This is a genomic window from Pseudomonas sp. TAE6080 (genome assembly GCF_018732265.1).
Lineage (GTDB): Bacteria > Pseudomonadota > Gammaproteobacteria > Pseudomonadales > Pseudomonadaceae > Aquipseudomonas > Aquipseudomonas brenneri.
In genome coordinates, this window is sequence record NZ_JAHIDY010000007.1 from 1 (window position 1) to 112,583 (window position 112,583).

The following is a 112,583-nucleotide window of genomic DNA, read 5'->3' on the forward strand; positions in this document are numbered from 1 at the left end:
GAACGTCGCATCGTCATGCGCAACCTGGGCTTCTTCTCCACCGCCGATTCCCTGGTCGCCAACAACCTGGTCCTGGCCGTGTACCGCCTGATCACCAACCCGGAGTGCCGCCAGTACATCCTGCGCCAGGCCTTCGAAGAAGCGATCCACACCCACGCCTACCAGTACTGCATCGAATCGCTGGCCATGGATGAAGGCGAGATCTTCAACATGTACCACGAGATCCCATCGGTCGCTAAAAAAGCTGCCTGGGGCCTGAAGTACACCCGTTCGATCTCCGATCCTAAGTTCGAAACCGGCACCGTCGACACCGACAAGGAACTGCTGCGCAACCTCGTCGCCTACTACTGCGTGCTGGAAGGTATCTTCTTCTACTGCGGCTTCACCCAGATCCTGTCCATGGGCCGCCGCAACAAAATGACCGGCGTGGCCGAGCAGTTCCAGTACATCCTGCGCGATGAGTCGATGCACCTGAACTTCGGTATCGACGTGATCAACCAGATCAAAATCGAAAACCCACACCTGTGGGATGCCGACATGAAGGAAGAAGCGACCCAGATGATCCTGCAAGGGACCCAGCTGGAGATCGAATACGCCCGCGACACCATGCCGCGCGGCGTGTTGGGCATGAACGCGGCGATGATGGAGGACTACCTCAAATTCATCGCCAACCGTCGCCTGTCGCAGATTGGCTTGAAGGAAGAATACCCAGGCACGACCAACCCGTTCCCGTGGATGAGCGAGATCATGGACTTGAAGAAAGAGAAGAACTTCTTTGAGACGCGAGTGATTGAGTATCAGACGGGTGGGGCGTTGAGCTGGGATTGATCAGCTCATAGTTGCCAACTAAAAAGCCCTGAGGTTGTACTCAGGGCTTTTTTTATGGAAACAGGTCAAACAGTGGACGGCTTGCCATTTCTTGAAGTACATCACCTCAAGCACCTGGCCCGGAAGGGTTCGGATCGCATCTCCAATGCTGTAGCCTTGTGCCCCAATTGCCATCAGCGTTGTCACCGGTCGAGTGACCGGGATGAATTCACCGCTTATGCATTCCAAGAAAATAGTAGATAGGACCGAGGCCACCCCGTGAACCCAGACATGCTAGAAGCCGGCCCAGTGGGCGCCAAGGTACTTTCAGTCTTCGACTTCGACGGCACCCTGACCCGCCACGACAGTTTTGTGCCGTTCCTCAAGTTTGCTTTCGGCAAGCAGGAATTCAACCGCCGGATGCTCAAGCTGGCGCTGCCGGGCTTGCGCTTCCTGTTACGCCGGATGAGCCGCGATGAGCTCAAGGCCCAACTGATTCGTACCTTTATGACCGGTGTGGAGAAGGCTTGGGTGCAGCAGAAAGCCGAGGAGTACTGCAAGGCCTATTGGAACAAGCTGATGCGCCCTGCCGGCTTGCAGTCGGTGGCCGACGAGATTGGCTCCGGTGCCGAGGTGACGCTGTGTTCGGCCTCACCGGCAATCGTGTTGCAGCCTTTTGCTGATCGGCTGGGGATCAAGTTGATCGGGACCGAGCTTGAGGTGGTCGATGGGGTGTTGAGTGGGCGGCTCACGGGTAACAATTGCCGTTGCGAGAACAAGGTGCTGCGCCTTGAAGCGATTTATGGGGACTTGGGCGAGTATCGGCTCAGGGCCTGGGGTGACACGCGCGGGGATCGCGAGTTGCTGGCGGCGGCGCAGGATGCGCATTGGCGGCACTTTCATTCGGCCAAGCGTAGAAGTCGCAAACAACGTTGAACGCTTGCCTGGCGAACGTCTTAGGCAGCAATCCAGTTTTCAACAAGCAGGCCGTTTACGCGCTTGAACTCACCCTCATTGTTCGTCACCAGCACCAGGCCCGAACTTCTGGCATGGCCGGCTATGTGCAAGTCATTGACGCCAATGGGGGTGCCCTTTTTTTCCAGGTCGGAACGAATTGAGCCGTAGTGAAAAGCGGCTTTTTCATCGTAATGAATGATGTCGAGCCGAGAGGTGAAATTTTCCACTGCTCGAGTGTTTCGCTCAACAAACTGGCTTTTTTCGGCCCCATGCATGAGTTCCGCCAAGGTGATTGAGGAAATCACCAGACGCCCAACATTGGCATTGAATTTCTCGAGTATTTCAATAGGCCTACGCTTGATGATGTAAATCACAATGTTGGTATCAAGCATGTATTTAATCATCAAACGACTCTCTCTCTTGCTGGGCCGGTTCAGTTCGCTCCGCCATAAAGTCATCGGATACTGATTCGCCCGCAAGGAAAAAACTGTCCCATGTGTTTTCAACCGGCGAGATGATCAAATCACGCCCAACGGCACGGACCTCGACAGTTTTCACGCCGTCAGGGAAACGCAATTCGGCCGGAATCCGGATATTTTGCGTCCGGTTATTTGTAAAGACTGTTCCAGTAGACATGAGATCACCTCATCTGAAGGGGAGAGCAAGCAAAGGATAGTCGCTTCATGCTCTATTGCAAAGCTCTATAGCGTGGTGATCAAGTCTACTGTCACATACCGAAAGTCGTTTATTGAGTGGATCGGCCACGATGGGAGGCCAGACATTTGTGCTACCTGCACAACCCCGCTATTAATAGCGAATCTTCCCACGGACCGCTCCCATGAAATTCGACACAGCCTATTGCCTGAGCCTGGACGAAAAGCTGTCGATCTATGACGTGCGTGACCTGAATTTCGACGAAACCGCCGCCTTCGACTCCGACAAGGACAGCTTCCTCTGCCCCAACGATGATTGCCGTGCGGCGTTTGCGGCGGGCAATGTGCTTGGTACGTTCAACGGGAAGAACGTCAACTATCTGCGCACCCCGCATTTCAAGAACCTGCCCGGCACCCGGCATATCGACGGCTGTCGCTACGCCAGTCACAGGGCCGTGGCAGGAGACACCGAGGATGAGCGCGAGGAGAACTTCCCGTCGGAGTTTGTGCTGACTCGGCGTCAGTACGAACGCAAGGTAGTCATCCGAGGTTCTGCAGATGCTGCCCCACAGGATCCGACGAAAGCGCCTGCGAAAATATCCAATACATCCCACAGTGCCAGCGAAACCACACCGGACAAGACCAGCGTCTTTGCCCACCCGGTGGAATGCTACGTGTCCAACATCGACGACAGGGACAAGCTCAAGGGCATGCCGTTGAAGATCGGTGAACAGACCGCAACTTATTGGGCGTTTTTCAAGAAGATCGAATACCTGCAGGACAACAAGGGCTTGATCTACTGGGGCCGGATCAAGGCGATCAAGGACTACACCAGCAGCTTTCGCATCGACTTCGAAAAGAAGGTGTGGCTCGACAAGAAGCCGTATTCCGTCAATGTCTACCTGAACAAGAAACTGATCGAGAACTACCGCAAGCGCAAAGCGTTCCTGGAACAGATCAAGGCCGCCGTCGACAGTGAACGCCCCTTGTATTGCTTCTTCTATGGTGTGACGCCGGAGTTGAAACAGGTGCCGAGCAAGAAAGATCCCCAGCAGACATTCGGCGTGTTCAGTGCCGATATCCAGAACCTGGACCACCTGCTTATCCGCGAGGCGCCGGGGCTGGAGGAGAAATGACCCGCAGCCCCCGCCAATCGCGGGCCGGCCAGCCAGGAAATGATCCAGTTGATGAACGGTCAAAACAACTGTACAAAAACACAGTATAGTTTGTCCTCCCCCGTTGGCATCCTGGAGAAAGCCCATGTCCTCTCTGGCAGTGAGCACCACCGTAGATCAGCAAATCGTCCTTCATCAGTTCACCCCACGGCACAGTGTCCAGGCTCGCGCGCTGTTGGGCTGGAGCCGGGAAGACCTGGCCCGGCACGCCGGGGTTGGAATAGACGCCATACAACGCTTTGAAAGCCATGAAGAGGTGGATGACGCCGTTCGCATTGCCTTGGCGTTTCGCCTGGAACACGAAGGCTTGGTATTTTTCCCGGGGTTTGCGCCGGGATGGGGCATGAGCGGGCGCCGCTCCGTCGCTGCACAGGTCGATGCCGCACCCGGCGGTCGTGGCCTAATAGCACGGATGCTGGGCTCGACATCGTCGAACACGCCTCAACCCAACGGGGCATAGGCCTGACCGCGCAAAAGGCTCACCTCGCAGGCACGTTACCGTATGCGGCCTGCATGACCTGCTGATAGACCCGGACCAGTGCCGATAGCGAGTCCCGTGCCCAGCGCGCGCCATAGAACCAAAGCACGACATGGGTGCCATCGGTAGCATCGTTGAATATCTGGCACACACCTGGATATCCGGTTTTGCAGAAGCCGTGGAAGGCTGGGCTTTGCCCATCGGACACCAACGCGTCGAGGCGATGCTCACTCACCCGCTCATCGATCTCGTTGCTGGACGCCTGGGTGAAATACGCAGCGGCATCGGGTAACTGCGCCACCACTGGCAACACTTCAGCGCCGGCAGCCTTTAGCACCTCCAGGGCCTGGAGAAAACCATTGGAATGCTCCACCGTTTCACGCACACCGTTGCGCAGATATTCGTCGGCAAAACCGATACGCCAAGTGGCCAGGACAGGAGCAGATTTTGCGGAACGGTTATCCATGATGGGTGGGACTTCCATCATGACCTGGCCTGCGGGGTCGAGGCCACTCAAGGCAATAAGCGATAGCGACGGATCACGTACGGTCTTCATCATCGGGCCAGGGATATCGAACCTGGGGCCCTGGACGGTAGTGAGCGTAGTCACACCCACAGGAGCCGCCGAAGACTGGAACTCAATGCAGCCCCGAGAAACACCCACGGTGTTCGCCAACCCCGACGGTGCGCTCGGCTTACAAACACTGTGATCAAAGCCATGGAATACTGAATGCACCCCGACAGGACAGGGAACACATGGCCGCAGGGTCTTCCTACATTTGTCCTCCATAAGGCCTCACTCCCAGAAAATGACTTTCCGAGATCATCGCACCCTTTTCCAGTCGGTTCTCTGGGCAGAAACACCTTGAAAGTCCTTTTTGCAGACCAGACGTTGCAGTCCCTTCAGTTCGCTAGCGGTTCTGCCGCCTGAGCCTCGACATCCAGCCACCAGGCATGCCCGCGCTCAGGTGCGCCCAGCATGAACGCCTGGCCCATGGCGGGTGTGGTAATCGACACATTGCGCTCCCAGGCCAAGGCCATGATGCGGTCAAACGGTTCATGCCAGGCATGGAATGCCAGGTCAAAGGTGCCGTTGTGGATCGGCAGCAACCAGCGCCCCTTCAGGTCGATATGGGCCTGCAAGGTTTGTTCGGGCTGCATGTGCACATGTGGCCAGTCGACGTTGTAGGCGCCGGTCTCCATCAAGGTCAGGTCAAATGGCCCGTACTGCTCGCCAATACGCTTGAAACCCTCGAAATAACCCGTGTCGCCACTGAAAAAGATACGCCGGGCATCATCGATCATCACCCACGACGCCCACAGCGTCTGGTTGCCATCAAACAGTCCACGCCCCGAAAAGTGCTGGGCAGGCGTCGCGACAAAACGGATACCGTCCACTTCCGTGCTCTGCCACCAATCCAACTGCCGCACCTTGTCTGGCGCGACACCCCATTTGATCAAAGTGTCACCGACACCCAGTGGCGCCAAGAAATAGCGGGTCTTGCCAGCCAATTGCACCACGGCCTGGCGGTCCAGGTGGTCGTAATGGTTGTGCGACAAGATCACCGCCTCAATCGGCGGTAGTTCTTCAAGGCTGATGGGCGGCTGGTGGAAGCGCTTGGGACCGGCCCAGTTGAAAGGCGAAGCACGCTCGGCAAATACCGGATCGGTCAGCCAGAACTTGCCGCGCATTTTCAGCAGGACGGTGGAATGCCCAAGGCGATAGACGCTGTGATCCGGAGCACTCAGCAATTGTTCACGCGTCAGGCGCTGCACCGGGATTTCACCCACGGGCCGGGTACTGCGAGGCTTGTGAAAAAGCATCTTCCAGAAAATTTGCAGGGTTTTGCCAAAGCCTGCGCGGTTGACCGCGGCATGGTTACTGAAGTGACCTTGCTGCTGCTCGGACGACTTGAGTGCGGGAGATGAGGTGTCGAGACGGGTAGAGATCGTGGCCATTACAAAGTGACTCCGGTACGTTCTGCTGATGCAGATCAACAACTACACTGCACAGTGTAGTTTCAAGATTGCAACAAAACCCGGACCAAGTAAACTACCGAGTGTAATTTTCTTCCCAGAGCCGAAAAGCCCCCATGACTGCACCTCAACGCCTCACCGACCGCAAACGCGAAGCCATCGTGGCAGCAGCCATCAGCGAGTTTCGCGACAACGGTTTCGAGGTCACCAGCATGGACAAGATCGCCGCCACCGCTGGCGTCTCCAAGCGTACGGTGTACAACCACTTTCCCAGCAAAGAGGAGTTGTTCACCGAAATCCTGCATCAGTTGTGGGCCAGCAGCGTGGCGCAACTGGATGTCAGCTACAGCCGCGAACATCCCCTGCGCGATCAGTTGCGCGTGTTGCTGCAAGCGAAGATGAAAATGATGTCGGACGCCAACTTTCTCGACCTGGCCCGAGTCGCGATTGCCGCAACCATCCACTCCCCGGAGCGCGCCCAGGACATCGTCAATCGCCTGAGCGAGCGCGAAGAGGGTTTTACCTTATGGGTGCGCGCGGCGCAGGAAGACGGACGACTCAAACCCGTCGACCCATGCTTTGCCGCCCACCAGGTACAAAGCCTGCTCAAGGCATTCGCTTTCTGGCCACAAATCACCCTGGGCCAGCCCACCCTCGACGCGCCCACCCAGGCCAACGTGATCGAGTCGGCAATGGATCTGTTCCTGGCCGGCTATGAGATTGCCGCCACCCCGCGGTAACCCCCTCTGTCGCCAATAAGACACTGACAGGTCGTTTTTGCCTTAAACCCTCGCAATACCCGCGCAAATGGCCTGGAAGGACACTGATTATTCCTGCGTAAATCCCTGACAATAATCGCCTGTCATCTGGCGTAAATGGCCTTTGGATAACGTACGCCTTCGCCACCTAAAAAAAGAAGAACCTGACGCAGGGATCTATGGAAAACCTTCGAGGCAAAGGGCTGTCGTTTGCCCGGCGCATTTATCGGCCGCGCATGATCGGGCTGGGTATTGGCAGCCTGTGCGTGTTCGCGGCCCTGTATCCGCTGGCGATGCCCGGCTGGATCTGGGGCTTGTGGCTGTTCAACGCCTTTATCTGGCCGCACCTGGCGTACCAGCTGTCGAGCCATGCAGCGTTCCCCTACCAGGCCGAGCGCCGCAACCTGCTCTATGACTCACTGTCCGGTGGGTTCTGGGCCGCGGCCACGCAATTCACGCCGCTGACCGCCGTGACTATCCTCGCGATGATGACCATGCACAACGTCGCGGCGGGCGGCAAACAGCTGATGATCCAAGGCCTGCTCGCACAACTGGCAGGTGTTGCACTGGCCTGGCTGGTGTTTGGCCCTTCGTTCAACCCCAATGTCGGCCTGATCCAGGTGTATGCCTGCCTGCCGATGTTGATCCTCTACCCCGTCGCCATCGGCATGGCCAGTTATCGCCTGGCTATCAAGCTCTCGGAACACAAGCGCGCCCTGAGTGCCTTGAGCCGTACCGACAGCCTGACCGGCCTGCTCAATCACGGCTCCTGGAAGGACCTGCTGCAACTGAAGTTCCACACGTGCCAGCAGCAACAGTCCCAGGCCACCATCGCGCTGATCGATATCGACCACTTCAAGCAGATCAACGATGCTTATGGCCATATCGTCGGCGATCGGGTCTTGCGGCAACTGAGCAAGGAATTGCTGCGCAACGTGCGGGAAAATGACTTGGCTGGCCGCTACGGTGGCGACGAGTTCTGTGTGATCCTCCCGGACGTGCCGCTGGAGCAGGCCAGCTATGTGATGGAGCGCCTGCGGGAAATGTTCAGCCGCTACCGCGACCCACAGGTTCCTGAGCTGCGGGTCAGCCTGAGCATTGGCCTGGCGGCCTACCAGGTGCACTTCACCCAGGCGCATATGTGGCTCAATGCTGCGGACCAGGCGCTGTATGCCGCCAAGGGGACCGGGCGCAATCGCGTGACGGTCGCCGAATCGCGGATCGCACGTTCCGCTTGAATGGGCTAATTATCCAGGCCGTGTCTTCGTCCATCTTGTAGACGCCAGCTTGGCGCCCGTTGCAGACCGGCCGGCGCCGACAAAAATCAAAATGCCACCATTTATCGGATCCTGTGAGTTTCGCCGTTTTTTGCGCGAACTTCCGTCACCGCCCATGACTCTCAGCTCTCAGTTCCACCGCCTGTCGGTATAAAGGAAGCCGGCAATGAGCAAGTCTACCGTGGGCCATGAAGCCTCACGGCGTACAAGCGCACCCAGGGATAACGCCTCGCACTTTGCTTGCCCGAGTCCGCGACCATGCTATTTAGCGCCCATAAAAAAACCATTACTGCCCTGCAAGACACTGTCAGCCAACAAGCCAGCCTGCTCGATGCGATTGAACGCTCGATGGCGGTGATTGAATTCGACCTGCAAGGCAACGTCTTGCGTGCCAATACCAACTTTCTGCAGACCATGGGCTACCGCGAAGATCAGGTGGTGGGGCAATCCCATCGCCTGTTCTGCCCCAGCACGTTTGCCCGTAGCGCCGAGTACAGCCAGTTATGGACACAATTGGCTAACGGCCGATTCCAGTCCGGGACCTTCGAGCGCGTAGCCGCCGATGGTCATTCGGTGTGGCTGGAAGCCAGCTACAACCCGGTGTGCGACCCATCCGGCCGCGTGGTGAAAGTAGTCAAGTACGCCTTGGACGTGAGCGCCAGAATGCAGGCCGAAAGCGAAACCAACGCCAAGCTTGAGGCGATTGACCGAGCCATGGCCGTGATCGAATTCAACCTCGACGGCAGCATCATTACCGCCAACCAGAACTTCCTCCAGCGCATGGGCTACAGCCTGGCAGAGCTGCAGGGCAAGCATCATCGCCTGTTCTGCAAACCGGAACTTGCCAACAGCAATGAGTACAGTGAGTTCTGGCACCGACTCAACCAGGGGCAGTTGTTCAGCGGCCAGTTCGAGCGCCTCACCCGCAGCGGCCAGACGCTGTGGCTGGAAGCCAACTACAACCCGGTGTACGACGCCAGCGGCCGCCTGTGCAAGATTGTGAAGTTCGCGTCCGACGTCACGGCCATGGTGCAAAAGCACGCTGAAGATGCCCAGAGTGCAACCCAGGCGTATCACATTTCCCTGCAAACCCGGGATATCGCCGAAAAAGGCGCCGAGGTCATTGAGCAGACCGCCAGCGGCATCCATGACATAGCCGCCGACGTTGAAAACTCATCCCGACTGATCGCCAAGCTGGGCGAGCGTTCGCAGCAGATCACCGCCATCGTCAACACCATTCGCGCGATTGCCGACCAGACCAACCTATTGGCCTTGAATGCAGCCATTGAAGCCGCACGCGCAGGTGACCAGGGCCGCGGGTTTGCGGTGGTCGCCGATGAAGTCCGGCAACTGGCCGCGCGCACCAGCGGCTCCACGGCACAGATTTCGAGCATGATCGAGATGATCCAGAGCGAAACCCGCCAGGCCATCGACAGCATGGACAACACCCGCGACCGTGCCGCCCAAGGCGTGGAACTGGCCAATCAGGCCGGCACGGTGATCCTGCAGATTCGCGAAGGCACCAGCGATGCCGTACGCGCGGTGAGTATGTTTGCCAATGAACGGGCCGGGTTGTAGAGACCGGCTTGTCGGCGCCTACGAGGGCTGGCGCAAGTGCCGGCCCAGTTCATCGAACAACGTCACCACTGATCGCAGCGCCCGGCAGTCCGGGCGTGTGAGCAACCACAGCGCCGTATCATGCCCCGCGAGTGCCGGCCCCAATGGCTGCAACCCATGGCCTTCCCCCAACAGAAAATCCGGCAGCGCCGCCACGCCCAGGCCGGCACGTACCAACTCGGTCGCGGACAACATGCTGTTACACCGGTAACTGGGCCTGACGCCAGGCAAGTGCTGGCGACGCCAAGCCACGGTGGGATGGTCGGGCAGGAAGTCATCCGGGGCGATCCAGGCCAAGGTGGCCAGGTCCTGAGTGTCGTGCTGCTGTGCATAGCCGGGACTGGCGCAGACGCGATAGGACACCGTCCCCAAGCACCGTCCCACCAAGTGCTCCGGGGGTGTGCGGGTCAGGCGCAGGGCAATGTCGGCATCGCGTCGGCTGAGGTTGGCAAAGTCGTTGGACGTGCTCAGTTCCAGAGTCAGCGCCGGATAGCCCGGCATGAACCGGGCCAGGGCCGGCAGTAACAGGCCCTGCAACACCGAGTCGGTGCAGGTCAGGCGCACGGTGCCGCTGATCACCTCGCCGCCCTGCTCCACCCCTACCCGCGCCGCTTCCAGCGCCTGCTCGGCACGTTCCGCCTGCTGGGCGAGTGTCGTGGCCAGGCTGGTCGGCAAGTAACCGGCACGGCTCTTTTCGAACAGCACCTGCCCCAGTGACGACTCCAGGCGCCGCACAGCCCGAAACACCGTGGACACATCCACCCGCAGCAAAGCCGCCGCCCGGGCCAGGGTGCCACCACGCACCAGAGCAAGGACCAGTGCCAGGTCGGGATAGTCGAGCTGATAGTGCGTGGCTGCATTGAGCATATGGAGTAACGCCAATATTGATTGCGTGAACGCCAATCTATAGTGCGCTCCAGGACTCGACAAGCCATTGGACGCCAGCCATGAACCCCACTGCCCTGCACCTCGCCCTGATTGGCGATTACGACCCGCAAGTGACAGCACACCAAGCCATCCCGCTTGCATTGCAAAAGGCCAGCGCACAGCTGGGCCTGACGATACAGGTTGAATGGCTGGCCACTGACACCCTCACCGACACCCAAGCCTTGCAGCCCTTCGACGGGTTCTGGTGCGTGCCTGCCAGCCCCTATCGCGATATCGACGGTGCCTTGCGGGCGATCCGTTTTGCCCGCGAACAACGGCGTCCTTTCCTCGGCACCTGCGGCGGTTTTCAACATGCTGTGCTGGAATATGCGCGCAATGTGCTGGGCTGGGCCGATGCCGAACATGGCGAGCTGGCACCCGATGCGCCACGTGCGGTGATCACCCCCTTGGCGTGCGCCTTGGTCGAGACCATCGCCCCGGTGCGCCTGATGGCGTTCACACGGATTGCCGAGGCTTACGGCACCCTTGAAATCCAGGAGGGTTATCGTTGCCGCTATGGCGTCAATCACGACTTCGAACAGGCGTTGCTGGAGGACAATCTGATTGGCAGCGCCCATGACTCAGCGGGCGAGGTACGGGCCTTGGAACTGCTGGACCATCCGTTTTTTGTCGCCACCCTGTTCCAGCCAGAGCGCGCGGTACTCAAGGGAGCCAGCGTGCCGCTGGTCACGGCATGGCTCATGGCCTGTCAGGCGTGTTCGGCATGATCGCCAAGACACCCGCCACGCCCTATTACGCAGTGATCTTCACCTCCCTGCGCACCGACACCGCCCCAGGCTACGCACAGGCCGCCGAACGCATGCTCGAACTGGCCCGCGAGCAACCGGGGTTTCTCGGCGTGGAGTCGGCCCGGGGTGAAGATGGGTTGGGGATTACCGTGTCCTACTGGGCCTGCGAGGCGGCCATCCTGGCCTGGAAACAACACGCCGAGCACCGTGAAGTGCGCGAGCAGGGCCGGGCCACCTGGTACTCAGCCTTTCAGACACGGGTATGCAAGGTCGAGCGGGCTTACGCCTTCAGCGCCCTGTAGAGGCAGCGCCTACAAGGGGTCAACCCTGATCAATTGACCAGGCTGCGCACCGCGCTGATCTGCGGGATCTCTACCCGGCGCATGTACACCCGCAGCGGTTCAGTGATGTTGATGCGGTCGTCGATGTTCTGGTCCAGCAACAGTTGGATGTGCTCGCGGGACAGGGTCATGGCCTGGTCAGCCGTGGGCTGCCAGACAAACTCGCTGGTGGGGATGATGCCGTCGTCGGCGACGTCCATGCCGAACGAGTCTTCGCTGAAACGTACGATGTACTGGCCGGTCTTGCGGTTCAGGCCGACAAAACCGTTGAGTTGGTCGGCGGCCTGGCAGATGAGTTCTGATGTGATGCGCATGCTAAACCTCACTGAAAAATCCCACAGGGGAAGTGAACGATGGTTTACACGCGAGGCAGAAAAATAAGGCAATACAGGTTTCCCTCTGACGGGGAAGCTCGGACCAAGAGTACTGCATAGCACGGCACAAAAGCGCAGAAAAATAGCGCATGCGCACGTTAATGTCGGTTTGGTGATAGCGCGATTTGCATGCAATTGTTAAAAAGGGAGCCTTCTTGAAGTTACCTCCACGAAAGGACCTCGCACATGCCTGCTACGTTTACCAAGAGTGCCCTGCTGCTCGCCCTGATGATGGGCCTTGGCCACGCACAGGCTGCAAACCCTGTCAGCCCGGTTGAACTGGCGACGAAAGACGGCATTCCCCACCCCGCCGTGATCGCCCACCGGGGTGCGTCCTTCGATGCCCCCGAATCCACCGCCGCTGCCTACAAGGTCGCCCGCGACCTGGGTGCCGACTACCTGGAACTGGATCTGCAACGCAGCAAGGATGGCGTGCTGTTCGCCCTGCATGACAACAACCTGCAACGCACCACCGATGTCGCCACCAAGTTCCCGGAGCGCAAGGACAGCCCGGCCAACGAGTTCACCTGGAAAGAGCTGCAAACCCTCGATGCTGGCAGTTGGTTCAACGCCGCCTATCCGGATCGTGCGCGCCCGGGTTTTGTCGGTTTGAAAATCCTCAGCCTGGACGACATCATCAAGATCGCCGAAGGCAACCCCCAGCACAAACCCGGCCTGTACATCGAGACCAAAGAGCCCAAGCAGTTTCCCGGCATCGAAGCCGACCTCAAAGACAAGCTGCAGGACAAGGGCTGGCTGAGTGCTGCCGGCTCCAAACTGGGCAAGAGCAACACCGGTGTGGGCCAGGGCAAAGGCCGCGTCATCCTGCAAACCTTCGAGGTTGCCAGCCTCAAAGAGCTACAAAAGGAAATGCCCAACACCCCGAAAATCCTGTTGCTGTGGGTCGGTGAAGGCAGCATCGAGCCCAAGTCCAAGGTGACCTTCGCCGAATCCGGCGAACCGACCAAGGCGGCCTACTATGCCAAGCAGGAACCCAAGGACGCTGCCGAATTCGAGAAGTGGGTCGATGAAGCCAAGAGCCTCGGCGCCATCGGTACTGGTCCATCGGCCCAATTGACCGACCTGGGTGACCAGAGCTATTCGGACCTGGTGAAACCCGAGATGAACCAGTTGACCCACGACAAAGGCCTGCTGGTACACGTCTATACCGTCGATGAACCGGTGGACTTCAAGAAAGTCATGGACGCTGGCGTCGATGGCATCTTCACCAACCGTGCCGCCGAACTGCTGAAGTTCTACAAGCGCTGGCCGTCTTCCAGCGTGCAGGATCTGCTGCAGGACAACGGTTACTGAGTGACAAACGAGTGGTCGGGCCAACTGTGGCTGGGCCGTGACTACGGCCTGATCCTCGGTGAGACGGGGCGCACTGCGCCCCATGCCCATTACGCCCATCAATTTATCCTGTCCTCGGATAGCCCCGTCACGGTCAGCCTTGATGGGCATCTGCACACGGCTTGTCGCCTGTTCATCCCCTCCCGTCAAAGCCATGCCATCGTCCACACCCAGGGCAACGTGTTGATGGCATATGTGGAACCCGGCGCGTTTGACGCCCAGGTGTTGCAACACGCCCTGGACGCAGCCGACTTCGGCCTTGAAAGCTTCGAACAGACTCTGCGGCGACTGCCACGTCGCCGCGCTGACGATGCGCGGGTGCAACGCGCCCTGCTCACCCTCGATCAACAATTGAGCGGCAAGGTCTCGGCGCAATCACTGGCACAGGCGGCGCATCTGTCCTTGAGCCAGTTGGAGCGCCTGTTCGTCAGCCAGCTCGGCGTGCCGGTGCGGCGCCTGGTGATGTGGCGACGCTTGCGCATGGCCCTGGACCTGGCCCTGAACGGCCACACGTTGACCGAAGCCGCCCATGGCGCGGGTTTTGCCGACTCGGCGCACTTTTCCCGCACCATGAAGCAACTGTTTGGCGTGACCGCCGGGGCCTCGTTGCGCCATCTCCAGGTACACCTGCTCCCCCTGTAGGAGCGAGCTTGCTCGCGAAGAACTCGAGAGCACCGCATCAAACCAGACAGCTCACGCCTACATTTGGAGAGTGCTTGGGACAGGCGGCTCTTTACTCAACTGGATGGCCGTAAAGGGGTCACGCAACTGCCCAAGATAATCCACCGGGAAATCCGGACGGCTGCCGATGCCCAGGTCGCCCTCACCCATTCGATAGTCCTCGGTGTAAAACGCAGTCCCCAACAGCCAATCCCACAGGTTGAAAAACAAACCGAAATTCACATCTCCCGCCCGGCCGTATTTCATATGGTGAAAGCGGTGCACCGGCGCCCAGGCAAATACCCAGCGCAACGGCCCCAGGCGCATAGCGACATTGGAATGTTGCAACAACAGTTGGATCGCAATGGCCAATGCCAACAACATCGCCACGTCCACGGGAATCCCCAGCAGGATCAGCGGCAGCAGGCCCGCCGTTGCTTCCAGCATCTGGTGCAACGGGTGCTTCATCAAGCCATTGAAACCATAGAGCCGCTGCACGCTGTGATGCACGGCATGCAAACGCCAGAGAGCGGCGATGCGATGACTGGCGTAATGCATCAGCGTGATGCCCGCATCGGCAATCACGATCGCCAACAGCAACTGCGCCCACAGCGGCCAGGTGCGTGGCCAGGCTCCATCGATCGCCAGCCACGCCGTCAGCAGCGGCAGCACCAACAAGCCCAGGGCATTCAGGCTTTCATTGACCAACGCATGGAAGATATCCCGGCGTCGGTCCCCCAAGGGGCGATTCCATTGCGGCTCGTAAGGCAGCCACAGCTCTGTAATAAACGACACGCCGATGGCCACGGCAAACACCGCCAGCAACCAGTGGGGCTCTCCTTTCGCGACCAGCCAAAGCCCCCCGCCAATAAATCCCGCCCAGAACACGGGCGCATACAGCCAAGCCATTATCTGTTTCATGTGTGCCTCCTGAAGTTGAGACACCAGCATGAAATTTCCCGACGCGGGCCGATTGAACAAACAACGCAAACGTCCTACACAATTAAGGGTGAATTAAGTTGCGCGGGTTAACCTGATCCCACTTAAACAGCTCACCCCAAAGGACGCCACCATGAAAAACCTGACCGCTCTGTTCGCTGCTGCTGCCCTGACCCTGACTGCTGGTTTGGCCCAGGCTGATGTTCGCCCGGACCAGATTCCAAGCCTGCTGCAATCGGGCGCGGTGAAGCCTTTCGAACAGCTCAACGCTGCCGCCGTAGCCCTGCACGCCGGCGCTTCCATCAATGACACCGAGCTGGATAACGAAGCCGGCCGCCTGGTCTACGAAGTTGACCTGACCGACACCACCGGCAAGAAGTGGGACGTGAAGCTCGACGCCAAGACCGGTGCAGTGCTGGAAAACAAGCAAGACACTTGAGTCGTACGATGAACAAAGCCGTGCCGCCTTCGGGCCGCGCGGCTTTTTTGTACCCGCTTCCAAACCGTCACAAAACTGTCAAACCGCCTTGCAATGATTGCGCGACGCGAACCTGTGAAATGTCCTACAGGCGCTTTCCTCTGCGAGCCACCATGAACCACAGCATCGACCACGGCCATCAGGACTCCGACCTGTTTGGCCTGCTTTATGGTTTCCGCTTCAAACCCGGTGAAAAAGCCGAACAAATCGACTCAGCTACTGTGCTCAAGGCCCTGCAACAACCGGCTGATCCCGATGAGTTCCTGTGGCTGCACTTGAACCTGGCCCACGCGGCCTGCCAACGCTGGATGCAGGCCCACCTGGAACTGCCGGAAGAATTCTTCGAGGCACTGCACGAAGGCTCGCGCTCGACCCGCATCGAACATGTGGACTCAGCCTTGCTGGCGGTGGTCAACGACGTGGTGTTCAATTTCAGCAGCATGGTCTCCTCGGATATTTCCACCTTGTGGGTCTGTGCCCGTAGCCGCCTGTTGGTCAGCGCGCGCCTGCAACCGCTGCACTCGGTGGACAAGCTGCGTTCTTCGGTGAAAGCCGGCGAACACTTTCGCTCGCCCCTGGAGTTACTCGTGCATCTGTTGCGCGATCAAGGCGAGGTGCTGACGCAGATCGTGCGCAAGACCAGCCAGAGCGTGGACCAGATCGAAGACCAGTTACTGTCCTCGCGCCTGTCCACCAACCGCGCAGAACTGGGCGCCATGCGCCGGGTGCTGGTGCGCCTGCAACGCCTGCTGGCACTGGAGCCGGGCTCGCTGCTGCGCCTGCTCAACCGCCCGCCGCAGTGGCTGCAAAAGGAAGACGTGAAAGAGTTGCGCAAGTCCACCGAGGAGTTTGCGCTGATCATCAACGACCTCACGGCCCTGGGCGAACGGATCAAGTTGTTGCAGGAAGAAATCGCCGCCAACCTCAACGAACAAAGCAACCGCACGCTGTTTACCCTGACGGTGGTGACGGTGCTGGCACTGCCGATCAATATCATCGCCGGTTTTTTTGGCATGAACGTCGGGGGGGTGCCACTCTCCCAGGATCCCGAGGGGTTCTGGATCCTGGTGGCGTTGGTGGCGACGTTTACTGTGATTGCCGGCAGATGGGCGTTTCGCAAGCGCCGGGATTACTGACATTGCAATGCAATCAACCTGTGGGAGCGGCGGTGTTTTTTGGACCGGCGGCGAGCGGAATGCGCCAAACACTGATTTGACGCAGCATCTCTGTAACATTCTGCAACGATCATGGGAAACATCCTCCTCACACTGGATGCTCCGGCATGGCCACCCCTTCCCTGACTGCCTCTCCCCAGGCTGGCGCCACTGACACAAAACCGCAATTGGACAAAAAACCCGGCCTGCTCACGGTGATCGTGTTCTTTGCCGTGCTCGCCATGGGCCTGTTGTTCACCGCCTACAGCCTGATGCACGACATGCATGAACTGGGCACGGTGGTCACCACCTGGACACCGTTCCTGCTGCTGGGCGTGGCGTTGCTGATTGCCTTGGGTTTCGAGTTCGTCAACGGCTTCCACGACACCGCCAACGCGGTGGCGACGGTGATCTACACCAACTCGCTGCCGCCGCATTTCGCCGTGGTCTGGTCGGGGTTCTTCAACTTCCTCGGGGTGCTGCTGTCCAGTGGCGCGGTGGCCTTTGCCATCATCGCCTTGCTGCCGGTTGAGTTGATCCTGCAGGTCGGTTCTTCCGCCGGTTTTGCAATGATCTTCGCCCTGCTGATTGCAGCGATTCTGTGGAACCTGGGCACGTGGTGGCTGGGGTTGCCGGCGTCGTCTTCCCATACGCTGATCGGCTCGATCATCGGGGTTGGCGTGGCCAATGCCCTGATGCATGGCCGTGACGGCACCAGCGGCGTGGACTGGGCCCAGGCGATCAAGATCGGCTATGCGTTGTTACTGTCGCCACTGATCGGCTTCGGCTTTGCGGCCCTGTTGTTGCTGGCGCTGCGGGCCTTTGTGAAAAACCGTTCGCTGTACAAGGCGCCCGTAGGCAACACGCCGCCGCCCTGGTGGATTCGCGGCATGTTGATCGTGACCTGCACCGGTGTGTCGTTTGCCCACGGTTCCAATGACGGCCAGAAGGGCATGGGCCTGATCATGCTGATCCTGGTCGGCACCCTGCCGATGGCCTATGCCTTGAACCGCACCATGCCGGCCGACCAGTCATTGCAGTTCGCCGCGGTGGCCGAAGTCACCCAGCAAGCCCTGGTAAAAAGCGCACCGCAGCCAGCACCTGCCGACCCGCGCCCCGTGTTGTCGACGTATGTGCGCACCAAGGAAACCACCCCGGAGTTGATCCCCGCGCTGGCCGCCCTCACTGGCCGTATCGGTGAACAAGTGAAGGGCTACGGCTCACTGGCCAAGGTGCCTGCCGAGGCCATGGGCAACGTGCGTAATGACATGTACCTGACCAGCGAAACCATTCGCCTGATGGACAAGGGCAAGGTCGGCAACTTCGACGCTGACACCCAGGGCAAGCTGCAACTGTTCAAGCAACAGATCGACAATGCGACGCGCTTTATCCCGCTGTGGGTGAAGATCGCCGTGGCCATCGCCCTGGGCCTGGGCACCATGGTCGGTTGGAAGCGCATTGTGGTGACCGTCGGCGAGAAAATCGGCAAGACCCACCTGACCTACGCCCAGGGCGCCTCGGCCGAAACCGTAGCCATGCTGACCATTGGCGCCGCCGATATGTTTGGGTTGCCAGTATCCACCACCCACGTGCTGTCGTCAGGCGTGGCCGGGACCATGGTTGCCAATGGCGGTGGCTTGCAGATGAAGACCATCCGCAACTTGCTGATGGCCTGGGTGCTGACGTTGCCGGCGGCGATTGTGTTGTCAGGTAGCTTGTACTGGCTGTTCACTCAACTTTTCTAAAGCACCGCAGAACAAAAAATGTGGGAGCGGGCTTGCTCGCGAAAGCAGTGTGTCAGTTATAGATAAGTCGACTGATCCACCGCTTTCGCGAGCAAGCCCGCTCCCACATTTGGATGGTGCGATGGCTTAACTGGCGAACAACCCGGCCATCGCCTTGAGCCGCTTCTTGTACACCCGCCGCGCCTCCAGCGCTTCTTCCAATGTCACCGCGACAAACCCCGCGCGCTGGTTGGGCTGCATCTGCCCGATCAGGTCCAGGTCGGCGCTGATCACCGTGCCGATCATCGCGTAGCCGCCACCCGATACGGCATCACGGTGCAGCACAATCGGTTCCAGGCCGGCCGGCACCTGGATCGAGCCGATGGGGTAACAACTGTCGACGATGTTCGACGGATCGGAGCCCGCGCCAAATGGTTGCTCCCGGGGCTGGAAGCTCAAGGCACTGCCGCCCTTGAAGCGGTAGCCGATCCGGTCGGCTTCGGAACCGACTGTCCAGGGCTCGGCGAAAAAACTGCTTTTGGCAGCAGCCGTCAGTCGCTCGTAATACAGCCCCGGCACCACCCGCAGCGTCACATCACCGCCCACCGAACGGCGCAGGGCCATCGGCAAACTATTACCGGCACGGCCCTCGCCGCGAGTCTCACCGATGGGCAACACATCGCCCTCCTGCAAGCGCCGCCCGTGAAAACCGCCCAGCGCACCCAGGGTATAAGTGGAGCGACTGCCCAGCACCAGCGGCACGTCGATCCCACCGGCCACCGCCAGGTAAGTCCGCGCACCGGCCACGGGAAACTCAAAACGCAGCACCTGCCCAGCGCGCACCTGGAACGCCGTGTCCTGGTGCACCACCTCGCCGTCCAGGCGCGGTGACATCAGCGCACCGCTCAGCGCCACCAACGCATCCTGTTGAAATTCCAGCTGCGGGCCGATCAGCGTGCATTCCAACCCCGCCGCACCCGCCGGGTTGCCCACCAGGTGGTTGGCCGCACTCAGGGCGTACTGGTCCAGGGCGCCGGACGGCGGGATTCCCAAGTGGTAATACCCTTCGCGCCCCAGGTCCTGCACAGAGGTCGCCAGGCCAGGCTTGAGCACCTTGATCATACGAGCGCCTCCTGCAGGGTTTTCGGGTAACCGACCGGGTCGGCAAAAAAGGCGTCCAGGGAAAATTCCACCGGGCGAATGCGCAAATCGAAACGCCCGGCCTCAACCTCGGCCACCGCCAGGTCGTAGGCATCACGGTCGATGGGTTTGAACTGCACGATATCGCCGGGGCGGAAGAACACCATGTGTTCCTTGAGGTAAGCCAACTGCTGCTGCGGGTCGTAGATCGGCGCCGGGGTAACGCCAAACATCTGGTAGCCCCCGGCACCGCGTACCGAATAAATGCAGCCGAAACAACCGCCATGGCCGAGGGTCAGCTTCGGCGTGTCGGTGCGCGGGCGCAGGTATTTGGGCACCTGCAACTGCCGTTCGCGCTCGACCATTTGGAACATGAACGGCAGGCCGGCGACAAAGCCGACCATCGACACAAACCACGGCGCGCCACTATGGGCCGCGATAAACGCCTCGACATCCGCCAGGCCATTGACCCGCGCGGCGTACTCCAGGTCAGTGCCGGTCGGGTCCTGGTGACGGTCGCGAAAACGCATCAGGGTTTCATGGGTCCAGGGATCGTTGTACAACACCGGGATCTCAATGATCCGGGTGTGCAAGGTACGCTCGGCCACCGCCTGGGCCTCGGCGCTTTGTACCGCGTCGAGCAGCACATGCGGGGCAATCAGGTCCGGGTCGAAGCGGATCTGGAACGAGGCGTTGGCCAGGCAGATATCCAGCACGCCGGGCAGCTCCAGGCGTTGCACCGCACGGGTGACGGCCATGCCCTTGAAGAACGCCTCCAGGGACATGCTTTCACTGACTTCGGCGAACAAATGTTCATCGGCGCCAAAGCTGTAGCGAATCGGGGATGTTTCAGCCATGTCTGTTCCTCTTGGAATCATTGTAGAAAGGCAGGCAAAAATCATGCAGGCCCGGTGTCTGGGCACCGGTGTCGTTTAACCGGGTTTGCGCACTGCGATCCCCGCCTGATCCAACGCGTTGCGAGTGACCTCCACCAGGTCGAGGGCGCCCGGTGTGTCGCTGTGCAGGCAGATGGAATCGAATTCGATAAACAGGTCCTCGCCTTCGACGGTGCGCACCAGGCCGGTCTGGCAGGCCCGCAAGACACGCGCCGCCACCGTCGCCGGGTCCAGGGCCCGCACATTACGGGTAAACACGATGGAGCCGGACAGGTCGTACTCACGGTCGGCGTAAAACTCGCGCACCACCGGTTGCCCCAGTTCCTGGGCGATACGCCAGATCACCGAGTTGGGCATGCAATACAGCAACAGTTCAGGTTCCAGGCGCTGCAGGTTTTCCACCAGCAGGCGCGCGGCTTCTTCATCCCGCGCCAGGTGCATGTACAGCGCACCGTGGGGCTTGATGTGCTGCAAGCTCACGCCCTGCACCCGCGCCAATTCGCGCAGGGCGCCGAGTTGGTAGAGCATGTCATCCACCAGTTCCTGGGCCGGGGCGTTGATGTGGCGACGGCCGAAACCCACCAGGTCGCGAAAGCCCGGGTGGGCACCGATAGCCACGCCCAACTGCTTGGCGCGCTCGATGGTGCGGCGCATGGTGCCGGGGTCGCCGGCATGAAAACCGGTGGCCACGTTGGCCGAGCTGATAAACGCCATCAGCTCGTTATCCACACCGTCGCCGATGGTCCAGGGGCCGAAGCTTTCACCCATGTCCGAGTTGAAATCCACTGTCTGCATCGGGGCCTGCTCCGCAAGAGTTCGTGCCAGCGAAAATAGGCTGGCCCTTGACCCCTTGGGAAGATCTATTATCAGATAGGCTTTCTTCTGAAAATCAGATACCCCTACGAGAAAACTGCATGTCGCTGACCCTGCGCCAGGTTCGCTACTTTGTCGCCACCGCCGAAATCGGCCAGATTTCCCAGGCGGCGATTCACCTGAACATCTCCCAGTCGGCGGTGACCACCGCGATCAAGGAGCTGGAAGCCATGCTCGGTGCCCAGCTGTTTGTGCGCTCGGCCCAGGGCATGAGCCTGACCGATGCCGGCCGGCATTTTCTCAACCGCGCCTATGTGATCGTGCGCAGTGTCGACGATGCATTGAACAGTCCGCTGCCGGACTACCGTGCCAGCGGCGTGCTGCGGATCGCGGCCAGTTACACGGTGCTCGGTTACTTCCTGCCGCACCACCTGCAACGCATGGAGCACTGGCACCCGGATGTGAACATCGAGGTCTTCGAGCAGGAGCGCCAGGCCATCGAACAAGGGCTGTTGGATGGCCAGTTCGATATGGCGGTGGTGCTTACCGCCAACCTCACCCACCCGGATATCGTTTCGCAGATCCTGTTCAATTCCGAACGGCGCCTGTGGCTGCCCAGCCACCACCCGCTGTGCGAGCGGCGTGCGGTAAGCCTGGCCGATGTGGCCCGCGAGCCGTATATCCTGTTGACCGTGGATGAGGCCGAGCAAAGTGCCATGCGCTACTGGGAACAGGCCGGGCAGAAGCCCAGGGTGCGGCTGCGCACCAGTTCGGTGGAGGCGGTGCGCAGCATGGTGGCCAATGGCAGCGGCGTAGCGATCCTGTCTGACCTGGTGCACCGCCCCTGGTCCCTGGAAGGCAAGCGCATCGAGACCCTGAGCGTGACCGACAAAGTCGCGCCCATGAGTGTCGGCCTGGCCTGGCACCGCGAGCGCGCCTTCACCCCGGCGATGCAGGCGTTTCGCGACTACTTCCACGACGCCTTCCTCGCCCCGCAGCAGCTATCGACACGTCGTTAAAGCTGAGCCGTCAGGGTGGCCGCCAACCAGTCCATCAGCACCCGTACCCGTAGCGGCAGGTGACGCTGGCCGGCATACAGCATCGACACGTCCAGCGCGGGCGCGGGATAGTCGGGGAGCACGGCCACCAGCTCGCCCCTGTCGAGTAATTCGCGCATGCCCAGCCCCGGCACCTGAATGATCCCGAAACCGGCGAGGCACGCCGACTGGTACGCGTCCGTGCTGTTGACCGTGACCCGCCCGGCCATGGCAATGCGCTGCACCTTGTTGCCCTGTTCATACTCAAAGCCCGACGAACGCGCGCCCAGCGGGCGCACGTAGTGCACCAGTTGATGTACGGCCAGGTCGGCCAGGGTCTTGGGTTCGCCGTAGCGTTGCAGGTAGCCGGGACTGACGCAGTTGATCATCGGCATGCTGCACAACAGCCGCGCCACCACCGACTGGTCCGGCTGCGCACCCACGCGCAAGACACAATCGAAGCCTTCGGCCAGCAGGTCGACCTGACGGTCGGAGCCGCTGATTTCCAGCTCGATCAACGGGTGCCGATCCATGAACTCCGGCAGGCGCGGCACGATCACTTTGCGTGCCATGGCATTGGGCATGTCGATACGAATCCGTCCGCTCAATTGCGCCTCATCCTGGCGAAACAACCCTTCCAACTCTTCCATATTGGCCAGCAGATCCTTGCTGCGTTCATACAGCACACGCCCATCCTGGGTGGCCTGGACCTTGCGCGTGGTGCGCTGCAACAAGCGCGTGCCCAGCAGGTCTTCCAGGGCGCGCACCTGCTCGGACACTGTGGAGCGCGGCAGCCCCAGGCTATCGCCGGCCTGGGTGAAACTCGACAGTTCGGTAACGCGGACAAAGGTGCGCAACAGGTCCAGCTTGTTCATGGTGGTGGTCCGTGATTGTTCGACTGATCCGACCAGTGATTCCGGATCAACCCTGTTTATCACGTAATGGCCGCACAAATACACTCTGTCCCACGTTCACTCACTTGCTCCGAGGACTTGACCATGACCCGTAAAATCGCACTGATCACTGGCGCCAGCCGCGGCCTGGGCAAAAGCACCGCCCTGCACCTGGCCGCGCAAGGCATCGACATCATCGGCACCTACTACAGCAAGGCTGACGAAGCCCAGGCAGTGGTCGCGCAGATTGAACAACTGGGTGGCCGCGCCGCCATGCTGCAACTGGATGTGAGTAAAAGCGCGACCTTCGACGGTTTCATCGGCGAAATCGGCCGCACGCTGAAGGACGTTTTCGCACAGGAGCAGTTCGACTTCCTGATCAACAATGCCGGTGTCGGCACCCATGCAAGCTTTGTCGAAACCAGCGAAGAACAGTTCGACCAAATGGTCGCGATCCACCTCAAGGGCCCGTTCTTCCTGACCCAGAAGCTGCTGCCACTGATCGTCGATGGCGGGCGCATCATCAATATCTCCAGTGGCCTGGCGCGTTTCAGCCTGCCAGGTTATGCCGCCTACGCCTCAATGAAAGGCGCGGTGGAAGTGCTGACCCGCTACCAGGCCAAGGAATTGGGCGCCCGTGGGATCAGCGTCAACACCCTGGCCCCTGGCGCCATCGAGACTGACTTCGGCGGCGGTGCCGTGCGCGACAATGCCGACATCAATGCCTTTGTCGCCGGCAACACGGCGCTGGGTCGGGTCGGCTTGCCGGACGACATTGGCGGGGCGATTTCGACCTTGCTGGCTGACGGCAGCAAATGGATCAATGGCCAACGTATCGAAGCATCGGGCGGGATGTTCGTCTGACCCTCACGCTTGCTCTGGCGCACGTTGCGGCAGGAATTTGTCCCGCAGCACGTCGTAGCCCCAGTGGTACACGTAGGTGTACGGCAGGAAAAACAGCAGCACACCGATATCAAGGATAAACGCCTGCATCAGGCTGATATTCAGCCACGCAGCAATCAGCGGCACGGCAAACAGAATCAGCCCGCCCTCAAACAGCAAGGCGTGCAGCACGCGGGTCTTGCCGCTATTGGCCAGTTGCAGGCGCGCCTTGAGGCGGTCAAACAGGCTGTTGAAGATGATGTTCCAGGTCAGCGCCAGCAGGCTGATGGCCAGGGTGACCGCGCCCATTTCCAGGGCTGGCCGGCCGGTGATCCAGACCAGCAACGGGGTACAGATCAACAAGGCCAGGCCCTCAAAACCGATGGCCTGGAAAACGCGTTCAGTGATGGACTTGGTGATGGTCATGACTCGTGCTCTGTGGGTGTCGAGGGTTGCCATAATCCCTCCCTGACCCGATACTTCATAATCAATAACCATCGATCAAGGCGATAGATGATGGCGTCTCATGAAGTGTTGCAAGCGTTTGTCCAGGCGGCGACCCAAGGCTCGTTTTCGGCGGCGGCACGCAAGCTGGGCAAGAGCCAATCCACCATCAGCGCGGCGGTGGCCAGCCTTGAGATTGACCTGGACGTGGTGCTGTTCGACCGCAGCAGCCGCAAGCCGAGCCTGACGCCGGCCGGGCATGTATTGCTGCAACGGGCCGAGCAGGTGCTGGAAGCCAGCAGCCGCCTGGAGCTTGCCGCCAGCCAGTTGTCCCAGGGGCTGGAGCCCAAGCTCAGTATCGCCATGTCCGACACTTATCAGTCGGGACGCTTTGAAACGGTGCTCAGCGCCCTTGAGCAACGTTATCCGGACCTGGAGCTGGAGTGGTTGATTGCCGAGTGTGAAGACCTCATGGCCCTGGTACAAAGCGGGCGGGCGCAGCTCGCGTTTATCGAGGCGCAGGAGGTTTACCCGCCAGACCTGACCCACGCCACCGTCGAAGAACGCGCGCAACTGGCACTGTTTGTTTCGCCGCTGCATGCACTGGCCAACCTCGATGGCATCGACCGGCAAACCCTGCAACAACACCGGGAACTGCGCCTGGCAAGCATCATCAACCCCAATGAAAACCGGCTGACGGGCCGGGTCTGGTCCGCTCCCAGCTTTTTGATGTTGATGGAAATGGCCATCCTCGGTTTTGGCTGGGCGCCGCTGCCGCGCTGGCTGGTGGAGCGTTTTGCCAATGGCCAGTTGGTGGAGCTCAAGGCTCGCGGCTGGCCGCGCTCGGTGGCGGTGGATGCATTGTGGTCGAGGCAACATCCGCCGGGGCCAGCGGGGAGCTGGCTGCTGGAAAGGATGCTCGAATAACGACAACCCAGGCTGGCATTCATGTAGGAGCGAGCTTGCTCGCGAAAAACTTGAGCACGCCGCGTTTACCCTGCAAACACGGGTTATCGTTGACGCCAGACGCGAGCACGCTCCGGTTTTTATCCTGAAAGTTCTGCCAGGCGACGCTCGATAAAGCGTTTTTCCGGGGCCTGCTGGGTCAGGCCCAGCGCTTTTTCATAGGCTTGGCGTGCCTCTTTCATACGACCCAGTTGCCGACAAAACTCCCCGCGCGCCGAATGCGCCAGGTGGTAATCCAGCAACTCGCCCCGTGCCAGAATCCCTTCCACTTGCTGCAACCCAGCCAACGGTCCATCACGCATGGACAGGGCGACCGCACGGTTGAGTTCGATCACAGGCGAAGGCACAAGCCTTTGCAACACATCGTAAAGCCCGACAATCTGCACCCAGTCGGTATCGGCAGCAGTCGTCGCTTCGGCATGTACCGCGGCAATCGCCGCTTGCAGGCAATACGGGCCAAAACGCCGCGTGGCCAGGGCCTGTTCCACCAGGGCACAGCCTTCGGTTATCAAGGCCGCGTCCCACAATGCACGGTCCTGCTCAGCCAACAGCACCAATTCACCGGCTGGCGAAGTGCGAGCCGGGCGTCGTGATTCATGGAGCAGCATCAACGCCAGCAGGCCCATGACCTCCGGCTCCGGCAGCAATTCCAGCAACAGGCGGCCCAGGCGGATGGCTTCGCGGGTTAATTCCTCACGGGTCAGATCGGCGCCCATGGAGGCTGAATATCCTTCGTTGAACACCAGGTAAATCACACGTAAAACGCTGTCCAGACGTTCGGGCAACTCCGCCAGCGATGGCACCTGATAGGGGATCTTCGCTTCGCGGATCTTGCCCTTGGCCCGCACGATACGCTGGGCAATGGTGGCCGGTGTGGCAAGAAACGCCCGGGCGATTTCTTCGGTGGTCAGGTCACAGATCTCACGCAAGGTCAGCGGTACCTGCGCATCCGCCGCCAGGGCCGGGTGGCAGCAGGTGAAAATCAGGCGCAGGCGGTCGTCTTCCACGTCTTCGTCACTCCACTCAACCGCCTCCAGCGCCTCGGCCTGCTCCTGCAACAACGGGGTGAACCGGGCCTGGCGGCGCAAACGGTCGATGGCCTTGAAGCGCCCGGTCGACACCAGCCATGCCCGGGGATTATCCGGCACACCGTCCTGCTGCCAGCGCTCGACCGCGACGAAGAACGCCTCATGCAGGGCTTCTTCGGCGAGGTCGAAATCCCCCAGCAGGCGAATCAGGGTCGCCAGGATGCGCCGCGACTCGCTGCGGTAGACCGCCTCGACCTGGGTCTTGACGGTCAATCGGGCATGCCCTGAGTCACCAGCGTCACCAGCCGGTCCAGGCTTTCGCCCCAGCCCTGATGAAAGCCCATGGCTTCGTGGGCCTGCTTGTCGGCTTCGCTCCAGTGCATGGCGCGGGCGGTGTAGCGGGTCTTGCCGCCAACGTCCTCGAAGGTCACCTCGGCGCTCATGAAAGGCTTGCCCGAGGGAATCCAGCCAGGCAGGAACGCATCGGTAAACACCAGGCGGCGCGGTGCGTCGATCTCCAGGAAGACGCCCTGGGTCGGGTACTCGCTGCCGTCCGGCGCACGCATCAGGGTGCGAAACAGACCACCGACCCACAGGTTCATTTCGCACACAGGCGTAGTCATGCCATGTGGGCCCCACCATTGTTGCAACAGCGCAGGTTCGGTCCAGGCACGGAATACCCGGCTGGGTGGCGCGTCGATTACGCGGCTGATGGACAGTTCGAATTGCGCGGGTTGAGTGTTCATGGATCAACCTCCTTGAGTCTTATGATTGTTGGGTTCAGAGATTCAATTCACGCACGGGGCGTACTTCCACACTGCCGACCCGTGCCGCCGGAATGCCACCGGCCACTTGCAGCGCCTCATTCAAGTCCTTGGCGTCGATCAGGTAGAAACCGGCAAGCTGCTCCTTGGTTTCGGCAAACGGCCCGTCGGTGATCGACAGCTTGCCGTTGCGCACCCGCACCGTGGTGGCGCTCGTCACCGACTCCAGCGCCTGGGCGGCAAGCATCCGGCCACTGGCCTGCACCGCTTCGGCGTAGGCATGGCACTCAGTGTCCTCGGGGCTGTCAGGCTGGCTGTGCAACAGACGTTCGTCGCTGTAGACCAGGCATAGGTATTTCATGGGATTCTCCGTTTTCGGACTATCAACTATGGCTGCAGATTGGCGTTTTGCCGGTTTTCCCGACGATCAGGGTTGCAGGTCGAACAAGGCCGTCCCGCTTTGCATGTCGAAGGGGGCCGACCAATGCTCATGCACCACTTGCCATTGACCGTTGATCCGTTGATAACCGGCAGTGACCCGCATCCAGCAAACCTTCTCCACACCATCGGGCCCGGTGCCGCCACAACGGGCCAGCCAGTGGGCGAAGGCGCTGTCGGCAGCCGCGACGATATTCATTTGGTGAAACTCGAAAATACCTCCACCGGGGCACATCTCCATGCAGGCCTGCCAGTGCGCCTTGTAGGCCTTGCGGCCCTTGAATTGCAGGGCCGTCACCGCGTCAAAGGCAACAATGTCCTGCGCATAAAAACTGACGATTTTGTCGACATCCTTGGCGGTCACGGCTTGTTTCCACTGTTCAATCAAGGTGCTGATTTCGCTGTTCACTTGGGTATTCATACCAATGCTCCTTTCAGGGAAAAATCACGGAATACGCCTTTAGTCGGTTGGGCATCCCGTCAATCGACAAGCCTAGGAAAAAAATTTGCGACTGGGGCAAAGCCGCTAGAATTTGCGACTTCCCTGTAAGACTTTGGATATCTGTTCGATGGAAACCCGCCTCGTGCCCTATGAGACGTTGACTGCTACGCAACAACAGCAACTCAGCGCCCTCGAAGTCCATCCCGAGCAACTGCCCTGGTGCGGCGATATCTATTGCGCGCTGAACAGCCTGCTGGTCAATCCCAGCCCCGGCATCAAGGGCTTTGCCCTGCTGGCTGACGAGATTCCCGTGGCCTTCCTGCTGCTCAAGCGCCCGCCTTGCCTGCCCCACTGGGCCGATGAACACAGCGCCACGCTGCATGCGCTGCAAGTCGATCACCGCCATCAGGGCCGGGGGCTGGGCAAGGCGTGCCTGCAGGCGCTGCCCATTGCGGCACGCCTGGTGTGGCCGCAGATCAAGGCGTTGGAGCTGTCGGTGGACAGCGCAAATGTAGCGGCGATGGGCCTGTATTTACACATGGGATGGATCGATAGCGGAGAAGGGTATAAGGCGCGGATTGCCTATGAGCGGCGGTTGGCGTTAGTGTTTTGAGCCCGGACAAGGAGCCTCCCATGCTGACCACTCTCGAACAACTCGAAACCCTCTACGGCAAACCCCACGAACGCGCCGTGCACAAGGAAATTGCGTTTCTCAATGAGGATTACCAGGCAATGGTGAAAGCCTCACCGCTGGTGATTGTCAGCTCCTCAGGCGCCGATGGCCTCGACGGCTCGCCTCGCGGCGATGTGCCGGGGTTTGTGCGGATCATTGATGAGCGCACCTTGGCGATCCCGGACCGGCCAGGCAACAATCGGCTCGACACCCTGCGTAACCTGGTGCTGGATCCACGGATTGCGCTGCTGTTCATCATTCCGGGAATCGGAGAAACGCTACGGGTCAACGGGCGGGCGCAGATTTCCATCGAGCCTGGGTTGCTGGAGAGCTTTGCGGTGCATGGCAAACCAGCGCGGTCGGTGATTCTGGTGCAGGTAGAAGCCGCGTATTTCCACTGCTCGAAAGCCTTTGTGCGCTCCGATTGCTGGAACCCCGACAAGCATCTGGAGCGCTCGGCGCTGCCGTCCGCTGGGGCCATTCACAAGCGGTTGAATGATGGGCAATTTGATGCCGAGGCATATGACCGGGAAATGCCGGAGAGGGTCAAAAACAGTCTCTACTGAACGACCACCTGCCCATGCAGAACCTCTGTTGTCTACTGTCAGCTTTCACAGCTATACAGGTTTTCCCCATAAGCTTTTACTGATCTACCAAGGTTGTCGCTCAAGGATTGCACGGAGCAGGAATGGGAACTCTCAACTTCCCCCATGGAGCGTGGCCATGAGTATTCCGTCGAACAGCAGTCAGATAAATACCGCAGGAGGCCCAGATCTTTCCTTCGGTAACTCAACCCCTAAAAACGGTACGGTTATCGCCCAACTATCAGGGGGGCTCTCGCGCGCACTCAGTGATGGCTCAACCATTACTGCAGGCGTAGCGTATGCCGAAAATAAAAGATTCATTGTCGTAACCAAACATACTCCTGCTGGAGAACTGGATTCCGACTTCGGGGTTTGGTACACAGCCACTACCGACTTCGTCACCCTCGTTCATCTGACCATTCAACCCAATGGAAAGCCCCTGTTATTGGCTGCGTTGGGCAACGAGCAAACCGCATTTATTACGCGTTTCAATGCACATAACGGCGAAGTAGATCAATCGTTTGGCATCAATGGAACAAGAGAACTAGGCAAAGTAATCAGCACTGGCCTCCTTCCCAGAGGTGGATTAGCGGTGCAAACCGATAACAATATCGTTTCTGTATTCCACAACGGTACCGACAGTTTTATCTATCAACTCAGCAGTAGCGGCGAGTTGATCAATTTTGGACGTCTCGACCCGATCAAGGCACCGAATACCCATCTCAACATATTACTGATCACCAACAGCGGTTTTGTCATTGCCGGTTCCAGCGCCAGGAAAGCACACATGGTGGGACTTTTGCACGATGGTCAATTGGACTCCAGTTTCGGTAGCCAGGGAGTCGTCGAACTGCCGTTTTCCAACAATGAAAACAAACAGATCTCAGCGCTGTCGAAGGGGCCAAATGGTCAAATAGCGGTCGCCGGAGGCAGTTACTACATCCCGCCGGAAATGAACTTCGTCGCCAGTTTACTTGCCAATGGCCAAACCAATCCGCAGTTTCATGGAGGAAAACCGCTGGAAAGCAGCACTGATGAGGAGTCCTATACCGGTGTCGTGACTCAGACCGATGGGAAAATTGTTGCTTTGGCGCGTACCCCGACCGGCAATCTGGTCACACTGATCAGGCACACCTTGGCCGGTCAGTTGGATCCCGAGTTCGGCAACCAAGGCGTCGCAGAGGCGTGGCGGGATCCGCAAGGACGACCCGAGCGGTCCTTTATCGACACACTGGAGTTGGCACAACCGGGTGAAAAACTGCAAAGCAGCGGCATTATGAGCACTGCACGCGCGTCCTTTATTGGGCGACTGCTCAGTCAGTAACGCTACCGGCTGAGCTGCCAATGCAGCTCAGCCACGTTGCATCAAAGCTTCTCGACGGGCAGCCAGACTTCCACAGTGCCAGTGCCTTTCTCAACATCAAAGTCGGCGCTGTATCGCTCGATGTCCGGCCCTGCGACCTTGTACCCCGAAGTCGGCAACCACTCGAACATGATCCGCTCATAGGTCTGGGTCAGCGCGTACACCGGCCCGTAGTGCGCAAAGACCGCATAACGACTGGCCGGCACTTCAATGCATTCAAAGTTGCCCGGCACATCGCTCTTGGCCGGCACTTCAACCCCGGCGATGTAATCAAACTCTTCCTGCGTGGCGTTGTAGCAAACGCCGTAGGTCACGCCGCCAATGCGCTTTTTGATGTCCTTGATGCAGGTGTCGAACAACTCCCACAGCTTCGGGATATCCCCCAGCGTCGCCTTGCCGTAATGACCGCCGACCCCAGCGATCACCATGGCCTTGCCCTCTTCCATGCGGGGTTCCAAGGGTAGCGTTGCCTGTTGGTTCATCTGCACAATCTCCATGGGTGAGTGACCAAAACCATACCGAGTATAGGGGCATACGCGCGTCATACTCCAGACAGAAAATTTTCCGACAGCATCTGGACAATTGCCCTTCACCCGCCGTATTGTCCGCCCCGCAGGCCACCGCAGTGGCCGACGTCGCTCGGACGGTTCCGGGCGCTTACGTACTCCGAGGCAACAATGGCAGACCAAGGTTCGCCGCGCCGCTTTGCGCGCATAGATCGACTCCCCCCTTACGTGTTCAATATCACTGCCGAGCTGAAGATGGCTGCGCGTCGGCGCGGCGAAGACATCATCGACTTGAGCATGGGTAACCCTGACGGCCCGACTCCACCGCATATCGTGGAGAAACTGGTGACCGTCGCCCAGCGCGAAGACACCCACGGCTACTCCACCTCCAAAGGCATCCCACGTCTGCGCCGCGCTATTTCGCGCTGGTACAAGGACCGTTATGAGGTGGATATCGACCCGGAAACCGAAGCCATCGTGACCATCGGTTCCAAGGAAGGCCTGGCACACCTGATGCTGGCCACCCTGGACCAGGGCGACACCGTGCTGGTGCCCAACCCCAGCTACCCGATTCACATCTACGGTGCCGTGATTGCCGGCGCCCAGGTGCGCTCGGTGCCGCTGATTCCCGGCGTGGACTTCTTCGCCGAGTTGGAGCGGGCGATTCGCGGCTCGATCCCCAAGCCGAAGATGATGATCCTCGGCTTCCCGTCCAACCCCACCGCACAGTGCGTGGAGCTGGATTTCTTCGAGCGGGTGATTGCCCTGGCCAAGCAGTACGACGTACTGGTGATCCACGACCTGGCCTACGCCGATATCGTCTACGACGGCTGGAAAGCCCCGTCGATCATGCAAGTACCGGGCGCCAAGGACATTGCGGTGGAGTTCTTCACCCTGTCCAAGAGCTACAACATGGCCGGCTGGCGTATTGGCTTCATGGTCGGCAACCCGGAACTGGTCAACGCCCTGGCACGCATCAAGAGTTACCACGACTACGGCACCTTCACCCCGCTGCAAGTGGCGGCCATTGCCGCGCTGGAAGGCGACCAACAATGTGTGAAGGACATCGCCGAGCAATACCGCCAGCGCCGTAACGTGCTGGTCAAGGGCCTGCATGAATTGGGCTGGATGGTGGAGAACCCGAAGGCATCGATGTATGTCTGGGCGAAGATCCCCGAGGCGTATGCCGCCATGGGCTCGCTGGAGTTTGCCAAGAAATTGCTGCTGGAAGCCAAGGTGTGCGTGTCGCCGGGGATTGGCTTTGGCGAGTATGGCGATGACCATGTGCGCTTTGCCCTGATCGAGAACCAGGACCGGATTCGCCAGGCGGTGCGCGGGATTCGGGGCATGTTCCGGGCTGATGGCCTGGTCACCAAAGCCTGATGCCCAACCAACTGTAGAAACCCAATCAATGTGGGAGCTGGCTTGCCTGCGATAGCATCACCTCGGTGTGTCAGACATACCGAGGTGATGCTATCGCAGGCAAGCCAGCTCCCACAGGGTTACACCACCAACGACAGCAACATGATGAAGCCCAGTGCCACGATGGACAGGATGGTCTCCATCGCCGTCCACGTCTTGAACGTCTCGGCCACGGTCATGTTGAAGTACTGCTTCACCAGCCAGAACCCTGCGTCGTTAACGTGGGACAGAATCAACGACCCCGCCCCCGTCGCCAGCACCAGCAACTCCAGGTTGACCCCCGGCACCATCCCCACCACCGGCACCACAATGCCCGCGCCCGTAATGGTGGCCACAGTCGCCGAACCCGTGGCGATACGAATCACCGCCGCCACCAGCCAGGCCAGCAGGAGCGGGTTGATCTGCGCCGTCACCGCCATATGGCCGATCACATCACCCACACCGCTGGTCACCAGCATCTGCTTGAAACCACCGCCGGCGCCGATGATCAGGATGATCGCGGCAGTGGGCGCAAGGCTAGCGTCGAGCAGCTTGAGGATCTGCTTGGAGTGGATGCCCTGGCGATGGCCAAAGGTGTACAGCGACAACAGCAAGGCCAGGAGCAAGGCGCTGATCGGGTGGCCGATCATGTCCATCCAGTTGCGCACCGCATTGCCTTCGGCAAAGGCGATGTCAGCAAAGGTCTTGAGCAGCATCAGGAACACCGGCAGCAGCACGGTAATCAGGGTGATGCTGAAGCTCGGCAGGTTTTTCGAGTCGGTCTCGCGGGCCAGTTGGTCCACCAACTCCTGGGACGGGTTGCCCGGGATGTGCTTGGCAATGAACGTACCAAAGATCGGCCCGGCAATGATGGCGGTCGGCAAGGCAACGATCAGGCCGTAGAGAATGGTCTTGCCAATGTCTGCGCCAAACACGCCGATGGCCAGCAACGGTCCCGGGTGCGGCGGCACCAGGCCGTGGACCGCCGACAGGCCGGCGAGCAGCGGAATGCCGATCTTGATCAGCGACACGCCAGTGCGGCGCGCGACGATAAACACCAGCGGGATCAGCAGCACAAAGCCGATCTCGAAGAACAGCGGAATGCCCACCAGGAACGCGGCGAACATCATTGCCCACTGCACCTTGTCCTTGCCAAAGGCACGGATCAGGGTTTGTGCGATCTGATCGGCACCGCCGGATTCGGCCATCATCTTGCCGAGCATCGTACCCAGCGCCAGGATAATCCCGACAAAACCGAGCACCCCGCCGAAGCCGTCCTGGAACGCCTTGATGATCTTTTCCACGGGCATGCCCGAGGTCAGGCCGAGAAAGCCTGCAGCGATGATCAGGGCAATAAAGGGGTGAACCTTGAACCGGGTGATCAACACGATCAACCCGATGATGGTGACTACTGCATCGAGCAGCAGGTAGGACTCGTGGGACATTCCAAACATGGGGTCTCTCCTGTTTGTTGTTGTTATTAAAGCGGGTGTTGAGTTTTGTGCCGCCGGATAGCGCTATCTTTCGGGCAAAAAATCATCGGGAAGGCTCAAAGCCATGGGTCAGCCACCAGGCATGGGTCTGCTCGGCCAAGGCCTCGATGCTGTCTTCACTGGCATTGAGGGCCAGGGTCAGCGGTTCGCCGATGGGCGATTCGAGGGTGGCGAACTGGCTGTCAATCAGGCTGGCCGGCATGAAATGACCAGGGCGATGGGACACGCGGTCGGCGGCCACCTCGCGGGTCAGTTCCAGGAAGACAAACCCCAGGCCCGGCGCGGCTTCGCGCAGGTGATCGCGGTATTTTTTCTTCAGCGCCGAACAGGTCAGCACGGGATGCTCGCCGGCCTTGAGCGCACGACGCAGCTCATCGCAGAGGATATCGAGCCAGCCGGCACGGTCGTCGTCGTTGAGAGGATGGCCAGCACTCATCTTTTCGATGTTGGCGGCCGGGTGAAAGCTGTCGCCTTCAATGGCGGTGGCGCCGTTCAACAGGCACAGGGCCTCGCTGACACTGGACTTGCCACAGCCGGAAACACCCATGATGACCAGGGCAGTAACAGGTTGACTCATGAAACACCTCAGGACGCAGACAGCGCTACCTTTGCACGCCTTAAGGCTAGTGCAAAAACAGGCTTTTCCCGCGCCTAATTGTCATTTTTATGGAGTGACGCGTGCATCCGCTCCAACCGTTTGAGCAAGGATCAGGCAACCCTTTGCGCAAGTATTTGCAGGCCTTTGGAGACAGCGCTACCTTAGTGCCTCGATTTTTGTTTGGCAAGCCGCCTGATGACCTCCAAGAACGATAAAAATACCCGCACGACGGGTCGCCCTACCCTGAACGAAGTTGCCCGCCTGGCGGGCGTCAGTCCGATCACGGCCTCCCGGGCCTTGCGCGGGATCAGCACCGTGGCCCCCGACCTGGTGGAAAAGGTGCAGAAAGCCGCCGCCGAACTGAGCTACGTGGTCAACCCTGCCGCCCGCGCCCTGGCCTCTGCACAGAGCCAGTCGGTGGTGGTGCTGGTGCCCTCACTGTCCAACTTGCTGTTTATTGAAACCCTGGAAGCCATTCATCAGGTTTTGCGGCCCAAGGGCTTCGAAGTACTGATCGGCAACACTCACTATTCCCGGGACGAAGAAGAAAACCTGTTGCGCAACTACATGGCCTATCAGCCACGGGGCTTGCTGCTGACCGGCTTTGACCGCACCGAAAGCGCCCGACGCCTGGTGGAATCGAGCAATGTGCCGTGCGTGTACATGATGGACCTGGACCCCGCGGCCGGCGTTAACTGCGTTGGCTTCTCGCAGATCAGTGCCGGCGAAACCGCGGCGGCGCACCTGATTTCCCGGGGGCGCAAGCGCCTGGCCTATGTGGGTGCACAACTGGACCAACGCACCTTGTTGCGCGGTGAAGGTTTCCGTCGCGGGCTGCAACAGGCTGGGCTGTATGACCCGGCGCTGGAGTTGCTGACACCGCGCCCTTCTTCAGTCGGCCTGGGTGGCGAGTTGTTCCTGCAACTGCTGGCCAGTCATCCGGATGTGGACGCGATCTTCTTCGGCAACGACGACCTGGCCCATGGCGCCTTGCTCGAAGCCTTGCGCCATGGGATCAAGGTTCCGCAGCAAGTGGCGGTCCTGGGCTTCAACGACCTGCCCGCCTCCAGCTTCATGGTGCCGCGCCTGAGCAGCATCAGCACCCCGCGCGAAGCCATTGGCCGACGCGCGGCGGAACATTTGCTGACGGTGATGGCAGGCAACAAGATCGCCAGGCCGGTGGTGGATATGGGGTTTGAGTTGAAGGTGCGTGAGAGCACCTAGGCCGATCAACTGAAGGGATTCACACACGGTCAAAATGTGGGAGCGGGCTTGCTCGCGAATGCGGTGTGTCAGGCAATACATCTGGCACTGGTACACCGCATTCGCGAGCAAGCCCGCTCCCACACTTAACCCTATCGCTGTCCTTGCGCGTCCCTGCTAAATTACCCAACTCACATTTTGCCAGGGAAGCACCATGGGACACGCGCTGAAGATCTTGGGTCGCACTTCGTCCATCAACGCACGAAAAGTCCTGTGGACCTGCCAGGAACTAGGCATCGCCTACGACCGGGAAGACTGGGGCATCGGCTTCACCCCCACCCAATCCCCCGAGTTCCTGGCCTTGAACCCCAACGCCCAGGTGCCAGTAATCATCGACAACAACGGCGTGCTGTGGGAGTCCAACACCATCTGCCGTTATCTGGTGGGCCTGTATCAACGTCATGACTTGCTGCCTGCCGCACCTGCGCCACGCGCGAGGGTTGAGCAATGGATGGACTGGCAAGCCACCGAACTCAATCCCTCCTGGGGCTATGCCTTCCACGCTCTGGTGCGCAAGAACCCGGACTTCCAGGACCCGCAGCGCATTGCCGCCGGCGTGCGCGGCTGGAACGACAAGATGGGATTGCTGGAGCAGCGGTTGATCGATACCGGCGCCTATGTGGCCGGTGACGACTTCACCCTCGCTGACATTCTGATTGGCCTGTCAGTACACCGCTGGTGGATGACGCCCATGGAGCGCCCTTCCTACCCGGCTGTGGACGTTTACTACGCTCTACTCAGCCAGCGTCCAGGCTTCCAGGCGTTTGCCCTCGACGGGCACAACTAAGGATTCACCGACAGCCCACCATCGGCGCAGCTCAGCACACTGGACCGCTCATCCGGCACCGGGAAAAACTGTCATCTTTCACAGTAGACCTGCCTTTTTCAACGCATTTAACTAGATGCAGCGCTTGCCTTGGCTCGTGGCAACTGCACTTCATAAATGTATGAAACAGGAGAGTCCCATGTCTGTTAAACCATCGCTGAAAACTGACTATGCCCAAGGTTTTGTCAAGGCCACGGTATCGCTCGATAACAGGCCATTCACTTCTGAAAGCGTGACCGTTAATGATTCAGGCACCCACTACTCGGTCAGAGCAGATATGCCATCGCATCTGCAGTTGCTGCTCTTTTCCCTGGACAAAAACATCCAGCCCGGTACGCACAACCTGGGTATGGGTCCAAGTGAAACCGTTGCTTATTTCTATCATTACCATGGAGAGTTCGGCTGGAGTTATTACGCAGATAGCGGGACGCTGAACATCACCCTCGTCGATCTAGGACAACAATTGCTTGAGGCTACCTTTGAATTCGAGGCCCCAGGCATGGAGCAAGGTGACCCACCCGTAAAAGTCTCAAAAGGAAAAATCCACCTCACGGGCCCGCGCGGTAAAACACAATAGAGAGAAATGCCCAGCCGCTCTCGACGGTACGCAGACCTTGCCGTCGATAGCGGCAATGTTTCACCGCTAACAGGACAAGGGTTGCCTATCCTTGGACGACATCCCCCATAGAGTCGGGGCTTGGGGCCTGGGCACGCTAATTGCTAAACCTTGTGGACCGTTCAACACCACAGGTACCCGATCATGTTGGTCAATACCCAAGTCTCTTCCGTGATCCAACAGTCCAAGCGCCCCGACCTGGACCCGGCCAACGCCGCTGCCAGTGCGCTGTACAGCGGCGTCATGCAAAACGTGCAGAACGCCGCAGCCGCGACCCAGGTGCAGGCCACGCAAAAGGCCACCGACACCACGGCCAGCAATGTGGATGCCGCTTTTGCCAAGACCCGCCTGCAACTGCAAGCGACGCCGCCGGCCAGCGCCACGCCAACCACCGCGACCAGCACCCAGGCCCGGACAGAATTCAATGAATACATGACCAAGACGCCGGCCGAGCGCATTCGCGATCAGATCCTCAAGGAAAAGGGCCTGACCGAAGAAGATGTGAAAGCGATGCCTATCGAACAGCAGAATGCCATTGCCCAGGAAGTCACTGATCGCCTGAAGATGCAGGCCGCGCAGCAGTACGCCGAGAAGACTGCCGACCCGCAGATCAAGGCCGTGAAAGACACCCTGGCGGCCATCTGACTCAACACAACGCCCCTTGTAGGAGCGAGCTTGCTCGCGAAAAGCCTCAACGATAACGCGGGGTATCTGGTTCCCCGTGGCGGTCTCAGGTTTTTCGCGAGCAAGCTCGCTCCTACAAAGAGGCACTATTGCAGTTGTAGGGTGGAGTTGAACTGGCCAATGGCATCGACCACATGCCGTGAGCCTTCCTGGATCTCCAGGATCACCTGCCCCGCTTCATTGGCCAACTCCACCCCCAGCCCGGTGCGGCTCAAGCTCGACTGCATGCTCGACACCGCACTCAGCGACAAGTCGTGGTTCTTGCGCACCACCTCGACAATCTCCAGCGTCGCCTGGCTGGTGCGTGCCGCCAGGCTGCGCACCTCGTCTGCCACCACGGCAAAGCCGCGGCCATGCTCTCCCGCGCGCGCGGCTTCAATGGCTGCGTTCAGCGCCAGCAGGTTGGTTTGATCGGCAATCCCGCGAATGGTCTGGACGATGGTGCCGATGATGTCCGACTGCTTGCTCACCGCATCGATACTCACCGCCGCTTGATTGAGGTCGCGGGAAATTTCTTCGATGATCTGCACCGTCTGCTGCACCACCTCCGAGCCCTTGCGGGCACAAGCGTCGTTCTGCACCGAAGTGGCGTGGGCCGAATCGGCAGCAGTACGCAACGTGGTGACCTGGTCGGTGATATCACTGGCGAACTTCACCACTTTGTACAGCCGCCCGCTGGAATCGAAGATCGGGTTGTAGGAGGCTTCCAGAAACAGCGTCTGACCATGCTTGTTGCGCCGCTCAAAACGATGGGAGTGGAATTCACCCCGGTTAAGTGACGCCCAGAACGCTTTGTAAGCGGGTGATTCCACCTCGGCGCGGTGGCAGAACAGGCTGTGGTGCTGACCAACGATTTCGCCAAGGGAATACTGCACCGTCTTCAGGAAGTTCTGGTTGGCACTGAGGATCTGCCCCTGGGGTGTGAACTCAATGACCGCCATGGAGCGGCCAATGGCATCGATCAGGCTTTGGTTTTCATGTTCGTGGTGAACCCGTTCGGAAATATCCGCAGCCACCTTGATCACGCTCTGCACCTGCTTGTCGGGACCGTAGACCGGCATGTAGCTGGCTTCCAGCCACACTTGCTGGCCACTTTTGGTCAAGCGCATGAACGTGCCACTGATGGGCTCGCCCTGGGCCAGGTCCCGCCACAATTTGGCGTAGGCATCGCTACGGTAATAGGCCTCTTCACAGAAGATTCGGTGGTGTTTTCCACGTACTTCCTCAGCGCTATAACCCATGGCCCTACAAAAGTTTTCGTTGGCATCCAGTACCACGCCGTCGCGATCGAACTCAATCATCGCCATGGAACGACTGATGGCCGCGAGCTTGGCCTGGGCCTGGGTCAGCGCACAGGAAAAACGCTCGATTTCCCGCAGGTCGGATTTGTGGTGGAGGTTAAACATGATCGGATCACCTTCAGCGCTGTCTTTGAATGACGGTTAGTTCTTGGATTTGACCCAGTACAACTTTCCACAAAACAGGCAAACGCATCCGTCCAGAGACAGGACAAGTGTCAGGCGATAGATAAATGATGGCTAATCGGAGAGTCCATGAGGCAACACTCGTTTCAAGGCATCCTTTTCTTGATGACCCCGTCTGGGGCCCGCGTTAACCGACACACGTAAATCCATTTAACCTGAAGCTCCTTTTTCCCGGCGCTTTGACATACGCACTTATCCATTCACAGTTTGTATAGTGCTCATCAACCACTATACAAACAGCCACCCAAAACGCTTCATATGGCAAGCGACATAAAGGGTTATGGGTGAGCATAGACAGGGCTTGGCGCTATGCAAGGCCATTAATCAGCCAGCATTGATAAACAGATGTTGGAGGGGATGTGCAGGGGCAGGATGTATCTATGCGGCTGTAGGAGCGAGCTTGCTCGCGAAAAGCTTGAGAGCGCCGCGCTTTACCTGCAAACACGCGTTTTCGTTAGCGCTCTTCGCGAGCAAGCTCGCTCCTACAGTGAAGTACTCAGTGACCGAACAGGCCTGTCTCGGTCTTCTTGGCTTTTTTGTCCGCGCGTTTTTCATCGGCGGTCTTTGCCGGTTTTTTCTTCGCGGCTTTCTTTGAATCCATACCTTTGGCCATGATGCATGCTCCACTAACAGAGGAAGTAACATGGGGTATAACACCTATTGCCCAACAGAAGGCGCTTTGCCCGACTTATAATCCCCGCCCCTTGATCACACCTGTCAAACCACCATGCCCGAGCTGCACTTTGATCGACTGGCAGAGCCCCTGTGGCCGCTGCTGAACAAGTTCTACCGTAGCCACAACTCTTCGATGAAAGCCCTCAAGGGCGGCCAATTGTGGGTGGCGCGCAACAGCGAGATCGTCGCCGGGCTGTGCCTGAGCCCCGTGGTCGGCGGCCAGTGGCTGACCGGGCTGTTTGTCGATCCGGCCTTACGTGGGCAAGGGCTGGCGACGCGGCTGATCGCACAGGCGATTGCGCCCGTCGAAGGGACGGTGTGGCTGTTGTGCCACCCGGATCTGGAAGGGTTTTATGCAGCCCAGGGCTTCAGCCAGCAGACTGTGTTGCCGCAGTCGCTGGCCGAGCGCCTGGTGCGCTATAAACGCAACAAACCGATGATTGCCATGGGCGTGTGCCGCCAGGGTTAATCGTCGGCGGCAGGGTCCATGTCCGGGAACATCACCTCGATAAACCCGAACTTGCTGAAATCAGTGATCCGCGACGGGTACAACCGGCCGATCAGGTGGTCGCATTCATGCTGCACCACCCGCGCATGGAAGCCGTCGGCAATCCGCACAATCGGCTCACCCTTGGGGTCAAACCCCTCGTAGCGAATCTGCTGGTAACGATCCACTGCCCCGCGTAGCCCTGGCACCGACAGGCAGCCTTCATAGCCCTCCTCCAACACCGGACTCAGCGGGGTAATCAGCGGGTTGATCAGGATGGTCTGGGGCACCGCCGGGGCATCCGGGTAGCGCTCGCTGCTCTCGAAACCGAAAATCACCAACTGCAGGTCGACACCGACCTGCGGCGCAGCCAGGCCGACTCCGCCCACGTGCTCCATGGTCTGGAACATATCGTCGATCAGTTGCCACAACTCGGGGCTGTCGAACATTTCCGGTGGCACCGGTGGCGCGATGCGCAGCAGGCGCTCGTCGCCCATTTTCAGGATTTCACGAATCATCGGTCAGGTTTCATCAGTGGTGGGCTTGGGAAGCGAATGGTCCCGGCCGAGGCCCGAGACATGCTGTTTTTCATCGGGGTGGTGTTGGCCAAAGTCCTTTTCCCCCGGGTCCTTGCCTTCGGCGGACATATGCTCGATCACCGCGTTCATCTCCGCCCCCAGCAACAGGACGGCGGCAGAAATGTAAAAGTACAGCAGCAGGACGATAATCGCGCCGATGCTGCCATACATGGCGTTGTAGTCGGCGAAGGTCTTGACGTAATAGCCAAAGCCCAGCGATGCAACGATCCAGACCACTACCGCCAGCACCGAGCCTGGCGTGATAAAGCGAAATTTCTGCTTCACGTCCGGCATCACGTAGTACATCAAGGCCACGGCGAACATCAGCAGGATCACGATCAAGGGCCAGCGCAGGATGGTCCACAGGGTGACCACGAACTCCTGCATGCCAATTTGCCCAGCCAGCCACTCCATCACTTGCGGCCCCAGGACCATCAGCGCGGCGGCGGCCAGCAACATCCCGGCGATGCCCACGGTGTAGAAAATCGACAGCGGGAAGCGTTTCCAGATCGGCCGGCCTTCCACCACATCGTAGGCGGCGTTCATTGCACTCATCATCAGGCGCACACCTGCTGAGGCGGTCCACAGCGCGATGACGATACCCACCGACAACAGCCCGCCCTTGGATTGCTGTAACTGGTCGATCACCGGGTTGACCTGCTCAAGAGCCTGGGGCGGCAACACCAGTTCCGATTGCAGGCGCAACCAGCTGAAGAAATCCGGCAGATGCAGGAAACCGATCAGGGCAATCAGGAACAGCAGGAAGGGGAACAGCGAAAACAGCATCTGGTAGGCCAGTGCCGAAGCGTAGGTAGACATCTCGTCATCGACGAACTCTTTAACAGTGCGCATCAGCACGCGGTGCAGCGGCAGACCTTTTAATACCGGAAAAATCATAGCGTCTCCTTTCGCCGCAAAAGGTTGAGTTCGTGGGCGACTCAGGGGCCGTTTTCTACATCAAGGTAGCCTATTTGGCGACCTTGAAACAATTTCGAAACGTTAGTCAGCAGATGTGACATAAAAACGGCCATCCGTGGATGACCGTTATGCTACGTGTTGGCCGTGGGGCTAATCAGGCTTTGTCGACCGTATTCTTGACCGCGTCCTTGACCTTGCCAACCGCTTGCTGGGCTTCGCCCTTCTTCTCTTGAATCTTGCCTTCGGCCTCAAGCTTGGTGTTGTCTGTGGCTTTGCCGATGCCTTGCTTGATAGTGCCGATAGCTTCGTTCGCTAAACCTTTTGCCTTATCCGCTGTGCTGCCCATGGTATTTCTCCGTAAGAACAATCAAGGGTTTTGGTCATTACGTAAGGGTTGACCCTGGGCCTTTGCGCAGAGTTTCAATTATTTGCGTAAGGCATTTCATCACCCAATACAGGTTTGGCTTTATGTTTTGCGGCCAACCCCCGAGAATGCCCGGCAGATTCAGGCTCAATCGCTGAATAACAGATCCCGTAGGAAGGTTATGAAACTCAATAAATCACAGGCCATCGCCCGCAGAAACCTGGAACTGGGCGGTGCCGTGCTCGGTGTCAACAACTGCCATTTCACCGACCTGGACCGCAAACGCAATATCTGGTGGTTCGACCTACCAGTGGCACGCATTGCCATCGGCCAATACGAGTGGATTCACTTGTTGATGCACAACGCCGAGACCGACCAGTTGCTGCACCTGAAAGTGCCGACCGCGTTCCTGCGTGAAAAGCTTGAAGGGTTGGTGGTGCGCAATGCGGGCAAGCGCAAGCCGGAGATTACCCTGGAGCTGAGCGCGGATAAGGATTCGTTCCTCAAGGATGTGCGCCCGGCGGGTGCTGGCGTGAGCTTTGCGCAGTTCGCCCTGTAAACATTTGGATTGCACTCCAATCAGCGCCCAATAAAAAGCCCCGCATTCGCGGGGCTTTTTGGTTACTTCTTCAGGCCCAGCTTCTTCAGCTCTTCGTCACGCAGCTCACGACGCAGGATCTTGCCCACGTTGGTGGTCGGCAGCGCTTCGCGGAATTCAACAGCCTTTGGCACTTTGTAGCCGGTGACATTGGCGCGCATATGCTCCATCACCTGCTCCTTGGTCAGGGTTGCACCCGGCTTGACCACGATGAACAGCTTGATGTGCTCACCCGACTTCTCGTCCGGCACACCAATGGCCGCGCATTGCAGCACGCCTGGCAGGCCCGCCAGCACGTCTTCCAGCTCGTTGGGGTAGACGTTGAAGCCCGAGACCAGAATCATGTCCTTCTTGCGGTCGACGATGCGCATGTAGCCGTCTGGCTGGATGATCGCGATGTCACCGGTCTTCAACCAGCCTTCGCTGTCGAGGATCTCGGTCGTGGCATCTTCGCGCTGCCAGTAGCCTTTCATCACTTGCGGGCCCTTGACGCACAGCTCGCCGATTTCGCCCAGGGGCAACTCGACACCCTCGTCGGAGATGACTTTGCACAGGGTCGAGGGCACCGGAATGCCGATGGTGCCGATCTGGATATGCTGGATCGGGTTGACCGTGGCCACCGGGCTGGTTTCGGTCATGCCGTAACCTTCACAGATATTGCAGCCGGTCACGGCCTTCCAACGCTCGGCCGCCGCCAGTTGCAGGGCCATGCCGCCCGACAGGGTGACCTTGAGCGCCGAGAAATCCAGCTTGCGGAAGCCTTCGTTGTTGCACAGGGCTACGAACAGGGTGTTCAGGCCGACAAAGCCGCTGAACTTCCACTTCGACAACTCCTTGACCATCGCCGGCAGGTCGCGCGGGTTGCTGATCAGGATGTTGTGGTTGCCGATCAGCATCATCGCCATGCAATGAAAGGTGAAGGCATAGATGTGGTAGAGCGGCAGCGGTGTGATCAGGATCTCGCAGCCTTCATTGAGGTTGGAGCCCATCAGCGCCTTGCACTGCAGCATGTTGGCCACCAGGTTGCGATGGGTCAGCATCGCGCCCTTGGCCACGCCGGTGGTGCCGCCGGTGTATTGCAGCACGGCCACGTCTTCGCTGGCGGGGCTGACTTCGTTGACCGGCTGGCCATGGCCCTTGGCCAGGACGTCGTTGAACTTGATCGCCTGGGGCAAGTGATAGGCCGGGACCATTTTCTTCACGTACTTGATGACGCTGTTGATCAGCAGCCGCTTGAGCGGCGGCAACAGGTCAGCCACTTCGGTGACGATCACGTACTTGACGGCAGTCTTGGGTACGACTTTTTCTGCCAGGTGCGCCATGTTGGCCAGGCAGATCAGGGCTTTGGCCCCGGAGTCGTTGAACTGGTGTTCCATTTCCCGCGCGGTGTACAGCGGGTTGGTATTGACCACGATCAGGCCGGCACGGATAGCCCCGAACACGGCGACCGGGTATTGCAGGAGGTTGGGCAATTGCACGGCGATTCGATCACCGGGCTGCAAGTCGGTATGCTGTTGCAGGTACGCGGCAAAAGCACCGGACAATTCGTACAACTCACCGTAGGTGATTGTCTTGCCCAGGTTGCTGAAAGCCGGTTTGTCGGCGAAGCGCTGGCAGGACTGTTTCAGTACCGCCTGAATATTTTGATACTCGTCTGGATTGATGTCTGCAGCAATCCCGGCGGGGTACTTATCCTTCCAAAAGTCTTCGATCATGGAAGCCCACTCCTCAGCGACGCGAATTCATTCACCGCATTTGATGCGATTATTATTTGTGTGTGTTTTTTTAGGTGATTCTGGCTGTTTCAAGCAGGCCGAGAGGTCACAAAGCGCGCCGAGAGTAGCAGCTTTGCAAAGGGCCGCCTAGAGCCAAAAGAGGGCCCTACAGTCATAAACATGACTCAAGAATATGCAGTAGTCACTTTTAGAGCAAAAATTCTATAACCTCTGAAACAGCTCTATTTTGCGGGTGTACACCGTAAATGTGGGAGCTGGCTTGCCTGCGATGGCGGCGGGCCAGTCGATACATCCTTCGACTGATACACCGCCATCGCAGGCAAGCCAGCTCCTACATTTGAATCGCATTTCAGTTCAGGTCAGGCGATGTCGCGCAGCTCCCGGCGCAGGATCTTGCCTACCGGCGTCATCGGCAACGAGTCCCGCAACACAATGTGCTTGGGCACCTTGTAGCCGGTGAAGTTGGCCTTGCAGTAGGTCTTCAGCTCCTCAAGGCTGACGCCTTGGGCACGCGCCACGACGAACAGTTTCACCGCTTCGCCAGTACGCTCGTCCGGCACGCCGATCACCGCGCAGTTGGCCACGTTCGGATGGGCCATCACCACGTCTTCGATCTCGTTGGGGTACACATTGAAGCCCGAGACGATGATCAAGTCCTTCTTGCGGTCGACAATGCGCACAAAACCGTCCGGGTCGATCACCGCAATATCGCCAGTCTTGAGCCAGCCTTCGGCGTCCAGGGTCTCGGCAGTGGCCGCCGGTTGCTGCCAATAGCCCTTCATGACCTGCGGGCCCTTGATACACAACTCGCCGCGCTCGCCCAACGGCAACTCCACGCCGGCGTCATCGATGACTTTCATCGCCGTACCCGGCACCGGAATACCCACCGTGCCCAGGCGTGATTTATCGCCGTACGGGTTGGTGCTGGCCACCGGCGACGTTTCCGTCAGGCCGTAGCCTTCGCCGATGGAACAACCGGTGATCTGCTTCCAGCGCTCGGCAGTGGCCTTGACCAAGGCTGTGCCGCCGGAGTTGGTGATTTTCAGGTGGGAGAAATCCAGGGTCTTGAAATCCGGGTGTTCCATCAGCGCGACAAACAGCGTGTTGAGCCCCAGCAGCCCGGTAAAACGCCACTTTTTCAACTCCTTGATAAAGCCGCCGATGTCCCGCGGGTTGGTGATCAGCACGTTGTGGTTGCCGGTGACCATCATGCACATGCAGTTCGCGGTGAAGGCATAGATGTGATACAGCGGCAGCGGCGCGACCATCACCTCCTGCCCTTCCTTGACCAGCGGATGCCCGTCTTCGCGCAGCTGTGACATGCACGCCCGCACCTGCTGCATGTTCGCCACCAGGTTGCCGTGGGTCAGCATCGCGCCCTTGGCCAGGCCAGTGGTGCCACCGGTGTATTGCAGCACCGCGATGTCATCCAGGGTGACCGGATGACGCGTTACGGCCAGGCCTGCGCCCATGCGCAAGGCGCGCTTGAACGAAACCGCCCGGGGCAGGCTGTAGGCCGGGACCATCTTCTTCACCTTGTCGACCACGGTGTTGATCAGCCAGCCTTTGGCGGCGGGCATGAAATCGCCCATTTTCGCTTCGATCAGGTATTCGATCTCGGTGTCGGCCGTCACTTCCTGGACCCTGGAACCGAACAGGTTGAGGTAGACCAGGGCACGAATGCCCGCGTCCTTGAATTGATGACGCATTTCCCGCGGGGTGTACAACGGGTTGGTGTTGACCACGATCAATCCGGCGCGCAAGGCGCCGAATACGGCAATCGGGTAATGCAGGACGTTGGGCATCTGCACCGCAATACGATCGCCCGGCTTGAGGTCGGTGTGGTGTTGCAGGTAGCCGGCGAACGCCGCGCTCTGGCGCGCAAGGTCCGCGTAGGTCAGGGTGATCCCCATGTTGCTGAATGCCGGACGGTCGGCAAAGGCCTTGCAGGAACGCTCGAAGACTTCGATCACTGACTTGTACGCCGACAGGTCAAGCTCGTTGGGAACGCCTGCTGCGCGTTTGTCATTCCAGAAATCAGGTTGCATTATTCTTGTCCTCTACCTGAGTGTGCCCGACCGCATTCCAAATGCTGATGGGAAGCGGAGCTTCGGGGACGTTAGCAGTTATGGCCAAACAGGCAAATACACAAAAACGTGTCATTGATTGTATGAATCTTGCCCCTGAGGCCAGGGCTGATCAGACGCCACCCCACGGATGAGCTATACACTGCAACGACCCAGAGCAAAGGAAGCGCCATGAACCACACCACTTTCTGGCTGAGCGCGAACGATCGCAGCCGCCTGTACGTCAACCAGTGGCTTCCGGACGAGCCACCCAAGGCGTTGATCATGCTGGCCCATGGCATGGCCGAGCACAGCGGCCGCTATGCACGCCTGGCCCAGGCCCTGTGTGATGCCGGCTACGGCGTATATGCCCTGGACCTGCGCGGCCATGGCCGTACCGCCGATGAAGGCACCCTGGGGCTGTTTGCCGAGCGCGATGGCTGGAGCAAAGTGGTGGGCGACCTGGCCGCGCTCAACCAGCACATCGGCCAGCAGGCGCCTGGCGTGCCAATCATTTTGCTCGGCCATAGCATGGGCAGTTACATCGCCCAGGCTTATCTGCTGCATCACAGCGCCAGCCTGCACGGGGCGATTCTCAGTGGCTCGAATTTCCAGCCGGTAGCCCTGTACCGCGCTGCCCGCCTGATCGCCCGGGCCGAGCGACTGCGCCAGGGCTTGCGTGGGCGCAGTGCGCTGATCGAGTTCCTGTCGTTTGGCTCGTTCAACAAGGCTTTCAAACCCAACCGTACGGCATTCGACTGGCTGAGCCGCGACCCGGACGAAGTGGACAAGTACATCAACGACCCCCTGTGCGGCTTTCGTTGCACCAACCAGCTATGGATCGACCTGCTCGGTGGCTTGCAGCAAATCAGCAAAGCGTCCAATCTCAAACAGATTGATCCAGGCCTGCCAATCCTGGTGATGGGCGGCGAATGTGATCCGGTCAGTGAGGGCAAGCGTCTCACCAGCCTGGCCAATGCCCTGCGCGATGCCGGCTGCCAGAACCTGCAGTTGAATATCTACCCGCAAGCGCGCCACGAACTCTTCAATGAAACCAACCGCGACGCGGTCACCGCCGATGTACTGGCGTGGATAGCCCAGGCCGTGAACCATCGCCGACCGGCGCGCTGCGAATGAACAGAAATATATTTTCGTTTAAAATCAACGAATTAAGATTATCGATTAGCCACAGGATGCACGATTAGATGACCCAGGTTACCAACACGCCTTACGAAGCCCTCGAAGTCGGCCAGAAAGCCACCTACAGCAAAACCGTGGAAGAGCGCGATATCCAGCTGTTCGCAGCCATGTCCGGCGACCATAACCCGGTTCACCTGGATGCCGAGTTCGCCAAAGCGACCATGTTCAAGGAGCGTATCGCCCATGGCATGTTCAGCGGCGCCTTGATCAGCGCGGCAGTCGCCTGTGAGCTGCCTGGGCCGGGCACCATCTATATCGGCCAGCAGATGAGCTTCCAGAAACCCGTGAAAATCGGCGACACCCTGACCGTACGTCTGGAAATTCTCGAAAAACTGCCCAAGTTCCGCGTGCGGATTGCCACCCAGGTGTTCAACCAGCGCGATGAGTTGGTGGTGGATGGCGAAGCGGAGATCCTGGCGCCACGCAAGCAACAGGTGGTGACCTTGACCGAGTTGCCGGCCATCAGCATCGGCTGATCAGTCATGTGATATCCAAATGTGGGAGCGGGCTTGCCCGCTCCCACATTGGTTACTGCGGCGCGGCTCAGGACTGGGCGCGAGCCTGGTTACGCAGGGCTTTCACCTGGTCATGGTTGCGCTGCGCACCATGGTACTGACGCTCAACCAGGTCACGAATACCTACCAGGTTGTGCTTGTTGATTTTCTCGATGGCTTCTTTGTAAGCCTTCAAGGCGTGGTCTTCACCGCGCTCGGCCTCGTTAAGCACCGCTTCTTCATCTTTGCCAGTCACCAGCGACTTCACGTCGACCCAGCCACGGTGCAATGCACCGGCCACGCTGCCAGACTCTTGCGGGTCACCACCCAAGGCACGCACGGCCGTCTGCAGTTCGGCAGCCGCCGAGGCGCAGTCAGCTGAACGCTTGGTGAACAGCGCCTTGAGCTCTGGATGCTTGATATCTTCTGCGCAGGTCTTGAAGCCTTCCTGGCCGTCTTTACTGGTCTCGATCAGGTCATTGAGTACAGAGATCGATTCTTTGTTGATATCAGTCATTTTTCAATTCCTTCACGGGTTTAGAAATGTATTGAGGTAGTTGCAGCGCCCGTGCCAGGTCTTCAATAAAGATTTAATCTTTATTTTTCAGCAAGTTATAAATAACCAAAAAATCTGTATCCGCTTTATTTGCATGATCTGTCATTTGGCCTTCATGCAGATTGCCTGTATTTTCCAAGGCTTCTTCCTGAGTGCCTGAAGCCCGTATGAACCCTGAAAAACTCGAACTGCTGATCACCCGCGAAATGCCGTTCGGCAAATACAAGGGCCGGATCATTGCCGACCTGCCCGGCCCTTACCTGAACTGGTTTGCCCGTGAAGGTTTCCCCCACGGCGAGTTGGGCGGCCTGCTGGCATTGATGCAGGAAATCGACCACAACGGCCTGTCCGAACTGCTGGAACCGCTGCGCGCCAAACACGGCAAACCCGCCCCGCGCCACTAATCGAGCCCGACCCCCCCTGCGCAGTGGGGCGGCGTTTGGTACCTGCATACGGGTGACGCCGGGGTTGGTGACCTCGGCGGCGGACATTGGTGTGCTGGTCAACGCGATTACCAAGCTGAACGCCGATTAAACAGTAGGAGCTGGCTTGCCTGCGATAGCGGTGGATCAGTGAAAAATGTATTGGCTGACCCACTGCTATCGCAGGCAAGCCAGCTCCCACATTTGGATTGCGGTGATCTACCGCTTTTCTGTAGGCAAAAAAAAGCGGCGCACCGACCAAGTGCACCGCAAAAATGCCGTGAAGCACAGCAACAACGATTCGGTAAATCCAATCAGTCCAGCAGTGCCAGCGCCTGGGCGGTGACTTCCTGGATGCGGGCCCAGTCGCCGTTCTTGATCCACTCCGGATCAAGCATCCAGCTACCGCCCACGCACATCACGTTTTTCAACGCCATGTAGTGCTTGATGTTGGCCGGGCCAACGCCGCCAGTCGGGCAGAATTTCACTTCGCCAAACGGGCCGCCCAGGGCCTTGATCGCCGCTACACCGCCGCTGACTTCCGCCGGGAACAGCTTGAAGCGGCGATAACCCAGGCCATAGCCTTCCATGATGCCGGAAGCATTGCTGATGCCGGGCAGCAGCGGGATCGGGCTGTCGACACTGGCTTGGAGCAGGTCGCGGGTAATGCCTGGGGTGACGATAAATTGCGAGCCCGCCGCTTCGGCAGCCGCCAGCATCGTGCGATCGAGCACCGTGCCCGCACCGGTGACCAACTCCGGGCGCTGCTCACGCAGGACCTGGATGGCCTTGAGACCGAACTGCGAACGCAGGGTCACTTCCAGCGCGGTCAAGCCACCTGCCGCGAGGGCATCGGCCAGGGGCAGAATGTCCTGCTCGCGGGCAATGGTGATCACCGGCAGGATCCGCGCCTTGGCGCAGAGGCTGTCGATCAGGGCAACTTTATCCGCCATGGACACGGTCGGGTGAGGGCTTTTCATAGCGGCTGATCCTTGGCTCATGGGCACCAGTAAATCTCTAGAGTGGGTTGCAAAAACGCGCGAATCGGCATGCCGGCGACATCGTCACTGGCCAGCGCTTCGCTCAGGGTGTTGAGTTTCGAATCGCCGGCAATCGACAACACGGTGTAGTTGGCAGTGGCCAGCAAGGCGCGACTCATGGTCAGGCGCTGATGGGGCACGCTGGGCGCCAGCATCGGCCAGCAACGGCGGGTGCCATCCGGTTTCAGGGCGTCGGCCAGGTTCGGGCTGTTGGGGAACAGCGAGGCGGTATGCCCGTCATCGCCCATGCCCAGCACCAGCACATCGATCGCCGGCAGTTCAGCCAGCAGGCGATCGGCCTGTTCGGCAGCAGCGTCCAGGTTCGCGGCGGCACTGTAGAGGCTCAAGAACCGGGCCTTGGCCGCCGGGCCTTGCAGCAGATATTTCTTCAACAGGCCAGCGTTGCTGTCGGCATGCTCCACCGGCACCCAGCGCTCGTCGGCCAGGGTGATGGTGACCTTGGACCAGTCCAGGCCCTGTCGTGCCAGGTTCTGGAAAAACGCCACCGGGCTACGGCCACCGGACACCACCAGCGTCGCCTCGCCACGGGCACTGATGGCCGCGCGCAGTTGTTCGGCCACGTCATTGGCCAAGCCTTCGGCCAGCAGTACCGGTGTGCGGTACTCATGGGGTGTTACGCCCTGCGGCAGTTTCAAATCAGATATCGCCATACCACGACCTCCCATCCCGCGTGATCAGTGCAATGGAGCTCATCGGCCCCCAGGAACCCGCCGCGTACGGCTTGGGTGCATCACCGGACTTCTTCCACCCGGCGATCAACTGGTCACACCATTTCCATGCGGCTTCGATTTCATCTTTACGGACAAACAGGTTCTGATTGCCGCGCATCACTTCCAACAGCAACCGCTCGTAGGCATCGGGAATCCGTGCGCTACGGTAGGTGTCGGAAAAATTCAGTTGCAGTGGCCCACTGCGCAGTTGCATGCCTTTATCCAGGCCCTGCTCCTTGGTCATCACACGCAAGGAAATACCTTCGTCCGGCTGCAGGCGGATGATCAATTTGTTACTGATCTGCAGGCGCTGCTCGGGGGCGAAGATGTAGTGGGACGGTTCCTTGAAGTGGATCACAATCTGCGACAGTTTTTGCGGCATGCGCTTGCCGGTGCGCAGGTAGAACGGCACCCCGGCCCAACGCCAGTTGCGGATATCGGCACGCAAGGCAACAAAGGTCTCGGTATCGCTCTGGGTATTGGAGTTCTCTTCTTCCAGGTAACCCGGCACCGGCTTGCCAGCGCTGTAGCCGGCGATGTACTGGCCACGCACCACTTGGGTCGTCAGGCCTTCCGGGCTAATCGGCGCCAGGGCCTTGAGCACCTTGACCTTCTCGTCGCGGATGCTGTCGGCGGACAGGTCGGCCGGCGGGTCCATGGCGATCAGGCACAGCAGCTGCAGCAGGTGATTCTGGATCATGTCGCGCAGTTGCCCGGCCTTGTCGAAATAGCCCCAGCGCCCCTCGATACCAACCTGCTCGGCCACGGTGATTTCCACGTGGGAGATGTAGTTCTGGTTCCACTGGGTTTCAAACAGGCTGTTGGCAAAACGCAGGGCGATCAGGTTCTGGACCGTCTCTTTGCCCAGGTAGTGGTCGATGCGGTAGGTGCGGTTTTCCGGGAAAAACTGCGCGACGGCGTCGTTGACCTTGCGCGAGGACTCCAGGTCCGAGCCGATGGGCTTTTCCAGGACGACCCGGGTATTTTCCGCCAGGCCGACCTTGGACAGGTTCTCGCAGATCGCGCCATACACCGCCGCCGGGGTGGCGAAGTAGGCGATCAGGCGTTGTTCGGTACCGGCCTTGTCTGCCAGGGCCACGTAGTCATCGGCCTTCATGAAGTCGACGTGTACATAGGACAGGCGCGCCAGGAAGCGCGCGGCCACGGCTTCGTCCAGCTCCAGGCCGACGTATTTGCGCAGTTCGTGCTCGATGTGGTCCAGGTGCTGCTGCTCGGAACCGGCCTCACGGGCCAGGCCCAGGATGCGCGTGTCGGCGTGCAGGAGCCCGGCGCCATCGAGTTGATAGAGGGCAGGAAATAACTTGCGCAGCGCCAGATCACCCAAGGCGCCAAACAGGGCAAAGGTGCAGGGTTCTACGGTTATCGAAGGCATGATGTTTGTTCTTTTATCAAGTTAAGCTACAAATACCTTTTTTCAAGGCATCACTCAAGGGAAAATGTAGTAATAACCACAACATTTTACCGAAATACGCATTGCGAGTGGTGGTGTTCAACTACCCTCAGTAGGATAGGCCACCGCCAAGGGTCGCTCTGCGACCTATTACAGGCCCTTATTTGCATCGTCGCCCGAAGGAAAGACTGAATGGACCGCGTGCGAAATCTTCTGGAACAGATCCGGAACCGCCTCGAAGAATTGAACAAGGCCGAGAAAAAAGTCGCCGAGGTCATCCTGCTCAATCCGCAGCAGGCGACCCGCTTCTCGATCGCTGCCCTCGCCCAAGCCGCTTCGGTCAGTGAACCGACGGTCAACCGCTTTTGCCGCTCGTTCGGTGTCAGTGGTTACCCTGAACTGAAATTGCAATTGGCGCAAAGCCTGGCCAGTGGCGCCGCCTATGTCAGCCGCGCCGTGGAAGCCGATGATAACCCCGAGGCCTACACCCAGAAGATCTTTGGCAGCGCCATCGCCTCATTGGACAGCGCCTGCCAGGCCCTGGACCCCAACCTGATCAGCAAGGCCGTGGACCTGTTGATCCAGGCGCGGCAGATCCACTTTTTCGGCCTGGGCGCCTCGGCACCGGTGGCCATGGATGCCCTGCACAAGTTTTTCCGCTTCAACCTGTCGGTCACCGCCCATGCCGATGTGCTGATGCAGCGGATGATTGCTTCGGTGGCGCATACCGGCGAGCTGTTTGTGATCATTTCCTACACCGGCCGTACCCGCGAGCTGGTGGAAGTGGCGCGCATCGCCCGGGAAAACGGCGCCTCGGTGCTGGGCGTGACCGCCGAGAATTCGCCCCTGGCCAAGGCCAGTACGGTCAGCCTGAATATTCCGTTGCCGGAAGACACCGACATCTATATGCCGATGACCTCGCGGATCATTCAGTTGACGGTGCTGGATGTGCTGGCCACTGGTATGACCTTGCGCCGCGGCGTGGATTTCCAGCCGCATTTGCGCAAGATCAAGGAGAGCCTGAATGACAGCCGGTATCCGGTGGGGGATGAGTTCAACTAAAGCTGGAATCTCCTCCAGCAGAGCCCGCTCCCACATTCGAATGTGTTCACAAATCAAAAATGTGGGAGCGGGCTTGCTCGCGAAAAGGGCATCAGCAACACCACTAAACCCCAGCCCTGGCCTGCAAACTCAAATGCGCCCTCTCCCCCGGCGCCAGGCTGGCCCCGGCCATCGCCGACTCCACACACACAAACCCCGACGCCTCGTTAAAACTCACCCCCAGCAGCGGCCGGCTGCCCGGATGCCAGACCACGGTGTTGGCACTGTCGCCGGTATCGATGCACAACTCGCGCTGCCACGCATGGTCCTTGATCTGCAATTCGCCCTCATGCTGGAACACCCGCTGGCAGCCGCCATCAACGCGCAACTCACCTTCTTGCTGGCAGGCCTGACGGCTCAACTGGTCGTAACCCTGCGCCCCATCTAGCCCAGACAGCGCTATCTCATCAACATGACCAATACGCCAGTAAGCGTGCAAAGCGTGGCTCAATTGGCACGGCAGCTCATCCTGATGCTCGGTGCTCAGGCGCAGTTCCAGGCTTTCGCCCAGGTGCGCGTGCAGGTCGACCTGCCAGTCGCACAGTTGCAGTTGCCAGTGCAGGCGCACGCCGTCGTCATCGCTGCTGCTGTCGAGCAGTTTCCAGTCGATCAGCCGCGCCCAACCGTGGGACGGCCAGGCATTTTCGCTGGGATGACGGCCATACCACGGCCAGCACACCGGCACGCCACCGCGAATCGCCCCGACTTGCGGCCACTTGGCCGCGCACCACAGCCAGGGTTTCTGGCCTGTGGGCTGGAAATGCAGCAACTGTGCGCCCTGACGGCTGAACACCGCCTGGCACAACGGGTGGTCGATCACCAACACGTCGCGCATCTGAAAGCGCTCCCAGGCAAACACCGGTTGCTCGCGCAGGGATTTGAAAAAGCGTTGCAGCGGTTGCTCATGCATGTGCCACGGTCCTGATAATCATGTCGCGCAAATGTGTACATACCTGTAGGAGCGAGCTTGCTCGCGAAGATCGTTAACGCTGACGCGGGCATCTTGGATGAACGCGGCGCTCTCAAGTTTTTCGCGAGCAAGCTCGCGCCTACAGGGCTGTTCGCCCTTCGCAAAAAAAAGCGGATAGCCATGGCTACCCGCAAATGCGCACAGAGAGAAGGAGCTTATCGCAACAGCGTTAGAACACCGACTGAATTTTCAGGCCGGCCACCAGCGCGTTATCGACTTTATCCACGCCGCCCGGTTGGACAACGTATTGCAGGTTGGGACGCACGGTCAGCCAGTTGGTGACGTGGAAGCCGTAGTTGATTTCGAAGTTGTACTCGGTTTCGCGCAGAGGCGAGAACCGCGCGTTGTCGTAGTCGCTCACACCGTTGGAAATGTTGCGCAGCTCGGCGTTTTTCTTCACGTCTTCGTTGACGTGCAGACGCGCGGCGCCGATACCCACGTCATCTTTTGGACGCGCGTCGAATGGGCCTTTGTACACCAGCATGATCGACTGGTAGTTATCGACGGTGTTGGTTTCTTTGTCGTGGAACGTGGCGTTGGCCGCGATATTCAGACCACGAGACGCGTCGCCGTTATGGGTGGTGAGTTGCTGTTGCGCAACGAACCAGTAGCCTTTCTTGCTGCTGCGGGTGCGGTAGTCAGCGCCAGTGGTGGCGGCATCATTACCGTTGACGTCCTCACGCACATCAGGCGCATCCGCGGCGCTCTTGTAGTAACCCACACGGTATTCGCCCGGCAGGTTATTGACCTTCGGCGACCAGACCAACTCCACCGGGATCACGGTGCCTTTGGTGCCACTGCCGCTGAGTTTGAAGCCGTTGCCGTGCTCCAGCTGCGATGGGTTCTGGTTGTACGCACCGATCTGCGCATACAGCTCGGGAGTGATGTGGTACTTCACGCGGATAGCGGCCTGGCTGACCGGCCAGTTGTACCAGGTGTTGACGTAGTTACCGACCTGGGAGCCGCAGAACGACAGGTTCTGGAACTCGCACGGGAAGGTGTTGAAGTCTTCGCCTTCACCGAAGTAACCGAGCTTCACGTCCAGTTTTTTGTCGAACATCTGGTGCTGGATCCAGAACTGGGTCAGACGCACCATGTGGCCACGGCCATACACTTCTTGCGAGGAACTCAAGGTGCCGGCACGCGGATCGCCAATACGGTCATTGGAGATGTTGCGGCCATTACGGCTGGTCATCTGGATCTTGGCCTGGGTGTTGTCCCAGCCCCAGAGTTTTTGCAGGTCCAGCGCGACCCCAAGTCCGAACTGGTCAGCGTAACGCCCGGTTTTGTCATCGTTGTAGCCGCCGCGCGCGTTGTAGCCCGCCTCCCCAACGTAGTCAGCCTTGATGTCGATACCTTGCTCGATCAGCTTGGTACGCTCACCGCCCCAATCGCCGGTCATCCACTTGGAGTCGGCACTGAAGGCATCGTCCGCCATCGCATTGGCAGACAAGACCAGGGCTGCTGCCGCTGACAGTTGGCAGATCAGCCGGGTGTTGTTGTGTTGCTTTTTCATCCCTACATCCTCGTCTTTATTGTTATTAACTGTTTTTATCTAACGCGGTTTACATCTATTTTTATTTGAAACAAGCATCCCTGTAGGAGCGAGCTTGCTCGCGAAGATCGTTAACGCTGACGCGGGCATCTTGGATGAACGCGGCGATCTCAAGTTTTTCGCGAGCAAGCTCGCTCCTACAGTGATTGATCTTCAGCGACCCTTGAATTGGGTGACGTTGTCGGCGTGTTGCAGCGGTTGCGAGGCGGCAGTGCCCAGGCGCTCGCCCGTCTTGGCGTCGAACAGCAGCACCTTGGCCGGATCGAACTGCAAGGTCAGGCTCTCGCCCACTTGCGGTGCCACATCCGGCGCCAGGCGGCAGCAGACCTTGGTGTCATTGAGCTGGACGAACACCAGGGTGTCCGGACCGGTGGGCTCAGTGACCTGGACCTCGGCGCGAATGCTCGGCAACCCATTGCCTTCACCGGCAGCCAGAACAATCTGTTCCGGGCGCAGGCCGAGGATCACGTCACGCTCTTCAAGGCCGGCATCGCTCATGCCCAGCGGCAACTCGCAACGCGCCTGGCCGCTGTCGAGCAGGGCCAGCAGGCGGCCTTCCTTGCGCTGCAAACGCAGGGGGATAAAGTTCATCGGCGGCGAGCCAATGAAGCTGGCGACAAACAGGTTGGCCGGATCGTTGTAGATCTCTTTCGGCGTGCCGAATTGCTGGATGATGCCGTCCTTCATCACCGCCACTTTGTCGCCCAGGGTCATGGCTTCGATCTGGTCGTGGGTCACGTAGACCGTGGTGGTTTTCAGGCGCTGGTGCATCAGTTTCATTTCGGTGCGCATCTCGACGCGCAGCTTGGCATCGAGGTTGGACAGCGGTTCGTCGAACAGGTAGATCTTCGGCCGCCGCGCCAAGGCACGGCCCATGGCCACGCGTTGTTGCTGGCCGCCCGAGAGCTGGCCTGGCTTGCGATTGAGCAGGTGCTCGATCTGCAGCAGCTTGGCCACCCGCGCCACTTCCTCATCGATGGCCGGCTGGCTCATCTTGCGGATTTTCAGGCCGAATTCGATGTTCTCGCGCACGCTCATGGTTGGGTACAGCGCATAGGACTGAAACACCATGGCGATGTCCCGGTCCTTGGGGCTCATGCCGCTGACGTCCTGGTCACCGATCATGATCGCGCCACCGCTGATGTTTTCCAGGCCGGCGATGCAGTTCATCAGGGTGGATTTACCGCAGCCCGAGGGCCCGACGAGGATCAGGAATTCGCCGTCCTTGATCGACAGTTCGATGTTCTTCAGGGTGTCCGGCAGGCCGGCACCATAGGTCTTGTTTACGTTGCGAAGTTCGAGCGTAGCCATGATTACCCCTTGACCGCGCCGGCCGTGAGACCGCGCACGAAATACTTGCCTGCGACCACATAGACCAGCAGGGTCGGCAGCCCGGCGATCATCGCCGCCGCCATATCAACGTTATATTCCTTGGCCCCGGTGCTGGTGTTGACCAGGTTGTTCAGCGCCACCGTGATCGGCTGCGAATCACCACTGGAGAACACCACGCCAAACAGGAAGTCGTTCCAGATCTGGGTAAACTGCCAGATCAGGCAGACCATGATGATCGGAGTCGACATCGGCAGAATGATCCGACGAAAAATTGTGAAAAATCCTGCGCCATCCAGGCGTGCCGCCTTGACCAGCGCATCCGGAATGCTCACGTAGTAGTTACGGAAGAACAGCGTGGTAAACGCCAGGCCGTAGACCACATGCACAAACACCAAGCCGGTGGTGGTGCTGGCCAGGCCCATCTTGCCGAGGGTGAACGAGGCTGGCAGCAAAACGGTCTGGAACGGCAGGAAGCAGCCGAACAGCAACAGGCCGAAGAACAGCTGCGAGCCACGAAAACGCCACATCGCCAGCACGTAGCCGTTCAATGCACCGATGATGGTGGAGATCAACACCGCCGGGACGGTGATCAGGAACGAGTTCCAGAAGTAACCGTTCACCGTGGCCCAGGCCTTGACCCAGCCGATACCGGTAATCACCGTCGGCCAGCTCAGCAGGTTGCCGGTGCTGATGTCTTCCGGGGTCTTGAAACTGGTCAGCAGCATGACCACCAGCGGCACCAGGTACAGCACCACGGCCAGGATCAGCACCGCATGGATCGCGACACGGCTGAAGCTGATGGAAGGTTTGGCGAGACTAGTCATGGCGCTTGGTCCTCAGCTCGGAGTACAGGTAAGGCACAATGATCGCGAGGATCGCACCGAGCATCAGGATCGCACTGGCCGAGCCCATGCCCATCTGGCCACGGCTGAAGGTGAAGGAATACATGAACATCGCCGGCAGGTCGGACGAATAACCTGGGCCACCGGCCGTCATCGCGGCCACCAGGTCGAAGCTCTTGATCGCGATGTGCGCAAGGATCATCACCGCACTGAAGAACACCGGACGCAGGCTGGGCAGCACCACGCTCCAGTAGATGCGCGGCAGGCTCGCGCCGTCGATCTGCGCGGCACGGATGATCGATTGGTCAACCCCACGCAAGCCGGCGAGGAACATTGCCATGATAAAGCCCGAGGCTTGCCATACCGCCGCGATCACCAGGCAATACACCACGCGGTCCGGGTCGATCAGCCAGTCCAGGCGAAAGCCTTCCCAGCCCCAGTCGCGCAGCAGTTTGTCCAGGCCCATGCCGGGGTTGAGCAGCCATTTCCAGGCGGTACCGGTGACGATCATCGAGAGCGCCATCGGGTACAGGTAAATAGTGCGAATGAAGCCTTCGCGGCGGATGCGCTGGTCGAGAAATACCGCCAGCAGCACGCCGATCACCAGGGTGATGCCGATAAACATGCCGCCAAACAGCGCCAGGTTTTTGCTCGCCACCCACCAGCGATCGTTGTCGAACAAACGCGCATATTGCGCCAGGCCTACCCACTTGTAGGTCGGCAGGAAGGTGGAGTTGGTGAACGACAGTACGAACGTCCACAGGATGTAGCCATAGAAGCCCACCAGGACGATGAACATGCTCGGCGCCAGCACCAGTTTAGGTAGCCAGCGCTGCAATGCATCGAACGGCGAGGCCTTGCTGAACACAGCAACAGAACTCATGGGAAAATCCAGGGCAAGGAGTAAGGGGCTAGTGGATAACCGTGTGGGGGCCGGCTTTAGGTGGGAGCTGGCTTGCCTGCGATGGCATCACCTGGGTGTCATTGATACACCGAGGCGCCTGCATCGCGGGCAAGCCCGCTCCCACACTCAAGCCCAGCCTTCCAAGGGTTATTTGGCAGACTTGACCGCTGCGCCAAGCTTCTTGGCGGTGTCGGCCGGGTCGGCTTTCGGGTCGTTGATGAAGTTGGTCACCACATCAAAGAACGCGCCCTGTACCGCCAGGGTAGTCGCCATGTTGTGCGCCATGCTTGGCTGCAAGCCGCCGGACTTGGCATCCGCCAGGAAGTCCTTGGCAGCGGTCTGGGCACAGGCGTCGAAGCCGTACTTGCCCATATCGCTGAGCATGTCGTTGCGCACCGGGATCGAGCCTTTGTTGATGCTGAAGACCTTCTGGAAGTTCTCGCCCAGCACCACTTTGGCAATGTCCTGCTGACCGGCCGAGGTGCCGGCATCTTTCTGCTTGAACACCGCCAGGGAGTCGATGTTGTAGGTGAAGGCCTTTTCGGTGCCAGGGAAGGCTACGCACTCGTAATCCTTGCCGGCGACCTTGTTGGCGGCAGTCCACTCGCTCTTGGCCCAGTCACCCATGATCTGCATGCCGGCCTTGCCGTTGATGACCTTGGCGGCTTCCAGGTTCCAGTCCTGGCCCTTACCGTCGGCATCCATATAGGTCGCGACTTTCTTCAGTTCAGTCAGCGACTTGACCATGTCCGGGCCGGTCAGGGCTGCGTTGTCGAGATCGACCAGGGCTTTCTTGTAGCCATCGACACCCATGACCGACAGCACCACGGCTTCGAACACCGTGCTGTCCTGCCAAGGCTGGCCACCGTGGGCGAGCGGGATGAAGCCTGCGGCCTTGAGCTTGTCGCCGGCGGCGTAGAATTCTTCGAGGGTCGTAGGGTTTTTGGTGATGCCGGCTTTCTTGAAGACTTGCGGGTTGATCCACAGCCAGTTGACGCGGTGGATATTCACCGGCACGGCCACGTAATCACCGTCGTACTTCACGGTATCGGAGACTTTTTTGTCGAGCAGGCCATCCCACTTCTCGGTCTTGGCCACGTCCTTGAGGACGTCGGTATCGAGCAGCCCGGTGGACGCCCATTCCTGGATGTCCGGGCCCTTGATCTGGGCAACGCCTGGCGGGTTGCCGGCGACCGCGCGGCTTTTCAGCACGGTCATCGCGGTGGCGCCGCCACCACCTGCAACAGCCCCGTCTTTCCAGGTGAAGCCGTCTTTCTCAACTTGGGCCTTCAGGACATCCACCGCCGCCTTCTCACCGCCCGAGGTCCACCAATGCACAACTTCAACCGTCCCTTTCGAGTCGGCGGCAAAAGCACTGAGGGGAAACAACGAGGCAATGGAAATAGCAACGGCGAGGCGATTAATCGCGTTCATCTGAGTACCTTTTTCTTGTTGTTATGCATGCAAGTCTGGCGCTTGCGCTGCATAGGATTCTAAACAGGGTTTTTTGCCAGGCACGTAACAAAGGGACGGGCAAATGTCACCACTTGGTGACATAACAACCGGCCCCCAGCGCACTGGCCATGCTTGGCGATAACGGTAGCCCAGGCAGCAACACCGCCTGCCAGGCATGGTACAGGTCCGGCTTGCCGCCCCAGATCTTGCTGGCGGGCACGTTTTGCGGATCGAGTTCGTGATGCCAACTGCCATGGACACGGTCGATAAACCGGGTTTCACAGAACTCCCAGAACCGCCGGTACCAAACCTCGTAATGCCACTCGCCCGTGCGTTTGAGCAACGCCTGGGCAGCCGCGCTGGCTTCGGCGTGGGTCCAATGCAGGCGCTCGCGCACCACTGGGCGAGAGTGCCAGTCCAGGGTGTAGACCAGGCCTGGGGCACCATCCACCGACCAGCCATGTTCGCAGGCACTGGCGAACAGGCCTTTGGCAGCGTCCAGCAGCCAGCCTGGCGTGACCAGCCCCGCCTGCTCGCGCGCAGCTTCAAGGTGCAACACCAAGCGTGCCCATTCGAACCCATGGCCGGGGGTGATGCCGTAGGGGCGAAAGCCATCGGCCGGGTTGTCTTCGTTGTAACGGTGCAGGGGCTGCCAGTAGCGGTCGAAATGCTCGATCACCATAAATTCATTGGCGCCAGCGTGCTGGTGGATCACTCGCTCAACGATGCGCAACGCCCGGCCCAGCCACAGGCTATCGCCGGTAACATCAGCCAGGGCAAGGAAGGCTTCGGTGGCGTGCATGTTGCTGTTGGCGCCGCGATAGGCTTCCTCGCCGCTCCAGTCCTGGGCGAAGGATTCGAGCATGGCGCCCTCCTCCTCGCACCAGAAATGCTGGTTGATGATGTGGATGGCATCCGCCAGCAAGGCTTGCGCCCCGGGAGCACCGGCCACCACCGCAGAACTGGCGGCCAGGGCGACAAAGGCGTGCAGGTAGGCGGCCTTGCCCGTATTGCCATCTGCTGCACCGGAAACGGCAAACCAGCCGCCATGCACGGCATCACGCAACGGGCCGCCGAGGCTGGCAACCCCGTGTTCCACAAGCTCGGCATACCCCGGCAGCCCCTGGGCGTGGGCCATGGCGAAGCTGTGGGTCATTCGGGCGGTGTTCATGGTTTCGGCACGCGCATCGATGGGCAGGCGGCCCTGGTCGTCAAGGTTGCCGAAGCCGTCAGGCAGCCGGGAAGCCTTGGCAAACGCCAGCAGGCGCTGGCCTTCGGCGGCAAGCCAGGCGTGATGGGCTGGTGCGTTCAGCCAACTGCTGGCAGGCAGTGGTTGGATGGTCATGGGTAGCCCTTTTTGTTTTTGTGGGATGACCGCAGTCTAAACAAGGGCCGAGAAGGGGCATGTAACGAAAGAGATGGGGAATGTCACCAAACAGTGACATTTGTAGGCGCCGGCAAGCCGGCGCCTACAAAAATAATGGGGTTACTGGCCCAAGGGCGTGACCTTGGCCGGTGCGCTCATTTCCCGTTGCAGGTTCTGCATCTGGGTCTGCAAGGTGGTGATGTTGCGGGTGGTCTGGATGCGGAACACGTCGAACTCTTTATTCGACGGCCCTTCAGTGGCCGCACGATTGTCCAGTTCGCTCTTGATCACCAACAGGTCCTGTTCCAGGCGGGCAATGGCCGTGGCCGGATTGCCCTGCTTCTTCAAGGCCGCCACATCCGTGGTCAACTCCTTGACTTCGGCATTCAACTTACCCGCTTCAACCTGCGCAGCCTTGAGGGCCGTCAGTTCGCTCGCCAGGGTTTGCACCTGGGCCTGCAACTGGGTATTGGCGGTGGTCAGTTCCGTGGTGCTGGCACTCATCTGCGCCAGGCGCTGGTCCAGGTCAGTGGCCTGGCCCGCCACGCCCAACTGCTGCTTGCCCTGTTCCAGCAATTGGCTTTCCAACTGCTTGATCTGCAGCTTCAGCGCTTCACTGCCGGTATTGACGCTGGCTTCGCTGGCCACCACCTTGCCGGAAATATCCTGCAAACGACCAGCGGCCTCTTCGCTGATGCGTGCAAAGCTCTCCTGGGTCGCCACCAGTTGCTGCCCCATCAGGGAAATCTGCTGGAAGCTCCACCACGCCAGGCCTGCAAAGGCGAACAGCAGCGCGCCGACCAGGGCCCACAACGGCCCGGTGCTGGCGCTCTTGACCTTGACCACCGGGGCCGGGCGCGAACGCATGGACGTGGCAGCCGTTGGCACAAAATCATCGTCGTCGCCAACGTCGGCACGCAGGCTCGGCACATTGTCGAAGTCGTCTTTAGTATCGTTACGCATGAATCAACCTTGAAATAACCCCACAAAAAAAACAAGCGGCGCGAGTATAAACCCCTGACCCGTCACCTTGGTCGAGCTGCAACCGAAAAATCGCTTCCCGGTGTTGCCGGCTCTACCTGGACCCCGGTTCCTGCACTTTCCACCAGTGACAAAACTCATCGAGGGCAGTCCACAGGCTGACCTTGGGCTGATAGTCGAGGTAGTGCCGCGCCCGGCTGATATCGAGGCTGAAATCCTTGTTCATCACCTGCATCCCCAGGCGTGACAGGGAAGGTTCCGGGCGCCCCGGCCACATCGCACAAAAGGCTTCATTGAGCGCCGCGACGCTGTAGGACAAACCGTATGAGCGGTAACGGGTGACCTGGGGCATTTCCATCTGGCGCATCACATAGTTGACCACGTCCCACACCGGCACCGGCGCACCATTACTGATGTTGTAGGCTTTGCCCAGCGCCGAGCCGGTGGCCAGCAGGCTGCTGAGCAGGGCCTCGTTGAGGTTGTGCACACTGGTGAAGTCGACCTTGTTCAGGCCGTCGCCGACGATGGCCAGGCGGTTCTTGCGCTGCATTTTCAACAGGCGCGGGAAGATGCTCATATCGCCGGCACCGGTGACAAAGCGCGGGCGCAGGGCCAGCACTTCAAGACCGAATTCCTGGGCGCCAAAGACTTTTTGCTCGGCCAGGTACTTGGTGGCCGCATAGGGGTGTTTAAAGCGTTTGGGCACTTGCTCTTCAGTCAGCCCCAGGTGATCGCGGCCATCAAAATAGATCGAGGGCGACGACAGGTGCACCAGGCGCCCGACCCGTTGTTTCAGGCAGGCTTCGACCACGTTTTCAGTGACCTGCACATTGCCCTGATAGAAATCCTGATAACGCCCCCACACGCCCACGGCGCCGGCACAATGGACCACGGCCTCGACATCGCGGCACAGGTCGCGTACCAGATCCGCATCATTCAAATCACCCTGGATAAACTCGGCGCCGCGCCGTACCAGATGCTCGACACCTTCGGCCCGTCGCCCGTTGACCCGCACGTCCAGGCCCTGCTCCAAGGCAAAACGCGCAAAGCGCCCGCCGATGAAGCCGCTTGCGCCGGTGACCAGAACTTTCATGGTGCCTCCTTCGGATGCAGCTCCAAGCGTCAAGCTACAAGCTGCAAGTTAAATTCGATCCGCAAGCGCTAACTTGCAGCTGGTAGCTTGACGCTTGGCATTGCTAATGCGGCACCAACAATTGGCCAGTCGCCCGTGCCAGATGCTCGGTCAACAAGCCAAGCAATTGCCCACCACTGCGCCAATGATGCCAGTACAACGGCACATCGATGGGTTTATCTGGCAGTAGCTCCACCAGCACGCCTCGCTGCAACTGGTCACGCACCTGCAACTCCGGCACCAGCCCCCAGCCCAGGCCGGCCTCGGTCAGGCGGATAAAGCCTTCGGAGGACGGGCATAAATGGTGCTCGAAACCGCCGTCCACACCCAGCGATGCCAGGTAGCGATGTTGCAAAAAATCATCCGGGCCAAACACCAGCGCCGGGGTGCGCGCCAATTGCTCCGCTCGCACTCCGCCGGGAAAGTGCCGGGCGATAAACGCCGGGCTGGCCAGCGCCCGATAGCGCATGGCTCCCAACAGCAGGCTGCGGGCACCGGCTACCGGGCGCTCGCTGGCGCAGACGCAGGCCGCCACTTCGCCGGCGCGCATGCGTTTAAGGCCGACGGTCTGGTCCTCCACCACCAGGTCCAGCAGCACATGCTGCTCGGCGCAAAAGTCGCCCACCGCCTGGGCCCACCAGGTCGCCAGGCTGTCGGCGTTGAGGGCTATGCGCAGGCGCTCGGGCATGCCCTCTTCATCCAGCGCCGGCACCTGGCTTTGCAGGTCGCGCTCCAGTAGACGCACCTGCTGCACATGGTTGAGCAGGCGCCGGCCGATTTCCGTGGGTGTTGGCGGGCTCGCTCGCACCAGTACCGGCTGGCCGATGCGCGCTTCAAGCAATTTGATGCGCTGGGAGATCGCCGATTGCGACACCCCGAGTACCTGGGCGCCGCGCTCGAAGCCGGCCTGTTCCACCACCGCCGCCAGGGCCGAAAGCAATTTATAGTCGAACATCAGTTTTCCTAATGAGCGATGAGCAATATTGGTTTTTCTTATACAGCGCCAGACCGGAGAATGACCAGCATCCCGTGTCTATCTTCTTTCAAGGATCTCCCAATGGCTGGCGAAACCGCCCTGGCAACCCTGCTGCGCAGCATGAGCCCACAACTCAACGCAGGCGACTATGTGTTCTGCACCCTGGCCGACAACCGCCTGCCCGACTGCGAGGTGATCGGCAGCTTTCGCGAGCAGGAAGGGTTGACGGTGATTGTCGAGCGCCAACAGGCCGAGCTGGCCGGCCTTGCCTTCGAGTACGTGGCGGCGTGGATCACCTTGAACGTGCATTCGGCCCTGGAAGCCGTCGGCCTGACTGCCGCCTTCGCCAGCGCCCTGGGGCGTGCCGGGATCAGTTGCAATGTGATCGCCGGCTTTTACCACGATCACCTGTTTGTCGGCCGCGAGGATGCCGAGCGGGCGATGGCTGTGTTGCAACAACTGGCAGCGAACGCGGAGTAAATCCTATGTGGCAAAGCTATGTGAACGGCCTGCTGGTCGCCTTGGGGCTGATCATGGCCATCGGTACACAAAACGCGTTTGTCCTGGCCCAGAGCCTGCGTCGCGAACATCACCTGCCCGTGGCGGCCTTGTGCGTGGTGTGTGATGCACTGCTGGTGGCCGCCGGGGTGTTTGGCCTGGCGACGGTCCTGGCGCATAACCCGTTGTTGCTGGCAGTTGCACGCTGGGGCGGTGCGGCATTCCTGCTGTGGTACGGCGCCCTGGCCCTGCGCCGCGCCTGTTCGAAACAAAGCCTGGGCCAAGGCGAAGGCCACAAGGTGCGCTCATTGCGCGCGGTGATGCTCAGTGCCCTGGCCGTGACCTTGCTCAACCCGCACGTGTACCTGGACACCGTTTTGCTGATCGGCTCCCTCGGCGCCCAGCAAACCGAACCGGGCGCCTATGTGGCAGGCGCCGCCAGCGCTTCGTTCCTGTGGTTTTCGGCCCTGGCCCTCGGCGCCGCATGGCTGGCCCCGTGGTTGGCGCGCCCGGCAACCTGGCGCCTGCTGGACCTGCTGGTGGCGGTGATGATGTTCAGCGTGGCCTATCAATTGATCAGCACCTGAGGATTATTCCAAAACGCTCTGGAACCTCTATTCCACACAGTTGTTGCGTGGTTTTGCCGCACCCCCGGTGCTATGATCCAGACCCTGCGCCGCAAAGAGTACAAACTCCCCGGCGCTTGTTTGGCCGCCCGTGATCGGCCTTGCGCTCACCGCAACTGACCTGATTAGGAGAATTATCATGGCTTTCGAATTGCCGCCGCTGCCGTACGCACACGATGCCCTGCAGCCGCACATCTCCAAGGAAACCCTGGAGTTCCACCACGACAAGCACCACAACACCTATGTCGTGAACCTGAACAACCTGGTGCCTGGCACCGAGTTCGAAGGCAAGACCCTGGAAGAGATCGTCAAGTCCTCTTCGGGTGGCATCTTCAACAACGCCGCCCAGGTCTGGAACCACACCTTCTACTGGAACTGCCTGGCGCCAAACGCCGGCGGTCAACCAACTGGTGCTCTGGCCGAGGCGATCAACACCGCGTTCGGTTCGTTCGACAAGTTCAAGGAAGAGTTCACCAAGACATCCGTCGGCACCTTCGGTTCCGGTTGGGGCTGGCTGGTGAAAAAGGCTGACGGTTCCCTGGCCCTGGCCAGCACCATCGGCGCCGGCAACCCGCTGACCAGCGGCGACACCCCGCTGCTGACCTGCGACGTCTGGGAACACGCCTACTACATCGACTACCGCAACGTGCGTCCAAAGTATGTGGAAGCGTTCTGGAACCTGGTCAACTGGAAGTTCGTTGCCGAGCAGTTCGAAGGCAAGACCTTCACTGCGTAAGTGACCCTTGCAGTACAAAGAGCCCGGCGATTGCCGGGCTTTTTTATGCCCGTTAACCGCCGGAAAAACGCACGACGATTAGTGGAACTCAACAGCAGGAAGTTGCCACTTATTAAGCGAGAGGAATGTCCCTTTCATTAAATATTGGAGAACTCACTATGGGTGGCATAGGAGAAATGGCAGGGCAAATGGTAGGCCAACTAATAGGCGGATTCATGGGTGGAGCTTCGAAAGGAGCGAGCGAGGGGATGAACGGTGCATCACAGAATCTGGAGCAAGAGCAGGGGCAAGACCTGTCGTCGATGCTGGAGATGGCTGGAGAAAACAACCCAGCGAAAATCGGTGTGTAAGTAAAGCCTGGCGCCTACCGGCTTTGCATCCTTGGTGCGAAAAACACACGCCCTACGGCGCAAGCCAAAGGGCGTTAGAGGATGGCGGATGCAATCCGCCTCCTACTCAAAAAAGCGTTCAAAGCAACAATCGCTCCTTGCCCCTTCCAGGCCACGCCAACCTCTACGCAGTGCCTGTCAAAAAATACCAAAGCACCTGACACTTCAATGTTCCTTTGACTGCCACCACGGGATTGCCAATACTCATGGCATATTGAGGCTACCCGCAAGGAACAAGGAATGACCCTTTGAAGCTGGAACTCAAAAACAGCTTGTCAGTGAAGTTGCTCCGGGTGGTGCTGTTGTCGGCACTGATAGTGGGCGTTGCCCTGAGCGTGGCGCAGATCGTCTTTGATGCCTACAAGACGCGCCAGGCCGTGGCAGGCGATGCCCAGCGCATCCTCGACATGTTTCGCGATCCCTCGACCCAGGCCGTCTACAGCCTGGACCGTGAGATGGGCATGCAGGTGATAGAAGGCCTGTTCCAGGATGATGCGGTGCGCATGGCCTCCATTGGCCATCCCAACGAGCCCATGCTCGCCGAAAAGAGCCGGGACCTGCAGCACTCCCCCAGCCGCTGGCTGACGGACGTGATTCTTGGCCAGGAACGCACCTTCAGCATCCCACTGGTGGGGCGCGGGCCCTACAGTGAGTATTACGGTGACCTGAGCATCACCCTCGACACCGCCACCTATGGCCAGGGTTTTATCGTCAATTCGGTGATCATCTTCATCTCCGGGGTGCTACGCGCCCTGGCCATGGGGCTGGTGCTGTACCTGGTCTATCACTGGCTGCTGACCAAGCCACTGTCGCGGATCATCGGCCACCTGAGCTCGATCAACCCCGACCGGCCCAGCGAGCACAAGATCCCGCAGCTCAAGGGCCACGAAAAGAATGAACTGGGGCTGTGGATCAACACCGCCAACCAGTTGCTGGCGTCGATCGAGCGCAATACCCACCTGCGTCACGAGGCGGAAAACAGCCTGCAACGCATGGCCCAGTACGACTTTCTCACGGGTCTGCCCAACCGCCAGAAACTGCAAGAACAGTTGGACAAGATCCTGATCGACGCCGGGCGCCGGCAACGCCGGGTCGCCGTGTTATGCGTGGGGCTGGATGACTTCAAGAGCGTCAACGAGCAGTACACCTACCAGGCCGGCGACCAATTGCTGCTAGCCCTGGCCGACCGCCTGCGGGCCCACAGTGGTCGGCTCGGCGCCCTCGCCCGCCTGGGTGGCGACCAGTTTGCCCTGGTGCAGGCCGATATCGAGCAACCCTACGAAGCCGCCGAACTGGCACAAAGCATCCTCGATGACCTGGAAGCCGAATTCGCCCTCGATCACGAACAGATCCGCCTGCGCGCCACCATCGGCATCACCTTGTTCCCCGAGGACGGTGACAGCACCGAAAAGCTGCTGCAAAAGGCCGAGCAGACCATGACCCTGGCCAAGAGCCGCTCGCGCAATCGCTACCAGTTCTATATCGCCAGTGTCGACAGCGAGATGCGTCGTCGTCGCGAACTGGAGAAAGACTTGCGCGAGGCCTTGGGCCGAGACCAGTTTCACTTGGTGTACCAACCGCAGATCAGCTACGTCGATCATCGCGTGGTCGGCGTCGAGGCGCTGATTCGCTGGCAACACCCGGAACACGGCCTGGTGCCACCCGACCTGTTTATCCCACTGGCGGAACAGAACGGCACCATCATTGCCATTGGCGAATGGGTGCTGGACCAGGCCTGCCGGCAACTGCGCGAATGGCATGACCTGGGGTTCACCGAGTTGCGCATGGCGGTCAACCTGTCCACGGTGCAACTGCACCACGCCGAGCTGCCACGGGTGGTCAATAACCTGCTGCAGATCTATCGCCTGCCCCCGCGCAGCCTGGAGCTGGAAGTCACCGAAACCGGCCTGATGGACGACATCAGCACCGCCGCCCAGCACTTGCTGAGCCTGCGCCGCTCCGGCGCGCTGATTGCCATCGACGACTTCGGTACCGGCTATTCCTCCCTCAGTTACCTGAAAAGCCTGCCCCTGGACAAAATCAAGATCGACAAGAGCTTCGTCCAGGACCTGCTGGATGACGATGACGATGCCACCATCGTGCGGGCGATCATCCAACTGGGCAAAAGCCTGGGCATGCAGGTCATCGCCGAAGGCGTGGAAACTCCCGAGCAGGAAGCCTACGTCATCAACGAAGGCTGCCACGAAGGCCAGGGCTATCACTACAGCAAACCCCTGCCGGCCCGGGAATTGGTGGCCTACCTCAAGCAAGCCGAGCGCAATAACGCCGCGATCCTGTAAAGCCATGATGGCCACCCGAGGCACTGTCTTGGGTGGCTGGCAGTGGAATGTTAAATTTTTACTGCGTTAACTCTTTACAGAAAATGCAAATCTTTCGCATTATGTCGAAGTTTTGCGCGCCGCACTGCGCCCCCGATCAACTCCCGAAGCAGGATGTTCGCCATGATTCGTATGCCCCTGGCCACCGCCAGTCTGCTGGCCATCGCCATTTCTCTCGCCGGTTGCGGCGAGGGTAAAGACAAGGCCGCCGCTCCTCAGGCGCCTACGCCTGCTGCCAGCACTACCGCTCCAGCGGCTGCCGCTACCGCCGGCCAGGTTGACGAGGCTGCCGCCAAGGCGGTCGTCGCGCACTACGCAGACATCGTGTTCGCGGTGTACAGCGACTCCGAATCCACGGCAAAAACCCTGCAGACCGCAATCGACACCTTCCTCGCCAACCCCAACGACGAGACCCTGAAGGCTGCCCGCACCGCCTGGATCGCCGCGCGCGTGCCGTACCTGCAGAGCGAAGTATTCCGTTTCGGCAATACCATCATTGATGATTGGGAAGGTCAGGTGAACGCCTGGCCGCTGGACGAAGGCTTGATCGACTATGTCGACAAATCCTACGAGCACGCCCTCGGCAACCCGGGCGCCACCGCCAACATCATTGCCAACACCGAGATCCAGGTCGGCGAAGACAAGATCGACGTCAAGGAAATCACCCCGGAGAAACTCGCCAGCCTCAATGAGCTGGGCGGCTCCGAAGCCAACGTCGCCACCGGCTACCACGCCATCGAATTCCTGCTGTGGGGCCAGGACCTGAACGGCACCGGCCCTGGCGCCGGCAACCGTCCTGCGTCGGACTACCTGCAAGGCGACGGCGCCACCGGCGGTCATAACGAGCGTCGCCGCACTTACCTGCGCGCCGTGACCCAACTGCTGGTCAGCGACCTCGAAGAAATGGTCGGCAACTGGAAGCCCAACGTCGAAGACAACTACCGCGCCACCCTGCAAGCAGAACCTGGCACCGATGGCCTGCGCAAAATGCTGTTCGGCATGGGCAGCCTGTCCCTGGGTGAACTGGCGGGCGAGCGCATGAAGGTGTCCCTGGAAGCCAACTCGCCGGAAGACGAGCACGACTGCTTCAGCGACAACACCCACAACTCGCAGTTCTACGATGCCAAGGGTATCCGTAACGTTTACCTGGGCGAATACACCCGCACCGATGGCACCAAGCTGACCGGCGCCAGCCTGTCGTCGCTGGTGGCCAAGGTTGACCCGGCTGCCGATGAAGCCCTCAAGGCTGACCTGGCGGCTACCGAAGCGAAGATCCAGGTCATGGTTGACCACGCCAACAAGGGTGAGCACTACGACCAGTTGATCGCCGCCGGCAATACCGCAGGCAACCAGATCGTGCGCGACGCCATCGCCGCCCTGGTCAAGCAGACCGGCTCCATCGAACAGGCTGCCGGCAAGCTGGGGATCGGCGACCTGAACCCGGACAACGCTGATCACGAGTTCTGATCCGCGCTGTTTGAATGAGGCGACCTTCGGGTCGCCTTTTTTATGCCTGGCTATTACCACAAGCCTGCTCCCACATTAAGCCCAGTCCTACATGGGATCGGCGCAGGCTTTGCAGCCCCCGGTTTACAAGCCCTGCACCGTAGGTAGAATGGCGCCTCCAACTGTCACCCGAGCGCAATTCATGGCAATGCCGACCCTGCGGATCATTGGTTTCATCATCGGCATCTTCCTGATTACCCTCGCGGTCGCCATGGTCGTGCCCATGGCCACCCTGGTGTTTTTCGAGCGTACCAGCGACCTGCCGTCCTTTCTCTGGGCGAGCATGATCACCTTTATCGCAGGCCTGGCCCTGGTGATTCCCGGGCGCCCGGAACAGGTCCAACTACGCCCCCGGGACATGTACCTGCTGACCGTCAGCAGTTGGGTGGTGGTGTGTATCTTTGCCGCGCTGCCATTCTTGCTGACCCAGCACATCAGCTATACCGACTCGTTCTTTGAAAGCATGTCTGGCATCACCGCCACTGGCGCCACCGTGCTCAGTGGCCTGGACACCATGTCGCCGGGGATCCTGATGTGGCGCTCGATGCTGCACTGGCTCGGCGGCATCGGTTTTATCGGCATGGCGGTAGCGATCCTGCCGCTGCTGCGCATCGGTGGCATGCGCCTGTTCCAGACCGAATCCTCGGACCGCTCCGAAAAAGTCATGCCCCGCTCGCATATGGTGGCGCGGTTGATCGTGGCGGCCTATGTCGGTATCACCATCCTCGGCAGCCTGGGGTTCTGGTGGGCCGGCATGGGCCTGTTCGACGCGATCAACCACGCGATGTCGGCTATTTCCACGGGTGGGTTCTCCACCTCCGATGAATCCCTGGCCCACTGGAAACAACCGGCGGTGCATTGGGTGGCAGTGGTGGTGATGATCCTGGGCAGCCTGCCGTTTGCCTTGTATGTCGCCACGTTGCGCGGCAACCGCAAGGCGCTGATCAGGGACCAACAGGTGCAGGGCCTGCTCGCAATGCTACTGGTGACCTGGATCGTGCTCGGCACCTGGTACTGGTGGACCACCGACCTGCATTGGCTGGACGCCTTGCGCCATGTGGCGCTGAACGTCACGTCCGTGGTCACCACCACCGGCTTCGCCCTCGGCGACTACAGCCTGTGGGGCAATTTCTCACTGATGCTGTTCTTCTACCTGGGTTTTGTCGGCGGTTGCTCGGGCTCCACTGCGGGCGGGATCAAGATCTTCCGCTTCCAGGTCGCCTATATCCTGCTCAAGGCCAACTTGAATCAGTTGATTCACCCGCGGGCGGTGATCAAGCAGAAATACAACGGCCATCGCCTGGACGAAGAGATCGTGCGGTCGATCCTGACGTTCTCGTTCTTCTTTGCCATTACCATCTGCATGATCGCCCTGGCCCTGTCCCTGCTGGGCGTGGACTGGATGACCGCCTTGACCGGCGCCGCCAGCACCGTATCCGGCGTGGGCCCGGGACTGGGCGAGACCATCGGCCCGGCCGGTAACTTCGCCACTCTGCCGGATGCCGCCAAGTGGATCCTGTCCCTGGGCATGCTGCTGGGTCGGTTGGAGATCATCACGGTGTTTGTGCTGTGTATTCCGGCGTTCTGGCGGCACTGACACTCGCCGACGTCTCCAGCAACCGCGCCCGGTACTCGCCGGGCGTGGCATCGAACCAGCGACGAAAGGCGCGGAAGAAGTTGCTCGGATCGGCAAACCCCAGCAAATAGGCGATTTCCAACAGGGTCATGCTCGGCTGCGCCAGATATTGTTCGGCCAGCTCGCGGCGGGTGTCGTCGAGCAAGGTCTGGAAGCTGGTGCCCTCCTCCTGCAAGCGTCGCTGCAGCGTGCGTTGGGACAGGTGCAACGTCTGCGCCACCACCTCACGCTTGGGTTCGCCCTGGGGCAACAACCGGCACAGTACCTGGCGGGCCTTGTGGGTCACCCGGCTCTCGGAAAACCGCGCCAGGTATTCCCCGGCAAACCGATCATGCAGCAACGCCATCGCCTCATTGGCCGTGGGCAACGGTGCGTCCATGTCCGCGCGCTCGAAAATCAGCGCGTCATACGGCGCGTTGAACACCAGTGGCGCATGAAAGGCCTGTTTATAGGGTTCCAGATCCACTGGCTGATCGCCCTGCACCAGCACCTTGCGCGGCTGCAACGTGCGCCCGGTCAGCCAGCCACATAACGCCAGGGCACATGCCAGCGAAGCCTCGGCGCTTTGCCGGGTGGGCGGCAGATGGTCGCCGTGTACCGTGAGGATCAACGCATAGCCTTCGGGTAACAGGCGAAAGCTCAAGTCAGCGCTTTCGGCAATGATCCGCTGGTAGCGCACCAGCCGGGCGAACCCTTCGGCCAGGGTGCTGCTGGACATCAAGGCATAGCCCGCCACATGAAACGAGGCCGGGCGCACCACCTTGCCCATATTCAGGCCGATGGCCGGATTGCCCGACACCTCCACCGCCCGCTGCCAGAGCCGGGTCATGGAGTCCTGGGGGAAACGCGCGTCAGGGTCATCCAGGGCGCCGTAATCCAGGCCCAGCTGTTTGAACAGGCTGCGGCAGTCCAGGCCTTCGAGCTCCAGCGCCTTGACTATCCCCATCGCCCAACTTGCAGAAGTCGTTCGTTCGTTCATGGCGTTTTCTTGCACGCGTTCTATGAAGGGACGGCTAAAACGGCAGCCAGGAACCCAAGGATACTAAAGTGGCGTCTATTGTCACTGGCCCTTGCCAGTGATGACTCTAGACTCAAATAAGCTCCCCGCCGAACATCCGTCGGGCACAACAAAAACCAGAGGGCCGGCTCCCGTGGAAAATATCAGACAATTCAATAGCTTCGCCGAGTTCTACCCGTATTACCTGAGCGAACACAGCAACAGTACCTGCCGGCGCCTGCATTTTATCGGCACCAGCCTGGTGATTTTTATTCTCGCTTTCGCCATCGGCAAGGGCGCCTGGTGGCTGCTGTGGGTACTGCCGGTGGCCGGCTACAGCTTTGCCTGGGTCGGGCACTTCTTCTTTGAGAAGAACCGTCCGGCAACTTTCCAGCATCCGTTCTACAGCCTGCTGGGAGATTTCGTCATGTACCGCGACATGATTCTGGGCAAGGTACCGTTCTAATTCCCCCCAAAAACAATAAGAGACACGCCGATGAACCAGCAGGCCCGCTTCACTCATATGCAGGACGGCACCCAGGAAGACTGGGCAATCATCGCCGCCGATTTCAGTGCCTACGCCCGACAACTGCCCGGGCGCATCCTGGCGCACCTGCGGCTTTTGGAGGGCGACTTCGGCGGTTTCCCGGTGGACCGCCTGACCCATTCCCTGCAAACCGCCAGCCGCGCCTGGCATGATGGCCGCGACGAAGAATATGTGGTCTGCGCACTGCTCCATGACATTGGCGACACCTTGGGCTCCTACAATCACCCGGACATTGCCGCCGCGATCCTCAAACCGTTCGTCAGCCCGCAGAACCTGTGGATGGTGGAAAAGCACGGGATTTTCCAGGGGTACTATTTCTTTCATCACCTGGGCATGGATCGCCATCTGCGCGAGCAATTTGGCGAACACCCGCAGTACGAGCAAACCATCGAGTTCTGCGCCCTGTATGACGCAGCTGCCTTCGACCCGGCCTATGACACCCTGCCCCTGAGCTTTTTCGAACCGATGCTGGCCCGGGTCTTTGCCCACCCCAGGAACTCGATCTACAAGGCCGCCATGGAGCGCCAGGCCAGCGTGTGACCTCTTGTCACTTGTGTGTTGCAGAGGAAGGTTGGTGGATTTGGCGAGATAAAAGTCTTTTTGTCATTTGCAGTGCTGTATCCTGCCCAGGCTTTGTAAAAAGCGTGGCACATCTGCAATCCCACAACAGACCTTGCGAGGAGCGACGACGATGCACGAGATTCCCAATCTCCCCTTCCCAAGCCTGCACGAGACCGAGCAGCCAACCCCACAACAGGCCGGCAGCGATAAACAAGCGCCAGCACAAGCAGCACCGGTCGACAGCGATAGCGAAGACTGACCGCAGCACCCAGACCGTGTGGAAAGCGTGACATTGCGCGCTTTCCACACCGCCTGAATCAAGAGACACGCAACATGCCTGACACCCCCAAGCATTCCCCCGATGAAGCGATACTCGGCGCCGCCCTGCAAATGGTCGATGTGTGGAGCCGCCTCAGCCCGGAAAAACAGGCGCTGCTGCTCAAGCGCTTTGGCACCCAGGAAAACGCCCTGGCCGCCCTAGTGACCACCCGGATGCTCAACCCCGAAACATAACGGCTACAGCGTTTGTGCGGGGGTTGTGTTTTGCCTCCCTGCGCAGCGCAAAGCACCGGTATCATAAGCAGCCTATCTTTTCCTGCCGCGACGGTGGATCTTCCCCATGCCAGATACCCAGCGCCCCATGGCGGTCACGCTGCAAGTCGTCTCCATTGTGCTGTTCACCTTTATCGGCTACCTGAATATCGGCATTCCCCTGGCCGTACTGCCGGGCTATGTCCACAGCGACCTGGGCTTTGGTGCCGTGATCGCGGGCCTGGTGATCAGCGTGCAGTACCTGGCCACCCTGTTGAGCCGCCCGTATGCCGGACGCATCATCGATAACCGTGGCAGCAAGCGTGCAGTGATGTACGGCCTGGCCGGCTGCGGCTTGAGCGGGGTATTCATGCTGGTATCCGCCGCATTGACCCATCTGCCGGCCTTGAGCCTGACCAGCCTGTTGATTGGCCGTCTGGTCCTGGGCAGTGCCGAAAGCCTGGTGGGATCGGGCTCCATTGGCTGGGGTATCGGCCGGGTCGGCGCAGCAAATACCGCCAAGGTCATCTCCTGGAACGGTATCGCCAGCTACGGCGCCCTGGCGATTGGCGCACCGCTGGGGGTGCTGCTGGTCAGCCGGCTTGGGCTGTGGAGCATGGGCGCCAGCATCATTGTGCTGGCGGTGCTGGGCCTACTGCTGGCCTGGCCGAAAGTCGCGGCGCCCATCGTAGTGGGCGAACGCCTGCCCTTCATGCATGTGCTGGGCCGCGTACTGCCCCACGGCTGCGGGTTGGCCCTGGGCTCCATCGGCTTTGGCACCATCGCCACATTTATCACCCTGTATTACGCGACCCTGAACTGGGATAACGCCGTGCTGTGCTTGAGTCTGTTCGGTGCCAGCTTTATCGGCGCGCGCTTGCTGTTCGGTAACTTGATCAACCGGATTGGTGGCTTTCGCGTGGCAATTGCCTGCCTGTCGGTGGAAACCCTCGGCCTGCTGCTGTTGTGGCTGGCACCGAATGCCGAGCTGGCCCTGGCGGGCGCGGCCTTGAGCGGTTTCGGGTTTTCCCTGGTGTTTCCGGCGCTGGGGGTCGAAGCGGTCAACCTGGTACCCGCCTCCAGCCGTGGCGCGGCGGTGGGTGCCTACTCGCTGTTTATCGACTTGTCCCTGGGCATCACCGGGCCACTGGCCGGGGCGATTGCGGCAGGTTTCGGCTTTGCCTCGATCTTTTTGTTTGCCGCGCTGGCCGCCTTCGCCGGGCTGCTGTTGAGCCTTTACCTGTATCGCCAGGCCCCCAAATACCGCGACGAGCGTAACGCCGGCTAGAAATCCACCTTACCGCGCCCGGCCTTGATGCTGCCGCGCTTGGTCTTGGATTCCAGGCGACGCTTTTTCGAGCCCAGGGTGGGTTTGGTCGGACGGCGCTTTTTCTCGACCTTGGTCGCGCTGAGGATCAACTCCACCAGGCGCTCCAGGGCATCGGCGCGATTCTGTTCCTGGGTCCGGTATTGCTGGGCCTTGAGGATCAGCACGCCTTCGCTGGTGATACGGCTGTCGCGCAGCGCCAGCAGCCGCTCCTTGTAGAACGGCGGCAGCGAAGAGGCCGGAATATCGAAGCGCAAATGCACCGCGCTGGAGACCTTATTGACGTTCTGCCCGCCAGCGCCCTGGGCGCGGATGGCCGTCAACTCGATTTCGGCATCGGGCAGGTGCACGTTATTGGAGATCACCAGCATGGAAAGCAGGTCCGTTGACACTTGCAGGAGCCGGCTCACCGGCTCCTGCAGGGTGGGCTAGTTGTTGAGCGAGGATACCGCACTCAGGTTTTCCCGAGCCTTGCGCTTGTTCTTGAAAAAATAGCAGACCCACATGAACGCCAGCCATACCGGGATCGCATACACCGACTTCTGAATCCCCGGCGTCATCAGCATGATCGCCAGGATAAACACCACGAACGCCAGGCACACATAGTTGCCGTAGGGATACCACAGCGCCTTGAACAAGGGCACCTGACCCGTGCGGTTCATGTGCTGGCGGAACTTGAAGTGCGAGAAGCTGATCATCGCCCAGTTGATCACCAGCGTGGCCACCACCAGGGACATCAGCAGTTGCAGCGCGTGTTGCGGCATCCAGTAGTTCATCAGCACCGCCACCAGGGTGACCGCCGCCGAGGCCAGGATCGAGCGCACAGGCACGCCGCGCTTGTCGATCTTCGCCAACGCCGCCGGCGCATCGCCCTGCTCGGCCATGCCCAGCAGCATGCGGCTGTTGCAGTAAGTGCCGCTGTTGTACACCGACAGCGCCGCCGTCAGTACCACAAAGTTGAGGATATGCGCGGCGGTGTTGCTGCCCAGCATCGAGAACACCTGCACGAACGGGCTACCGCTGTAGGCATCGCCGGACGCGTTGAGTGTCGCCAGGAGGCTGTCCCACGGGGTCAGCGACAACAACACCACCAGGGCGCCGATGTAGAAAATCAGGATGCGGTAGATCACCTGATTGATCGCCTTGGGAATCACAGTGCGTGGCTGGTCTGCTTCAGCGGCGGTGAAACCGAGCATCTCCAGGCCACCGAAGGAGAACATGATGATCGCCATGGCCATCACCAGCCCACCGACGCCATGGGGGAAGAACCCGCCGTGTTCCCACAGGTTGCTCACCGAAGCCTGTGGCCCGCCGCTGCCGCTGACCAGCAGATAGCTGCCCAGGGCAATCATGCCGACAATCGCCACCACCTTGATAATCGCAAACCAGAACTCGGCCTCGCCAAACACTTTGACGTTGGCCAGGTTGATCACATTGATCAGCACGAAAAATGCCGCCGCCGAGACCCAGGTCGGAATCTCCGGCCACCAGTAATGCACGTATTTGCCGACAGCCGTCAGCTCCGACATGCCCACCAGGATATAGAGGATCCAGCAGTTCCAGCCCGACAGGAAACCGGCAAAACCGCCCCAGTACTTGTGGGCAAAATGGCTGAAGGATCCAGCCACCGGCTCTTCGACGATCATTTCGCCCAGTTGGCGCATGATCATGAAGGCGATAAAGCCGCAGATGGCATAGCCCAGGATCATCGACGGGCCAGCTGACTTCAGCACCCCCGCCGAGCCCAGGAACAGGCCGGTACCGATCGCGCCACCGAGGGCGATCAATTGAATATGACGATTTTTCAGGCCGCGCTTCAGTTCACCTGAAGGCGAGTTGGTTGCACTCATGAAAAGGGTCTCACGCAAGGTTTGATGATGTTGATTGCACGATGCTGCTTTGAAACCTGCTCAAGCAGCGCCGATCAAACCCCAGCGCAGGCACCAGGAGTTCAGCGTCTTTCTTACGGTCATACGTCACCTGTTTGTTTTTATCTGTGACGGAATCGAACCCGTCCGGCTTATGGCCAGGCGGAGTTAACAAGGCGGATCTGCCTTGAAGTTGGCCTTTTGCGTGGGTACGCAAGGGGGGTCACAGTAAAACGCGGCGCATTGTACACCGCTCGATTGGTTAGGGAGCCTTGCCGGGGAGATTGTTGACCGATCGGAAAGTTTTCTTTACAGGTAAAAACCCACGAGACCAAGACAGGCATAGGCTCAGGCCATCCGTAAAATAATTGTTACAGCGCGGAAGACATTCATGACGTCCGGGCTTGCCATCAGCTCGCTCCGACACAAAATCCGGCGCAAAAAAAACGCCAACCCGAAGGTTGGCGCTTTTTCTTACAGCTTGCCGCTTAAAGCTTGCCGCAGCCCTTAAGGCTTCTTGCGACCAAAGCCCGGACGCTGCCCGGAACCTGCCGGCGCACCACGGCGCTTGCCCGACGGCTCGTCAGCCACCAGTTTGAGCCCTGGACGCTTTTTCGGCGCTGGCTTGGCTGGGCGCTTGGCGCCTTCGGCTGGACGATCGGTCTGCGGCGCCCCACGGCTTGCATCGCCACGGTTGCTGCGACCGCCCGCTGGCGCTTCGCCACGGCCGGCTGGGCGCGGAGTACGCGGCGCACGCTCGCCATCCTGACGGGCCGGAGCCGACGGGCGACGATCGCCTTCGATCTGCGGCTGACGGGAAATGCGACCGCCAGTAGCCGGTGCATCCAGGGCCGGGCGCAAGGTACGGGCAACGCGTTCGGTGCGTGCCACCGGGCGCGACGATTTACGCTGCATACGCTCCAGCTTGTCCTTGCTCTTGGCATTCATCTGCGGCATGGCCACAGGCGTCAGGCCCACTTCGGCACTGAGGATGTCGACTTCGTACTGGCTCATTTCGCGCCAGCGACCCATCGGCAGGTCAGAGTTGAGGAACACCGGGCCGAAACGCACGCGCTTCAGACGGCTGACCACCAGGCCCTGGGATTCCCACAGGCGACGTACTTCACGGTTACGCCCTTCCATCACCACGCAGTGGTACCAGTGGTTGAAACCTTCGCCACCTGGCGCCTGCTTGATGTCGGTGAACTTGGCCGGGCCGTCTTCCAGCACGACGCCAGCCTTGAGGCGCTCGATCATCTCGTCATCGACTTCACCACGTACACGCACCGCGTATTCACGGTCCATCTCGTAGGACGGGTGCATCAGGCGGTTGGCCAGTTCACCGTCGGTGGTGAACATCAGCAAGCCGGTGGTGTTGATGTCCAAGCGGCCGATATTGATCCAACGGCCTTCTTTGGGCTTGGGCATCTTGTCGAACACGGTGGGACGGCCTTCCGGGTCGTCACGGGTGCAGATCTCGCCGTCGGGCTTGTTGTACATGATCACGCGGCGCACCGATTCGGCGGCCTCTTCACGCTTGATGACCTTGCCATCAATGGTGATCGCGTCATGCAGGTCGACGCGCTGGCCAAGGGTGGCCTCGACGCCGTTGACCTTGATGCGCTTCTGGGTGATCCAGGCTTCCACGTCGCGGCGCGAGCCAACGCCGATACGGGCGAGGACTTTTTGCAGTTTCTCGCCTGCTGGGCCGATTTCCTGGCTGTCGTTCTGGTCTTGGTCTTTCATCTTAAGCACCTCCCGGTGTGTCGATTCAGGCGTGGCCTGAAGAGTATTCAAATCTGGGTCTTGGGCGAACGCATCGCCGAAGGGTCGCGAATCATACGCTCATGGCGCGCATTGCGCATCAGAGACTAGTCGATATGGGCCGGCTCATTTACTTTTCCGCCGACCGGTGGCACCCAGGGCGAGCAGCCGTAGCTGGGATTCGGCCAGCACCGCGCGCTTGTCGACTTTGTCGAGTTTCTTCCAGGCCCGGATCTCGCGCTTGCTGCGCCCGCAGCCGACGCAGATATCGTCGCTGAATTTACAGATGTTGATGCAGGGGTCTTTGGTGGAGCTCATCACTACCTCACTGCACAGGGCTTTTCTGTGGGAGGGGTCAGTCTTCGAATTCACGGCGTTCGTTTTCGATGGCTTCGGCCAGTGCCCGGGCTTCGGCCTCTTCGTCGCTCAACTCGGGTTGTTCAAGGGCTGCGACGGCTGCCAGCAGTTTTTCGCGGGCGGCCGCAACGCCGAGGATGTCTTCCTCAGGCTCAGGTTCGACCTCAGGCGCCGTTTCAACGTTCACCGGCGCCTCAGGCTCTGCTGCCCCATCGCGCAGCAAGTCATCAAAGTCGGTCTTGATCCCCAGCTCCATATCGTCCAGCTCCAACAGCAGCGTATGGAAACTGGTCTCGTCCTTCGGTTCTTCCGGCTCGGCACTGGCATCAGCCAGTTCCTGCAAGCCAGCCGGCACCGGCGCGTCGTCGAAATCGAGCACCGGTTCGGCCTCGATCTCGCGCAGTTCGGCCAGCGGCGGCAGGTCGTCGAGGTTCTTCAGGTTGAAGTGATCGAGAAACACCTTGGTGGTGGCAAACATCGCCGGTTTGCCCGGCACGTCGCGGTAACCGACGATACGGATCCACTCGCGCTCCAGCAGCGTCTTGACGATATGGCTGTTGACCGCCACACCGCGCACGTCTTCGATCTCGCCACGGGTGATGGGTTGGCGGTAGGCAATCAGCGCCATGGTCTCCAGCATCGCCCGGGAGTAACGCTGCGGGCGCTCTTCCCACAGGCGCCCGACCCACGGCGAAAACTTTTCGCGGATTTGCAGGCGGTAGCCCGAGGCCACTTCCCGTAGCTCAAAGGCCCGGCCTTCACAGGATTTGCGCAGGATTTCCAGGGCTTTCTTGAACACCGGCGGTTCCGGGCGCTCAGCCTCTTCAAACAGTTCGAACAGGCGTTCCAACGATTGCGGCTTGCCCGAGGCCAGGAGGAAGGCTTCCAACAGCGGTGCCAGTTCGCGGGGTTCAGTCAGATTCATCGATTCAGCTCGTTATTCGGCTCGCGCCCGCACGTGGATAGCCGCAAAAGGCTCATTCTGTACCAACTCGACCAAGGACTCCTTGACCAGCTCAAGGATCGCCATAAAGGTCACCACCACCCCCAGGCGCCCTTCCTCGGCGGTGAACAGCTCGACAAACGGCACAAAACCGCCGCCCTTGAGGCGCTCCAGCACATCACTCATGCGCTCGCGGGTAGACAAGGCTTCGCGGCTGACCTGGTGGCTTTCAAACATATCGCCACGGCGCAGCACCTCGGCCATGGACATCAGCAGCTCTTCCAGACTCACATCCGGCAACAACTTGCGCGCCCGGGCTTCCGGGGCATCGAGCTTGGGCACCACCACGTCACGACCGACACGGCTCAAGCCGTCAATGCCTTCGGCAGCGGCCTTGAAGCGCTCGTATTCCTGCAGGCGGCGGATCAGTTCGGCGCGCGGGTCGTCTTCTTCCGCTTCGATCGTCTCCGAACGCGGCAGCAACATGCGCGACTTGATCTCCGCCAGCATCGCGGCCATCACCAGGTACTCGGCGGCCAGTTCCAGGCGCACCGACTGCATCAACTCGACATACCCCATGTACTGGCGAGTGATTTCCGCCACCGGGATATCGAGGATATTGATGTTTTGTTTGCGGATCAGGTACAGCAGCAAGTCCAGCGGGCCTTCGAAGGCTTCAAGGAACACTTCCAGGGCATCCGGCGGGATGTACAAATCCAGGGGCATTTCCATGACCGCCTGGCCATAGACCATGGCAAATGGCAGTTCTTGCTGGGCGCCGGCCTGGCTGTCGACGGTTTCCACAGACGACATTCAGGCCTCGACCATAAACGGTGTGGGGTCGCCACAACCGACGCGCACCACCTCAGGCTCGCCGTCGGCCAGGTTGATCACGGTAGACGCCTTGTTGCCGCCGTAGCCGCCGTCGATGATCAGGTCGACGTGTTTTTCCAGGAGTTGGCGCATTTCGTAAGGGTCGTACAGCGGCTCGGATTCACCAGGCATGATCAGCGAAACACTCATCAATGGCTCACCCAGTTCCGCCAGCAGTGCCAGGGCAATCGGATGTTCCGGCACACGCAGGCCGATGGTGCGCTTCTTGGGGTGCAGCAGCAGGCGCGGCACCTCACGGGTGGCATTGAGGATAAAGGTGTAGGGCCCCGGCGTATGGGCCTTGAGCAGGCGGAAAGTGCCCGTATCGACCTTGGCGAACAGACCCAGTTGCGACAGGTCGCTGCAAATCAGCGCGAAGTTGTGGTTCTTATCGAGCTCGCGCAGGCGTCTTACGCGTTCCACGGCATTCTTGTCGCCGATCTGACAACCGATCGCGTAGGAGGAATCCGTTGGGTAGATCACCACACCACCGGCGCGAATGATCTCCACAGCCTGTTTGATCAGCCGCGCTTGCGGGTTTTCCGGGTGAATCTGGAAAAATTGACTCACGTTTTCTACCTGTTCAGACGGTGGCGGTAATGGGGTCATGCTTGAATCGCCCCCACAGGAGCGGCAAGTCTTCAGGGACCGGGCGGTATTCGCCAATCTCCGACCAGCCGCCTGGGCCATGGAAATCACTGCCGGCGCTGACCAGCAGACCAAACTCACGGGCAAGAATCGCCAGGCTGCCAACCTGTTCGGCGGGTTGATGCCCATTGACCACTTCGATGGCGTGGCCACCCGCTTGAATATAGTCGCCTATCAGCTTGCGGCGTTTACTGCGGGTGAAATCGTAGTGCCAGGGATGCGCCAAGCTGACCCAGGCTCCTGAAGCGCGCAGGGTGGCCACGGTGTCTTCGAGAGTCGGCCAGTGCAGCTTGACGTCCCCCAGCTTGCCGGCGCCCAGCCATTTGCGAAACGCTTCGGCGCGATCCTTGACGAAACCTTCGCGCACCATCCAGTCGGCAAAATGCGGACGGGCCGGAGCGTTGCCGCTGTCGCCCAGTTCCTGCTGGATCGCACGGGCGCCTTCAAGGGCGTTGGGCATGCCCTTGAGCGCCAGTTTGCGGCTTATTTCTTCGGACCGCAGCCAGCGGCCATCGTGCAACCGGGCGATGGCCTCCACCAGCGGCGGGGCCGTGACGTCGAACCCATAGCCCAACACATGAATGGTCGCACCACCCCAGGTGCAGGACAATTCGACGCCATTGACCAGTTGCATCCCCAGCGCTGTGGCGGCACTACGGGCCTCATCCAGGCCTTCAAGGGTGTCGTGGTCGGTCAACGACAAGACTCGCACGCCTTTTTCAAACGCACGCGCAACCAGTACCGCGGGCGCCAGGGCGCCGTCGGAGGCCGTGCTGTGGCAGTGCAAATCAACATTCACGGGAGTGTGTAACCTCAAGTCAGCTGGCGCTATCGCAACCAAGGATGTTTGTTATTATGCCGCCACATCCAGCTTCTGGCTCTTACTGTGAAACAATTCATCGACTTCATCCCGCTGTTGCTGTTCTTCATCGTTTTCAAAACTGATCCACGGGTCATCGATATCGGCGGCCATGAGCTGTCGTTCGGCGGCATCTACAGCGCCACGGCGGTACTGATCATCAGCTCCCTGGTGGTCTACGGCGCGATCTTCATCTCCCAGCGCAAGCTGGAAAAAAGCCAATGGCTGACCCTCATCGCCTGCCTGGTCTTCGGCGGCCTGACCCTGGCCTTCCACAGCGAAACCTTCCTTAAATGGAAAGCCCCGGTGGTCAACTGGCTGTTCGCCCTGGCCTTTATCGGCAGCCATTTCATTGGCGACCGCCTGCTGATCAAGCGGATCATGGGCCACGCCTTGAGCTTGCCGGAGCCGATCTGGACCCGCCTGAACATCGCCTGGATCCTGTTTTTCCTGTTCTGCGGCGCGGCCAACCTGTTCGTGGCCTTTACCTTCCAGAGCTACTGGGTCGACTTCAAGGTGTTCGGCAGCCTGGGCATGACCGTGGTATTCCTGGTTGCCCAGGGCATCTACCTGTCGCGCCACCTGCATGACACCGACCCTACCACGCCAAAAACCGAGGACTGACATGCTCTACGCCATCATTGCCACCGACGTCGCCAATTCCCTGGAAAAACGCCTGGCCGCGCGCCCGGCCCACGTGGAACGCCTCAAGGCGCTGCAAGCCGAAGGGCGCATCGTGCTCGCCGGCCCGCACCCGGCGGTCGACAGCAATGATCCGGGCGACGCCGGTTTCACGGGCAGCCTGATCGTCGCCGAGTTCGCCTCCCTGGCCGACGCCCAGGCCTGGGCCAAGGCCGACCCGTATGTGGCTGCCGGTGTGTATGCCGATGTCGTGATCAAACCGTTCAAACAAGTCCTGCCTTGATCGATGTAGCGCTGAACCTATTGGGTTCGGCGTACTCCTAATCGCTCATTATTCTCGGTAACCTGCCGACAACGTTCTGAATATTCGTGTGGAATCAGGAGTTCCGATGCGCTTAAGTCAGTTGTGTCTGTTGGCAGTGTTAACGATCGGGGCTACGGCCCATGCTGAAGAAACCTCGAACACCGGCAGTTCAACGCCCCTGTCCTTGAGTGCCGGCAGCCAGGTCACCGAGTTGCAGCAACGCTTGAAAGAAAGCGAACGCCTGCGCGAAGAACTGAGCAAACAATTGCAAACTGCCGATGCCGCCCGCGAGAGTGCGCAGTTGAGCCGGCTGCGCCAGGACAATCAACGCCTTGCCCAACAACTCAAGGAAGCGCAAGGCGGTACCCTGCCACGCTGGCTCACCGATCAGCAGCAGTGGTTCGTGATTGGTGCGGGAGTTGCGCTGGTTGCCCTGCTGTGCGGTATCTTCGCCAGTGGCGGGCATCGGCGCCGTCGACAATGGCTAAATTGAGTGAGTCATGAGCGAGCTGTTACTGATAGATGATGACCAGGAGCTCTGTGAGCTGCTGACCAGTTGGTTGAGCCAGGAAGGGTTCCAGGTACGCGCTTGCCATGACGGCGTGAGCGCACGCCAGGCCCTGGCCGAGGCCGCTCCGGCGGCGGTGGTGCTGGACGTGATGCTGCCCGATGGCAGCGGCCTGGAGTTGCTCAAGCAACTGCGCGCCGACCACCCGGAATTGCCGGTGCTGATGCTCTCGGCCCGGGGCGAGCCCCTGGACCGGATCCTCGGCCTGGAACTGGGCGCCGATGATTACCTGGCCAAGCCATGCGACCCACGCGAACTGACCGCCCGCTTGCGCGCAGTCCTGCGCCGCAGTCACCCGACGGCGGTGTCGAGCCAACTGGAACTGGGCGACCTGTGCTTCAGCCCGGTACGGGGTGTCGTCACCATCGACCATCAGGAACTGACCCTCACCCTGTCCGAAAGCCGCCTGCTGGAAGCCTTGCTGCGCCAGCCAGGCGAGCCGCTGGACAAGCAGGAACTGGCGCAAATTGCCCTGGGCCGCAAGCTGACCCTGTATGACCGCAGCCTGGACATGCACGTCAGCAACCTGCGCAAGAAAATCGGCCCGCATGCCGACGGCCGCCCGCGGATCGTCGCACTGCGCAGCCGTGGCTACTACTACAGTCTTTAAGCGCAGCTACAAGTTACGAGCCAGCGACAAGTGAAAAGCTCTTAGCTTGCCGCTTGTAGCTCGTAACTTGTAGCTGCCCCTTCCTTACTTAAACTTTACCCTGCGCTGACGGCGGCTGACCTTGATCTTTGTAATCTACTCACATCCGGACTCACCGGAACCGAGACAAGGAGAAACACCATGCGCAAGACCCTTATCGCTTTGATGTTCGCTGCCGCCCTGCCTACCGTCGCCATGGCCATGCCAGAAGGCCAAGGCCCGATGGGTGGTCCAGAAGGCCATATGATGGGCGGCCCGGCCCATGGCGGTGAACACGGCATGCGCGGCAAAGGCGGCCCTTTCAGCCAACTGGACCTGACCCGCGAACAGCGCCAGCAGATCGGTAAATTGATGGGCGAGCAACGCGAAGGTCGCCAGCAACTGGTCAAGAAATACCTGGATAAACTGCCGGCCGCCGAGCAGAAAGCCATGAACGACGAAATGGCCGCCGCCAAGCAGAAAACCCAGGCCGATATCCGCGCCCTGCTCAAGCCCGACCAGCAGAAGAAGTTCGACGAAATGGCGAAAAAACGCGCCGAGCGTAAAGCCGAATGGCAGCAGTTCCAGGCCTGGAAAGCGCAACAACCGCAAAAAGCGCAATAATGCGTTAGCGACCTCCCAGCCCAGTGGCCCGCGCCACTGGGCTTTTCCTGTTTGAGGGTTTCCTGTGCGTTCACTCTTCTGGCGCATCCTTGCCAGTTTCTGGCTGGCCATCGCCCTGGTTGCCGGGCTGTCGATCCTGCTTGGGCATATGCTCAACCAGGACGCCTGGATTCTCAGCCGTCACCCAGGCCTCAATAACCTGGCCGAAGAATGGACCCGGGTCTATGAAACCCAAGGCGAAGACGCCGCCCAGGACTTGCTGCAACAACGCAGGCGCCAGTACCACGTCGATGTGCAGGTGCTCAACGAAAGCGGTGACCCGGTGGTGCGCGGCACCTTCCCGCGCCGCTCCGCCGCCTTCGAAGCCCGCCAACATGACAGCCATGACAGCCGCCTGCCCTGGCGGCGCCTGACGGCCGAATACACCAGTGAACGGACCGGCGACACCTACCTGCTGATCTACCGCATCGCCTTGCCGGAACTGGACGCCTGGCACCGCAGCAGCCTGCTCTGGCCCTTTAGTGCGCTGGCGATCGCGCTGGTGGTACTGACCCTGTTCAGCCTGCTGGTGACCCTGTCGATCACCCGCCCCCTCAGCCGCCTGCGCGGCGCGGTCCACGATCTGGGCCAGACCACGTACCAGCAAAACAGCCTGGCGCGCCTGGCCAACCGACGCGATGAATTTGGGGTGCTGGCCACCGACTTCAACCGCATGGGCGCGCGCCTGCAAAGCCTTATCGGCAGCCAGCGCCAACTGCTGCGTGATGTGTCACACGAACTGCGCTCGCCCCTGGCGCGCCTGCGGATCGCCCTGGCCCTGGCCGAACGGGCCACCCCTGAGGCACGGGAAAAACTCTGGCCGCGCCTGACCCTCGAATGCGATCGCCTGGAGGCCTTGATCAGCGAGATTCTGGTGCTGGCCCGCGTCGATGCCGACAACGCCAGCCCCGAAGACGTTGACCTCAACCCGCTGCTCAACACCCTGCAAAAAGATGCCCAGCTCGGCGCACCGGAACAGCTCGTGCAGTTGCATGCCGACCCCGTGCTGACACTCAAAGGCTGGCCGCACATGCTGGAACGTGCGCTGGATAACCTGTTGCGCAACGCCCAGCGCTTCAACCCGCCTAACCAGCCGATTGAAATACAGGCCCGTAGCATAGCCGAACAGATTGTGATCAGTGTGCGCGACCATGGCCCCGGCGCCGATGCCGAACACTTGAAGCAATTGGGCGAGCCGTTTTACCGCGCCCCCGGGCAAACGGCCCCCGGCCATGGCCTGGGCCTGGCGATTGCGCGACGGGCCGCCGAACGTCACGGCGGTAGCCTGACCCTGGCCAACCACCCCGACGGTGGATTCATCGCCACTCTGGAATTGCCACTGACGCCTGGGGTTGCAGCACTCCCCTGAAGATCTTCTATGATGGCCCTTCTTGTAAGGAGGGCCGTTGATGACTGATCTGCTCACATCCATCGAGGTTGCACTCGATCTGCCACCCACCGCGCTGACCATCACCGAGGCCGGCGCCCTGCCTTCAACCTTCGCCGTCACTGAACTGGCCTGTGCCAGTATCGGTGCGGCGGGCCAGGCCGTCGCCCGGCTGCTGGAGCAACAGACCGGACGCCTGCCCAGTGTCAGCGTGGACCGGCGCCTGGCTTCATTCTGGTTCTCCAGCTCACTGCGTCCGCTCGGCTGGAGCGTACCGCCGCTGTGGGACCCGATTGCCGGCGACTACGCCTGCGCCGACGGCTGGATTCGCCTGCACACCAACGCTCCCCATCATCGCGCGGCCGCCGAACGCGTGCTGGGCCACGTCGCGGATCGAGCGGCGATGGCGCTCAAGGTAGCCCCCTGGAACGCGGCCAAGCTGGAACACGCGATTATCGATGAAGGTGGCTGCGCAGCACAGATGCGTACATGGCCGGACTGGCAGACCCACCCCCAGGGGTTGGCGGTCAACCAGGAGCCCCTGGTCGCACGCCAGAACTTCGAGGCAGCCAGCAACATCCCCTGGCGCGGCAGCGTGGCGCGCCCGTTGGCGGGGATCAAGGTGCTGGACCTGACCCGCGTGCTGGCCGGCCCCGTGGCCAGCCGTTTTCTCGCCGGCCTTGGCGCCAACGTATTGCGTATCGACGCCCCCACCTGGAACGAACCCGGGGTCGTGCCGGAAATGACCCTGGGCAAGCGCTGCGCGCGCCTTGACCTTAAGACCCCCAACGACCGGCAATTATTCGAGCACTTGCTCAAGGATGCCGACATTCTGTTCCACGGCTACCGGGGCGATGCCCTGGAGCAGTTGGGTTACAACACCGCCGTACTGCAGCAGATTGCCCCTGGCCTGATCGACGTCAGCCTGAACGCCTACGGCTGGAGCGGCCCATGGCGCAATCGCCGGGGCTTCGACAGCCTGGTGCAGATGAGCAGCGGGATTGCCCACGCCGGCATGCAGTGGAAACAGGCGAACAAACCCGTGCCGCTGCCAGTGCAGGCGCTGGATCATGCAACCGGCTACCTGATGGCCGCCAGTGCCATACAGGCGTTGGCCGAACGCCTGCGCAGTGGGCGTGGTGGTTCGTCACGTCTGTCGCTGGCGCGCACGGCGAAGCTGTTGGTCGAGTCGGGAAACCGTGTGGAGCAACCCGCGTTGCGTGAAGAAGATCCGAGCGATCAAGGCCTGGTGGTGGAACAGACGGCCTGGGGCCCGGCTCATCGGCTGCTGGCACCGGTCACTATTACCGGGACACCGCTGCAGTGGGATTTGCCAGCAGGGGAACTGGGCGCGCATCGGGCGCAGTGGTGACCTTGCGATTGTCATCGCGGGCAAGCCCGCTCCTACATTGACTGAGCTGTACAAGATCAACTGTGGGAGCGGGCTTGCCCGCGATGAAGCCCGCACAATCGCTCACAAGCTCAGCACGCCACTGTACAACCCATACGCCGCCAGGCTCGCCCCAGCGATCACACAGCTGAAAATGCCTTTTTCCAACAAGGTAAACAGCGGCTGGCCCTGCTCGCGCTTGGCCTGGGCAAACAGGATCACCCCCGGCGCATACAACAGCGCCGACAGCAGCAGGTATTTCAGGCCACCGGCATACAGCAGCCACACCGCATAACCCAGTGCAATCACTCCAATCAGCAGGTCCTTGAGGCGCGCGCGGTGGGCATTTTCATAGGTTTCGCCACGCCCGCACAGCAGCACGGCATAGGCCGCCGACCACAAATACGGCACCAGGATCATCGACGACGCCAGGTAGATCAGCGTGGTGTAGGTACTAGCGGAAAACAGGGTGATCACCAGGAAAATCTGGATCATCACATTGGTCAACCACAGGGCATTGACCGGCACACGGTTGGCATTTTCCTTTTTCAGGAAGGCCGGCATGGTCTTGTCGTGGGCGGTGGCGTAGAGAATTTCGGCACACAGCAAGGCCCATGACAGCAACGCGCCGAGCAACGACACGGCCAGGCCGATGCTGATCAACATCGCGCCCCAGGGGCCGACAATATGCTCCAGCACGCCCGCCAGGGACGGGTTCTGCAAGTTGGCCAACTCCGGCTGGCTCATGATCCCCAGGGACAACACGTTGACCAGCACCAGCAGCGCCAGCACCCCGATAAAACCGATCACCGTGGCACGCCCCACGTCCGAACGTTTTTCCGCACGGGCCGAGTACACGCTGGCGCCTTCGATACCGATAAACACAAACACGGTGACCAGCATCATGTTGCGCACCTGGTCCATCACCCCGCCGAACTCCGGGTTGCCCAGGCCCCAGATATCGCGGGTGAAAATATCCGCCTTGAACGCCACGGCAGCGATGACGATAAACATCAGCAGCGGCACGATCTTCGCCACGGTGGTGACCTGATTGATAAACGCCGCCTCCTTGATGCCGCGCAGTACCAGGAAATGCACGGCCCACAGCAGCAGCGATGCGCAGCCGATGGCCACCGGCGTATTGCCCTGGCCAAACACCGGAAAAAAATAGCCGAGGGTGCTGAACAGCAACACGAAATAGCCGACGTTGCCCATCCAGGCACTGATCCAGTAACCCCACGCCGAAGAAAACCCCATGTAGTCGCCAAACCCGGCCTTGGCGTAGGCGTACACCCCTGAATCCAGGTTGGGTTTACGGTTGGCCAACGTCTGGAACACAAAGGCCAGGGTCAGCATGCCGATGGCGGTGATGCCCCAACCGATCAGGATCGCCCCCACCTCCGCCCGTGCGGCAATGTTTTGCGGCAACGAGAAGATCCCGCCGCCAATCATCGAGCCCACCACCAGCGCAATCAGGGCGCCGAGTCGAAGCTTTTGTGCCGGTTGCGACATAGGAACTCCTGCAAATCAAACCGTCATTGAGCCAACAACTGTGCACTCGGATAATTTATCTAACGTATTCAGCGTTTATTAGCTATAGCGAATAAAACTGAATGCCTCATAACTTAATGGCATGTCAGCTAATAGAGTTTAGGCCTATTTAGAATTTAAATATGACTTGTCTTCGTGTCACCCAGCGTATTTGGCAAAGCCTGTTGAAAAAGTTTGCACATCTGGGGAAACGGGCTAGCGTCAACCCTTCATACCCTACATACCCTACATACAAATGATTAACCACAACGGACAAAGGCTCTGGAACGCACTTATCCGAACAATTATACGCCTGTAACAACTCAACCATAAGTCATTAATTCGCAATGGAATGTGCCAATGAAGTGATCTGAGTCAGCTGTTTGAATAGCGCACAGTTTTATTCTGTGGTCTCTCTTCTCCTGCATTGGAGTCACGCAATGTCTGAATCTCCCGGAAAACTTCGATTAGGCGCCCTTGTTGCTCTTGTTGTGGGCTCAATGATTGGCGGCGGGATCTTCTCGTTGCCGCAAAACATGGCCGCCAGCGCCGATGTCGGTGCGGTATTGATTGGTTGGGTTATTACTGCCGTGGGTATGTTGACCCTGGCCTTTGTATTCCAGACCCTGGCCAACCGCAAACCTGACCTGGACGGCGGTGTATACGCCTACGCCAAGGCCGGTTTTGGCGACTACATGGGCTTCTCGTCGGCCTGGGGCTACTGGATCAGTGCCTGGCTGGGCAACGTCGGTTACTTCGTGCTGCTGTTCAGCACCCTCGGTTACTTCTTCCCCATCTTCGGCGAAGGCAACACCCCGGCGGCGGTGATTGGTGCATCGGTGCTGTTGTGGGCCGTGCATTTCCTGGTCCTGCGCGGCATCAAGGAAGCAGCGTTCATCAACCTGGTGACCACGGTCGCCAAGGTCGTGCCGCTGGTGCTGTTTGTGTTGATCGCGCTGTTCGCGTTCAAGCTGGACATTTTCACCGCTGATATCTGGGGTGTGAAAAACCCCGACCTGGGCAGCGTGATGAACCAGGTGCGCAACATGATGCTGGTCACCGTCTGGGTGTTCATCGGCATCGAAGGCGCGAGCATCTTCTCGTCCCGTGCCGAAAAACGTTCGGACGTGGGCAAGGCCACTGTCATCGGCTTTATCACCGTGCTGCTGTTCCTGATGCTGGTGAACGTGCTGTCCCTGGGCATCATGACTCAACCGGAACTGGCCAAGCTGCAGAACCCGTCGATGGCCGCCGTGCTGGAACATGTGGTCGGCCACTGGGGCGCGGTGCTGATCAGCGTCGGCTTGATCATCTCGCTGCTGGGGGCGCTGCTGTCATGGGTGCTGCTGTGCGCCGAGATCATGTTCGCCGCCGCCAAAGACCACACCATGCCGGAGTTCCTGCGTAAGGAAAACGCCAACCATGTGCCGGTCAACGCCCTGTGGCTGACCAATGCGATGGTGCAGATCTTCCTGGTGATCACGCTGTTTTCCGCCAGCACCTACCTGTCGCTGATCTACCTCGCCACCTCGATGATCCTCGTGCCGTACCTGTGGTCGGCGGCCTACGCGCTGTTGCTGGCGGTACGCGGCGAGACCTACGAGGCGGCCCTGGCCGAGCGCAAGAAAGACCTGTTCATCGGCGCCATCGCCCTGATCTACGCGGTCTGGCTGCTGTATGCCGGTGGCACCAAGTACCTGCTGTTGTCCGCCCTGCTCTACGCCCCTGGCGCGATCCTGTTCGCCAAGGCCAAGCGTGAATTGGGCAAACCGATTTTCACCAACGTCGAGAAGCTGATTTTCGCCGCAGTGGTCATTGGCGCCCTGGTGGCGGCCTATGGGCTCTACGACGGCTTCCTGACCCTGTAACACCCTCACTGTTTATGTTCACTGGAGGATCTGTAATGACCACGGAAAAAGTTAAGTACGGCGTACATTCCGAAGCCGGCAAACTGCGCAAAGTCATGGTGTGTTCCCCAGGTTTGGCCCACCAGCGGCTGACCCCCAATAACTGCGACGAACTGTTGTTCGATGACGTGCTCTGGGTCGCCCAGGCCAAGCGGGACCATTTCGACTTCGTCACCAAGATGCGTGAGCGGGACATCGATGTGCTGGAAATGCACAACCTGCTGACCGACATTGTCGCCATCCCCGAAGCGCTGGACTGGATCCTGGAGCGCAAGATCACCGCCAACACCGTTGGCCTGGGCCTGGTCGATGAAGTCGGCTCGTGGCTGCGCAGCCTGGAGCCGCGCAAGATCGCCGAGTTCCTGATCGGTGGCGTATCGGCCGATGACCTGCCAAGCAGCTTCGGTGGCAAGACCATCGAGATGTTCCGCGACTTCCTCGGCCACTCAAGCTTCATCCTGCCGCCGCTGCCCAACACCCAGTTCACCCGTGATACCACGTGCTGGATCTACGGCGGCGTGACCCTCAACCCGATGTACTGGCCGGCGCGACGTCAGGAAACCCTGCTGACCACCGCCATCTATAAATTCCATCCTGAGTTCACCAACGCCGATTTCCAGATCTGGTACGGCGACCCTGACCTGGAACACGGGGCCTCCACGCTGGAAGGCGGCGACGTGATGCCGATTGGCAACGGCGTGGTCTTGATCGGCATGGGCGAGCGCACGTCCCACCAGGCCATCGGCCAACTGGCGCGCAACCTGTTCAAGAACAAGGCGGTGGAACGAGTGATCGTTGCCGGCCTGCCGAAATCCCGCGCAGCGATGCACCTGGACACCGTGTTCAGCTTCTGCGACCGCGACCTGGTGACCATCTTCCCCGAAGTGGTCAACCAGATCGTTGCCTTCACTTTGCGCCCTGACGAAAGCAAGCCCCACGGCATCGATATCCAACGCGAGAAAACCAACTTCCTCGACACCGTGGCCGCCGCCCTTGGCCTCAAGGCCCTGCGTGTAGTGGAAACCGGCGGCAACAGCTTCGCCGCCGAACGCGAGCAGTGGGATGACGGCAACAACGTGGTGGCCGTGGAGCCTGGCGTGGTGATCGGCTACGACCGTAACACCTACACCAACACCCTGCTGCGCAAGGCCGGCGTGGAAGTGATCACCATCAGCGCCGGTGAGCTCGGCCGCGGCCGTGGCGGTGGCCACTGCATGACCTGCCCGATCATCCGCGACCCTATCGACTACTAAACGACCATCTACCCGGCGGCGCTTACCGAGTGCCGACCGGGCCGATTACCGAATCCAAGGAGAATCATCATGGCGTTCAACATCCACAACCGTAACCTGCTGAGCCTGGAACACCACACCCCGCGCGAACTGCGCTACCTGCTGGACCTGTCCCGCGACCTCAAGCGCGCCAAGTACACCGGCACCGAGCAGCAGCACCTCAAAGGCAACAACATCGCGCTGATCTTCGAGAAAACCTCGACCCGCACCCGATGTGCCTTCGAAGTGGCGGCCTATGACCAGGGCGCCAACGTCACCTACATCGACCCGAACTCGTCGCAGATCGGCCACAAAGAAAGCATGAAGGACACCGCCCGCGTACTCGGGCGCATGTACGACGCCATCGAGTACCGTGGCTTCAAGCAGGAAATCGTCGAAGAACTGGCAAAGTTCGCCGGCGTGCCCGTGTTCAACGGCCTGACCGATGAATACCACCCAACCCAGATGATCGCCGACGTGCTGACCATGCGTGAACACGCTGACAAGCCGATCCACGACATCAGCTACGCCTACCTGGGCGACGCGCGCAACAACATGGGCAACTCGCTGCTGCTGGTCGGTGCCAAGCTGGGCATGGACGTGCGCATCTGCGCGCCAAAAGCCCTGTGGCCGCACGATGACCTGGTGGGTCGCTGCAAAAAATACGCGGAAGAAAGCGGTGCACGCATCACCCTCACCGAAGACCCGAAAGCGGCGGTCAAGGGCGTGGACTTCATCCACACCGACGTCTGGGTGTCCATGGGCGAGCCAGTGGAAGCCTGGGCCGAGCGTATCGAGCAACTGCTGCCGTACCAGGTCAACAGCGAACTGATGAAAGCCACCGGCAACCCACGCACCAAGTTCATGCACTGCCTGCCGGCGTTCCATAACAGCGATACCAAGATCGGCAAGCAGATTGCCGAGCAGTATCCGCACCTGGCCAACGGCATAGAAGTGACCGACGACGTATTCGAGTCCCCGGCCTGCATCGCCTTCGAGCAAGCGGAAAACCGCATGCACACCATCAAGGCGATCCTGGTTTCGACGTTGGCTGATTTGTAATCCAACGCAGCTCCCACTGACTCAGTGGGAGCGAGCTTTATGTGGGAGCTGGCTTGCCTGCGATGCAGTCACCTCGGTCTGCCAGACATATTGAGGTGATGCCATCGCGGGCAGGCCCGGCTCCTACACAAAGCCGGCTCCCACACTTGGTCCAGTGTTCACAAGGCAGAATTCTAGAAGGATTGCATTATGCGTATCGTCGTTGCACTGGGCGGTAACGCCCTGCTCCGCCGTGGTGAACCCATGACAGCGGACAACCAACGCGCCAATATCCGGATCGCCACCGAACAGATTGCCAAGATCCATCCGGGCAACGAGTTGGTGATCGCTCACGGCAATGGCCCGCAAGTCGGCCTGCTGTCGCTGCAAGCCGCCGCCTACACCCAGGTTTCACCGTATCCACTGGACGTGCTGGGCGCCGAAACCGAAGGCATGATCGGCTATATCATCGAACAGGAACTGGGCAACCTGCTGGACTTTGAGGTGCCGTTCGCCACGCTGCTGACCCAAGTGGAAGTGGACGCCAAGGACCCGGCATTCCAGAACCCGACCAAGCCGATCGGCCCGGTGTACTCCAAGGCCGAAGCGGAAAAACTGGCGGCCGAAAAAGGCTGGGCGATTGCTCCAGATGGCGATAAATACCGCCGGGTGGTGGCCAGCCCGCGCCCCAAACGCATCTTTGAAATTCGCCCGATCAAGTGGCTGCTGGAAAAAAGCAGCATCGTGATCTGCGCCGGTGGCGGCGGGATCCCGACCATGTATGGCGAAGATGGCAAGCTCAAGGGCATTGAGGCGGTGATCGATAAAGACCTGTGCTCGTCGCTGCTGGCCTCGCAACTGGAAGCCGACTTGCTGGTGATCGCCACTGACGTGAATGCAGCGTTTATCGACTTTGGCAAGCCAACGCAAAAAGCCATCGGCCAGGCGCACCCGGACGAAATGGAAAAACTCGGCTTCGCCGCCGGCTCCATGGGTCCCAAGGTCCAGGCCGCCTGTGAGTTCGCCCGCCAGACTGGCAAAACCGCAGTGATCGGTTCACTCTCGGACATCGAAGCGATTGTCCAGGGCACCGCCGGCACCCGTATCAGCACGGCAAAACCTGGTATCACCTACTTATAACGACACACCGGGCGGCGCTTGCTGCCGCCCTTCTCCAATGCCTTGTAAAGGAGAGACGCCTATGGCCATTTTTGAACCCGGTCACTTGCATATCGAACGCCATGCGCTGAACAAAGACGACGTCAGCTACGACCTGTGCCTCGACTACGAGGTCGTCACGGATACACACGAAGGGAAAGGCATGCAGTTCACGCTGCATGGCAACATTCAGGGCAAAGACATGAAGGAAACGTTCTTCCTGCCCAAGGATCAGGCTTACAACTTTGCCAGCAACGTGACCAAAATCGCCGAGAAATATGGCATTCCCAAGACACACAGCAGCATCGGTTCGCAACACAAGCATTACGATCTGATGTTCGAAGATGTCAGGCAGCAGTTGGGCATGAAATCGGGTGACCCGGTCAAACCCGAACACCTGGAATAACCCCGGTCCCACTCCCAAGACAGATCAAATGTGGGAGCTGGCTTGCCTGCGATGGCGGTCTATCAGTAACAAATGTGCTGACTGCCACACCGCCATCGCAGGCAAGCCAGCTCCCACATTTTTGATCTCCACCACCTGTCAGGCATACTGGCCGCCTCTCGTTCCCCAGAACTGTCAGCAGCCCCATGCGTATCCACGTCAGCTTCATCGACCGCGTCGGCATTACCCAGGAAGTCCTGGCCTTGCTCGGTGGGCGCAATCTCAACCTGGATGCGGTGGAGATGGTGCCGCCCAACGTCTATATCGACGCCCCGACCCTCAGCGCCGAGGTGCTGGAAGAGTTGCGCGACGCGCTGTTCAGCGTCCACGGCGTGCAAGCGGTGACGGTGGTCGACATCCTTCCTGGCCAACGCCGCCACCTGCAACTCGACGCCCTGTTGGCGGCCATGACCGACCCGGTACTGGCCCTGGACAGCGCCGGCAAGGTGTTGCTGGCCAACCCGGCACTGATTGCCCTCTATGGTCGCGAACCCGCAGGGGAAAGCATCGCCGAACTATTTGACAGCCCAACGCTGCTGGACTCCCTGCTCGAACACGGCTTTCGCCTGCCCCTGCGGGAGATCAGCGTCAACGGCCAGACCCTGCTGCTGGACGCCACGCCGATTACCGATGCGGGCGCGCTGTTGACCTTGTATCAGCCCAACCGCATCGGCGAACGGCTGTCGGCACTGCACCATGACCATGCCGAGGGTTTCGATGCATTGCTGGGCGAATCCCCGGCGATCCGCACCCTCAAGACCCGTGCGCTACGGGTGGCGGCCCTCGATGCCCCGCTGTTGATCCAGGGCGAGACCGGCACCGGCAAGGAGCTTGTGGCCCGCGCTTGCCATGCCATCAGTGCGCGCCACAGCTCACCCTTCCTGGCGCTGAACTGCGCGGCCCTGCCGGAAAACCTCGCCGAAAGCGAGTTGTTCGGCTACGCCCCCGGCGCCTTTACCGGCGCCCAGCGCGGCGGCAAGCCGGGGCTGATGGAGCTGGCCAACCAGGGCACTGTATTCCTCGATGAGATTGGCGAGATGTCGCCGTACCTGCAGGCCAAGCTGCTGCGTTTTCTCAACGACGGCAGCTTTCGCCGGGTCGGCGGCGACCGTGAGATCAAGGTCAACGTACGCATCCTCAGCGCCACCCACCGCGACCTGGAGAAAATGGTCAGCGAAGGTACCTTCCGTGAAGACCTGTTCTACCGCCTCAACGTGCTGAATGTCGAAGTCCCGCCCCTGCGCGAGCGCGACCAGGACATCCTGCTGCTGGCCCGCTATTTCATGCAGCAGGCCTGCGCGCAGATCCAGCGCCCGGTCTGCCGCCTGGCACCGGGCACCTACCCGGCACTGTTGGGCAACCGCTGGCCGGGTAACGTGCGCCAGTTGCAGAACGTGATCTTCCGCGCCGCCGCCATTTGCGAAAGCAACCTGGTGGACATTGGCGACCTGGACATCGCCGGCACCTCGGTCGCCCGCCAGAGCGACGGTGAGGTGGGCAGCCTGGAGCAGGCAGTGGAGAACTTTGAGCGCAGCCTGCTCGAAAAGCTCTACAGCAGTTATCCCTCGACACGCCAGTTGGCCAATCGCCTACAGACGTCCCACACCGCTATCGCCCATCGTTTGCGCAAGTACGGCATCCCCGGCAAACCGTAGGCACAGCCATCACCAGAATACCCGGCGTCCACGCTGTATCACGGCCTCTTTCGCGCGAAAAAACAGCTGCTGGGCCATGGAGGCGCTGATCCGTGAGTAGTAGACAGCGATCACGTCACTGTCGGTCTTGTCGGCCAGGCTTCGAAAACTCATAAAGCGTTGCCCCGGTTTTTTCAGATGACCCGCACTGTATTCCGTACTGGGCGCCTCACGCGTGCGGTAATGAAAATGGGCGTAGGCCAATACCTTGCCCACCATGTCCTTGACCACATATTCCTGCAGGAAATCATGCTCTCGCTTGAGCGCAATACGCCCCTCTATCGCGAGGATTTGCACCTCATTCTGGCTCTTGAGGTAGGCAATCCCCTCTTCATCAGGCGCCAGGCGCTTGACCATCTCGATACGAATCAACCGGCCTTGCGCTATCAGGTGGCTGGAGGCCTGTGACAACTCCTTGAGCAGCGGCGGCAGTGCCTCAGGCGCTTTGTCTGGCCCCTGGGCCTTGCGGATCCTATCAGCTACCGCGTCGATTTTTCCCGCATGCCGCAGCAGCCGTACCTCGACGCTGACGGGCAGACTGGAAACACGTGCTTCGTTGCGGGCCTGCTCAAGGATCGTAGACTGTCGATCCAACAACTTGCGTGCATCTTCCTGGAGTTTTTGCAGGGAGCGCACCGGGCGCACGGGTGGTGTGCTGGCCTCGGTGATTTCCTCGTACTCATCACTGCCAGTTGCCTGTCGAAAGCTCGCCACCACACTCTGATCGACAGGGTTGATGACATCGACAATGTCCTCACTCGCTTGCGGCGTACGGGCACGAACCTGACCGACCAGATACCGGCTCTTGCGGTCACGGATCAAGCGCTTTCCGGAGGCCAGCGAAGGCCCCGGCGCACGCGCGGGAGTGCGCTCACGCTCGCGCAGCAACGCTGCCAGGGATCCTTGCGCTTCATGCTCCAGGGCGTTGATCATGCGATTCAAGCGATCGATGCTGCCCTCAAAAAGCAGGTCAGACGCCATATCGCCATATTCACGCAGGGACGCCTGAGTGTTGTCGTATTCGAGCAGAATCGCGCCATACCCGTCGATGCGCTGTTGCACACTCAACGGGTCGGCCTCCTGCAAGTCTTTTTGTGAATGGACCGATTGGATCGCCTCATCGATCAACGTCCCGATTCGAATGAAATCGTCATATTCCTCAGGCTGCGGCGGCCTGCGCACGATCCCGCCGCCCAATGCCTTCAGCTGCAGGGACTTCCAGTCCAGCGGCGTTCCAAGCGTAGACGGGGACAAGGCTCCAGACTGTGAGCTATAGCCTGGCACCTGGGCCAGCCTGGCATAGTTGTTTCGCTCCAGGATGCTCAAGTCGATGAGCTTCTCGTTGTAGCCGATAATCGTCTGCGTAGCCTGGACAAGCGCGTGGTGCGCAGCCTGCACAACGGCCACATCGTCATGCTCCAGTTGCTCATTCAACTGGCTGCGCCGCTCGCTGGGCAACACCTCGGTCGAGCGTTTTGTAATCAGCATTGCCATTTGCACCCGCAGGTTTTCGACAAGGTCCTCCAACTGCAGGATCTTTTCCGGCTCGAACCGCTCCACCGGTTTGTTGGCGTTTTTTGCAATCAAGGCGTCCAGCTTGTCGAACTGTGCTCGGCTTTGTTTCTCCAGCGCGATTAAATAAAGGTCACGCAGGTCTTGCAGGGATTGATCAAAGAGCTTTTCCGGGTCAGTTCCATGCGCCTCTTTAAAACGATCTTCGGTGGCCGCCACCTCACTTTCGGCCTCCACCAGTCGCGCCGTCGCCTCCTTATAATGACGTTCAAACATCTGGTTCTGGCGCTGGATGTTGGCGCGGCGGCTGGCAGCCGACAGCTTTGGATGCCCACCCAGCAATTGCAGGCCCAGGTCGACTTTCCAGACCCCGTGTGAATCCTTCCTGAGCCAGGGCCCTGAGCGCTGGGGGGATCTCAGATCTACCACCTGCCAACGACCGTCAACCTGTTTGCCCCCATATAACTGGCTGTCAATCAACAGGTAGTCCTCATGACTGACGGTCCCGTCGGCGTGCCGCACCGCGACGCGGCCACGTACGGGGCTGTCTGGCGAGGTGATGGTGGGGGCTCCCGGCCACTGCTCACCACGCCCAGGCGACCAGCGAAAGCTCTCAAGCTGTGCTTGCTGCGCCGGGTCAAGCCGCAACCGTGAGTTGGCCCAGGAAAAGTCCATACCCGTCACATCCGCCAGTGAACGCTGCCAGGCAAAGGTCGATGGCGTCTGCTGAACATGCCTGGCCGGCGCCGTTTCGATCGAGCTGATACTCTGGGGCTTGGTCTCACTCAGCCGCAAGCGCTCATCAAGGTTGACGACAGGGCTCAATAACAGGCCCGCCAGGCTGCCGAGCAACTCGGCCAGGACATTGGCGCGGTCCTCCTGGGTGGCTCCGGCCGGTAACGCCAGCACCGCGCGAAAACTGCCATACACTTGGGACAACCATCCCGCCACCGCCACCAGCCCCCTGAGCATGGGCAGCAAGGCATTGAAGATCTGCCAGAGATTATTCTTGAACAGCGTCCAGCGCAGTGCCTCGTCAGAGATCGAACGTTTTTGCGCGACCTGCCACAGGCCCCTGGCGTTCTCATCAAATACCACCTCAAGAAACACCCCCGGTACAGGCTCGTCACTGAGCAGTGCCGGGCTGGCGGCGGGCTGCTCGCTGTATTCATCGCCCTGTAGAAAACGCTGGACATGGGGGCTTAGAAACCCGCCGTTGCCAAACAGTGCCCGGCTGCTTTCAGTCAGGCGCTCAAGCACCAGCGCCTGTAAGTCACTGCCGGTCCGGGTGATCTCGTCGAGCAGCGCCTGGCGACTGGAGAACTGTTGCAGAGCACTTTCGGCCTGATCGGGTCGATACAGGATATGGGGCAACGCACTGTTATCCCGCGGACCGATGACAAACAGGTTGCTGGCTTTATGGGCAGCCCCGCCGGCATGCGTCAGGAACGCCAGGGGCCGGGCGATAATGACCTGGTTGCCGACTGTGCGCCTGAGCGGATCCTTGTGCAGCAAGGCTTGCACCACCGCAGCGCCTGCGGGAGTAAACCCGTTGCGCCGGCGCAGACAGTTCTCAAGGGCACCCATCGGTAACTGGAGCGCCATCTGTTCGACAAACAATCGACGGCGTCTCGCCGATTCAACCGGGTCCGACACCAAGGCCTGCTTGAGCAGCGCGGGGTAATGCTTGCCCACATCAACTTTTTCGATGAGCTTTTTCAGATATGCCGGTTTAATCCACCCGGCAGGCACCTGACCCGGCGCGGCCTGATGGCTGATCTGCACGCGGGCGTAGGGGGTGGCGAAGGGGTTTTCCAACGACCATAAGGTCAGGGTATTTGCATTGCGTTGCGTCCAGCCTACCGTTGCACCTTGGGTACGCTCAAATGTCAGCAGGTAATCATCCGGATTGATCGCCACCTCTTGCGGGTAATCCCGGCGCATCTGGCGTTGCAGCGCTTTGCGGGCATACACGTCAATCGGGTCCAGGCCGTCGAGGAACGATGCACCACCCGTACGTTTTTGCAGGTGTGCCAGGCGCTCAAGCCATTGGCCGTAGGTTTGCCGGTCAGCGGGGCTGGCCACCTGTAACCATATAGGCAACTGTTCTTCGTGCGGCTGCTGGACATAGTCAGCATCGAACCAGACCTCGGGGTCAGTGAGTTTGCGCAGCAGGCGCTTGTAGCTGTCGACATCGGGCAGCGCCGACCAGTCGACCCGTTTCAGCGCCCTGAACTGTCTCTCCAGCAAGGCTTGGGCCTGCGCATCGAAGGCATCGCCTTGAGGCTCCCGGAGTACCCATTTGACCAGCCGGCCAGGGGTGTAATTGCTCATGTAGCGAGGCAGCAAATTGCCCAGTTCGTCCAGCACGCTGAGCTTGAGCACGCTCATCGCGGGAACATAGACCAGGTTGACCTGCTGCTGTGCTACCTGACGCTGCAGGACCAGCAGCGGCAGCCATTCGCCCGGCTGGCCCTCGTGGCCGGCATAAACTTGATAAATCCGCAGCACGTGAGCACCACCCAGCGCCTGGCGGTCCACCTTGTGCGCCCATAGCTCCTGCGGCCCGTCTCCCAGACCCAGCAGCTTTGTCCTTTCCTCTGCCGTCAGCGGTGGGTTCTGCCGCGCCGTGAGCAAGCACTTGCGCAATTGCCTGCCCACGGCGCCCCAACGACTCAACACGGGGTCGTCGGGTACAGGAGCGTTCCAATAGGCCAATAGCCTTGTGTTAAAGCCATCGAGCAATTCGGGCGCCAGGGCGTTGAGCATGAACTCAATATCATCCACTGATACCACATCGGTAAGCGGTACGAGGCCATGGGTTATCGAGCTGACCAACACATAATGGTGACCTGCCACATAATTGAGAACCTCACCGCTCATGCAGCGCTTGATCAAGGCGTCACTCAAGGTCGTGAGCTGTGCATAACGGGCACCATCGGCCTGGATTGGCTGCCTCACGCCAATCCAGGTGCTACTGGCCCGCAGGCGGGAGGTCGTGAACCAATCGTTGATCCAGTCCTGGATCATGGACTCGGCCACCTGCATCAACGTCGGGCGCTGGGTGAACAGGCGCCTGAGATAGTCGCGGGAAACCTGTACCTGTGAAGTCCCCTGAATTGCCCCAGTTGAATTGCTCATGCTGCACGTCCTAATGTTCGATGAAGGCAAAATAAGCCGCCCTCTACCGCAGCGTGCGCTACATAAATGTCCTGGCATACGTACACAGCCACAGCTGGCCGTAGTGAAATCGATACAATGGAACGATTTCAATACACCCATGATTCGCCTTCGTTATGCAAGGCTTTGATCCAGATAGGCTTTTTTCTCCCGTGGATCCGTAGCGATTTCGCTACAGACGTGTTGATCAAACACTTATAGAAATAATCTATGTGATTGATTTATAACAATAAAGTTTTATTGGCCGCGTTTTTGCTAGGGACTTTCTCATTCCAATCCCGTCCACCAGACGATTCTGGCCCTGAGGAGTTTCCATGAGCGAATTGCGTTTTACTGAAGATCACGAATGGCTGCGCGCCGAAGCCGACGGTAGCGTCACCGTGGGTATCACCGCGTTCGCGCAAAACGCGCTGGGTGATGTGGTTTTCGTACAACTGCCTGAGCTGCAGGCCTACGACAAGGGCGCTGAAGCGTCCACCGTGGAGTCGGTAAAAGCCGCCAGTGGCGTGTACATGCCCTTGGACGGTGAAGTCCTGGAAGTGAACCCCGCGCTGGAAGACAGCCCGGAGCTGGTCAACGAAGACCCAATGGGCGCTGGCTGGTTCTTCCGCTTTAAACCGGCCGATGCTGACGCAGTGGCTAAGCTGTTGGATCAGGATGCGTACGACCGCCTGATCAAAGCCAACGCCCAAGCTTGAGGAGCGCGCCATGACTGTTAATTTGAGCACCGCCAACGAATTTATCGCCCGTCACATCGGCCCGCGCCAGGACGATGAGCGGCAGATGCTCGCGACCCTGGGCTTCGATTCCCTCGAAGCCTTGAGCGCCAGCGTGATCCCGGAAAGCATCAAGGGCACTGCGGTGCTGGGCCCAAGCGACGGTTTGAGTGAAGCGGATGCCCTGGCCAAGATCAAGGCCATCGCCGGCAAGAACCAACTGTTCAAGACCTATATCGGCCAGGGTTACTACAACTGCCACACGCCGTCGCCGATCCTGCGCAACCTCCTGGAAAACCCGGCCTGGTACACCGCCTATACCCCGTACCAGCCAGAAATTTCCCAGGGTCGCCTGGAAGCGCTGCTGAATTTCCAGACCCTGATCAGCGACCTCACCGGCCTGCCAATCGCCAACGCTTCCTTGCTCGACGAAGCCACCGCCGCTGCCGAAGCCATGACCTTCTGCAAGCGCCTGAGCAAGAACAAGAGCAGCAATGCATTCTTCGCCTCGATCCACAGCCACCCGCAAACCCTCGACGTGTTGCGCACCCGTGCCGAGCCACTGGGCATCGATGTGGTGGTGGGCGATGAGCGCGAGCTGACCGACGTCAGCCCGTTCTTCGGCGCCCTGCTGCAATACCCGGCCAGCAACGGTGATGTCTTTGACTACCGCGAACTGACCGAACGCTTCCACGCCGCCAACGCCCTGGTGGCGGTGGCCGCCGACCTGCTGGCCCTGACCCTGCTGACCCCACCGGGTGAGTTCGGTGCCGACGTGGCCATTGGCAGCGCCCAACGCTTCGGCGTGCCGCTGGGTTTTGGTGGCCCGCATGCGGCGTACTTCTCCACCAAGGATGCGTTCAAGCGCGATATGCCGGGCCGTCTGGTCGGTGTATCGGTGGACCGTTTCGGCAAGCCGGCCCTGCGCCTGGCCATGCAGACCCGCGAGCAGCATATCCGCCGCGAGAAGGCCACCAGCAACATCTGCACCGCCCAAGTGCTGCTGGCCAACATCGCCAGCATGTACGCCGTGTACCACGGCCCTGAAGGCTTGACCCAGATCGCCCAGCGCGTGCACCAGTTGACCGCGATCCTGGCCAACGGCCTGACTACCTTGGGTCTTAAGGTCGAGCAGGAAAACTTCTTCGACACCATCACCCTCAACACCGGCGCCAACACCGCAGCCCTGCACGACAAGGCCCGCGCCGTGCGCATCAACCTGCGTGTTGTGGATACCGATCGCCTGGGCCTGTCGGTGGACGAAACCACCACCCAAGCCGACATTGAAACCCTGTGGAGCGTGTTTGCCAGCGGTAAAGCCCTGCCGGACTTCGCCGCCCTCGCCGCCAGCGTCGACAGCACCCTGCCCGCCACGCTGCTGCGCCAGTCGCCAATCCTCAGCCACCCGGTGTTCAACCGTTATCACTCGGAAACCGAGCTGATGCGCTACCTGCGCAAGCTGGCCGACAAGGACCTGGCACTGGACCGCACCATGATCCCGCTGGGCTCGTGCACCATGAAGCTCAACGCCGCCAGCGAAATGATCCCGGTGACCTGGGCCGAGTTCGGCGCCCTGCACCCGTTCGCCCCGGCCGCACAAAGCGCCGGCTACCTGCAACTGACCAGCGAACTGGAAGCCATGCTCTGCGCGGCCACCGGCTACGACGCCATCTCCCTGCAACCGAACGCCGGTTCCCAGGGTGAATACGCCGGCCTCCTGGCAATCCGTGCCTATCACCAGAGCCGTGGCGAAGAACGCCGCGACATCTGCCTGATCCCATCGTCGGCCCACGGTACCAACCCGGCCACCGCCAACATGGCCGGCATGCGCGTGGTCGTCACCGCGTGCGACGCCCGCGGCAACGTGGACATTGAAGACCTGCGCGCCAAGGCTATCGAGCATCGCGAACACCTCTCCGCGCTGATGATCACCTACCCGTCGACCCACGGCGTGTTCGAGGAAGGCATCCGCGAAATCTGCGGGATCATCCACGACAACGGCGGCCAGGTGTATATCGACGGCGCCAACATGAACGCCATGGTCGGCCTGTGCGCCCCTGGCAAGTTCGGCGGCGACGTGTCCCACCTGAACCTGCACAAGACCTTCTGCATCCCCCACGGTGGTGGCGGCCCGGGCGTTGGCCCGATTGGCGTCAAGTCGCACCTCACGCCGTTCCTGCCCGGCCATGCGGCCATGGAGCGCAAGGAAGGCGCGGTGTGCGCGGCACCATTCGGCAGCGCGAGCATTTTGCCGATCACCTGGATGTACATCAGCATGATGGGCGGCGCGGGCCTCAAGCGCGCTTCGCAGTTGGCGATCCTCAATGCCAACTACATTTCCCGTCGCCTGGAAGAACACTACCCCGTGCTGTACACCGGCAGCAACGGCCTGGTGGCCCACGAATGCATCCTCGACCTGCGCCCGCTCAAGGACAGCAGCGGTATCAGCGTCGATGACGTGGCCAAGCGCCTGATCGACTTTGGGTTCCATGCACCGACCATGTCGTTCCCGGTCGCCGGCACCTTGATGATCGAGCCGACCGAAAGTGAATCCAAGGAAGAACTGGACCGTTTCTGCGACGCCATGATCGCCATCCGCTTCGAGATCCGCGCAGTGGAAAACGGCACGTTGGACAAGGATGACAACCCACTGAAGAACGCACCGCACACGGCAGCTGAAATCGTCGGCGAATGGAGCCACCCGTACAGCCGCGAACAGGCGGTGTACCCGGTAGCGTCGTTGATCGAAGGCAAGTACTGGCCGCCGGTTGGCCGGGTCGACAACGTGTTTGGCGATCGCAACCTGGTGTGCGCGTGCCCGTCGATCGAGAGCTACGCCTGATCTGACTGAGTGAATACGGTCAAAAATGTGGGAGCGGGCTTGCTCGCGAATGCGGTGGTTCAGTCACCTAATGTATCAACTGACAGACCGCTTTCGCGAGCAAGCCCGCTCCCACAGTTTCACCGAGTCCACCTGACACATAATAAGAAACCGGAGAACAACCATGTCTTTAAGCGTGTTCGACCTGTTCAAGATTGGCATCGGCCCCTCAAGCTCTCACACCGTTGGCCCGATGCGTGCCGCAGCCCGATTCGCCGAGGGCCTCAAGCGTGACGACCTGCTGCACACCACCACCTGCGTCAAGGTGGAGCTCTACGGCTCACTGGGCGCCACCGGCAAAGGCCACGGCAGCGACAAGGCCGTGTTGCTGGGCCTGGAGGGCGAACACCCAGACAGCGTGAACACTGAAACCGTGGCCGCACGCCTGGCGCAGATGCGCAGCGACGCGCGCTTGAACCTGCTCGGTGAACACAGCATTGCGTTCAACGAGAAAGAACACCTGGCGATGATTCGCAAACCCCTCGCCTATCACCCCAACGGCATGATCTTCCGTGCGTTTGACGCTGCCGGCATCCAGATCCGCAGCCGCGAGTACTACTCGGTCGGCGGCGGTTTTGTGGTGGATGAAGACGCTGCCGGCGCCGACCGGATTGTCGAAGACGCCACACCCCTGACCTTTCCCTTCAAGCACGCCAAGGATTTGCTTGGCCATTGCACCACCTACGGCCTGTCCATCAGCCAGGTGATGCTGACCAACGAAAGCGCCTGGCGCCCGGAAGCCGAGACCCGCAGCGGCCTGCTGAAGATCTGGCAGGTGATGCAAGATTGCGTAGATGCAGGCTGTCGCAACGAAGGAATTTTGCCAGGGGGCTTGAAGGTCAAGCGCCGCGCTGCTGCGCTGCATCGCCAACTGTGCAAGAACCCGGAATCTGCCCTGCGCGATCCGCTGTCGGTGCTGGACTGGGTCAACTTGTATGCCCTGGCGGTCAATGAAGAGAACGCCAACGGCGGGCGCGTAGTCACGGCACCTACCAATGGTGCAGCCGGGATCGTCCCGGCAGTGCTGCATTACTACATGCGCTTTATCCCCGGAGCCAATGAAGATGGCGTGGTGCGTTTCCTGCTCACCGCCGCTGCCATCGGCATCCTCTACAAAGAAAACGCCTCGATCTCCGGGGCCGAAGTCGGCTGCCAGGGTGAAGTCGGCGTGGCCTGCTCCATGGCCGCCGGAGCCTTGTGCGAAGTGCTGGGCGGCACGGTTTCCCAGGTGGAGAACGCCGCCGAGATCGGCATGGAACATAACCTCGGCCTGACCTGCGACCCGATTGGCGGCTTGGTGCAGGTGCCCTGCATCGAGCGCAACGCCATGGGCTCGGTGAAGGCGATCAATGCGGTGCGCATGGCCTTGCGCGGCGATGGGCAGCACTTCGTGTCCCTCGACAAGGTGATCCGCACCATGCGCCAGACCGGCGCCGACATGAAAAGCAAATACAAGGAAACCGCCCGTGGCGGTTTGGCCGTCAACATTATCGAGTGCTGACGCTTATTAAGCGCGCCAGCACGTTTTTCAGGAGCTGAATATGTCCACCGAAACCCTGTTGAAAACCCCGCTGCACGCCCTGCACCTCGAACTGGGTGCGCGCATGGTGCCGTTCGCCGGCTATGACATGCCGGTGCAATACCCGCTGGGCGTGATGAAGGAGCACTTGCACACCCGTGACCAGGCCGGGTTGTTCGATGTGTCGCACATGGGCCAGATCCGCCTGACCGGGGCCAATGCCGCCAAGGCCCTGGAAACCCTGGTGCCGGTGGATATCATCGACCTGCCCGTGGGCATGCAGCGCTACGCCATGTTCACCAACGAACAGGGCGGCATCCTCGATGACTTGATGGTTGCCAACCTGGGTAACGACGAACTGTTCCTGGTGGTCAACGCCGCCTGCAAGGATCAGGACCTGGCCCACCTGCGCCAGCATATCGGCGAGCAATGCCAGATCGAGCCGCTGTTTGAGGAACGTGCCCTGCTGGCCCTGCAAGGCCCGGCAGCGGTGAAGGTCTTGGCGCGCCTGGCACCGGAAGTGACCAAGATGACCTTTATGCAGTTCACGCCCCTGCGCCTGCTGGGGGTGGAATGCTATGTCAGCCGTTCCGGCTATACCGGCGAAGACGGTTTCGAAATCTCGGTGCCCGCGGCCAGTGCCGAAAGCCTGGCCCGCAGCCTGCTCGCCGAAACCGAAGTCGAAGCCATTGGCCTGGGCGCCCGCGACTCCCTGCGCCTGGAAGCCGGCCTGTGCCTCTATGGCCACGATATGAACACCGAAACCACGCCGATTGAGGCCAGTCTGTTGTGGGCCATTTCCAAGGTCCGCCGCGCTGACGGTGCGCGTGCCGGCGGTTTCCCCGGCGCCGATCGGATCTTCACCCAGCAGCAGACCGGTATCAGCCGCAAACGCGTTGGCCTGCTGCCACAGGAACGCACGCCGGTACGCGAAGGTGCAGAGATTGTCGATGAACACGGCACCGTGATCGGCACCGTTTGCAGCGGCGGCTTTGGCCCAAGCCTCGGCGGTCCGCTCGCCATGGGCTACCTCGACATGGCCTTTACCGCACTGGATAGCGAAGTCTCTGCGTTGGTGCGTGGGAAAAAGGTGCCACTTCGTGTAAGTAAAATGCCATTCGTGCCACAACGTTACTACCGTGGCTGATTGACTGTTCCTATAAGTAACGCGGTTGTGTTCACTTGCACTAATGTGTAACACAACCGCCATAAAACAGTGCGCTGACGATAGTCAATGTTATGTCGATTAACCTATAACAAGTGACTCACACTATCGAATAAGACACTTCGGCAATAGTGATCGAATTGTCATCATGACCCGTAAATACAGGGCTTTTAGAGGGCTTGTTTTTTCTGCCTTAGTTGTCGTAGAGTTTGCCCACTGTGTTTGCATGGGTCGCTTTGAACCTGGACCTGGGCAGTAGCCAAAGTTAGCTACAACCCGTTCGATGTCTCTTACTTTCCTGCAACCCAGCCCAGTACTCTTTCGTGTGAAAGGGACTGTCATCAATTTTTAGCGTCAAAGGAAAGAAGAAAATGGCTGAACGTCAGAGCGGTACCGTCAAGTGGTTTAACGACGAGAAAGGTTTTGGTTTTATCACCCCTGAAAGCGGTCCGGATCTGTTCGTACACTTCCGCGCCATCCAGGGCAACGGCTTCAAGAGCCTGAAAGAAGGCCAGAAAGTGACCTTCGTCGCAGTGCAGGGCCAGAAAGGCATGCAGGCTGACGAAGTACAAGCAGAAGCCTGATCCCTACTGCGACAAAAAGCCCCTGATGCTGACATCAGGGGCTTTTTTATGTGCGTTTGACCGTAAAATGGCTTTTTTCCTCCAGAGAGCCGAGCCATGTCGAAACACCTGCTGAGCCCCCAAGGCGAATTCCCCGCCGTTGGCCTGGGCCGTCGTCTGGCAGCGATGTTCTATGACTTCCTGTTGTGTACCGCCCTGCTGATCGTCACCGCCTTGCTCTACAAGCTGGTGTGGATCGCCTTTGTGGGTGAAGCGAAGATGCGCACGCTCTCGGAGTCCGGGGCCCTGGACGGTGATCCGTTGTTGTCGACGATTCTGTTTTTTGTGCTGTTTGGCTTCTTCGCCAAGTTCTGGACCCATTCCGGGCAGACCCTGGGCATGCAGGTATGGGGCGTTCGCGTGCAGAACACGGATGGTTCACGCATCAGCCTGTGGCAGGCGCTGTTGCGTTTTGTGGTGTCGATTGCGTCGTGGTTGTGCGCGGGGCTGGGGTTTATCTGGTCGCTGGTGGACAAGAAAAAACGCGCCTGGCATGACATCTATTCGGACACGCAATTGGTGCGAATCCCGAAGAAAAAGAAATAGCACCAGAACAATGGAGATCTAAATGTGGGAGCGGGCTTGCTCGCGAAGACGTCGGCCCAGCAAACATTGATGTTGACTGACCCACTGCTTTCGCGAGCAAGCCCGCTCCCACATTTTTTACTGCATCAGCCGTGAATCAGGCGTTGCCGGCCAACTTCAGGCGGGCCGCCTGGGTAAAGTCCAGCATGCGCTTGAGCGGGCGTACCGCATGGGGAATCAGCGAAGGCTCGACGAAGATCTCGTTGCTGCCTTCACGCAGGCATTGCAACGTGCGCTCCAGGGTATTCATCGCCATCCACGGGCAGTGCGCGCAACTGCGGCATGCCGCGCCGTTACCGGCGGTTGGCGCCTCGACAAAGACCTTGTCCGGGCACAGCTGCTGCATCTTGTAGAAAATGCCGCGGTCAGTGGCGACGATAAACGTCTTGTTCGGCAAACGCTGCGCCGCCGCAATCAACTGGCTGGTGGAGCCCACGGCATCGGCCAACTCGATCACCGAGGTCGGTGATTCCGGGTGCACCAGGATCGCTGCATCCGGGTACAGCGCCTTCATGTCTTCCAATTGCTTGGACTTGAACTCTTCGTGGACGATGCAAGCACCGTCCCACAGCAGCATATCGGCACCGGTCTGACGCTGGATATAGGTACCCAGGTGCTTGTCCGGGCCCCAGATAATGGTTTCGCCGTTATCCATCAGGCTTTCGACGATTTCCAGGGCGCAACTGGAAGTCACCACCCAATCCGCGCGCGCTTTGACCGCCGCCGAAGTGTTGGCGTAGACCACCACGGTGCGCTCCGGATGCTGGTCGCAGAACGCCGAAAACTCTTCCACCGGGCAACCCAGGTCCAGGGAGCACGTGGCTTCCAGGGTTGGCATCAGGATACGTTTTTCGGGGGTGAGGATTTTCGCCGTCTCGCCCATGAAGCGCACGCCGGCGACCAGCACGGTCTTGGCCGGGTGTGCGGCGCCGAAGCGGGCCATTTCCAGGGAGTCGGAAACACAGCCACCGGTTTCTTCGGCCAGGGCCTGAATCACCGGGTCGCAGTAGAAATGCGCCACCAGCACCGCATCTTGAGCCTTGAGCTCGGCAGCGATGGCAGAACGTAAGCTTGCCTCTTCCTCGGCACTGAGCACCTTGGGTTGCTTGGCATCGAGGTGGGCTTGGACCAGAAGGCGTTCGGAAATTTGCGTCATGTTCGCAAGACCTGCAGGCGCAGTTGCGCGAAAGTCGAGTGTACCACCGGCTCTGGAGCCCTTCGGGCGCCGCCGGACGAAGTGATTGTGT

At 60.1% G+C, this 112,583-nt stretch carries 112 protein-coding genes and 3 pseudogenes; 63 read left to right on the forward strand and 52 right to left on the reverse strand.

The genetic code is table 11. The annotated features are described in order from the left end of the window. The 3 genes and pseudogenes from KL786_RS07260 to KL786_RS07270 form a co-directional block, all read left to right on the forward strand. The coding region (locus tag KL786_RS07260) for a ribonucleotide-diphosphate reductase subunit beta (RefSeq protein ID WP_215517174.1) at positions 1-828 on the forward strand (828 nt) is incomplete at its 5' end. A gap of 72 nt (positions 829-900) precedes the next feature. After that, positions 901-1,071: pseudogene (locus tag KL786_RS07265) on the forward strand (HNH endonuclease); the annotation flags it as partial. A gap of 27 nt (positions 1,072-1,098) precedes the next feature. After that, positions 1,099-1,743, forward strand: a complete 645-nt coding sequence (locus KL786_RS07270) for an HAD-IB family hydrolase (protein WP_032862618.1) — start codon at positions 1,099-1,101, stop codon at positions 1,741-1,743. A 20-nt stretch (positions 1,744-1,763) separates the two neighbouring features. On the opposite strand, the gene vapC is transcribed toward KL786_RS07270, so the two are convergent. Both vapC and vapB read right to left on the reverse strand, forming a co-directional pair. Then, on the reverse strand, positions 1,764-2,168 hold the full coding sequence (gene vapC / locus KL786_RS07275; protein ID WP_215517175.1) for a type II toxin-antitoxin system tRNA(fMet)-specific endonuclease VapC: 405 nt from the start codon (positions 2,166-2,168) through the stop codon (positions 1,764-1,766). Then, the gene (vapB, locus tag KL786_RS07280; protein ID WP_032862615.1) at positions 2,161-2,400 is read right to left on the reverse strand and encodes a type II toxin-antitoxin system VapB family antitoxin; all 240 of its coding nucleotides are present in this window, start codon (positions 2,398-2,400) and stop codon (positions 2,161-2,163) included. The genes vapC and vapB overlap by 8 nt, the downstream gene beginning before the upstream one ends. A gap of 202 nt (positions 2,401-2,602) precedes the next feature. On the opposite strand from vapB, the gene KL786_RS07285 reads away from it, so the two are divergent. Then, positions 2,603-3,553 (forward strand): hypothetical protein, encoded by a 951-nt coding sequence (locus KL786_RS07285; RefSeq protein WP_215517176.1) that lies wholly within the window; start codon positions 2,603-2,605, stop codon positions 3,551-3,553. 124 nt (positions 3,554-3,677) lie between these two features. Next, the gene (locus KL786_RS07290) at positions 3,678-4,052 is read left to right on the forward strand and encodes a helix-turn-helix domain-containing protein (protein WP_215517177.1); all 375 of its coding nucleotides are present in this window, start codon (positions 3,678-3,680) and stop codon (positions 4,050-4,052) included. A 19-nt stretch (positions 4,053-4,071) separates the two neighbouring features. Here the strand turns inward: KL786_RS07290 and KL786_RS07295 are convergent, their stop codons facing one another. Together KL786_RS07295 and KL786_RS07300 are read right to left on the reverse strand one after the other, a co-directional pair. Beyond that, positions 4,072-4,680 carry an amidase family protein gene (locus KL786_RS07295; protein ID WP_215517178.1) on the reverse strand — a complete coding sequence of 203 codons (609 nt, stop codon included), beginning with the start codon at positions 4,678-4,680 and terminating at the stop codon, positions 4,072-4,074. A gap of 293 nt (positions 4,681-4,973) precedes the next feature. Further along, complete coding sequence (locus KL786_RS07300) at positions 4,974-6,029, reverse strand: MBL fold metallo-hydrolase (protein ID WP_215517179.1); 1,056 nt, start codon at positions 6,027-6,029, stop codon at positions 4,974-4,976. A 134-nt stretch (positions 6,030-6,163) separates the two neighbouring features. Here KL786_RS07300 and KL786_RS07305 point away from each other — a divergent pair, with 134 nt between their 5' ends. The 3 genes from KL786_RS07305 to KL786_RS29845 all read left to right on the forward strand — a co-directional run bounded on the left by KL786_RS07305 (position 6,164) and on the right by KL786_RS29845 (position 9,660). After that, entirely contained in the window at positions 6,164-6,787 is a 624-nt protein-coding gene (locus KL786_RS07305) for a TetR/AcrR family transcriptional regulator (protein WP_215517180.1), read from the forward strand. 197 nt (positions 6,788-6,984) lie between these two features. After that, the gene (locus tag KL786_RS07310; RefSeq protein ID WP_065944041.1) at positions 6,985-8,043 is read left to right on the forward strand and encodes a diguanylate cyclase; all 1,059 of its coding nucleotides are present in this window, start codon (positions 6,985-6,987) and stop codon (positions 8,041-8,043) included. A gap of 297 nt (positions 8,044-8,340) precedes the next feature. Further along, positions 8,341-9,660: a methyl-accepting chemotaxis protein gene (locus tag KL786_RS29845; protein ID WP_215517181.1), complete on the forward strand. Its 1,320-nt coding sequence runs from the start codon at positions 8,341-8,343 to the stop codon at positions 9,658-9,660. 18 nt (positions 9,661-9,678) lie between these two features. Here KL786_RS29845 and KL786_RS07320 read toward each other — a convergent pair whose 3' ends face one another. After that, on the reverse strand, positions 9,679-10,566 hold the full coding sequence (locus KL786_RS07320; protein ID WP_032862607.1) for a LysR family transcriptional regulator: 888 nt from the start codon (positions 10,564-10,566) through the stop codon (positions 9,679-9,681). Positions 10,567-10,646: 80 nt separating this feature from the next. Between KL786_RS07320 and KL786_RS07325 the strand changes: the two genes are divergently transcribed. Together KL786_RS07325 and KL786_RS07330 are read left to right on the forward strand one after the other, a co-directional pair. Further along, entirely contained in the window at positions 10,647-11,354 is a 708-nt protein-coding gene (locus KL786_RS07325) for a CTP synthase C-terminal region-related (seleno)protein (protein ID WP_215517182.1), read from the forward strand. Then, the gene (locus tag KL786_RS07330) at positions 11,351-11,677 is read left to right on the forward strand and encodes an antibiotic biosynthesis monooxygenase family protein (protein WP_215517183.1); all 327 of its coding nucleotides are present in this window, start codon (positions 11,351-11,353) and stop codon (positions 11,675-11,677) included. The genes KL786_RS07325 and KL786_RS07330 overlap by 4 nt, the downstream gene beginning before the upstream one ends. A 29-nt stretch (positions 11,678-11,706) precedes the next feature. On the opposite strand, the gene KL786_RS07335 is transcribed toward KL786_RS07330, so the two are convergent. Continuing rightward, complete coding sequence (locus KL786_RS07335; RefSeq protein WP_215517184.1) at positions 11,707-12,030, reverse strand: DUF2025 family protein; 324 nt, start codon at positions 12,028-12,030, stop codon at positions 11,707-11,709. Positions 12,031-12,276: 246 nt separating this feature from the next. On the opposite strand from KL786_RS07335, the gene KL786_RS07340 reads away from it, so the two are divergent. After that, positions 12,277-13,404 carry a glycerophosphodiester phosphodiesterase gene (locus tag KL786_RS07340; RefSeq protein ID WP_032862603.1) on the forward strand — a complete coding sequence of 376 codons (1,128 nt, stop codon included), beginning with the start codon at positions 12,277-12,279 and terminating at the stop codon, positions 13,402-13,404. Beyond that, positions 13,405-14,085 (forward strand): helix-turn-helix transcriptional regulator, encoded by a 681-nt coding sequence (locus KL786_RS07345; RefSeq protein WP_215517185.1) that lies wholly within the window; start codon positions 13,405-13,407, stop codon positions 14,083-14,085. Positions 14,086-14,142: 57 nt separating this feature from the next. On the opposite strand, the gene KL786_RS07350 is transcribed toward KL786_RS07345, so the two are convergent. Next, positions 14,143-15,024: a sterol desaturase family protein gene (locus KL786_RS07350; protein ID WP_215517186.1), complete on the reverse strand. Its 882-nt coding sequence runs from the start codon at positions 15,022-15,024 to the stop codon at positions 14,143-14,145. A 151-nt stretch (positions 15,025-15,175) separates the two neighbouring features. Here KL786_RS07350 and KL786_RS07355 point away from each other — a divergent pair, with 151 nt between their 5' ends. The 3 genes from KL786_RS07355 to KL786_RS07365 all read left to right on the forward strand — a co-directional run bounded on the left by KL786_RS07355 (position 15,176) and on the right by KL786_RS07365 (position 18,419). Further along, entirely contained in the window at positions 15,176-15,481 is a 306-nt protein-coding gene (locus KL786_RS07355; protein ID WP_215517187.1) for a PepSY domain-containing protein, read from the forward strand. Positions 15,482-15,633: 152 nt separating this feature from the next. Continuing rightward, positions 15,634-16,656 carry a transporter gene (locus KL786_RS07360; protein ID WP_215517188.1) on the forward strand — a complete coding sequence of 341 codons (1,023 nt, stop codon included), beginning with the start codon at positions 15,634-15,636 and terminating at the stop codon, positions 16,654-16,656. Positions 16,657-16,802: 146 nt separating this feature from the next. Next, positions 16,803-18,419 (forward strand): inorganic phosphate transporter, encoded by a 1,617-nt coding sequence (locus KL786_RS07365; protein ID WP_215517189.1) that lies wholly within the window; start codon positions 16,803-16,805, stop codon positions 18,417-18,419. Positions 18,420-18,545: 126 nt separating this feature from the next. Here KL786_RS07365 and KL786_RS07370 read toward each other — a convergent pair whose 3' ends face one another. The 3 genes from KL786_RS07370 to KL786_RS07380 all read right to left on the reverse strand — a co-directional run bounded on the left by KL786_RS07370 (position 18,546) and on the right by KL786_RS07380 (position 21,229). After that, positions 18,546-19,520 (reverse strand): 5-oxoprolinase subunit C family protein, encoded by a 975-nt coding sequence (locus tag KL786_RS07370; RefSeq protein WP_032862597.1) that lies wholly within the window; start codon positions 19,518-19,520, stop codon positions 18,546-18,548. Beyond that, the gene (locus KL786_RS07375) at positions 19,517-20,395 is read right to left on the reverse strand and encodes a 5-oxoprolinase subunit B family protein (protein ID WP_154841444.1); all 879 of its coding nucleotides are present in this window, start codon (positions 20,393-20,395) and stop codon (positions 19,517-19,519) included. Before KL786_RS07375 ends, KL786_RS07370 begins: the two co-directional genes overlap by 4 nt. Positions 20,396-20,470: 75 nt before the next feature. Continuing rightward, a complete protein-coding gene (locus KL786_RS07380) occupies positions 20,471-21,229 on the reverse strand; it encodes a 5-oxoprolinase subunit PxpA (protein WP_215517190.1) in 759 nt (252 codons plus the stop codon). Between the two features lie 119 nt (positions 21,230-21,348). Between KL786_RS07380 and KL786_RS07385 the strand changes: the two genes are divergently transcribed. Then, on the forward strand, positions 21,349-22,266 hold the full coding sequence (locus tag KL786_RS07385) for a LysR family transcriptional regulator (RefSeq protein ID WP_215517191.1): 918 nt from the start codon (positions 21,349-21,351) through the stop codon (positions 22,264-22,266). Here KL786_RS07385 and KL786_RS07390 read toward each other — a convergent pair. Then, positions 22,263-23,159, reverse strand: a complete 897-nt coding sequence (locus tag KL786_RS07390; protein ID WP_215517192.1) for a LysR family transcriptional regulator — start codon at positions 23,157-23,159, stop codon at positions 22,263-22,265. The genes KL786_RS07385 and KL786_RS07390 overlap by 4 nt on opposite strands. Before the next feature lie 123 nt (positions 23,160-23,282). Here KL786_RS07390 and KL786_RS07395 point away from each other — a divergent pair, with 123 nt between their 5' ends. Further along, positions 23,283-24,041: an SDR family NAD(P)-dependent oxidoreductase gene (locus KL786_RS07395; RefSeq protein ID WP_215517193.1), complete on the forward strand. Its 759-nt coding sequence runs from the start codon at positions 23,283-23,285 to the stop codon at positions 24,039-24,041. A 3-nt stretch (positions 24,042-24,044) separates the two neighbouring features. Here KL786_RS07395 and KL786_RS07400 read toward each other — a convergent pair whose 3' ends face one another. Further along, positions 24,045-24,485, reverse strand: coding sequence for a multidrug/biocide efflux PACE transporter (locus KL786_RS07400; RefSeq protein WP_215517276.1), 441 nt, complete (start codon positions 24,483-24,485; stop codon positions 24,045-24,047). Between the two features lie 90 nt (positions 24,486-24,575). Here KL786_RS07400 and KL786_RS07405 point away from each other — a divergent pair, with 90 nt between their 5' ends. Then, positions 24,576-25,430: a LysR family transcriptional regulator gene (locus tag KL786_RS07405; protein WP_032862590.1), complete on the forward strand. Its 855-nt coding sequence runs from the start codon at positions 24,576-24,578 to the stop codon at positions 25,428-25,430. A gap of 119 nt (positions 25,431-25,549) precedes the next feature. Here the strand turns inward: KL786_RS07405 and KL786_RS07410 are convergent, their stop codons facing one another. The 4 genes from KL786_RS07410 to KL786_RS07425 form a co-directional block, all read right to left on the reverse strand. Then, complete coding sequence (locus KL786_RS07410; RefSeq protein ID WP_215517194.1) at positions 25,550-26,770, reverse strand: RNA polymerase sigma factor; 1,221 nt, start codon at positions 26,768-26,770, stop codon at positions 25,550-25,552. After that, entirely contained in the window at positions 26,767-27,243 is a 477-nt protein-coding gene (locus KL786_RS07415) for an SRPBCC family protein (protein WP_032862588.1), read from the reverse strand. Before KL786_RS07415 ends, KL786_RS07410 begins: the two co-directional genes overlap by 4 nt. A gap of 34 nt (positions 27,244-27,277) precedes the next feature. After that, positions 27,278-27,622 (reverse strand): YciI family protein, encoded by a 345-nt coding sequence (locus tag KL786_RS07420; protein WP_215517195.1) that lies wholly within the window; start codon positions 27,620-27,622, stop codon positions 27,278-27,280. A 66-nt stretch (positions 27,623-27,688) separates the two neighbouring features. Beyond that, positions 27,689-28,120, reverse strand: a complete 432-nt coding sequence (locus KL786_RS07425; protein WP_252193636.1) for a YybH family protein — start codon at positions 28,118-28,120, stop codon at positions 27,689-27,691. 148 nt (positions 28,121-28,268) lie between these two features. Here KL786_RS07425 and KL786_RS07430 point away from each other — a divergent pair, with 148 nt between their 5' ends. The 3 genes from KL786_RS07430 to KL786_RS07440 all read left to right on the forward strand — a co-directional run bounded on the left by KL786_RS07430 (position 28,269) and on the right by KL786_RS07440 (position 30,722). After that, positions 28,269-28,754 carry a GNAT family N-acetyltransferase gene (locus KL786_RS07430; protein WP_215517196.1) on the forward strand — a complete coding sequence of 162 codons (486 nt, stop codon included), beginning with the start codon at positions 28,269-28,271 and terminating at the stop codon, positions 28,752-28,754. Between the two features lie 20 nt (positions 28,755-28,774). Next, positions 28,775-29,380 carry a pyridoxamine 5'-phosphate oxidase family protein gene (locus KL786_RS07435; protein ID WP_215517197.1) on the forward strand — a complete coding sequence of 202 codons (606 nt, stop codon included), beginning with the start codon at positions 28,775-28,777 and terminating at the stop codon, positions 29,378-29,380. A gap of 157 nt (positions 29,381-29,537) precedes the next feature. Next, on the forward strand, positions 29,538-30,722 hold the full coding sequence (locus KL786_RS07440; RefSeq protein WP_215517198.1) for a hypothetical protein: 1,185 nt from the start codon (positions 29,538-29,540) through the stop codon (positions 30,720-30,722). Between the two features lie 41 nt (positions 30,723-30,763). Here KL786_RS07440 and KL786_RS07445 read toward each other — a convergent pair whose 3' ends face one another. Continuing rightward, positions 30,764-31,243: a GyrI-like domain-containing protein gene (locus KL786_RS07445; RefSeq protein ID WP_215517199.1), complete on the reverse strand. Its 480-nt coding sequence runs from the start codon at positions 31,241-31,243 to the stop codon at positions 30,764-30,766. 195 nt (positions 31,244-31,438) lie between these two features. Here KL786_RS07445 and alaC point away from each other — a divergent pair, with 195 nt between their 5' ends. Continuing rightward, positions 31,439-32,650: an alanine transaminase gene (alaC, locus tag KL786_RS07450; RefSeq protein WP_032862580.1), complete on the forward strand. Its 1,212-nt coding sequence runs from the start codon at positions 31,439-31,441 to the stop codon at positions 32,648-32,650. Between the two features lie 119 nt (positions 32,651-32,769). On the opposite strand, the gene KL786_RS07455 is transcribed toward alaC, so the two are convergent. Further along, entirely contained in the window at positions 32,770-34,122 is a 1,353-nt protein-coding gene (locus KL786_RS07455; protein ID WP_065944032.1) for a GntP family permease, read from the reverse strand. Between the two features lie 82 nt (positions 34,123-34,204). Continuing rightward, entirely contained in the window at positions 34,205-34,738 is a 534-nt protein-coding gene (locus tag KL786_RS07460) for a gluconokinase (RefSeq protein WP_032862578.1), read from the reverse strand. Positions 34,739-34,951: 213 nt separating this feature from the next. On the opposite strand from KL786_RS07460, the gene gntR reads away from it, so the two are divergent. The 4 genes from gntR (at position 34,952) to KL786_RS07480 (ending at position 38,109) form a co-directional block, all read left to right on the forward strand. Further along, complete coding sequence (gene gntR / locus KL786_RS07465) at positions 34,952-35,983, forward strand: HTH-type transcriptional regulator GntR (RefSeq protein WP_215517278.1); 1,032 nt, start codon at positions 34,952-34,954, stop codon at positions 35,981-35,983. Positions 35,984-36,176: 193 nt separating this feature from the next. Next, positions 36,177-36,809 (forward strand): glutathione S-transferase family protein, encoded by a 633-nt coding sequence (locus tag KL786_RS07470; RefSeq protein WP_215517200.1) that lies wholly within the window; start codon positions 36,177-36,179, stop codon positions 36,807-36,809. Positions 36,810-36,987: 178 nt separating this feature from the next. Continuing rightward, positions 36,988-37,425, forward strand: coding sequence for a hypothetical protein (locus KL786_RS07475; RefSeq protein WP_215517201.1), 438 nt, complete (start codon positions 36,988-36,990; stop codon positions 37,423-37,425). A 183-nt stretch (positions 37,426-37,608) separates the two neighbouring features. Then, complete coding sequence (locus tag KL786_RS07480) at positions 37,609-38,109, forward strand: hypothetical protein (RefSeq protein ID WP_215517202.1); 501 nt, start codon at positions 37,609-37,611, stop codon at positions 38,107-38,109. A 125-nt stretch (positions 38,110-38,234) separates the two neighbouring features. Here KL786_RS07480 and KL786_RS30065 read toward each other — a convergent pair whose 3' ends face one another. Continuing rightward, a complete protein-coding gene (locus KL786_RS30065; RefSeq protein ID WP_373290034.1) occupies positions 38,235-38,804 on the reverse strand; it encodes a methyl-accepting chemotaxis protein in 570 nt (189 codons plus the stop codon). After that, positions 38,778-39,554, reverse strand: a pseudogene (locus KL786_RS30070) (PAS domain-containing protein); the annotation flags it as partial. The gene KL786_RS30065 and the pseudogene KL786_RS30070, both read right to left, overlap by 27 nt. 805 nt (positions 39,555-40,359) lie before the next feature. Between KL786_RS30070 and KL786_RS07490 the strand changes: the two are divergent. Further along, positions 40,360-40,776, forward strand: a complete 417-nt coding sequence (locus tag KL786_RS07490; RefSeq protein WP_215517204.1) for a GNAT family N-acetyltransferase — start codon at positions 40,360-40,362, stop codon at positions 40,774-40,776. Here KL786_RS07490 and def read toward each other — a convergent pair. The 3 genes from def to KL786_RS07505 all read right to left on the reverse strand — a co-directional run bounded on the left by def (position 40,773) and on the right by KL786_RS07505 (position 42,636). Further along, positions 40,773-41,312 carry a peptide deformylase gene (gene def / locus KL786_RS07495; protein ID WP_032862572.1) on the reverse strand — a complete coding sequence of 180 codons (540 nt, stop codon included), beginning with the start codon at positions 41,310-41,312 and terminating at the stop codon, positions 40,773-40,775. The genes KL786_RS07490 and def overlap by 4 nt on opposite strands. Before the next feature lie 3 nt (positions 41,313-41,315). Beyond that, positions 41,316-42,269 (reverse strand): YihY/virulence factor BrkB family protein, encoded by a 954-nt coding sequence (locus KL786_RS07500; protein WP_215517205.1) that lies wholly within the window; start codon positions 42,267-42,269, stop codon positions 41,316-41,318. 175 nt (positions 42,270-42,444) lie between these two features. Continuing rightward, positions 42,445-42,636 (reverse strand): CsbD family protein, encoded by a 192-nt coding sequence (locus KL786_RS07505; protein WP_215517206.1) that lies wholly within the window; start codon positions 42,634-42,636, stop codon positions 42,445-42,447. A gap of 199 nt (positions 42,637-42,835) precedes the next feature. Between KL786_RS07505 and KL786_RS07510 the strand changes: the two genes are divergently transcribed. Then, the gene (locus KL786_RS07510; RefSeq protein ID WP_029296441.1) at positions 42,836-43,213 is read left to right on the forward strand and encodes a hypothetical protein; all 378 of its coding nucleotides are present in this window, start codon (positions 42,836-42,838) and stop codon (positions 43,211-43,213) included. A 62-nt stretch (positions 43,214-43,275) separates the two neighbouring features. Here the strand turns inward: KL786_RS07510 and fadD1 are convergent, their stop codons facing one another. Next, positions 43,276-44,967 (reverse strand): long-chain-fatty-acid--CoA ligase FadD1, encoded by a 1,692-nt coding sequence (gene fadD1, locus KL786_RS07515; RefSeq protein WP_032862568.1) that lies wholly within the window; start codon positions 44,965-44,967, stop codon positions 43,276-43,278. Positions 44,968-45,347: 380 nt separating this feature from the next. Next, a complete protein-coding gene (gene fadD2, locus KL786_RS07520; RefSeq protein ID WP_215517207.1) occupies positions 45,348-47,036 on the reverse strand; it encodes a long-chain-fatty-acid--CoA ligase FadD2 in 1,689 nt (562 codons plus the stop codon). Between the two features lie 210 nt (positions 47,037-47,246). On the opposite strand from fadD2, the gene KL786_RS07525 reads away from it, so the two are divergent. Then, complete coding sequence (locus KL786_RS07525; protein WP_215517208.1) at positions 47,247-48,191, forward strand: alpha/beta hydrolase; 945 nt, start codon at positions 47,247-47,249, stop codon at positions 48,189-48,191. 68 nt (positions 48,192-48,259) lie between these two features. Continuing rightward, positions 48,260-48,730 carry a MaoC family dehydratase gene (locus tag KL786_RS07530; protein ID WP_032862565.1) on the forward strand — a complete coding sequence of 157 codons (471 nt, stop codon included), beginning with the start codon at positions 48,260-48,262 and terminating at the stop codon, positions 48,728-48,730. A gap of 67 nt (positions 48,731-48,797) precedes the next feature. On the opposite strand, the gene KL786_RS07535 is transcribed toward KL786_RS07530, so the two are convergent. Further along, positions 48,798-49,265 carry a ferritin-like domain-containing protein gene (locus tag KL786_RS07535; RefSeq protein WP_032862564.1) on the reverse strand — a complete coding sequence of 156 codons (468 nt, stop codon included), beginning with the start codon at positions 49,263-49,265 and terminating at the stop codon, positions 48,798-48,800. Between the two features lie 206 nt (positions 49,266-49,471). Between KL786_RS07535 and KL786_RS07540 the strand changes: the two genes are divergently transcribed. Then, a complete protein-coding gene (locus KL786_RS07540; RefSeq protein ID WP_003213031.1) occupies positions 49,472-49,708 on the forward strand; it encodes a DUF3820 family protein in 237 nt (78 codons plus the stop codon). 332 nt (positions 49,709-50,040) lie between these two features. Here KL786_RS07540 and KL786_RS07545 read toward each other — a convergent pair whose 3' ends face one another. Genes KL786_RS07545 through zwf form a run of 3 tightly spaced genes read right to left on the reverse strand, consistent with a single transcriptional unit; the run spans position 50,041 to position 52,890 of the window. Then, positions 50,041-50,706: a bifunctional 4-hydroxy-2-oxoglutarate aldolase/2-dehydro-3-deoxy-phosphogluconate aldolase gene (locus KL786_RS07545; RefSeq protein WP_065944024.1), complete on the reverse strand. Its 666-nt coding sequence runs from the start codon at positions 50,704-50,706 to the stop codon at positions 50,041-50,043. 17 nt (positions 50,707-50,723) lie between these two features. Beyond that, a complete protein-coding gene (gene pgl, locus KL786_RS07550) occupies positions 50,724-51,437 on the reverse strand; it encodes a 6-phosphogluconolactonase (RefSeq protein ID WP_215517209.1) in 714 nt (237 codons plus the stop codon). Further along, positions 51,424-52,890 (reverse strand): glucose-6-phosphate dehydrogenase, encoded by a 1,467-nt coding sequence (gene zwf / locus KL786_RS07555; RefSeq protein WP_215517210.1) that lies wholly within the window; start codon positions 52,888-52,890, stop codon positions 51,424-51,426. The genes pgl and zwf overlap by 14 nt, the downstream gene beginning before the upstream one ends. Positions 52,891-53,109: 219 nt before the next feature. Here zwf and KL786_RS07560 point away from each other — a divergent pair, with 219 nt between their 5' ends. Continuing rightward, entirely contained in the window at positions 53,110-53,970 is an 861-nt protein-coding gene (locus tag KL786_RS07560) for a MurR/RpiR family transcriptional regulator (RefSeq protein ID WP_169851198.1), read from the forward strand. A gap of 103 nt (positions 53,971-54,073) precedes the next feature. Here KL786_RS07560 and KL786_RS07565 read toward each other — a convergent pair whose 3' ends face one another. Then, complete coding sequence (locus KL786_RS07565; protein WP_032862559.1) at positions 54,074-54,919, reverse strand: D-hexose-6-phosphate mutarotase; 846 nt, start codon at positions 54,917-54,919, stop codon at positions 54,074-54,076. A gap of 33 nt (positions 54,920-54,952) precedes the next feature. On the opposite strand from KL786_RS07565, the pseudogene KL786_RS29485 reads away from it, so the two are divergent. Continuing rightward, positions 54,953-55,063 (forward strand): annotated as a pseudogene (locus tag KL786_RS29485) (outer membrane lipoprotein carrier protein LolA); the annotation flags it as partial. A gap of 85 nt (positions 55,064-55,148) precedes the next feature. On the opposite strand, the gene KL786_RS07570 reads toward KL786_RS29485, so the two are convergent. The 9 genes from KL786_RS07570 to KL786_RS07610 form a co-directional block, all read right to left on the reverse strand. Continuing rightward, the gene (locus KL786_RS07570; RefSeq protein WP_032862557.1) at positions 55,149-56,495 is read right to left on the reverse strand and encodes a carbohydrate porin; all 1,347 of its coding nucleotides are present in this window, start codon (positions 56,493-56,495) and stop codon (positions 55,149-55,151) included. A 192-nt stretch (positions 56,496-56,687) separates the two neighbouring features. After that, positions 56,688-57,845, reverse strand: coding sequence for an ABC transporter ATP-binding protein (locus KL786_RS07575; RefSeq protein ID WP_032862556.1), 1,158 nt, complete (start codon positions 57,843-57,845; stop codon positions 56,688-56,690). A gap of 2 nt (positions 57,846-57,847) precedes the next feature. Continuing rightward, the gene (locus KL786_RS07580) at positions 57,848-58,690 is read right to left on the reverse strand and encodes a carbohydrate ABC transporter permease (RefSeq protein ID WP_215517211.1); all 843 of its coding nucleotides are present in this window, start codon (positions 58,688-58,690) and stop codon (positions 57,848-57,850) included. Further along, positions 58,683-59,591 (reverse strand): carbohydrate ABC transporter permease, encoded by a 909-nt coding sequence (locus KL786_RS07585; RefSeq protein WP_029296391.1) that lies wholly within the window; start codon positions 59,589-59,591, stop codon positions 58,683-58,685. Before KL786_RS07585 ends, KL786_RS07580 begins: the two co-directional genes overlap by 8 nt. A gap of 168 nt (positions 59,592-59,759) precedes the next feature. Next, complete coding sequence (locus KL786_RS07590) at positions 59,760-61,046, reverse strand: ABC transporter substrate-binding protein (protein WP_215517212.1); 1,287 nt, start codon at positions 61,044-61,046, stop codon at positions 59,760-59,762. Between the two features lie 106 nt (positions 61,047-61,152). Next, complete coding sequence (locus KL786_RS07595; RefSeq protein WP_215517213.1) at positions 61,153-62,412, reverse strand: D-mannose isomerase; 1,260 nt, start codon at positions 62,410-62,412, stop codon at positions 61,153-61,155. A 141-nt stretch (positions 62,413-62,553) separates the two neighbouring features. Beyond that, positions 62,554-63,396, reverse strand: a complete 843-nt coding sequence (locus KL786_RS07600; RefSeq protein WP_215517214.1) for an ATPase — start codon at positions 63,394-63,396, stop codon at positions 62,554-62,556. A gap of 112 nt (positions 63,397-63,508) precedes the next feature. Continuing rightward, positions 63,509-64,507 (reverse strand): NAD-dependent epimerase/dehydratase family protein, encoded by a 999-nt coding sequence (locus KL786_RS07605; protein ID WP_215517215.1) that lies wholly within the window; start codon positions 64,505-64,507, stop codon positions 63,509-63,511. A 103-nt stretch (positions 64,508-64,610) separates the two neighbouring features. After that, positions 64,611-65,501 (reverse strand): LysR family transcriptional regulator ArgP, encoded by an 891-nt coding sequence (locus KL786_RS07610; RefSeq protein WP_215517216.1) that lies wholly within the window; start codon positions 65,499-65,501, stop codon positions 64,611-64,613. 102 nt (positions 65,502-65,603) lie between these two features. Here KL786_RS07610 and KL786_RS07615 point away from each other — a divergent pair, with 102 nt between their 5' ends. The 6 genes from KL786_RS07615 (at position 65,604) to KL786_RS07640 (ending at position 73,213) form a co-directional block, all read left to right on the forward strand. After that, positions 65,604-66,002: an ACT domain-containing protein gene (locus KL786_RS07615; protein WP_215517217.1), complete on the forward strand. Its 399-nt coding sequence runs from the start codon at positions 65,604-65,606 to the stop codon at positions 66,000-66,002. Between the two features lie 5 nt (positions 66,003-66,007). Beyond that, complete coding sequence (locus tag KL786_RS07620) at positions 66,008-66,607, forward strand: LysE/ArgO family amino acid transporter (protein ID WP_032862549.1); 600 nt, start codon at positions 66,008-66,010, stop codon at positions 66,605-66,607. Between the two features lie 178 nt (positions 66,608-66,785). After that, positions 66,786-67,382 carry a superoxide dismutase gene (locus KL786_RS07625; protein WP_032862548.1) on the forward strand — a complete coding sequence of 199 codons (597 nt, stop codon included), beginning with the start codon at positions 66,786-66,788 and terminating at the stop codon, positions 67,380-67,382. A gap of 637 nt (positions 67,383-68,019) precedes the next feature. After that, positions 68,020-70,071, forward strand: coding sequence for a putative bifunctional diguanylate cyclase/phosphodiesterase (locus KL786_RS07630; protein ID WP_032862546.1), 2,052 nt, complete (start codon positions 68,020-68,022; stop codon positions 70,069-70,071). Between the two features lie 162 nt (positions 70,072-70,233). Next, positions 70,234-71,577, forward strand: coding sequence for an imelysin family protein (locus tag KL786_RS07635; RefSeq protein WP_215517218.1), 1,344 nt, complete (start codon positions 70,234-70,236; stop codon positions 71,575-71,577). 181 nt (positions 71,578-71,758) lie between these two features. Continuing rightward, entirely contained in the window at positions 71,759-73,213 is a 1,455-nt protein-coding gene (locus KL786_RS07640; RefSeq protein ID WP_032862544.1) for a TrkH family potassium uptake protein, read from the forward strand. Here KL786_RS07640 and KL786_RS07645 read toward each other — a convergent pair. After that, positions 73,170-74,231 (reverse strand): AraC family transcriptional regulator, encoded by a 1,062-nt coding sequence (locus KL786_RS07645; protein ID WP_215517219.1) that lies wholly within the window; start codon positions 74,229-74,231, stop codon positions 73,170-73,172. The genes KL786_RS07640 and KL786_RS07645 overlap by 44 nt on opposite strands. A 172-nt stretch (positions 74,232-74,403) precedes the next feature. Between KL786_RS07645 and KL786_RS07650 the strand changes: the two genes are divergently transcribed. From KL786_RS07650 to KL786_RS07665, 5 genes are all read left to right on the forward strand, one after another. After that, positions 74,404-74,715, forward strand: a complete 312-nt coding sequence (locus tag KL786_RS07650) for an Mpo1-like protein (RefSeq protein ID WP_215517220.1) — start codon at positions 74,404-74,406, stop codon at positions 74,713-74,715. Positions 74,716-74,745: 30 nt separating this feature from the next. Then, positions 74,746-75,336 (forward strand): HD domain-containing protein, encoded by a 591-nt coding sequence (locus tag KL786_RS07655; protein ID WP_215517221.1) that lies wholly within the window; start codon positions 74,746-74,748, stop codon positions 75,334-75,336. Between the two features lie 151 nt (positions 75,337-75,487). Continuing rightward, entirely contained in the window at positions 75,488-75,616 is a 129-nt protein-coding gene (locus KL786_RS29850; RefSeq protein ID WP_262975313.1) for a hypothetical protein, read from the forward strand. 74 nt (positions 75,617-75,690) lie between these two features. Then, positions 75,691-75,870, forward strand: coding sequence for a hypothetical protein (locus KL786_RS07660; protein WP_032862540.1), 180 nt, complete (start codon positions 75,691-75,693; stop codon positions 75,868-75,870). Positions 75,871-75,976: 106 nt separating this feature from the next. Next, complete coding sequence (locus KL786_RS07665) at positions 75,977-77,176, forward strand: MFS transporter (protein WP_215517222.1); 1,200 nt, start codon at positions 75,977-75,979, stop codon at positions 77,174-77,176. On the opposite strand, the gene arfB is transcribed toward KL786_RS07665, so the two are convergent. From arfB to KL786_RS07705, 8 genes are all read right to left on the reverse strand, one after another. Next, positions 77,173-77,586 carry an alternative ribosome rescue aminoacyl-tRNA hydrolase ArfB gene (arfB, locus tag KL786_RS07670; RefSeq protein WP_032862538.1) on the reverse strand — a complete coding sequence of 138 codons (414 nt, stop codon included), beginning with the start codon at positions 77,584-77,586 and terminating at the stop codon, positions 77,173-77,175. The genes KL786_RS07665 and arfB overlap by 4 nt on opposite strands. Before the next feature lie 57 nt (positions 77,587-77,643). After that, a complete protein-coding gene (locus KL786_RS07675; protein ID WP_032862537.1) occupies positions 77,644-79,065 on the reverse strand; it encodes an amino acid permease in 1,422 nt (473 codons plus the stop codon). A gap of 525 nt (positions 79,066-79,590) precedes the next feature. Continuing rightward, a complete protein-coding gene (gene rluB / locus KL786_RS07680; RefSeq protein ID WP_215517223.1) occupies positions 79,591-80,829 on the reverse strand; it encodes a 23S rRNA pseudouridine(2605) synthase RluB in 1,239 nt (412 codons plus the stop codon). A 144-nt stretch (positions 80,830-80,973) separates the two neighbouring features. Beyond that, positions 80,974-81,165 (reverse strand): DUF1289 domain-containing protein, encoded by a 192-nt coding sequence (locus tag KL786_RS07685; RefSeq protein WP_215517224.1) that lies wholly within the window; start codon positions 81,163-81,165, stop codon positions 80,974-80,976. Between the two features lie 37 nt (positions 81,166-81,202). Beyond that, on the reverse strand, positions 81,203-82,129 hold the full coding sequence (gene scpB / locus KL786_RS07690) for an SMC-Scp complex subunit ScpB (protein WP_215517225.1): 927 nt from the start codon (positions 82,127-82,129) through the stop codon (positions 81,203-81,205). A gap of 12 nt (positions 82,130-82,141) precedes the next feature. Next, positions 82,142-82,960: a segregation and condensation protein A gene (locus KL786_RS07695; RefSeq protein WP_032862534.1), complete on the reverse strand. Its 819-nt coding sequence runs from the start codon at positions 82,958-82,960 to the stop codon at positions 82,142-82,144. Beyond that, the gene (locus KL786_RS07700; protein WP_032862533.1) at positions 82,961-83,590 is read right to left on the reverse strand and encodes an L-threonylcarbamoyladenylate synthase; all 630 of its coding nucleotides are present in this window, start codon (positions 83,588-83,590) and stop codon (positions 82,961-82,963) included. It abuts the gene before it with no gap. 13 nt (positions 83,591-83,603) lie between these two features. After that, positions 83,604-84,467 carry a PHP domain-containing protein gene (locus tag KL786_RS07705; RefSeq protein WP_032862532.1) on the reverse strand — a complete coding sequence of 288 codons (864 nt, stop codon included), beginning with the start codon at positions 84,465-84,467 and terminating at the stop codon, positions 83,604-83,606. 87 nt (positions 84,468-84,554) lie between these two features. On the opposite strand from KL786_RS07705, the gene KL786_RS07710 reads away from it, so the two are divergent. The 7 genes from KL786_RS07710 (at position 84,555) to KL786_RS07740 (ending at position 90,091) form a co-directional block, all read left to right on the forward strand. Next, on the forward strand, positions 84,555-85,151 hold the full coding sequence (locus KL786_RS07710) for a septation protein A (RefSeq protein ID WP_032862531.1): 597 nt from the start codon (positions 84,555-84,557) through the stop codon (positions 85,149-85,151). A gap of 1 nt (position 85,152) precedes the next feature. Continuing rightward, positions 85,153-85,452, forward strand: coding sequence for a YciI family protein (locus tag KL786_RS07715; protein WP_065944014.1), 300 nt, complete (start codon positions 85,153-85,155; stop codon positions 85,450-85,452). A gap of 106 nt (positions 85,453-85,558) precedes the next feature. Next, complete coding sequence (locus tag KL786_RS07720) at positions 85,559-85,966, forward strand: SH3 domain-containing protein (protein ID WP_215517226.1); 408 nt, start codon at positions 85,559-85,561, stop codon at positions 85,964-85,966. A gap of 7 nt (positions 85,967-85,973) precedes the next feature. Further along, on the forward strand, positions 85,974-86,651 hold the full coding sequence (locus KL786_RS07725) for a response regulator transcription factor (protein ID WP_032862528.1): 678 nt from the start codon (positions 85,974-85,976) through the stop codon (positions 86,649-86,651). A 180-nt stretch (positions 86,652-86,831) separates the two neighbouring features. Continuing rightward, positions 86,832-87,293: a Spy/CpxP family protein refolding chaperone gene (locus tag KL786_RS07730; RefSeq protein ID WP_215517227.1), complete on the forward strand. Its 462-nt coding sequence runs from the start codon at positions 86,832-86,834 to the stop codon at positions 87,291-87,293. 64 nt (positions 87,294-87,357) lie between these two features. After that, positions 87,358-88,701, forward strand: coding sequence for a sensor histidine kinase (locus KL786_RS07735; RefSeq protein ID WP_215517228.1), 1,344 nt, complete (start codon positions 87,358-87,360; stop codon positions 88,699-88,701). Positions 88,702-88,741: 40 nt separating this feature from the next. Further along, positions 88,742-90,091 carry a CoA transferase gene (locus KL786_RS07740; RefSeq protein ID WP_215517229.1) on the forward strand — a complete coding sequence of 450 codons (1,350 nt, stop codon included), beginning with the start codon at positions 88,742-88,744 and terminating at the stop codon, positions 90,089-90,091. Positions 90,092-90,193: 102 nt separating this feature from the next. Here the strand turns inward: KL786_RS07740 and arcD (KL786_RS07745) are convergent, their stop codons facing one another. Beyond that, complete coding sequence (arcD, locus tag KL786_RS07745) at positions 90,194-91,621, reverse strand: arginine-ornithine antiporter (RefSeq protein ID WP_032862524.1); 1,428 nt, start codon at positions 91,619-91,621, stop codon at positions 90,194-90,196. Positions 91,622-92,079: 458 nt separating this feature from the next. Between arcD (KL786_RS07745) and arcD (KL786_RS07750) the strand changes: the two genes are divergently transcribed. The 6 genes from arcD (KL786_RS07750) (at position 92,080) to gcsR (ending at position 99,116) form a co-directional block, all read left to right on the forward strand. After that, positions 92,080-93,507 carry an arginine-ornithine antiporter gene (gene arcD, locus KL786_RS07750; RefSeq protein WP_029296320.1) on the forward strand — a complete coding sequence of 476 codons (1,428 nt, stop codon included), beginning with the start codon at positions 92,080-92,082 and terminating at the stop codon, positions 93,505-93,507. Positions 93,508-93,542: 35 nt separating this feature from the next. Then, positions 93,543-94,799, forward strand: coding sequence for an arginine deiminase (arcA, locus tag KL786_RS07755; RefSeq protein ID WP_032862523.1), 1,257 nt, complete (start codon positions 93,543-93,545; stop codon positions 94,797-94,799). Between the two features lie 69 nt (positions 94,800-94,868). Beyond that, positions 94,869-95,879 (forward strand): ornithine carbamoyltransferase, encoded by a 1,011-nt coding sequence (locus KL786_RS07760; RefSeq protein ID WP_065944009.1) that lies wholly within the window; start codon positions 94,869-94,871, stop codon positions 95,877-95,879. A 189-nt stretch (positions 95,880-96,068) separates the two neighbouring features. After that, on the forward strand, positions 96,069-96,998 hold the full coding sequence (gene arcC / locus KL786_RS07765; RefSeq protein WP_032862521.1) for a carbamate kinase: 930 nt from the start codon (positions 96,069-96,071) through the stop codon (positions 96,996-96,998). Positions 96,999-97,059: 61 nt separating this feature from the next. Beyond that, positions 97,060-97,422: a DUF5064 family protein gene (locus tag KL786_RS07770; RefSeq protein ID WP_215517230.1), complete on the forward strand. Its 363-nt coding sequence runs from the start codon at positions 97,060-97,062 to the stop codon at positions 97,420-97,422. Between the two features lie 185 nt (positions 97,423-97,607). Beyond that, positions 97,608-99,116 carry a transcriptional regulator GcsR gene (gene gcsR / locus KL786_RS07775; protein WP_215517231.1) on the forward strand — a complete coding sequence of 503 codons (1,509 nt, stop codon included), beginning with the start codon at positions 97,608-97,610 and terminating at the stop codon, positions 99,114-99,116. 9 nt (positions 99,117-99,125) lie between these two features. On the opposite strand, the gene KL786_RS07780 is transcribed toward gcsR, so the two are convergent. Next, positions 99,126-103,808, reverse strand: a complete 4,683-nt coding sequence (locus KL786_RS07780; RefSeq protein WP_215517232.1) for a dermonecrotic toxin domain-containing protein — start codon at positions 103,806-103,808, stop codon at positions 99,126-99,128. 353 nt (positions 103,809-104,161) lie between these two features. Here KL786_RS07780 and gcvH point away from each other — a divergent pair, with 353 nt between their 5' ends. From gcvH to KL786_RS07810, 6 genes are all read left to right on the forward strand, one after another. Next, the gene (gene gcvH, locus KL786_RS07785) at positions 104,162-104,545 is read left to right on the forward strand and encodes a glycine cleavage system protein GcvH (protein ID WP_154842460.1); all 384 of its coding nucleotides are present in this window, start codon (positions 104,162-104,164) and stop codon (positions 104,543-104,545) included. Positions 104,546-104,555: 10 nt separating this feature from the next. Next, positions 104,556-107,405: an aminomethyl-transferring glycine dehydrogenase gene (gcvP, locus tag KL786_RS07790; protein WP_215517233.1), complete on the forward strand. Its 2,850-nt coding sequence runs from the start codon at positions 104,556-104,558 to the stop codon at positions 107,403-107,405. A 163-nt stretch (positions 107,406-107,568) separates the two neighbouring features. Beyond that, positions 107,569-108,945 carry an L-serine ammonia-lyase gene (locus KL786_RS07795; RefSeq protein ID WP_215517234.1) on the forward strand — a complete coding sequence of 459 codons (1,377 nt, stop codon included), beginning with the start codon at positions 107,569-107,571 and terminating at the stop codon, positions 108,943-108,945. Positions 108,946-108,985: 40 nt separating this feature from the next. Next, positions 108,986-110,110, forward strand: coding sequence for a glycine cleavage system aminomethyltransferase GcvT (gene gcvT / locus KL786_RS07800; RefSeq protein ID WP_215517235.1), 1,125 nt, complete (start codon positions 108,986-108,988; stop codon positions 110,108-110,110). Positions 110,111-110,499: 389 nt separating this feature from the next. Next, positions 110,500-110,712 carry a cold-shock protein gene (locus KL786_RS07805; protein ID WP_027902257.1) on the forward strand — a complete coding sequence of 71 codons (213 nt, stop codon included), beginning with the start codon at positions 110,500-110,502 and terminating at the stop codon, positions 110,710-110,712. 96 nt (positions 110,713-110,808) lie between these two features. After that, on the forward strand, positions 110,809-111,297 hold the full coding sequence (locus KL786_RS07810; RefSeq protein WP_032862512.1) for an RDD family protein: 489 nt from the start codon (positions 110,809-110,811) through the stop codon (positions 111,295-111,297). Between the two features lie 136 nt (positions 111,298-111,433). On the opposite strand, the gene nadA is transcribed toward KL786_RS07810, so the two are convergent. Next, positions 111,434-112,492 (reverse strand): quinolinate synthase NadA, encoded by a 1,059-nt coding sequence (gene nadA / locus KL786_RS07815; RefSeq protein WP_065944006.1) that lies wholly within the window; start codon positions 112,490-112,492, stop codon positions 111,434-111,436. Positions 112,493-112,583 lie beyond the last annotated feature (91 nt).

What these genes read in the sequence shown, in the direction of transcription:
- KL786_RS07270 (WP_032862618.1), top strand. Translation starts at nt 1,099, where the DNA reads ATGCTAGAAGCCGGCCCAGTGGGCGCCAAGGTACTTTCAGTCTTCGAC.
- vapC (WP_215517175.1), bottom strand. Translation starts at nt 2,168, where the DNA reads ATGATTAAATACATGCTTGATACCAACATTGTGATTTACATCATCAAG.
- vapB (WP_032862615.1), bottom strand. Translation starts at nt 2,400, where the DNA reads ATGTCTACTGGAACAGTCTTTACAAATAACCGGACGCAAAATATCCGG.
- KL786_RS07285 (WP_215517176.1), top strand. Translation starts at nt 2,603, where the DNA reads ATGAAATTCGACACAGCCTATTGCCTGAGCCTGGACGAAAAGCTGTCG.
- KL786_RS07290 (WP_215517177.1), top strand. Translation starts at nt 3,678, where the DNA reads ATGTCCTCTCTGGCAGTGAGCACCACCGTAGATCAGCAAATCGTCCTT.
- KL786_RS07300 (WP_215517179.1), bottom strand. Translation starts at nt 6,029, where the DNA reads ATGGCCACGATCTCTACCCGTCTCGACACCTCATCTCCCGCACTCAAG.
- KL786_RS07305 (WP_215517180.1), top strand. Translation starts at nt 6,164, where the DNA reads ATGACTGCACCTCAACGCCTCACCGACCGCAAACGCGAAGCCATCGTG.
- KL786_RS07310 (WP_065944041.1), top strand. Translation starts at nt 6,985, where the DNA reads ATGGAAAACCTTCGAGGCAAAGGGCTGTCGTTTGCCCGGCGCATTTAT.
- KL786_RS29845 (WP_215517181.1), top strand. Translation starts at nt 8,341, where the DNA reads ATGCTATTTAGCGCCCATAAAAAAACCATTACTGCCCTGCAAGACACT.
- KL786_RS07320 (WP_032862607.1), bottom strand. Translation starts at nt 10,566, where the DNA reads ATGCTCAATGCAGCCACGCACTATCAGCTCGACTATCCCGACCTGGCA.
- KL786_RS07325 (WP_215517182.1), top strand. Translation starts at nt 10,647, where the DNA reads ATGAACCCCACTGCCCTGCACCTCGCCCTGATTGGCGATTACGACCCG.
- KL786_RS07330 (WP_215517183.1), top strand. Translation starts at nt 11,351, where the DNA reads ATGATCGCCAAGACACCCGCCACGCCCTATTACGCAGTGATCTTCACC.
- KL786_RS07335 (WP_215517184.1), bottom strand. Translation starts at nt 12,030, where the DNA reads ATGCGCATCACATCAGAACTCATCTGCCAGGCCGCCGACCAACTCAAC.
- KL786_RS07340 (WP_032862603.1), top strand. Translation starts at nt 12,277, where the DNA reads ATGCCTGCTACGTTTACCAAGAGTGCCCTGCTGCTCGCCCTGATGATG.
- KL786_RS07350 (WP_215517186.1), bottom strand. Translation starts at nt 15,024, where the DNA reads ATGAAACAGATAATGGCTTGGCTGTATGCGCCCGTGTTCTGGGCGGGA.
- KL786_RS07355 (WP_215517187.1), top strand. Translation starts at nt 15,176, where the DNA reads ATGAAAAACCTGACCGCTCTGTTCGCTGCTGCTGCCCTGACCCTGACT.
- KL786_RS07360 (WP_215517188.1), top strand. Translation starts at nt 15,634, where the DNA reads ATGAACCACAGCATCGACCACGGCCATCAGGACTCCGACCTGTTTGGC.
- KL786_RS07365 (WP_215517189.1), top strand. Translation starts at nt 16,803, where the DNA reads ATGGCCACCCCTTCCCTGACTGCCTCTCCCCAGGCTGGCGCCACTGAC.
- KL786_RS07370 (WP_032862597.1), bottom strand. Translation starts at nt 19,520, where the DNA reads ATGATCAAGGTGCTCAAGCCTGGCCTGGCGACCTCTGTGCAGGACCTG.
- KL786_RS07375 (WP_154841444.1), bottom strand. Translation starts at nt 20,395, where the DNA reads ATGGCTGAAACATCCCCGATTCGCTACAGCTTTGGCGCCGATGAACAT.
- KL786_RS07380 (WP_215517190.1), bottom strand. Translation starts at nt 21,229, where the DNA reads ATGCAGACAGTGGATTTCAACTCGGACATGGGTGAAAGCTTCGGCCCC.
- KL786_RS07385 (WP_215517191.1), top strand. Translation starts at nt 21,349, where the DNA reads ATGTCGCTGACCCTGCGCCAGGTTCGCTACTTTGTCGCCACCGCCGAA.
- KL786_RS07390 (WP_215517192.1), bottom strand. Translation starts at nt 23,159, where the DNA reads ATGAACAAGCTGGACCTGTTGCGCACCTTTGTCCGCGTTACCGAACTG.
- KL786_RS07395 (WP_215517193.1), top strand. Translation starts at nt 23,283, where the DNA reads ATGACCCGTAAAATCGCACTGATCACTGGCGCCAGCCGCGGCCTGGGC.
- KL786_RS07400 (WP_215517276.1), bottom strand. Translation starts at nt 24,485, where the DNA reads ATGACCATCACCAAGTCCATCACTGAACGCGTTTTCCAGGCCATCGGT.
- KL786_RS07405 (WP_032862590.1), top strand. Translation starts at nt 24,576, where the DNA reads ATGGCGTCTCATGAAGTGTTGCAAGCGTTTGTCCAGGCGGCGACCCAA.
- KL786_RS07415 (WP_032862588.1), bottom strand. Translation starts at nt 27,243, where the DNA reads ATGAACACTCAACCCGCGCAATTCGAACTGTCCATCAGCCGCGTAATC.
- KL786_RS07420 (WP_215517195.1), bottom strand. Translation starts at nt 27,622, where the DNA reads ATGAAATACCTATGCCTGGTCTACAGCGACGAACGTCTGTTGCACAGC.
- KL786_RS07425 (WP_252193636.1), bottom strand. Translation starts at nt 28,120, where the DNA reads ATGAATACCCAAGTGAACAGCGAAATCAGCACCTTGATTGAACAGTGG.
- KL786_RS07430 (WP_215517196.1), top strand. Translation starts at nt 28,269, where the DNA reads ATGGAAACCCGCCTCGTGCCCTATGAGACGTTGACTGCTACGCAACAA.
- KL786_RS07435 (WP_215517197.1), top strand. Translation starts at nt 28,775, where the DNA reads ATGCTGACCACTCTCGAACAACTCGAAACCCTCTACGGCAAACCCCAC.
- KL786_RS07440 (WP_215517198.1), top strand. Translation starts at nt 29,538, where the DNA reads ATGAGTATTCCGTCGAACAGCAGTCAGATAAATACCGCAGGAGGCCCA.
- KL786_RS07445 (WP_215517199.1), bottom strand. Translation starts at nt 31,243, where the DNA reads ATGAACCAACAGGCAACGCTACCCTTGGAACCCCGCATGGAAGAGGGC.
- alaC (WP_032862580.1), top strand. Translation starts at nt 31,439, where the DNA reads ATGGCAGACCAAGGTTCGCCGCGCCGCTTTGCGCGCATAGATCGACTC.
- KL786_RS07455 (WP_065944032.1), bottom strand. Translation starts at nt 34,122, where the DNA reads ATGTTTGGAATGTCCCACGAGTCCTACCTGCTGCTCGATGCAGTAGTC.
- KL786_RS07460 (WP_032862578.1), bottom strand. Translation starts at nt 34,738, where the DNA reads ATGAGTCAACCTGTTACTGCCCTGGTCATCATGGGTGTTTCCGGCTGT.
- KL786_RS07470 (WP_215517200.1), top strand. Translation starts at nt 36,177, where the DNA reads ATGGGACACGCGCTGAAGATCTTGGGTCGCACTTCGTCCATCAACGCA.
- KL786_RS07475 (WP_215517201.1), top strand. Translation starts at nt 36,988, where the DNA reads ATGTCTGTTAAACCATCGCTGAAAACTGACTATGCCCAAGGTTTTGTC.
- KL786_RS07480 (WP_215517202.1), top strand. Translation starts at nt 37,609, where the DNA reads ATGTTGGTCAATACCCAAGTCTCTTCCGTGATCCAACAGTCCAAGCGC.
- KL786_RS07490 (WP_215517204.1), top strand. Translation starts at nt 40,360, where the DNA reads ATGCCCGAGCTGCACTTTGATCGACTGGCAGAGCCCCTGTGGCCGCTG.
- def (WP_032862572.1), bottom strand. Translation starts at nt 41,312, where the DNA reads ATGATTCGTGAAATCCTGAAAATGGGCGACGAGCGCCTGCTGCGCATC.
- KL786_RS07500 (WP_215517205.1), bottom strand. Translation starts at nt 42,269, where the DNA reads ATGATTTTTCCGGTATTAAAAGGTCTGCCGCTGCACCGCGTGCTGATG.
- KL786_RS07505 (WP_215517206.1), bottom strand. Translation starts at nt 42,636, where the DNA reads ATGGGCAGCACAGCGGATAAGGCAAAAGGTTTAGCGAACGAAGCTATC.
- KL786_RS07510 (WP_029296441.1), top strand. Translation starts at nt 42,836, where the DNA reads ATGAAACTCAATAAATCACAGGCCATCGCCCGCAGAAACCTGGAACTG.
- fadD1 (WP_032862568.1), bottom strand. Translation starts at nt 44,967, where the DNA reads ATGATCGAAGACTTTTGGAAGGATAAGTACCCCGCCGGGATTGCTGCA.
- fadD2 (WP_215517207.1), bottom strand. Translation starts at nt 47,036, where the DNA reads ATGCAACCTGATTTCTGGAATGACAAACGCGCAGCAGGCGTTCCCAAC.
- KL786_RS07525 (WP_215517208.1), top strand. Translation starts at nt 47,247, where the DNA reads ATGAACCACACCACTTTCTGGCTGAGCGCGAACGATCGCAGCCGCCTG.
- KL786_RS07530 (WP_032862565.1), top strand. Translation starts at nt 48,260, where the DNA reads ATGACCCAGGTTACCAACACGCCTTACGAAGCCCTCGAAGTCGGCCAG.
- KL786_RS07535 (WP_032862564.1), bottom strand. Translation starts at nt 49,265, where the DNA reads ATGACTGATATCAACAAAGAATCGATCTCTGTACTCAATGACCTGATC.
- KL786_RS07540 (WP_003213031.1), top strand. Translation starts at nt 49,472, where the DNA reads ATGAACCCTGAAAAACTCGAACTGCTGATCACCCGCGAAATGCCGTTC.
- KL786_RS07545 (WP_065944024.1), bottom strand. Translation starts at nt 50,706, where the DNA reads ATGAAAAGCCCTCACCCGACCGTGTCCATGGCGGATAAAGTTGCCCTG.
- pgl (WP_215517209.1), bottom strand. Translation starts at nt 51,437, where the DNA reads ATGGCGATATCTGATTTGAAACTGCCGCAGGGCGTAACACCCCATGAG.
- zwf (WP_215517210.1), bottom strand. Translation starts at nt 52,890, where the DNA reads ATGCCTTCGATAACCGTAGAACCCTGCACCTTTGCCCTGTTTGGCGCC.
- KL786_RS07565 (WP_032862559.1), bottom strand. Translation starts at nt 54,919, where the DNA reads ATGCATGAGCAACCGCTGCAACGCTTTTTCAAATCCCTGCGCGAGCAA.
- KL786_RS07570 (WP_032862557.1), bottom strand. Translation starts at nt 56,495, where the DNA reads ATGAAAAAGCAACACAACAACACCCGGCTGATCTGCCAACTGTCAGCG.
- KL786_RS07575 (WP_032862556.1), bottom strand. Translation starts at nt 57,845, where the DNA reads ATGGCTACGCTCGAACTTCGCAACGTAAACAAGACCTATGGTGCCGGC.
- KL786_RS07580 (WP_215517211.1), bottom strand. Translation starts at nt 58,690, where the DNA reads ATGACTAGTCTCGCCAAACCTTCCATCAGCTTCAGCCGTGTCGCGATC.
- KL786_RS07585 (WP_029296391.1), bottom strand. Translation starts at nt 59,591, where the DNA reads ATGAGTTCTGTTGCTGTGTTCAGCAAGGCCTCGCCGTTCGATGCATTG.
- KL786_RS07590 (WP_215517212.1), bottom strand. Translation starts at nt 61,046, where the DNA reads ATGAACGCGATTAATCGCCTCGCCGTTGCTATTTCCATTGCCTCGTTG.
- KL786_RS07595 (WP_215517213.1), bottom strand. Translation starts at nt 62,412, where the DNA reads ATGACCATCCAACCACTGCCTGCCAGCAGTTGGCTGAACGCACCAGCC.
- KL786_RS07600 (WP_215517214.1), bottom strand. Translation starts at nt 63,396, where the DNA reads ATGCGTAACGATACTAAAGACGACTTCGACAATGTGCCGAGCCTGCGT.
- KL786_RS07605 (WP_215517215.1), bottom strand. Translation starts at nt 64,507, where the DNA reads ATGAAAGTTCTGGTCACCGGCGCAAGCGGCTTCATCGGCGGGCGCTTT.
- KL786_RS07610 (WP_215517216.1), bottom strand. Translation starts at nt 65,501, where the DNA reads ATGTTCGACTATAAATTGCTTTCGGCCCTGGCGGCGGTGGTGGAACAG.
- KL786_RS07615 (WP_215517217.1), top strand. Translation starts at nt 65,604, where the DNA reads ATGGCTGGCGAAACCGCCCTGGCAACCCTGCTGCGCAGCATGAGCCCA.
- KL786_RS07620 (WP_032862549.1), top strand. Translation starts at nt 66,008, where the DNA reads ATGTGGCAAAGCTATGTGAACGGCCTGCTGGTCGCCTTGGGGCTGATC.
- KL786_RS07625 (WP_032862548.1), top strand. Translation starts at nt 66,786, where the DNA reads ATGGCTTTCGAATTGCCGCCGCTGCCGTACGCACACGATGCCCTGCAG.
- KL786_RS07635 (WP_215517218.1), top strand. Translation starts at nt 70,234, where the DNA reads ATGATTCGTATGCCCCTGGCCACCGCCAGTCTGCTGGCCATCGCCATT.
- KL786_RS07640 (WP_032862544.1), top strand. Translation starts at nt 71,759, where the DNA reads ATGGCAATGCCGACCCTGCGGATCATTGGTTTCATCATCGGCATCTTC.
- KL786_RS07645 (WP_215517219.1), bottom strand. Translation starts at nt 74,231, where the DNA reads ATGAACGAACGAACGACTTCTGCAAGTTGGGCGATGGGGATAGTCAAG.
- KL786_RS07655 (WP_215517221.1), top strand. Translation starts at nt 74,746, where the DNA reads ATGAACCAGCAGGCCCGCTTCACTCATATGCAGGACGGCACCCAGGAA.
- KL786_RS29850 (WP_262975313.1), top strand. Translation starts at nt 75,488, where the DNA reads ATGCACGAGATTCCCAATCTCCCCTTCCCAAGCCTGCACGAGACCGAG.
- KL786_RS07660 (WP_032862540.1), top strand. Translation starts at nt 75,691, where the DNA reads ATGCCTGACACCCCCAAGCATTCCCCCGATGAAGCGATACTCGGCGCC.
- KL786_RS07665 (WP_215517222.1), top strand. Translation starts at nt 75,977, where the DNA reads ATGCCAGATACCCAGCGCCCCATGGCGGTCACGCTGCAAGTCGTCTCC.
- arfB (WP_032862538.1), bottom strand. Translation starts at nt 77,586, where the DNA reads ATGCTGGTGATCTCCAATAACGTGCACCTGCCCGATGCCGAAATCGAG.
- KL786_RS07675 (WP_032862537.1), bottom strand. Translation starts at nt 79,065, where the DNA reads ATGAGTGCAACCAACTCGCCTTCAGGTGAACTGAAGCGCGGCCTGAAA.
- rluB (WP_215517223.1), bottom strand. Translation starts at nt 80,829, where the DNA reads ATGAAAGACCAAGACCAGAACGACAGCCAGGAAATCGGCCCAGCAGGC.
- KL786_RS07685 (WP_215517224.1), bottom strand. Translation starts at nt 81,165, where the DNA reads ATGAGCTCCACCAAAGACCCCTGCATCAACATCTGTAAATTCAGCGAC.
- scpB (WP_215517225.1), bottom strand. Translation starts at nt 82,129, where the DNA reads ATGAATCTGACTGAACCCCGCGAACTGGCACCGCTGTTGGAAGCCTTC.
- KL786_RS07695 (WP_032862534.1), bottom strand. Translation starts at nt 82,960, where the DNA reads ATGTCGTCTGTGGAAACCGTCGACAGCCAGGCCGGCGCCCAGCAAGAA.
- KL786_RS07715 (WP_065944014.1), top strand. Translation starts at nt 85,153, where the DNA reads ATGCTCTACGCCATCATTGCCACCGACGTCGCCAATTCCCTGGAAAAA.
- KL786_RS07720 (WP_215517226.1), top strand. Translation starts at nt 85,559, where the DNA reads ATGCGCTTAAGTCAGTTGTGTCTGTTGGCAGTGTTAACGATCGGGGCT.
- KL786_RS07725 (WP_032862528.1), top strand. Translation starts at nt 85,974, where the DNA reads ATGAGCGAGCTGTTACTGATAGATGATGACCAGGAGCTCTGTGAGCTG.
- KL786_RS07730 (WP_215517227.1), top strand. Translation starts at nt 86,832, where the DNA reads ATGCGCAAGACCCTTATCGCTTTGATGTTCGCTGCCGCCCTGCCTACC.
- KL786_RS07740 (WP_215517229.1), top strand. Translation starts at nt 88,742, where the DNA reads ATGACTGATCTGCTCACATCCATCGAGGTTGCACTCGATCTGCCACCC.
- arcD (WP_032862524.1), bottom strand. Translation starts at nt 91,621, where the DNA reads ATGTCGCAACCGGCACAAAAGCTTCGACTCGGCGCCCTGATTGCGCTG.
- arcD (WP_029296320.1), top strand. Translation starts at nt 92,080, where the DNA reads ATGTCTGAATCTCCCGGAAAACTTCGATTAGGCGCCCTTGTTGCTCTT.
- arcA (WP_032862523.1), top strand. Translation starts at nt 93,543, where the DNA reads ATGACCACGGAAAAAGTTAAGTACGGCGTACATTCCGAAGCCGGCAAA.
- KL786_RS07760 (WP_065944009.1), top strand. Translation starts at nt 94,869, where the DNA reads ATGGCGTTCAACATCCACAACCGTAACCTGCTGAGCCTGGAACACCAC.
- arcC (WP_032862521.1), top strand. Translation starts at nt 96,069, where the DNA reads ATGCGTATCGTCGTTGCACTGGGCGGTAACGCCCTGCTCCGCCGTGGT.
- KL786_RS07770 (WP_215517230.1), top strand. Translation starts at nt 97,060, where the DNA reads ATGGCCATTTTTGAACCCGGTCACTTGCATATCGAACGCCATGCGCTG.
- gcsR (WP_215517231.1), top strand. Translation starts at nt 97,608, where the DNA reads ATGCGTATCCACGTCAGCTTCATCGACCGCGTCGGCATTACCCAGGAA.
- KL786_RS07780 (WP_215517232.1), bottom strand. Translation starts at nt 103,808, where the DNA reads ATGAGCAATTCAACTGGGGCAATTCAGGGGACTTCACAGGTACAGGTT.
- gcvH (WP_154842460.1), top strand. Translation starts at nt 104,162, where the DNA reads ATGAGCGAATTGCGTTTTACTGAAGATCACGAATGGCTGCGCGCCGAA.
- gcvP (WP_215517233.1), top strand. Translation starts at nt 104,556, where the DNA reads ATGACTGTTAATTTGAGCACCGCCAACGAATTTATCGCCCGTCACATC.
- KL786_RS07795 (WP_215517234.1), top strand. Translation starts at nt 107,569, where the DNA reads ATGTCTTTAAGCGTGTTCGACCTGTTCAAGATTGGCATCGGCCCCTCA.
- gcvT (WP_215517235.1), top strand. Translation starts at nt 108,986, where the DNA reads ATGTCCACCGAAACCCTGTTGAAAACCCCGCTGCACGCCCTGCACCTC.
- KL786_RS07805 (WP_027902257.1), top strand. Translation starts at nt 110,500, where the DNA reads ATGGCTGAACGTCAGAGCGGTACCGTCAAGTGGTTTAACGACGAGAAA.
- KL786_RS07810 (WP_032862512.1), top strand. Translation starts at nt 110,809, where the DNA reads ATGTCGAAACACCTGCTGAGCCCCCAAGGCGAATTCCCCGCCGTTGGC.
- nadA (WP_065944006.1), bottom strand. Translation starts at nt 112,492, where the DNA reads ATGACGCAAATTTCCGAACGCCTTCTGGTCCAAGCCCACCTCGATGCC.